Origin of the sequence: Pontibacter beigongshangensis, from assembly GCF_014332515.1 — a bacterium.
Classification (GTDB): Bacteria; Bacteroidota; Bacteroidia; order Cytophagales; family Hymenobacteraceae; genus Pontibacter; species Pontibacter beigongshangensis.
In genome coordinates this window covers 57672-173014 of the sequence record NZ_VFSD01000010.1, presented here as the reverse complement: position 1 = coordinate 173014, position 115343 = coordinate 57672, and the positions used below count along the sequence as shown (strand labels likewise).

The 115343-nt window shown below is 50.9% G+C and carries 70 protein-coding genes and 1 pseudogene (1 of these 71 only partly in view); 36 read left to right on the top strand and 35 right to left on the bottom strand.

Annotated features, from left to right (window positions below; translation table 11 throughout):
• Positions 1 to 4: 4 nt before the first annotated feature.
• On the bottom strand, positions 5 to 1546 hold the full coding sequence (locus FJM74_RS10265) for an alpha-N-arabinofuranosidase (protein ID WP_187262501.1): 1542 nt from the start codon (positions 1544 to 1546) through the stop codon (positions 5 to 7).
• Between the two features lie 1492 nt (positions 1547 to 3038).
• On the opposite strand from FJM74_RS10265, the gene FJM74_RS22205 reads away from it, so the two are divergent.
• Positions 3039 to 9620, top strand: coding sequence for an InlB B-repeat-containing protein (locus FJM74_RS22205; protein ID WP_206684024.1), 6582 nt, complete (start codon positions 3039 to 3041; stop codon positions 9618 to 9620).
• A gap of 383 nt (positions 9621 to 10003) precedes the next feature.
• On the opposite strand, the gene FJM74_RS10225 is transcribed toward FJM74_RS22205, so the two are convergent.
• The 5 genes from FJM74_RS10225 to FJM74_RS10205 form a co-directional block, all read right to left on the bottom strand.
• The gene (locus FJM74_RS10225; protein ID WP_187262500.1) at positions 10004 to 12919 is read right to left on the bottom strand and encodes a glycosyl hydrolase 115 family protein; all 2916 of its coding nucleotides are present in this window, start codon (positions 12917 to 12919) and stop codon (positions 10004 to 10006) included.
• A gap of 323 nt (positions 12920 to 13242) precedes the next feature.
• On the bottom strand, positions 13243 to 13971 hold the full coding sequence (locus tag FJM74_RS10220) for a VIT1/CCC1 transporter family protein (protein ID WP_187262499.1): 729 nt from the start codon (positions 13969 to 13971) through the stop codon (positions 13243 to 13245).
• A 600-nt stretch (positions 13972 to 14571) separates the two neighbouring features.
• Positions 14572 to 16317: a glycoside hydrolase family 28 protein gene (locus FJM74_RS10215; RefSeq protein ID WP_187262498.1), complete on the bottom strand. Its 1746-nt coding sequence runs from the start codon at positions 16315 to 16317 to the stop codon at positions 14572 to 14574.
• Between the two features lie 162 nt (positions 16318 to 16479).
• Entirely contained in the window at positions 16480 to 18168 is a 1689-nt protein-coding gene (locus FJM74_RS10210) for a glycoside hydrolase family 43 protein (RefSeq protein WP_241739056.1), read from the bottom strand.
• A 328-nt stretch (positions 18169 to 18496) separates the two neighbouring features.
• The gene (locus tag FJM74_RS10205; RefSeq protein WP_187262497.1) at positions 18497 to 20194 is read right to left on the bottom strand and encodes a T9SS type A sorting domain-containing protein; all 1698 of its coding nucleotides are present in this window, start codon (positions 20192 to 20194) and stop codon (positions 18497 to 18499) included.
• Positions 20195 to 20967: 773 nt separating this feature from the next.
• Between FJM74_RS10205 and FJM74_RS10200 the strand changes: the two genes are divergently transcribed.
• The 7 genes from FJM74_RS10200 to FJM74_RS10170 all read left to right on the top strand — a co-directional run bounded on the left by FJM74_RS10200 (position 20968) and on the right by FJM74_RS10170 (position 30166).
• Positions 20968 to 21996, top strand: a complete 1029-nt coding sequence (locus FJM74_RS10200) for a LacI family DNA-binding transcriptional regulator (protein WP_187262496.1) — start codon at positions 20968 to 20970, stop codon at positions 21994 to 21996.
• Positions 21997 to 22081: 85 nt separating this feature from the next.
• Positions 22082 to 24250, top strand: a complete 2169-nt coding sequence (locus FJM74_RS10195) for an alpha-glucuronidase family glycosyl hydrolase (protein ID WP_187262495.1) — start codon at positions 22082 to 22084, stop codon at positions 24248 to 24250.
• Positions 24251 to 24407: 157 nt separating this feature from the next.
• Positions 24408 to 25166: an SDR family NAD(P)-dependent oxidoreductase gene (locus tag FJM74_RS10190; protein WP_187262494.1), complete on the top strand. Its 759-nt coding sequence runs from the start codon at positions 24408 to 24410 to the stop codon at positions 25164 to 25166.
• A gap of 158 nt (positions 25167 to 25324) precedes the next feature.
• On the top strand, positions 25325 to 26449 hold the full coding sequence (locus FJM74_RS10185; RefSeq protein ID WP_187262493.1) for an endo-1,4-beta-xylanase: 1125 nt from the start codon (positions 25325 to 25327) through the stop codon (positions 26447 to 26449).
• A 487-nt stretch (positions 26450 to 26936) separates the two neighbouring features.
• Positions 26937 to 27329, top strand: coding sequence for a hypothetical protein (locus FJM74_RS10180; RefSeq protein WP_187262492.1), 393 nt, complete (start codon positions 26937 to 26939; stop codon positions 27327 to 27329).
• Positions 27330 to 27413: 84 nt separating this feature from the next.
• Positions 27414 to 27953, top strand: coding sequence for a hypothetical protein (locus tag FJM74_RS10175; protein ID WP_187262491.1), 540 nt, complete (start codon positions 27414 to 27416; stop codon positions 27951 to 27953).
• Between the two features lie 542 nt (positions 27954 to 28495).
• Entirely contained in the window at positions 28496 to 30166 is a 1671-nt protein-coding gene (locus FJM74_RS10170) for a SulP family inorganic anion transporter (protein ID WP_187262490.1), read from the top strand.
• Between the two features lie 291 nt (positions 30167 to 30457).
• Here FJM74_RS10170 and FJM74_RS10165 read toward each other — a convergent pair whose 3' ends face one another.
• From FJM74_RS10165 to fucP, 11 genes are all read right to left on the bottom strand, one after another.
• Positions 30458 to 31570, bottom strand: coding sequence for a glycoside hydrolase family 43 protein (locus tag FJM74_RS10165; protein ID WP_187262489.1), 1113 nt, complete (start codon positions 31568 to 31570; stop codon positions 30458 to 30460).
• A 351-nt stretch (positions 31571 to 31921) separates the two neighbouring features.
• A complete protein-coding gene (locus tag FJM74_RS10160) occupies positions 31922 to 33853 on the bottom strand; it encodes a sialate O-acetylesterase (RefSeq protein ID WP_187262488.1) in 1932 nt (643 codons plus the stop codon).
• Positions 33854 to 34004: 151 nt separating this feature from the next.
• A complete protein-coding gene (locus FJM74_RS10155) occupies positions 34005 to 36947 on the bottom strand; it encodes a glycosyl hydrolase 115 family protein (RefSeq protein WP_241739054.1) in 2943 nt (980 codons plus the stop codon).
• Positions 36948 to 37105: 158 nt separating this feature from the next.
• Entirely contained in the window at positions 37106 to 38275 is a 1170-nt protein-coding gene (gene uxuA, locus FJM74_RS10150; protein ID WP_187262487.1) for a mannonate dehydratase, read from the bottom strand.
• 243 nt (positions 38276 to 38518) lie between these two features.
• The gene (locus tag FJM74_RS10145; RefSeq protein WP_187262486.1) at positions 38519 to 40483 is read right to left on the bottom strand and encodes a RagB/SusD family nutrient uptake outer membrane protein; all 1965 of its coding nucleotides are present in this window, start codon (positions 40481 to 40483) and stop codon (positions 38519 to 38521) included.
• Between the two features lie 10 nt (positions 40484 to 40493).
• Positions 40494 to 43583, bottom strand: coding sequence for a SusC/RagA family TonB-linked outer membrane protein (locus FJM74_RS10140; protein WP_241739052.1), 3090 nt, complete (start codon positions 43581 to 43583; stop codon positions 40494 to 40496).
• Positions 43584 to 44927: 1344 nt separating this feature from the next.
• Positions 44928 to 45944, bottom strand: coding sequence for a zinc-binding alcohol dehydrogenase family protein (locus tag FJM74_RS10135; RefSeq protein ID WP_187262484.1), 1017 nt, complete (start codon positions 45942 to 45944; stop codon positions 44928 to 44930).
• A 52-nt stretch (positions 45945 to 45996) separates the two neighbouring features.
• On the bottom strand, positions 45997 to 46830 hold the full coding sequence (locus FJM74_RS10130; RefSeq protein WP_187262483.1) for an amidohydrolase family protein: 834 nt from the start codon (positions 46828 to 46830) through the stop codon (positions 45997 to 45999).
• Positions 46823 to 47674, bottom strand: a complete 852-nt coding sequence (locus tag FJM74_RS10125; protein WP_187262482.1) for a fumarylacetoacetate hydrolase family protein — start codon at positions 47672 to 47674, stop codon at positions 46823 to 46825. Before FJM74_RS10125 ends, FJM74_RS10130 begins: the two co-directional genes overlap by 8 nt.
• 392 nt (positions 47675 to 48066) lie before the next feature.
• Positions 48067 to 48831, bottom strand: a complete 765-nt coding sequence (locus FJM74_RS10120) for an SDR family NAD(P)-dependent oxidoreductase (RefSeq protein ID WP_187262481.1) — start codon at positions 48829 to 48831, stop codon at positions 48067 to 48069.
• Positions 48832 to 48889: 58 nt separating this feature from the next.
• Complete coding sequence (fucP, locus tag FJM74_RS10115) at positions 48890 to 50233, bottom strand: L-fucose:H+ symporter permease (RefSeq protein ID WP_187262480.1); 1344 nt, start codon at positions 50231 to 50233, stop codon at positions 48890 to 48892.
• An 875-nt stretch (positions 50234 to 51108) separates the two neighbouring features.
• Here fucP and FJM74_RS10110 point away from each other — a divergent pair.
• Positions 51109 to 51579, top strand: a complete 471-nt coding sequence (locus FJM74_RS10110) for a hypothetical protein (RefSeq protein WP_187262479.1) — start codon at positions 51109 to 51111, stop codon at positions 51577 to 51579.
• A gap of 406 nt (positions 51580 to 51985) precedes the next feature.
• On the opposite strand, the gene FJM74_RS10105 is transcribed toward FJM74_RS10110, so the two are convergent.
• Complete coding sequence (locus FJM74_RS10105) at positions 51986 to 53074, bottom strand: o-succinylbenzoate synthase (protein WP_187262478.1); 1089 nt, start codon at positions 53072 to 53074, stop codon at positions 51986 to 51988.
• 580 nt (positions 53075 to 53654) lie between these two features.
• Here FJM74_RS10105 and egtB point away from each other — a divergent pair.
• The 6 genes from egtB (at position 53655) to FJM74_RS22550 (ending at position 60699) form a co-directional block, all read left to right on the top strand.
• Positions 53655 to 54938, top strand: coding sequence for an ergothioneine biosynthesis protein EgtB (gene egtB / locus FJM74_RS10100; protein WP_317175549.1), 1284 nt, complete (start codon positions 53655 to 53657; stop codon positions 54936 to 54938).
• 3 nt (positions 54939 to 54941) lie between these two features.
• Positions 54942 to 55952: an L-histidine N(alpha)-methyltransferase gene (gene egtD / locus FJM74_RS10095; protein WP_187262477.1), complete on the top strand. Its 1011-nt coding sequence runs from the start codon at positions 54942 to 54944 to the stop codon at positions 55950 to 55952.
• A gap of 1 nt (position 55953) precedes the next feature.
• Positions 55954 to 57066, top strand: a complete 1113-nt coding sequence (locus FJM74_RS10090) for a pyridoxal phosphate-dependent aminotransferase (RefSeq protein ID WP_187262476.1) — start codon at positions 55954 to 55956, stop codon at positions 57064 to 57066.
• A gap of 672 nt (positions 57067 to 57738) precedes the next feature.
• Complete coding sequence (locus FJM74_RS10085; RefSeq protein ID WP_194349977.1) at positions 57739 to 59787, top strand: M13 family metallopeptidase; 2049 nt, start codon at positions 57739 to 57741, stop codon at positions 59785 to 59787.
• Positions 59788 to 60085: 298 nt separating this feature from the next.
• The gene (locus FJM74_RS22555) at positions 60086 to 60454 is read left to right on the top strand and encodes a MarC family protein (protein WP_187262475.1); all 369 of its coding nucleotides are present in this window, start codon (positions 60086 to 60088) and stop codon (positions 60452 to 60454) included.
• Positions 60454 to 60699 (top strand): hypothetical protein, encoded by a 246-nt coding sequence (locus tag FJM74_RS22550; protein WP_187262474.1) that lies wholly within the window; start codon positions 60454 to 60456, stop codon positions 60697 to 60699. The genes FJM74_RS22555 and FJM74_RS22550 overlap by 1 nt, the downstream gene beginning before the upstream one ends.
• A 256-nt stretch (positions 60700 to 60955) precedes the next feature.
• Here the strand turns inward: FJM74_RS22550 and FJM74_RS10070 are convergent, their stop codons facing one another.
• From FJM74_RS10070 to FJM74_RS10060, 3 genes are read right to left on the bottom strand one after another with little or no spacing between them, the layout of a single operon-like run.
• Positions 60956 to 61834: a universal stress protein gene (locus FJM74_RS10070; protein ID WP_187262473.1), complete on the bottom strand. Its 879-nt coding sequence runs from the start codon at positions 61832 to 61834 to the stop codon at positions 60956 to 60958.
• Complete coding sequence (locus FJM74_RS10065) at positions 61831 to 63516, bottom strand: BCCT family transporter (RefSeq protein WP_187262472.1); 1686 nt, start codon at positions 63514 to 63516, stop codon at positions 61831 to 61833. Before FJM74_RS10065 ends, FJM74_RS10070 begins: the two co-directional genes overlap by 4 nt.
• A gap of 16 nt (positions 63517 to 63532) precedes the next feature.
• Positions 63533 to 64681 (bottom strand): hypothetical protein, encoded by a 1149-nt coding sequence (locus FJM74_RS10060; protein ID WP_187262471.1) that lies wholly within the window; start codon positions 64679 to 64681, stop codon positions 63533 to 63535.
• A gap of 232 nt (positions 64682 to 64913) precedes the next feature.
• Between FJM74_RS10060 and FJM74_RS22545 the strand changes: the two genes are divergently transcribed.
• Entirely contained in the window at positions 64914 to 65039 is a 126-nt protein-coding gene (locus tag FJM74_RS22545) for a hypothetical protein (protein WP_262890432.1), read from the top strand.
• 2 nt (positions 65040 to 65041) lie between these two features.
• Here the strand turns inward: FJM74_RS22545 and FJM74_RS10055 are convergent, their stop codons facing one another.
• From FJM74_RS10055 to FJM74_RS10020, 8 genes are all read right to left on the bottom strand, one after another.
• Complete coding sequence (locus FJM74_RS10055; protein WP_187262470.1) at positions 65042 to 65701, bottom strand: OmpA family protein; 660 nt, start codon at positions 65699 to 65701, stop codon at positions 65042 to 65044.
• Between the two features lie 12 nt (positions 65702 to 65713).
• On the bottom strand, positions 65714 to 67507 hold the full coding sequence (locus FJM74_RS10050) for a hypothetical protein (protein ID WP_187262469.1): 1794 nt from the start codon (positions 67505 to 67507) through the stop codon (positions 65714 to 65716).
• Between the two features lie 249 nt (positions 67508 to 67756).
• Positions 67757 to 68815, bottom strand: coding sequence for a hypothetical protein (locus FJM74_RS10045; protein WP_187262468.1), 1059 nt, complete (start codon positions 68813 to 68815; stop codon positions 67757 to 67759).
• A gap of 152 nt (positions 68816 to 68967) precedes the next feature.
• Positions 68968 to 72429 carry a hypothetical protein gene (locus FJM74_RS10040; RefSeq protein WP_187262467.1) on the bottom strand — a complete coding sequence of 1154 codons (3462 nt, stop codon included), beginning with the start codon at positions 72427 to 72429 and terminating at the stop codon, positions 68968 to 68970.
• 271 nt (positions 72430 to 72700) lie between these two features.
• A complete protein-coding gene (locus FJM74_RS10035) occupies positions 72701 to 72997 on the bottom strand; it encodes a GIY-YIG nuclease family protein (RefSeq protein WP_187262466.1) in 297 nt (98 codons plus the stop codon).
• Between the two features lie 190 nt (positions 72998 to 73187).
• Entirely contained in the window at positions 73188 to 74639 is a 1452-nt protein-coding gene (locus FJM74_RS10030) for a hypothetical protein (RefSeq protein ID WP_187262465.1), read from the bottom strand.
• Between the two features lie 3 nt (positions 74640 to 74642).
• A complete protein-coding gene (locus FJM74_RS10025; protein WP_187262464.1) occupies positions 74643 to 75056 on the bottom strand; it encodes a hypothetical protein in 414 nt (137 codons plus the stop codon).
• Positions 75057 to 75058: 2 nt separating this feature from the next.
• Entirely contained in the window at positions 75059 to 76402 is a 1344-nt protein-coding gene (locus FJM74_RS10020) for a hypothetical protein (protein WP_187262463.1), read from the bottom strand.
• 917 nt (positions 76403 to 77319) lie between these two features.
• Between FJM74_RS10020 and FJM74_RS10015 the strand changes: the two genes are divergently transcribed.
• From FJM74_RS10015 to FJM74_RS10005, 3 genes are all read left to right on the top strand, one after another.
• Positions 77320 to 79434, top strand: coding sequence for a PAS domain-containing sensor histidine kinase (locus tag FJM74_RS10015; RefSeq protein ID WP_241739051.1), 2115 nt, complete (start codon positions 77320 to 77322; stop codon positions 79432 to 79434).
• Positions 79435 to 79633: 199 nt separating this feature from the next.
• On the top strand, positions 79634 to 80041 hold the full coding sequence (locus FJM74_RS10010) for a response regulator (protein WP_187262462.1): 408 nt from the start codon (positions 79634 to 79636) through the stop codon (positions 80039 to 80041).
• A gap of 88 nt (positions 80042 to 80129) precedes the next feature.
• Positions 80130 to 80888, top strand: a complete 759-nt coding sequence (locus tag FJM74_RS10005) for a DUF2490 domain-containing protein (RefSeq protein WP_187262461.1) — start codon at positions 80130 to 80132, stop codon at positions 80886 to 80888.
• Between the two features lie 56 nt (positions 80889 to 80944).
• Here the strand turns inward: FJM74_RS10005 and FJM74_RS10000 are convergent, their stop codons facing one another.
• Positions 80945 to 81958 carry a hypothetical protein gene (locus FJM74_RS10000; RefSeq protein WP_187262460.1) on the bottom strand — a complete coding sequence of 338 codons (1014 nt, stop codon included), beginning with the start codon at positions 81956 to 81958 and terminating at the stop codon, positions 80945 to 80947.
• A gap of 363 nt (positions 81959 to 82321) precedes the next feature.
• Here FJM74_RS10000 and FJM74_RS09995 point away from each other — a divergent pair, with 363 nt between their 5' ends.
• The 5 genes from FJM74_RS09995 (at position 82322) to FJM74_RS09975 (ending at position 91147) form a co-directional block, all read left to right on the top strand.
• The gene (locus FJM74_RS09995; RefSeq protein ID WP_187262508.1) at positions 82322 to 83167 is read left to right on the top strand and encodes an MBL fold metallo-hydrolase; all 846 of its coding nucleotides are present in this window, start codon (positions 82322 to 82324) and stop codon (positions 83165 to 83167) included.
• Between the two features lie 522 nt (positions 83168 to 83689).
• The gene (locus FJM74_RS09990; protein WP_187262459.1) at positions 83690 to 89137 is read left to right on the top strand and encodes an alpha-2-macroglobulin family protein; all 5448 of its coding nucleotides are present in this window, start codon (positions 83690 to 83692) and stop codon (positions 89135 to 89137) included.
• A gap of 36 nt (positions 89138 to 89173) precedes the next feature.
• A complete protein-coding gene (locus tag FJM74_RS09985) occupies positions 89174 to 89836 on the top strand; it encodes a hypothetical protein (protein ID WP_187262458.1) in 663 nt (220 codons plus the stop codon).
• Between the two features lie 71 nt (positions 89837 to 89907).
• Positions 89908 to 90237, top strand: a complete 330-nt coding sequence (locus FJM74_RS09980; protein WP_187262457.1) for a hypothetical protein — start codon at positions 89908 to 89910, stop codon at positions 90235 to 90237.
• Between the two features lie 361 nt (positions 90238 to 90598).
• Positions 90599 to 91147, top strand: a complete 549-nt coding sequence (locus FJM74_RS09975) for an REP-associated tyrosine transposase (protein ID WP_187262456.1) — start codon at positions 90599 to 90601, stop codon at positions 91145 to 91147.
• A 62-nt stretch (positions 91148 to 91209) separates the two neighbouring features.
• Here FJM74_RS09975 and FJM74_RS09970 read toward each other — a convergent pair.
• Positions 91210 to 91923 (bottom strand): annotated as a pseudogene (locus FJM74_RS09970) (3-keto-disaccharide hydrolase).
• A gap of 158 nt (positions 91924 to 92081) precedes the next feature.
• Between FJM74_RS09970 and FJM74_RS09965 the strand changes: the two are divergent.
• The 5 genes from FJM74_RS09965 (at position 92082) to pbpC (ending at position 98073) form a co-directional block, all read left to right on the top strand.
• Positions 92082 to 92630, top strand: a complete 549-nt coding sequence (locus FJM74_RS09965; RefSeq protein ID WP_187262455.1) for an outer membrane beta-barrel protein — start codon at positions 92082 to 92084, stop codon at positions 92628 to 92630.
• A 404-nt stretch (positions 92631 to 93034) separates the two neighbouring features.
• Positions 93035 to 93421 (top strand): hypothetical protein, encoded by a 387-nt coding sequence (locus tag FJM74_RS09960; protein WP_187262454.1) that lies wholly within the window; start codon positions 93035 to 93037, stop codon positions 93419 to 93421.
• 167 nt (positions 93422 to 93588) lie between these two features.
• Positions 93589 to 94116, top strand: a complete 528-nt coding sequence (locus FJM74_RS09955) for a DUF4385 domain-containing protein (RefSeq protein ID WP_187262453.1) — start codon at positions 93589 to 93591, stop codon at positions 94114 to 94116.
• 304 nt (positions 94117 to 94420) lie between these two features.
• Positions 94421 to 95050 carry a carbonic anhydrase gene (locus FJM74_RS09950; protein ID WP_187262452.1) on the top strand — a complete coding sequence of 210 codons (630 nt, stop codon included), beginning with the start codon at positions 94421 to 94423 and terminating at the stop codon, positions 95048 to 95050.
• 665 nt (positions 95051 to 95715) lie between these two features.
• Positions 95716 to 98073 (top strand): penicillin-binding protein 1C, encoded by a 2358-nt coding sequence (gene pbpC, locus FJM74_RS09945; protein ID WP_317175548.1) that lies wholly within the window; start codon positions 95716 to 95718, stop codon positions 98071 to 98073.
• Positions 98074 to 98416: 343 nt separating this feature from the next.
• Here the strand turns inward: pbpC and FJM74_RS09940 are convergent, their stop codons facing one another.
• The 3 genes from FJM74_RS09940 to FJM74_RS09930 form a co-directional block, all read right to left on the bottom strand.
• Positions 98417 to 99949, bottom strand: coding sequence for a sensor histidine kinase (locus FJM74_RS09940; protein ID WP_187262451.1), 1533 nt, complete (start codon positions 99947 to 99949; stop codon positions 98417 to 98419).
• A gap of 11 nt (positions 99950 to 99960) precedes the next feature.
• The gene (locus tag FJM74_RS09935; RefSeq protein ID WP_187262450.1) at positions 99961 to 101115 is read right to left on the bottom strand and encodes an acyl-CoA dehydrogenase family protein; all 1155 of its coding nucleotides are present in this window, start codon (positions 101113 to 101115) and stop codon (positions 99961 to 99963) included.
• Between the two features lie 404 nt (positions 101116 to 101519).
• Positions 101520 to 101738, bottom strand: coding sequence for a hypothetical protein (locus tag FJM74_RS09930; RefSeq protein WP_187262449.1), 219 nt, complete (start codon positions 101736 to 101738; stop codon positions 101520 to 101522).
• Positions 101739 to 102365: 627 nt separating this feature from the next.
• Between FJM74_RS09930 and FJM74_RS09925 the strand changes: the two genes are divergently transcribed.
• The 5 genes from FJM74_RS09925 (at position 102366) to FJM74_RS09905 (ending at position 112176) form a co-directional block, all read left to right on the top strand.
• On the top strand, positions 102366 to 104297 hold the full coding sequence (locus FJM74_RS09925; protein WP_241739060.1) for a M13 family metallopeptidase: 1932 nt from the start codon (positions 102366 to 102368) through the stop codon (positions 104295 to 104297).
• 192 nt (positions 104298 to 104489) lie between these two features.
• The gene (locus FJM74_RS09920) at positions 104490 to 108377 is read left to right on the top strand and encodes a hypothetical protein (protein ID WP_187262448.1); all 3888 of its coding nucleotides are present in this window, start codon (positions 104490 to 104492) and stop codon (positions 108375 to 108377) included.
• A gap of 573 nt (positions 108378 to 108950) precedes the next feature.
• Positions 108951 to 109436 carry an ankyrin repeat domain-containing protein gene (locus FJM74_RS09915; RefSeq protein ID WP_187262447.1) on the top strand — a complete coding sequence of 162 codons (486 nt, stop codon included), beginning with the start codon at positions 108951 to 108953 and terminating at the stop codon, positions 109434 to 109436.
• 332 nt (positions 109437 to 109768) lie between these two features.
• Positions 109769 to 111082 (top strand): NCS2 family permease, encoded by a 1314-nt coding sequence (locus FJM74_RS09910; RefSeq protein ID WP_187262446.1) that lies wholly within the window; start codon positions 109769 to 109771, stop codon positions 111080 to 111082.
• Between the two features lie 326 nt (positions 111083 to 111408).
• Positions 111409 to 112176, top strand: coding sequence for an oxygenase MpaB family protein (locus tag FJM74_RS09905; RefSeq protein WP_187262445.1), 768 nt, complete (start codon positions 111409 to 111411; stop codon positions 112174 to 112176).
• A gap of 596 nt (positions 112177 to 112772) precedes the next feature.
• Here the strand turns inward: FJM74_RS09905 and FJM74_RS09900 are convergent.
• On the bottom strand, positions 112773 to 113600 hold the full coding sequence (locus FJM74_RS09900; protein WP_187262444.1) for a murein L,D-transpeptidase catalytic domain family protein: 828 nt from the start codon (positions 113598 to 113600) through the stop codon (positions 112773 to 112775).
• 277 nt (positions 113601 to 113877) lie between these two features.
• Here FJM74_RS09900 and FJM74_RS09895 point away from each other — a divergent pair, with 277 nt between their 5' ends.
• Both FJM74_RS09895 and FJM74_RS09890 read left to right on the top strand, forming a co-directional pair.
• Entirely contained in the window at positions 113878 to 115185 is a 1308-nt protein-coding gene (locus FJM74_RS09895) for a M23 family metallopeptidase (RefSeq protein ID WP_241739050.1), read from the top strand.
• A 115-nt stretch (positions 115186 to 115300) separates the two neighbouring features.
• Positions 115301 to 115343: the start of a Ppx/GppA phosphatase family protein gene (locus tag FJM74_RS09890; protein WP_187262442.1), read on the top strand. 857 nt of this gene lie beyond the right edge of the window; the window shows 43 of its 900 coding nt (coding positions 1-43); the start codon lies at positions 115301 to 115303; the stop codon falls past the right edge of the window.

Below are 115343 nucleotides of genomic sequence, written 5' to 3'. Positions count from 1 at the left end.
GCTGCTACTTCAGTTGCAGCGCTACGACAGAACCAGCAGGCATTTTCACGGTCAGGGTGTTGCCTTTCAGGTTAGCTCCTTTAAAGTTTACAGGCTTAATGTTATCCGGCTTGTCGAAAGTGTTATGGTCCTGTATGTTCTTGGAGGCCAGTACCCGGCCAGTGACAGACTTGAATTTGGCCCCGTCGATGCTAACAGTAATGTCTTGTCCCTTTTTAGGATCTATGTTTACGAGCGTAATATGGGTGGCTCCGTTCTTGTCTTTTGAGGCAGAACCAGATATGGCCGGCAGTTTCTCCTTACCTAATGTATAATCTGTGGTCTTAACAGTGAGCGGCAGATAAAATGCATCCTGGTGCACATTGTACATCTCCATGACGTGGTAGGTCGGGGTCAGGATCATTTTTTCCTCCTCTGTCAGAATAACAGCCTGCAGCACATTAATGGTCTGCGCCAGGTTGGCCATCCTGATCCGGTCGCTGTGGTTGTTGAAGATGTTCAGGGTCACGCCTGCTATCATGGCATCGCGCATGGTGTTCTGCTGATACAGGAAACCGGGATTTGTGCCTGGCTCCACTTCGTACCAACCGCCCCACTCATCCACCACCAGGGCCACACGCTTCTTAGGATCATACTTGTCCATAATGGCAGTGTGCTTGTCTACAAGTTCCTGCATAAACAGAGCACTTTTCATAGTGGCAAAATAATGCTGCTCCGTAAAATCTTTCGCCGGACCTTTCTTGTTCCAGTCGATCACAGCATAATGGTGCAGGGCCACGCCTTCCAGCATATTATGCGGAATGTTCTTCATCAGTACTTCAGTCCAGTTGTAATCAGCTGAGTTCGCGCCAGAGGCAATTCTGAAAATATTCTTATCATTCGACCAGCCAGCCATAAACGTGGCATACTTGCGGTACTCATTGGCGTAATATTCGGCTGTCATGTTGCCGCCGCAGCCCCAGGCCTCATTCCCTACACCCCAGTAAGTTACATTCCACGGCTTTTCGCGGCCATTCTCCCTGCGCAGCTTCGACATAGGGCTTTCGCCATCAAAATTCACATACTGCACCCAGTCTATCAGTTCCTGCACAGTGCCACTGGCCATATTGCCGGCCAGGTATGGCTCTGCGCCCAGCAGTTCGCACATGTTCAGGAAATCGTGGGTCCCAAAGCTGTTGTTCTCAGTTACCCCACCCCACCAGGTATTCACAATAGTAGGGCGATCTTTTTTAGGACCGATGCCATCCTTCCAGTGGTAGGTGTCGGCAAAGCAGCCTCCGGGCCAGCGCAGGTTGGGCACTTTCAATCTTTTAAGAGCCTCTATCACATCGTTGCGTACACCGGCAGTGTTGGGGATCTTCTTGTTGTCTTCGCCCACATAAAAGCCGCCATAGATGCTCCGGCCCAGATGCTCGGCAAAGTGCCCATATATGTGCCGGTTAATTACCCGTTCAGGGTCAGTTTGAGCAGACAGTGTGGCCGTGCTCTGTGCAGAGACAGAAAGGCTTACAACAAAAAGGAAAAAACTGAGCAGTCTTTTTTTCATATTGGTTAAGTTTTAACGATTAGGTAAAATACACCCGCCACAGTAATTAAATTAACGGGCGACCGATTATAAATGTAAGTTTAACACTTAAATATAAAAAAGCAAATTAACAAACAATCGTTCTTCACTTTTTCAGATAAAATATTATTGCTCACACTATTAAATAAGAACAAAAGCTAATTATTCTATCAAGAAATTAATTAAATGCGCACGTCCCTAGAAACTAACGGCTTATTGCCCTAAGCAAGGCCTCAGGAAAGTTAACTGCCTGAAGTTTGAAGGGTTTACGTTCTACTGGGTATTTTTGCCCGGGAAAGTTCTTATTATTTTTCGTTTTTGCAAGCGCCTACCAACAAGGGTAGCAACCGCTTTCTAGTTGCCATCATACAGGCAAGCAGGCATCAAGGATGGATCAAGCTAAAGCACTCGTCTGCCGTGGCTTTTATTGAACTAAAAATCAGGCAGTAAAGTGGTTTCATCGTCTCAAATATAAATCCTGTAGTATCATCTTACCCTTTTGGTCACCCATATTTTTGTTCCATTAACCCACAATTCACTAATATTCACTTACTAATTTTAATTTTAACTAATGTTAGTTTGCTTCATAAAATTTATCGTATATATTTACACTATCAAACGCAAAAGCAGTATTAGAAAGGAGAGTTACCAATATTTTTTTGCGCATATGCGCAATCGATTGCACATAAGTTCTTGTCTTTTCCTTTGCCGTTTAGTATACTCAGTTTGTTTTTGCAGTATCAGCTTCAGTATTTTATATATAAACTTCTTATTCTTAGATTTCCTCAATGTTTGGGTGGCATATTTCATTCATAAAGCCTGTGCATTCGATTGCCCTTCATCCTGCCCGTTTGATGACCTCAAGATCCTCATCCAGAAGCAAGGTGCAGCCTGAAATGAGCTAAGGCTGGTTATTTAGATGTAGCTGATGTAATTCTTCAGGTTTAGAAATCACTATAAACAGTTTACTATGAGAGCAACTTTACTTTACTCCAGTTTTTGGCAGCTTCTCTGCAATGTCTCAGTTAAGCGGCATGCACCCACTTTTCCGGTTACCCACTTGGAAGCAAGCCAACTTATGCAACGAAACAAAAGCACCTCTTTCTATTAAGTGCACTCCCATTTCACATTCAGTTGTGCTGGCTAAAACCAGACCAGGCTTTCGGGCTACCAGGAAGCGGCTATAAGCAGTACAGCTATCGGATCCGCTCTGACTCCTAAGCATTTGGTAAATCATTCCATCACGCGCGAGGCTTGTTTTTTCTTAAAACAAAGCCCAGGCTATTCTTTGTCATAGCTGTAGCCTCTCCTCTGAGGCGAAATTACTTTAACAAGTCACTTTGCCTGTGCAAGGCAATATAATAAGATACTCCTGGCGCCAAGGTTGGCAACAGTACTAACAAAAGAAAGGAGGCTGATGAGCAGAAACTTTAGGATCTATTGGTTTTAGTTTTCACCATTTAAATCAACATTTATGAGAATATTTGTATTCCTACTCACATTTTTCGCTTACCTCGGAAGCAATTATGCTTCCGCTGCCTCTGGCAATGGAGTTGCTTCTGCTAATTGGCTGAAGCCGGCTCCCTCAACCCATTCGCCCACTAATCCTCCGGACAGTCCCAAGGCAGGTCTAAGCGCAGCTAATAACATAGGATACGCGACCAATCTCCCTTCCGGGGCCATTGATTTCAGTTTGGTCGGATATGCCACCTTAACCGGCGGCACAACCGGCGGAGCGGGAGGACGGAACATTACCGTTACAACCGGCACAGAACTGCAGGCCGCCTTGAACGCTAAAAAGAAAGAAACAGTGCCCTTAACGATCTACGTTGCCGGAAAAATCACACCTGAAAACTCGCCAGGCTTAAGCAAGATAGATGTAAAGGAACTGAAAGACGTTTCCATCCTGGGCATAGGAACCAGCGGCGAATTCGATGGGATCGGCATTAAAATATACAAAGCCAGCAACGTTATTGTCCGCAACGTGAAAGTGCACCATGTGCGCATCGGCGACAAAGACTGCATAAGCATCGAAGGCCCTGCCGACCACATCTGGATAGACCATTGCGAGCTTTACAACGACTATCAGAGTGTAGGCAAAGACTATTACGATGCCCTGTTGGATGCAAAAGCAGAGTCGGAGTACATCACCTTCTCCTGGAACTACCTGCACGACAGCTGGAAAGCCAGCCTCTCCGGCAGCTCCGAAAGCGACACCTACGACAGGAAAATCACCTACCACCACAACTACTTCCGCAACCTGAACTCCCGCCTTCCTCTCTTTAGAGGCGGCAACGGCCACGTTTTCAACAACTACTACAAAGACGTGGTAGAAACAGCCATCAACTCCAGGATAGGTGCCTGCCTTAAAATAGAGAACAACTACTTCCTGAATGTCAACAACCCCTACGTGTCGGCCTACAGCAGCGTGGTGGGGTATGGCGATATCTCCGGCAACGTACTGGTCAACAGCCCTTTTAAATACACGTCTGATGAAAAAGAGCTGGGCGCCTGTGTCTCTAATATTCCCTACGCCTATGCCCATGCGCTACATACCGCTGAAGAAGTTCCGTCTATTGTGGAGCAGTATGCTGGTGTTGGCGTGATCGATGTATACGCTGAAGGCGGATCGGACCCGCAGCCGCAACCTGTCACCTACCAGCTTACCACTTCTGTAACCGGGCAAGGCACAGTGAGTCCTTCAGGCGGTATATATGCCGAAGGAGTTTCTGTTAGCCTCCATGCTACGCCTGCTTCCGGATGGGAGTTCAGTGGCTGGAGCGGCGGTGCTACTGGCACTTCTAATCCACTAACCATCAGCATGACCAGCAACAAAACCATTGCTGCTGCCTTTACCCAAACCAACCCAGGCGGGAATGATGGCGGCGGAGATGGTGGCGGTGCCGGCAGCGGTGATGACGGCAGCACGACCGGAACCAAGTATTATGTTTCTCTCACTGGCGATGATGCCGGTACCGGCACTATCGATAGTCCTTTCAGAAGCATACAGCATGCCATCGTCCAGGCAGCTCCCGGCGATTATATTTACCTGAGAGGCGGTGTATACAACGAGCCTGTTGGCATTAACATCGCCCGTGGCAACGATGGTGCTCCTGGTGCTCCAAAGCGCCTGTTTGCCTACCAGGGCGAAGTGCCCGTGCTGAACTTCTCGGCTCAGGCAGAATTATCCAGCAACAGAGGCCTTACCTTAAACGGTAATTACTGGCACGTGAAAGGATTGATCGTAGAGGAGGCCGGTGACAACGGCATTTTCATTGGTGGCAACAACAACACCGTTGAGAGCACCATTACCCGTCGTAATAAGGACACTGGTCTGCAATTGGGCCGTTATTCCTCAACAGCTACGGTGGCAGAATGGCCATCTAACAACCTGATCCTGAACTGCGAGTCATACGACAACAGGGATTCCGGCAACGAGAACGCTGACGGCTTTGCTGCTAAGCTAACCACCGGACCCGGAAACGTGTTCAGAGGCTGTGTAGCGCACCACAACATTGATGATGGCTGGGATTTGTACACTAAAACTGATACAGGCCCTATTGGTGCTGTAACGCTGGAAGATTGCATCGCTCACAGCAACGGCACGCTTACCACAGGCGGCACTTCCGGAAACGGCGACAAAAATGGCTTCAAACTCGGTGGCGAGGATATCGCTGTGAACCACATTGTAAGAAGATGTATTGCCTTCAACAATGGCAAGCATGGCTTTACTTATAACCGGAACACAGGCTCCATCGAGATGACCAATAACACCGCTTATAAGAACGCGCAGCGAAATTTCACGTTCGAAACCGGCACCCATGTGTTTAAGAATAACCTGTCTTTCCAATCAGCTTCCAACGACAAGGTAGTTGGCACAATGGCAGGCCCTAACTCTTTCACCAATGGAGCCTCTACTTTTAATGTAACCACTGCCTCGTTCCAGACCCTAACTCCTGGCCCGGATGCAAATCCTATATCAAATGGATTCCTCCATTTAGCTGCCGAAAGCAATCTGATTGATTCTGGCGTTGCTTCGGCTGGAATTTCGTACAATGGGGCTGCCCCGGATCTGGGAGCCATAGAATCGGACGGTACCACAACAACTCCTTCCGGCTTTACTTTAACGGTAACTGCCAGTCCTGCCAATGGTGGCAGTATTACCAGAAATCCGGACAAGAGCAGCTATGCAGCCGGTGAAGTAGTAACACTCACCGCCACTGCCGCAACGGGCTACGCATTCACCAGCTGGACAGGTGCTGCCAGCGGCACAGCAGCTACGACAACCGTAACCATCAACGGAAATACCAGCGCAGGAGCCACTTTTACAGCCACAAACGGAGGCGGCGGTACACCAGCTGGACCTACCGTACGGATAGATAACACGGCCACAGCAGCCACAGGGATTTGCAGCTTCGATGGAAGCTTCCGTACCGTTGGCTCCGTGCAGGTGGTCAACCTTTCCAATTCGGCGGCCAAGGGCATTACCTGGAAGGTGGAAGTACCTGCAGCAGGCAGCTATGCCATGACCTGGCGCTATGCAGGTGGTGGCTCGTCTGCCGCTGAAACTGCTAAACTGCTGGTTAACAAAGCTACCGTACTGGAAAGTGTAGCCTTCCCGAAACCAGCAAGCTCCACTTCCTTCCTAACTACAGCACCTGTAACCGTGGCTTTAGGCAAAGGGGTGAACGAAATCAGAATCGAAACAACGGTAGCTGCTGCCTTTGCCGACATCGAGTGGATAGAGGTAACCGGCATCAGCCCTGTAGCCACAGATTGCAGCAATGAAATCGGTTCCGGAGGCGGAGAACCTGCTCCTGTTATCTACACGCTTTCTGGCAGCAGTAACCCAGAAAACGGAGGCACAGTAACCTTCTCTCCTGAAGGCGGTAGCTACGAAGTAGGCACTTCTGTAACGGCAACGGCTACACCAGTTGATGGATGGCTGTTCAGTGGCTGGAGCGGCGACGCCAGTGGCACTGCAAACACGGCAGAAGTAACCATGAGCGGCAACAAAACCCTGGTGGCCAACTTCTATCAGATCACAACGGAACGCATTTCAGCTTCTGCCACGGCAGCTACTGGTCTGTGCAAATTTGATGGCGCTATACGGCTGGTAGGAAGCACTCCAACTATTAACCTTTCTAACACCGCCGGCAGAGGCGTGAACTGGAAAGTAGAAGTACCTGCAGCCGGAACCTATACCCTGCAGTGGCGCTACGCAGGCGGAGGCTCCTCCGCTCAGGAGACAGCCAGGCTCCTAATCAATGGCACTGTTGTGAACGAGGCGGTGGCTTTCCCTAAACCAGCCAGCAGCACCTCGTACCTGACTACCGATCTGGTACCTGTAACGCTGGGTAACGGCGTAAACGAAATCAGAATAGAAGTGATTCAATCGCTGGCCATGGGCGATATTGAGTGGATAGAAATTACCGGAAACGGACCAAAGGCCACTGATTGTAGCAACGAGGTTGGTTCTGGCGGAGGCGAAACGCCTGCTCCAGTTACCTATACTCTGGCAGCCAGGAGCAACCCGGCTAACGGAGGCACTGTAACTTTATCTCCGGCAGGCGGCACTTATACCGAAGGCACTCAGGTTACGCTTACAGCCACACCAGCAAGCGGCTATACCTTTACAGGCTGGAGCGGCGACGTGAGCGGCACTTCTGCTACTGCTTCCGTAGTTATGAACGGCAACAAGGCAGTTGTGGCAGCCTTCACACCAACAACGACTGACCCTGATCCTGGTCCGGCTCCCTCTAACGCTGGCATGGCCGGTTTTGCCACTGTAAGCGGCGAAGGCTATACCACCACGACAGGCGGAGAAGGCGGCCAGATTATTACGATCTCCACCCTGGCGCAACTGCAGACCTGGGCTTTGAGCCGCGAAAATAAAACAACACCAGAGATTGTTTATATCAGCGGCAAAATTGAGGCTTCTTCTTCTACGGTGGTTACCATAAAGCATGGCGCCAACGTTTCGGTAATTGGTATTGGCAGCACTGCCGAGCTGATGAACGTAGGGCTGAACTTCAGGAACTACAAAAACGTGATCGTACGCAACCTGAAAATTCATGAGGTGTTTTATCCGAATGATGCCCTCACCATTGATGAGTGTCAGCACGTATGGGTAGACCATAACGAGTTCCACAGCAAAATCGGAGCGGGCATAGGCGTAGATACCTATGATGGCTTGCTCGATATTAAAAATGGCTCCCGTTATGTGACCGTATCCTGGAACTACTTCCACGACCACATGAAAACGGTGCTGATCGGCCACACAGACAATTCCAATGCGGAAGCAGTTGACAGACAGATCAGGGTAACGTTCCACCACAACTATTTCGAGAACACCGATGGCCGTAACCCGAGCCTGCGTTGGGGAGCAGTACACATGTACAACAACTACCTGAAAAACATCACAGATTACGGTATGGCTGCCCGTCAGGGCGCTCATGCCCTGGTAGAAAACAACGTATATGAAAACGTAAAATTACCGCTGGCTACCGACAAGTTCACGGGCATAGGTAACATCTGCGAAAGAGGCAACTTGTTTACAGGTACATCAGGTGCTAACTCTATAACCCAGACGGATTGTGAGTGGTGGAATGCCACTACCCTGCCTTATGCTTACACCCTCGAAGATGCCAGCACGCTTGCGGCTACGTTACCTGCCTTAGTTGGAGTAGGCAAACTAGATGGCGGAGGCAATACAGATCCTCAGCCGGTAGCCTACCAGCTTACGATTTCTGTAACAGGTCAGGGAGAAGTAACTTCAGGCGGGTCTTTTGACGAAGGTACAACTGCTGAAATTACAGCCACACCGGCAGCAGGCTGGCAGTTTAGCGGCTGGAGCGGTGATGCTACCGGAACTGATAATCCGCTTGCTGTGACCATGAACAGTAACAAAGCCATAGGGGCCAACTTTACGCAGATACAGCACCAGTTAACCACTTCGGTTGCAGGACAGGGTGAGGTAACCGCAGGCGGTACATTCAACGAAGGTGAAATCATATCGCTTACAGCTACACCGGCAGATGGCTGGCAATTTGCAGGCTGGAACGGCGATGCCAGCGGGACTGCTAACCCAATTGAGGTTCTTATGAGTGGCAGCAAAGAAGTAGTGGCAACCTTTACCGAGATAACTTATCAGCTGACTACGACTGTTACTGGCAATGGCAGCCTTAACGCTGTCGGCAGCACACACAGGGCAGGATCGGAGGTGACCTTAACAGCCACTCCGGCTACCGGATGGCAGTTTAACGGCTGGAGCGGCGACCTGGCAGGTAACGCGAACCCGGTTACTGTAACCATGAACGGCGACAAGACGGTACAGGCCATCTTTACAGAGATAGTGTACAACCTGACATCTACTGTGAACGGACAGGGAAGCCTTAGCTCTACCAACAGCACCTACACCCACATGTCAACTGTTACGCTCACTGCCACCCCGGCTGCAGGCTGGCAGTTTACGGGTTGGAGCGGGGATGCCAGTGGTGTTACCAATCCTTTAAGCCTTGTCATGAACGGCGACAAATCTGTAACTGCAAACTTTGCACGCATCGATTATAACCTGACTGTGACAGTGCAGGGCCAGGGAACTGTAAATATTTCGCAAGGCACTTATACGGCAGGCGAAACGGTATTACTGACAGCAACCCCTGCACCAGGTTATAAGTTTGATGGTTGGAGCGGAAGCGCCAGTGGCACGGCTACCCCACTTACCGTTACCATGGACAGCGACAAAACAATTACTGCTAATTTCTCGCCAAAAGGGAATGCTCCTGCACCGAAAGAGGTAACGGCTATCGTTTACCCTAACCCCTTCTCAGGTTCAGCAACATTTGAGTTTACTTTACTAGAGAAAAGCAAAGTAAAAATTACGCTGTTCGCTTATGACGGAACAAAGGTGGCAGACATATTAACTAACAACAAAACCTACAACGCCGGCACGCACAGTGTTTTATACACCAATACAAACTTGAAACCTGGCGTTTATATCTATGTTGTAGAAGCAGGCAAATCTGTATTCCGCGATCAGGTGATAGTAGAATAATCTGATCTTCTATCTTACTCAAAAAACGCTAAGGGCTTTGCTCTTAGCGTTTTTATTTTTCAGCAGGTAGAGTTAACTTAGTCTTATGCCCTGATCTTACGCACCAGCAGGTTAGCCTCCGGAGGGCCATTTTCATTCGAATAATTCAGGTATGGCACAAACCATGCAGTGTGCGCAGCTCCTGCGAGTGTTTGTATGGCAGAGCAGCTACAAGTCGCTCGGACGCTGGCAAGAGCTGCGCACGCTGCGAGGTCTTTGTTGCTGTTCTCCAAAAATTTAAAGACTTTGATTGGTGCAAAAGCTGCTTGTGCGAATAATTTGTTACGTACTAGAAAAGTGCTGCGTAACATCAGTTTTGTAACCATTAAAAAGCAAAATTCAAGCTACTTCTTTGTCTCCGGGATAGTACCATACGCTGGCTTCAACCCTCCCAGATCTATGGTGATCTGGTCGAGCAGCACAGCCGGGTCGATCATATAAATTTTCAGCACGTGCTTACCAGCCTTTAGTGCCGGCAGCTTCACGGTGCGTGTGGCGCGGTTGCTGAGTACGTTCTGTTTCCACTCCTCGCTACGGCCGAAGGTTTTAAAATCCACGACCTGCAACGGCCCGTCGTCTACCGACACGGCATACCGGAGGCTGTAGTGATTGGTGAGCGGATGCGTAGGCAAGGTAGCGACCGTAACGACCGGGGCAGCAGCATCTTTGAGCAAGAAGAAGTCATATTCCACCGAGGCGGCTGTTTCCTGAACCTGCTCCGTTTCCTTTTCAGGGGCAGGCTGTAGCGGCAGCGCCAGGAGCGAATTTCCGGTACGCCCCAGGCCTTCGACCAAAGTCCAGGAGGCTGGGCCTTCGTCGGTTTTGCGGCTGTAGTTCTCTGCGAAGATCGATACGTAACCATTCTCCTCTACAAAACCTTTATGGGCGGCAAGAGCAGACGCCGCGGGCGCAACAGTTTCTACGGCTATGGTAAACGTCTGGCCAGCGCCCTTTACCGTGATGTGTCCTTTAGCAGCCATTTTCTTTGGCACTTTCTGCCGGTCTATGCCTATCCACAGGCGCTTCTCGTTCCGGCCTGTAGCGGAGGTCAGTTCTCCTTTGGTTTCAGATAGGGTAATCCATTTGGCAGAAGATGTTGCTCTCCAGGAAACTGGTTGAGCTCCCGTAAGGAATACATCCAGGAAATACTGCTGACTACCCCAGGGGCTAAACGTCGGCAGCCTTAGGGGCTCCCCTGGCTTTGTTACAAGTGAGGAATCTGCCTTTACATACCCTTCCGGCGCTACTGCCCATGCCCCACTTGCTGCTTCCACTTTCAGCTCAGGCAGCACAGGCTCCAGGTACACGGGCAGGTTGCGGGGCTTCATCGACATCATGCCCCGCCACTTGCCGCTGCTGAGTTGGTTGTTATAAAAACTTGTTTCATTTACGATCTCCTCATATGCCTGCCTTGCCCGCTGCGCATAGTCCGGGGCGCTGGCCCGGTGCTGTTGCGCATAGAGTTTCTGCTTGTCGCGGTACAGGAATTTCTTGTTCATTAGCGAGGCTCCCACCACCGGGTAATACACCAGCTGGTAAAATGCATCTGCCTGCTCCGGACTTATTTTCTGGCGCAGGTCCTTTACCTGCTGCTCCAGCGCCTCATATTTATCCAGGCGCCGCTGGGCCTCATCGCCATAATAAAAATGGTTGTAGGTGGTGTAATTTGTCTGGGTGGTGGGTTCGGTCTGGCTCCAGCCCATAAACTCCGGCTTCCGCTCAAAAGCCAACTGGTAGTACTGCCACATCACCTCGTTCAGTTGCGCTCCTTTTTCCTTCCCGAAGATTCCTGTTAGCCAGGCCTGCTGATGCTGTTTCACGTACCTGCTGTCTTGCACAAAGGGGTCTGCGCGATAGGCCATATCCAGGAACAGCTGGATATTATATTCAAGTGGCTTGATGTCTCCCACGTTCAGCACCCACAGTTCCCGCGACTTCATTTCATAAGCTTTGGCCATTTCTTCTCTGATCAGGGCAGGATGGGTGCTGCCGAGCCAGAGGTAATCATGCGGCCGGCCCCAGTAGGAGGCGTGGTAATATACCCCCGACCCGCCAGGCCTTTGCTGCTCCTGCTCGTTGCTGAGCCGATGGATGTAGCCATAATTGTCGTCGGGCCACACAATGGTGATATCTTCAGGCAGTTGCATGCCCTGGTCATATATTTCGAGCACTTCCTTATAGGTGGTAAAGGCCTGCGGAACGGCTGCCACGTTCTTGCTCACGCGTTTCTGGAGCATGCTCCGCTGGTCGGCGATAATCTGCTCGAGCATTTTGGCCGCCTCCGTTCTGTTGCTGGCCCCTTTCATGCCGCTGTCGTGTACGCCACGCATCCCCAGCGTGTAGATGGCCTCCAGATTGCCCGCCTCTGCCGCACGTTTCTCCCAGTAATCATGCACCGTTTTTTTGTTGCTGAAGTAGTCGAAGGAGCCCATGGTCTTTTCGTTCCACTCGTCCACGTTGTTGCGCAGCATTGGCTCGGCATGCGAAGTGCCCACCAGGATGCCATAGGCATCGGCCACTTTCGGGTTTTGGGGGTAATGGAAAAAGGCTTTTGTGCTTGGGTGCATGGCAGGCCAGATCAGGTTGGCTTTGAGGCGCAGCAGCAGCTCAAAAATTTTAGCATAGGTTTTCGGGCCGATATCTTTGATATCGGTATCGATGTTCTGCGCTGCCCAGGGTTGCAGCCCCCAGTCCTCGTCGTTCAGAAAAATGCCCCGGTACTTCACCGACGGCGGCGCTGACACAAAATCAACTCCTGAAAGTTTCAGTTCCTTTTGCTGCACCGGCTTTACATCGGCCCACCAGTACCAGGGCGAAACCCCTATCTTTTCGGACAGATGAAATACTCCGAACGCGGTGCCTCTCCTGTCGCTGCCGGCCACCACCAGCAGGTTACGGATATTGGGGAGTGGCTGCTTCATTACTTTTAGGGCATAGGTTTCCCATTTGCCCTGCAGGTTATTTACCGCTGAGGCCTGCTTGCCCTGCACTTGCTGCACCATGCGCGAGCCTGCCCTCCCGACCAGGATGACGTTGCCGCTGGCTTTGCTGATATCGGTGAGCACAACAGGCCGGTAACCGGACACCAATTCGATATCCTGCGCCAGTAGATTGGCAGAAATGGAGTCGAGTTTGGCTTCTGCAGGATCGTACACGAGCTGTACTTTGGTGGTGGCATCTACCAGCACAAAGTCCTGTGCGGAAATATGAAAGGAGGGAAGTAGCAAAAAAAGTAGCAGGAAGTGCAGTGGGCGGGTCATTTTCAGGTTTTTGTTTGGAAAATTTGTCAGGAGTAAAAACTCTTGTTTTCATCAATACTAACAAAGATCAATTTCGATGTTATCCTGCATTATCCTGTTCCGGTTTTCTATAGCAGTTTCTGCTACTTCAGCGCTTCCAGGTAATAAGTTGTAAGGCCATCGAATTATTCTAATGAAAAAGGCCCTCCGGAGCTTTTCAGAGCTGCTGCTACAGATAGTGTAATATGTTTGCAGGCAGGCTGTCGGGACCAGAATATGTATTCCGGTTAAGTTTATTTTGAGGGCCAACACGTGTTCACAGCCTTCCGGGTATTTCTGAAATCCTACAGTAGAATTCTTTCCAGCACATCGCCCACAAAATAAGCCAGCACGGCAGCAAGCCCACCCAGCAGCAGCGTTTCGGCTATGCCGGCCACAACGTTCTTCTTGGTGGCGACGCTCTTCAGGCTCCCCACAATGGCCAGCGCTGTACCAGTCAGCAGACTGGAATAGAGAAACAGGTCTGTTTGGTTAGGCGAGTCTGATCCGGCCGTAAAGATGTAGGACAGCAACGGGATGGAGCCAACCAGCACAAAACTGAAAAACGTGACGGAAGCGGTTTTAACCGGGGTCCTGTCGTCCTGTGTCATTTCCAGTTCCTCTTTCATCATGGTATCGACCCACACCTCTTTGTTGGAGGTGATCACCGCCACCACCTGCTCCAGCAGATCGCCGGTAAAACCTTTGGCAACGTAAATGGACCGGATCTCCTCCACTTCCTGCTCCCTCATATTCTCTACTTCCCAATACTCGGTGGCCTTGGTGTTGTCGAAATTGTCTCTGGCTGCTTTGGTAGAGAAAAAATTGCCAACCGACATCGAAAAGCCATCGGCAATCAGGTTGGCCAGGCCCAGGATAATCACCACCGAAATACCCAGGCTGGCACCCTCGGCACCTGCTACCACCGCAAACGTGGTGATGGCCCCATCTATGCCGCCATACACAAACTCCGCAATGTATGCCTTATTGAAAAAGAGAAACTTATTTCTGGCGTGTAAACTGTCTTCTTCCATAACTCTATGTGCTGGTTTATCATGACTGCGAAACTCATTAGCCTGTTCCGGGCAAACTTTTGTCAGCACAGCTGACCTGGTGCGGCTTTATGTCAACTTAAGCAATTTCTGGGTGAGGCACAAGCGTCAGGCAAATCTCACGGTCCGGGCGCCCGCCCACTAATTAATCCTGCTTTTCTCGTACCAGGCGGTGTGAGATGCTGAAAAGGAGCAGGCAGACATTGCGATGGTTAGGGGTATAACCGAAAAGCCAGATTATGTAAATAAAACCCGGCCTCCGGAGGCTTTTAGAGCTGCTGCCACTGCCGCTGCACAACCAGGCTGGTTTTGGGCTGCGTACGGTCAACGGAGTATTGTCGGGCCAGTTTAAGAAGCAATAAAAAATCTGGTCCTACGGATTATTCTAATCAAAAAGGCCCTCCGGAGATAATTTCTGCTGCTGCTCTATCCAACAGATTTTACCCGAATACAAGTAGTGAGCTTCTCCCATAAAAAAAGCTCAGACCAAGGCAGCCGTTTGGCTGGCCTGGTCTGAGCTTGCATTAATTCTGGCAAAAAGTTAAGGTCAATTCACTGCAGCGAATAAGCTGCGGCAATGTGCTATTGCATCGTCAGGGCATTGTTGTTAAGGTCCTTGCCTTTAGTCACCTGCTTCGACATATCTTTAAAATCTTTGGCGTCGAACTGCACATTCTGCGTAAGCGGTCCCAGCACCTTCACAACCGGTTCCTTTGTCTCGTTATAGGTCAGGCCGCTTACTTTCATGTTTTTCGTGTTGAAAATAGTGATTGCCGGACCTTCCTCCGTAATTACCTGCACGTTCTTCAGCTCAATGCCATCAGAATCTACCGCCGTTATTCCTTTTTTGGCTTTCAGCACGGCATTCTCCAGGCGCACGTTCTGCAGGTTCATCTCTGGCAGACCTTGCAGGGCCAGCGCCTGGTTGGCACCAGACACACGGATGTCTTTCATGTAGATATTCTTAAACGAAGGCGTCTCTTCCGTAACGGGCACTTTGGGGGCTGCCTTCACCTCGCCGCTGCCTCTCTCTGCCTCGTCCATGGTGGGGGAGTTGCCGCCGTAGAAAAGGTTAAAACTGATGGCCTGGGTCGGGATGTTGATCATGTCGATGTTGGAGATGTAGATGTTCTCTACCAGGCCGCCTCGGCCGCGTGTGCTCTTAAAGCGCAGGCCGATGTCGGTGCCCATAAAGGTGCAGTTAGATACGTGCACGTTCCTTACGCCGCCCGACATCTCGCTGCCCACCACAAAGCCGCCATGGCCATGGTACACCACGTTGTTCTTCACGATCACATTCTCGGTAGGCATGCCACGGTCACGGCCGTCCTTGTCTTTGCCCGACTTAAAGCAGATGGCGTCGTCGCCCACATCGAAGGAGTTGTTGTACACCAGCGCATTTTTGCAGGACTCCAGGTCCAGGCCATCGCCGTTCTGGGAGTACCAGGGGTTGCGCACGTTCAGGTTACGCAGAATAATATCTTCGCACATGTTGGGGTGCAGGTTCCAGGCAGGAGAGTTCTGGAAAGTAGGACCGTCGAGCAATACAGTCTTACAGCCAACCAGGCTCAACAGTACCGGGCGCAGAAAATCTTTAATAGATTCAAACTGGCTTTTATCCGTAAAATCCGGAACATTGAAATTCGTTGTGCTGGTGTAGCCTTTCTTCACCTTCTGGGTAGGGAACCAAATTCTCCCGTCGTCGCTTAGCACGCCGCCCGACTTAAGGAGGTTATTCCACTGCCCTTCTGTCATTTTGCCTTTCTTCACAGGTCGCCAGGCCTGGCCATTCCCATCAAAGGTACCAGTGCCGGTAATCGCAATGTTCTCCAGGTTCACGCCAGAGATCGGCGACTGGCAGCGAACGGTGTTCAGCCCTTCGAAACTTGTTGCTACGAGTGGGTAGTCATCAAAATCTTTGCTGAAGAGCACCAGCGAACCGGCCTCTGCATGCAGGTTGATATTGCTTTTCAGTACGATGGGGCCCGTTAGCCACATGCCGCGCGGAATTACTACTTTACCGCCTCCTTTTGCTGCCACCGCCTCAATGGCCTGCTCAAAAGCCTTGGTGTTTTTGGTAAGGCCATCGCCCACCGCGCCAAAGTCAGTTATGCTGACGCTGTAATCGGGGAAAGATGTTTCTTTTACCTTGGGCATGTCGAATTCCACGCCTTCGTAAATGTCGAAGTGCTCGGCGGTGGCTGCTTTGGCAGAGCCTGCGGCTCCAACTGTGGAAGCACCTGTTTGAGATTGGCACGACGAGAACAGAAGGCCTGCTACTCCCATGCAAATTGCCAGTCGGCTGGTTAATGTTTTTCTGGGTCTCATATGATTTAATATACTAATGGCTTTTTTGTTGTTGGTTGCTGGCTGTTTTTTGTTGAATTATTGAATTGTTCTTTAGGGTTAAACTCTAACTCTCTAACTTTTTAACTTTCAACTCACTCATTCACTCATTCAAAATTCACTCAATCATTCATTCATTTAACCTCAGGGCGTAATTCTGAACCAGTCGTAATCAGCAAATCCGGAGTCGTTTATTTTATCCTGGCGCACAGCAAACACGCCTACTTTGGCGCCAATCCATTTGCCCGGCATGGCGGTGAGCGGTGTTCCCACTTCTTTAAACTGGGCTCCGTTTTCGCTGTAGCTGAACTGGCAGATGCCACCCTTATCCACCTTCACCCGGAAATAAACTTCGTTCCCGTTCAGTTTGCCCAGCAATTCCTCTTTATCAGGAGTGCCTTTCTCTGCTTTTTCGCCTTTGGTATAAGCCAGGTACAGACCGTCGGTTTTACTTACCAGCGAAATATGCGCATAGCTGTCGCCCATCACTATCAGGCCGGTGCGCTCGTTCTGCAGTTTCTCGTTAGGTGTAAACTTCAGTTTGGTGGTGGCTGTGAAAGTCTCGGCCGGAAACTTCTGCAGCAGCAGGTTCGGCACATCCCAGAAGTTCTTGTAGCTCTCCGGCAACTGGTCTGTGAACAGGCGCAGCTGCCCTTTGGCCGGATTCAGAAAAGCCCACGTAGCTTTCGGGTTAGCATGCCACTGCCACTGCAACCCCAGTTTATGGTCGTCAAACTCATCCGATTCCTTCGGAGTCGAGATCGGATGGTTTTTGCCCACAGCTGGCTTCCGGTGCGTCATCACGGGCTGGCCCTTGCCGTCACGGTCTAAGTCCTCACCAATCACGGGCCAGTCGTTTTTCCATTGCATCGGCTGCAGGTGCACAATACGGCCATAGGCCTCCACATCCTGGAAGTGCACAAACCAGTCTTCTTTGCCATTGGGCGTATCTACCCAGGCGCCCTGGTGCGGTCCGTTAACGGGGGTATTGCCCTGATCCATCACGATCTTCTCTTCGTAAGGTCCGTAAACGTTTTTGGATCGCAACACCAGCTGCCAGCCTGTAGAAACTCCACCGGCAGGGGCAAATATATAGTAGTAATCGTTGCGTTTATGCATTTTGGGTCCTTCCACAGTAGGGTGACTGTCGTGCCCGTCGAATACCAGCACCCCTTCGTCGAGCACTTCGGTGCCTTCGGGGTTCATTCTGTTTAAAGTCAGGATGCTCTTGATGCCGGCTCTGCTGCCTGCCCAGCCATGCACGAGGTAGGCCTGCCCGTCATCGTCCCAGAAAGGGCACGAGTCTATCAGGCCTTTTCCCTCTTTCACCAGAACCGGCTTTTCCCAGCGGCCTGCCGGGTCTTTGGTTTTCACCATGTAAATACCGAAATCCGGGTCGCCCCAGTAAATATAAAACTCGCCCTCGTGATAGCGAATAGCAGGTGCCCACACCCCGTTGCCATGCTGCGGCTTAGCAAAGTGGTCGTAAGGCGGCAGGCGGTCCAGGGCGTAACCGATTAAATTCCAGTTCACCAGGTCTTTTGAGTGCAGGATCTGTAGACCCGGAACGGCATTAAAGCTCGAAGAGGTCATGTAATAGTCCTCTCCTACCCGGCAAACATCCGGGTCGGAGTAATCGGCATATAGAATCGGGTTTTTGTAGGAGCCTCTGCCCCCGTCTGCCACCCACACCTGCGACACCTCCCCGGTAGGAGAAGCGACAGCTTTATCGACTGCAGGGGCTTTGTTGGTGGACGATCGGGTAAAGAGTTGCTCGTTGGTGCAACCGAGCATGAGCAGTAAACTGAAAGCCAGGTACTTGTTAGGGCGCATTATTCTTTTTTTGGTTGATGAATCTAATTAAATAAAAATAAGCTACTGATACTGTTTATTTAAAGCTGCAGCAGGATTGCTTCCGGAAGGGCTTTTTCATTGGAATAATTGCTGTTTGTTAATTGTCGATTGTAAAATGGCTACATGGTTGACTTGAAAACTCGGAGGTAAATGGTAAACACAAATTAACACGTAACTAATTTAGAGTCTTGCATCCTTTGGCTTTGGTCTCTTTTTTGCCTCCGGAAGGCCATTTTCATTCGAATAATCTGCTATTAACTCAACACTCAATGCCTCACATTGCACAAGGGGATCGGAGTTCTCTTTACTACCTGATAAGCGCAACCCGCTTCACGGTCTGCTCCTTGCCGATCTGCAGCGAGTAGAGGTACATGCCGCTTGTCAGGCGCCTGCCTTTGCTATCGGTGCCGGCCCATACCACCTCATAAGCTCCCGGACGAAGCTGGTCATCCAGTAAAGTGGCTACCACTTTACCAGACAGGTCCAGTATGGTTACCCTCACGTGCTCTTTCTGCTTTGTGTCGAAAGTGAAGGTGATCTTGTCAGAGAATGGATTTGGGTAAGCGGCCGTTTCCAGAGCGGCTTTTTCTACACTGCTGCTGGTGGTAATTCCCTCCTCGATGAGCCAGTCCAGATACACCTCCAGGTTCGTGTAACCATCCTGGCCCACCGTGTTACGATCGTTTGCATTGTTCGGGTCCAGGCCTTGCGCCAGTTCCCAGGCATCCGGCATACCGTCGTTGTCAGCATCTGCCGGGGCAGGCAAAGATGCCAGTTCCGGCCAGCTACCAACATCGGTCTGGGAGTCTAGAATACCCTTGTACCCCGTTCTAGAGCCGGTAAAAGTAGCTGTGCCTGTTCGCACTTCTTCTATTACCCGCACATCTACGGCATCGCGTTTCAGGCTGGCACCTACTTTTTCCAGCACGGCCTCGTAGGCTTGCTGGGCAGTATGCTGCGTTTCCATCTCGTAGGCAATCGGTTCAGTTAGCTTCACCCCGCTTGGTCGTGCAGCAGCTGGAACTTTACTGTCGTAATCCACCCCACCATTCCAATTGTCAGCCGTAACGGTAGGATTGCCTGCCACATAGTTTCCATCAATAAAGAACTTCCCGTACCCAACACCAAGAGAGGCATTACTTTCAAATGATATCTGCATAATGCGCTTGTTTCTGCTGGAAGGAGTTGCCGGACCTGGCTTATAATAATTGTTAACGATGTTATAGTTACCGTTCTCCCCGCCATAAGAGCTATTGCCAAGCCAGTTATAGACCACGTTATTGCGGTAGTCTACATGTTCGTTCGGATATTTACCATTGCTGACACCGGAACGGTAACCGTTAAACCTGGGGTTTCGGCTGTTGTGGTGCGCCAGCAGGTTGTGGTGGAAAGTGGCTTTGTCGCCACCCCAGATGCCGCCGTAGCCGTGATCGTTTTTATCATGGGCTGACCTGTTAAGGCTTTCGCTTAGCAAACACCACTGCATGGTAAAGTTCTGGTTGGCGTAAAAAGACGAACATTCGTCTATGGACCAGCTCATGGAGCAATGGTCGATGATAATATTTTTTTGATATCTCCCCCAAATGGCATCTTGCTGGTTGCCGGTAAGGTCGCCCATCCTGAAACGGAGGTACCGGATAATTACGTTGTCCGCACCGATCACCATCTCATAGTTCTGAAGCGTGATACCGTCTCCGGGAGCGGTCTGCCCGGCTATCGTCAGGTTACCATTCGTAATATTGAGTCTGCTGGTTAATTTAATATTCCCCGAGACCGTGAAGACAATCGTTCTGGCACCTGCCTCCATAATAGCTGCCCGCAGACTTCCCGGGCCGGAGTCATTCAGGTTGGTCACCTTCATCACTTTGCCGCCCCGTCCGCCCGTAGTGAAGCGACCGAAGCCCTCTGCCCCCGGAAACGCCAGTTGCTGCGCCTCCGCCGTTGCAAATCCCAGCATCAGAAGCACCAACAGCACCCGGCGTAACTTTGTAAAAATTATCTTCATAAATTCAGAAAGGGTATAAATAAAACATATCGGGCAGCTAAGCAGGTATTTCCCGGCCCTGTAGACAAGGGAAGACAAAAACCAGCCACCACCTACTACAGCACAAAAAGAGGGGCAAAACCCGGCCAGGCTGCGCAAACGATTGCATATTACTAAGATAAATCCATTTTCACAAACGATAGTTAGCAGTTAAATGCTAATATTTGTTTTTTCCGATTTTCTAGGTTACCCTGCCCTGATCCTAGTTTGCGTAAGGTCACATAATTTTCTTTAACCGCAATCCGGCGGTTCAGCAGGCAACTACTCCCGGAACTGAAATTGACTGGAACATGCTGCAACAGCAGTAGGAACAGTGCAGCCATGGCACCACGCACCGCTATTTTATTCAGACCGCAAAGGCAGCAGCAGCAGACACTGCTCCGGAGGGCCTTTTTCATTCAAATAATTTGCCTGCCGTACTGCAAGGTGCTGCCTTAAGAAACTCTGTCTACCCCCTGAAGCGCCTGACTGCGCAATCGATTCCTTTACTTATAATGGAACGTCGGGTTTATCAGCAAATGTTTTATACTCCAACGCCCGACCGACCAGCCTGCGCTCCCATTGCCAGCCAACACGCCTGAGCAAAAACAAAATTCTGACGGGCATTTTTATGCAATGTGGAGCAGACAAAAAATTGCCTCAACCAATAGTTTTATTTAAAAATGATAGGGCAACTTAAATGATTTTTTTATATTGCAACCGATTGCAACAACAAGTCGACTAAATTTTCGCTTATGGACAAGGATATAACCATTTACGATATAGCCAGGGAGCTCGACCTCTCCCCTACCACCGTGAGCCGTGCACTCAACGATCATCCTGCAGTCAACAAGAACACCAAGCAGAAGATTTGCGATGTGGCCGTGCAGATGGGATACCGCTCCAATATCTTTGCCAGCAACCTGCGCAAGCAGCGCACCCATACCATCGGAGTGATCGTGCCGCGGCTCAACAGCCCTTTCATGTCTTCAGTAATGGCAGGCATGGAAAAAGAAGCCAACAACGCCGACTATAACCTGATCATCACCCAGTCGCTGGAGACGATGCAGAAGGAGATCACTAACGCCCGCACCATGTTCGACAGCCGGGTAGACGGACTGCTCGTGTCGCTGGCCTACGAAACAGACAATATAGAACATTTCCAGCCATTTATCAGCAAAGGCACCCCAGTTATATTTTATGACCGCGTAATTGAGCATAACCAGTGCACCAGCATCGTAATCGACAACCTGCAGGCCGCCTACAAAGCTACCAGCCACCTGGCCAAACAAGGCTGCAAGCGCATCGTGCACATCACAGCCGACCAAAAGCGCAACGTGTATGCCGACAGGCTGAAGGGCTACAAATACGCCCTGATCGACAATAACCTGCCCTTCGACGAGTCTTTTGTTCTGATCACGAACCTGAGCGAGGAAGCTGGCGTAGAGGCGGCTCAGCAGATCCTGCAGATGGACCCGCGCCCGGATGGCATATTTGCCTCAAACGACACGGCAGCCGTCAGTTGTATGAAGGAACTGCAGAAAGCCGGCATCCTGATTCCGGATGATATGGCCGTGGTCGGGTTTAACAACGACCCGGTTTCCAGGGTTATCGAGCCAAACCTGACTACGGTAAACTATCCCGGCTACGAAATGGGCGAAGTGGCGGTACGCAGCCTGATCCACCACCTCAACGGCTTATCCGATATCATCATCACCAATACCATCACGCTCCGGTCCGAATTAATCATAAGAGGATCTTCCTTAAGAAGCAAAATAGAATAGTGCCAGTTTATCTCCGAAACAAATGTTTGTTTTCTTTAGCATAACACCAGCCGCCACTCCCGGCTGCGCTTTGTAAATCAACTATATGATCCGAAAAACCACTCCCACCCTTATTGTGCTCCTGATGCTCCTGCTGGGCACAGGCTTACCCGTGCAGGCCGAGGACGGCTACAGGCTCTGGCTCCGCTACGACAAGGTGCAGGACGCAAGCAGGCTGCAGCAGTACAGGCAGCAGGTTACAGAAGTTATACTAGAGGGGAATTCGCCGACCTTGGCCATTGCAAAGCGCGAGCTGGCACAGGGCCTCCGGGGACTTCTTGGCCAGGAGGTACCCTTCGGCCAGAAAGCTACCAAAGCAGGCACCCTTATTGCCGGCACGCCTGCCAGCTCTCCACTGGTTGCCCAATTGCAACTCGGCGATAAACTGAAAGCTGCAGGCGATGAAGGCTACCTGATCCTGACAACCCAGCTCAATGGCCGCAACAGCCACGTGATTGCTGCCAACACCGACATTGGCGTGTTGTACGGCACGTTCCATTTCCTGAGGCTGCTACAGTCTTCGCAGGACATCACGAAACTCGCTGTAAGCAGCGCCCCTAAAATTCAGCACCGTGTGCTCAACCACTGGGATAACCTGGACCGCACCGTGGAGCGTGGCTACGCCGGCTTCTCTCTCTGGGACTGGCACCGACTGCCGGGCTACATAGACCAGCGCTACCTCGACTATGCCCGGGCCAATGCCTCTATCGGCATTAACGGCACGGTGCTCACCAATGTAAATGCCAATGCCCTGGTACTTACCAAAGAGTACCTCGTAAAAGTGGCTGCCCTGGCAGATGCTTTCCGGCCCTACGGCATTAAAGTATACCTCACGGCCCGCTTCAGCGCCCCCATAGAGATTGGCGGCCTCAAAACCGCAGACCCGCACGAGCCAACGGTGCAGCAATGGTGGAAAGACAAGGCAGCAGAAATTTACAGCCACGTACCCGATTTTGGCGGCTTTCTGGTGAAGGCCAACTCGGAGGGGCAGCCGGGGCCGCAGAACTACGGCCGCAACCATGCCGACGGGGCCAACATGCTCGCAGATGCAGTGGCACCACAGGGCGGCATTGTGATGTGGCGCGCCTTTGTGTACGACGACAAGGAGCCGGACGATCGGGCAAAACAAGCGTATACGGAGTTCAAGCCGCTGGATGGCACGTTCCGGAAAAACGTGATGGTGCAGGTGAAGAACGGCGCTATCGACTTTCAGCCACGGGAGCCTTTCCACCCGCTGTTTGGCGCCATGCCTAAAACACCGATCATGATGGAGTTCCAGATCACACAGGAATACCTCGGCCAAGGCACCAACCTGGCGTACCTGGCCCCCATGTTCCAGGAAACCCTGGAAGCCGACACCCACGCCAAAGGCAAGGGCTCTACCGTCGCCAAGGTAATAGACGGCACCCTAGACAAACACCAGCTGACGGGCATAGCCGGCGTTGCCAACATCGGCACAGACCGCAACTGGACCGGCCATTTGTTCGGGCAATCGAACTGGTACACCTTTGGCCGCCTTGCCTGGAACCACCAGTTAAGCTCTGAGGAGATCGCCGCCGAGTGGATTAAAATGACTTTTACTTCCAATGCCAACGTTGTCATGCCGGTTCAGAACATGATGATGACCTCGCGCGAGGCCGTGGTGAATTATATGACGCCGCTGGGCCTGCACCACATCATGGGCTGGTCGCACCACTACGGCCCCGGCCCCTGGATCAAAGACAAGCACCGCGCCGACTGGACCTCTGTGTACTACCACCGCGCCGATGAACAAGGAATAGGCTTCGACCGCACCAAAACCGGCAGCAATGCGCTGGCCCAATACGCACCGCCGGTGCAGAAGCAGTTCGGCAACATCAAAACCTGCCCTGAGGAGTTCCTGCTCTGGTTCCACCATGTAAAGTGGGACCATAAGCTAAAATCAGGCCGGACCCTCTGGAACGAGCTCTGCTACCGCTACTCCGAAGGCGTGGACCAGGTGCGGCAAATGCAATCCACCTGGGCATCCTTAGAAGGCAAGGTAGACGAAGAACGATTTGCACACGTACAGTCGCTGCTGAAGATCCAGGAGCAGGAAGCCAAATGGTGGCGCGACGCCTGCCTGCTGTACTTCCAGACGTTCTCCAAAAGACCCATCCCATCCGATTTGGAAAAACCAGCCGAAACCCTGGAGTACTACATGAACCTGGATCCCAAATTTGTTCCGGGGATTTAGAAGGAATTTTGAATGATTGAATGAGTGAGTGAATGAGCTTAGAGGTAGAAAGTAAGAGTAAAGAGGTTAATCCCTAATGAACAATTCAACAATTCCATAGTTTGACGACCAACAATCAACAGCCAAAACAGCCAAGAGTATAATTAATTTATTACATATGAACCAGGATACTTCTGCAGCACCTAAAATTGCTATTGTCACCGGTGGTGGCTCAGGTTTAGGGTATGCTATTGTCGAAAAATTTGTCCGGAACAATATCCGGACCATCATTATAGGGCGAGACGAGCAGAAGCTCCAGCGAGCCAGAGAAGCATTTGGCGAGATGGTGACCAGCATTTCCTTCGACCTGAGCAACTTGGATGGCATTCCGGGGCTGGTAAAAGAAATTGCAGCTGAGTTCGGCCGCATCGATATTCTGGTGAACAATGCCGGCGTGAACATGAAAAAACCTTTTGTGGAGGTAACTGACGAAGATTTTCAGAAAGTGCTCCTCACGAACGTGACAGCTGTTTTTGCCCTGAGCCGGGAGGTGGTAAAGGTAATGCTGCCACAAGAGCAGGGTTGCATCGTGAACATCAGCTCGATGGCCGCCCAATATGGTATTCCGAAGGTAATTGCCTATACAGCTGCCAAATCAGGCATAGAGGGCATGACCAAAGCCATGGCCGTAGAATTGTCGCCGCTCGGCATCCGGGTAAACTGCATCGCGCCCGGCTTTATTGCCACCGACATGTCGGCGAAGGCGCTCGACAACGACCCGGAGCGTAAAAATAAAGTGCTGTCCAGAACACCGATGGGCCGGCTGGGCGCACCAGCCGACGTGGCAGAGGCTGTTTACTTTTATGCCACCGATGCGGCCAAGTATGTAACCGGCACGGTATTGCCGATAGACGGCGGCAACTCCATCGGATTTTAATTTTTCGGTTATCGGGTGAGGAGACCAAGTAAGGCTGCATACCTCGCGCAACCGATCTGTTAGCAAGCAGCAGAACCTCCGGAGGGCCGTTTTGATTGGAATAATTCCGGCTTTAGCTTGCTGCCCCTCACCAGTTCAAAACGTTAAAGAAACTATCAATGAAACCGAAAAAAACAAGTATCTGGCTTACGGCTTTCCTGGCAATGGCCTGTATCAGCAGTACACAGAAAGGCGATGCCGTACTTAAAGATTTGTACAAAAAAGACTTTTATATTGGGGCCGCTTTGAACCTGAACCAGGTGAGTGGCAGAGACCCCAAGGCAGAAGCCATTATCGGGAAGCACTTCAATACCATCAGCCCTGAAAACCTGCTGAAGTGGGAGAGCGTGCACCCACGGCCAGACAGCTACAACTTTAAGCCTGCCGACGATTTTGTGGCGCTTGGCCAGAAGCATAAGATGTTTGTGGTGGGCCACGCCCTGGTATGGCATCAGCAAACACCGAAATGGGTATTTGAAGACAATGAAGGCCAGCCGGCCAGCCGGGAGGTACTGCTGCAGCGCATGGAGGAGCACATAAACGCAGTGGCCGGCCGCTACAAAGGCAAAATCCATGGTTGGGATGTGGTAAACGAAGCCCTGAACGACGATGGCACCCTGCGCCAGAGCAAATGGCAGCAGCAGATCGGCGACGACTTTGTGGCCAGGGCCTTTGAGTTCGCCAAAAAAGCCGACCCCTCCACAGAACTTTACTACAACGACTACAACATGTGGAAACCTGCCAAGCGCGACGGAGCCATCAAGCTGGTGAAGAGTCTGCAGGAGAAAGGCATAAAAGTAGATGCCATTGGCATGCAGGGCCACTGGGGCCTGAAAACGCCTACTATTGCGCAGATTGAAGAAAGCATTGTGGCTTTCTCAAAAACCGGTGCCAAAGTAGTAATAACGGAACTGGACATTGACGTGCTGCCGAACCCCAGCAACCGACAAGGCGCAGACATAGACGCGACTTTTGAGTTTGACCAGCAATACAACGTGTATACCAATGGCCTGCCTGACGATGTGCAGCAGCAGCTGGCAGACCGCTACGCCGAGATTTTTGCCCTCTTCCGCAAGCACCAAGACAAGATCAGCCGCGTTACCTTCTGGGGCGTAACCGACAGCGACTCCTGGCTCAACGACTGGCCGATCAGAGGCCGCACCAGCTACCCGATGCTCTTTGACAGGGAGTATCAGCCAAAGCCCGCTTTTTATGCGGTGGTAAAGGCAGCGGCAAAAAAATAAAGCTTTTCAAATCCTTACACAACCCTAAATCACAACACAAGCTAACTTTTTACTCTACCCCTATATTCCTTAAGCAGCCTGTCTGGTAAATACCAGGCAGGCTCTTTTTTTGCCCTGCCGCGAATTAGGCAACTGTCGAAGATTCAGATTATTTGAATGAAAACGCCCTTCCAGAGGTTTCTGCTGCTGCTGCTGCTGTAGTTGACCTTTACCTGGGTTTGCCAACTTTTCAGGATCATGAAAAGCCCGGAGAAGAATTGGTAACCGCCTGTTGAAGTAGTGAGGCCTTTAGCGAATTGACTGTAGGAGAAATTCGTTTATTTGACTTAAATACAAGCCTTAACAGATCCTTTTTTTATTGGGAGAAGGAGACTAATCATTTTTGGTTCTTATCTTCTGCCAAAAAGGCAAATCCTCCTATGTACATAGTGCTGATAAGCGTATGTTGGGGGGTATTACTGCTATACAACCGTTGTAGAGAATCAAAATGAAAATTGTAGGAAAACTTTTATTTGTACTCACCACGGCCACATTGGTAAGTTGTGACCCAGCAAAGACGCTGACTATAAAAAACAAAATGCGAGAGGATATAACCATCAGAGTTAAAGTAAAACCGAACTCAAGGTATTTTTTTTCAGAATCAGATTCTGCTGAATTTTCTTTAATTGCTAAAGGTATGAAATCAGAAGTGTTAATTTATTATGGTTTTGGTTTTTGGACCAAAAGTGAATTAACTGAAATCCATAATTCAATTGAAGAAGTGCAAATTATTTCAAAATCTGATACAACCAATTTTACTTCAAAAGAAGAACTCCAATTTATACTTCCGAAAAGAAGACGTGGGCTACTAAACAATTTTCTTGAAGTAAAAATAAAATGACTATCTACAACCAGGTTCAGCCTTTAAGCTCGGCTACGCCTCGCCTATCGGCTGCACTAATTCCGTTAGCGGTAACTTCTAATTATGAAGAAGATTCTTAAACGATACAATGAGCCATTTTCAGCAGAGGTAAATCAATCAAGAAATAAAATAATTGAAGTTATAGCTCATGAAAAAGGCAAAAAGAGAGACTGCTTTAGCTTTCTTAGCAGTAGTCCTGTATATTTTGATGAAGTCACAGTTTCTGATGGAATGATAAAGATTAATGTGAAGCCTAAGATGTTAAATCCATACAGGGGAATGGGCGAAATCCATATGAATCTTAAAAGCGGTGAAACAAATTCAGAGGCAAGAATGGAAGGAGTAATCATACCTTACAACAGCCAATACCTCACTGCGTTGTATATGGTCATTGGTTTTTTGGTACTTTGGACTCCATTAGTTTTCGCTATGACTTCAGGTATGTATACTTTTATAATGTTAGTTTTTGGCTGGACAATATTGCCTCTGGTTTTATACTTAATAATTTTATGGAATAGGAGCAGGCTTAGAGAATATAGGGACTTTTTTCTGGCGACTTACTGGCAAACTACAATAAACAGGAAGGTATCCGCTAACTTATAGTATATAAGTAGGTTTCCATTTAACTTATTGAAAAAGATACTATCTGTATTCACAACTGCAGTAACACATCAGCCCAGTTTAGTTGCTAAGGAGGATGAAATACCGTTTAGACCAGGCTCTCTAACAAACTGAATAACTGGTGACGCAATTAGCTGTGTCCTCGCCTAAGTCTCCGAAAGCGCAGGTAGATTTTTGCTGGCCTCCAGGCGTGGATCACTAACAGCAGTTGTAGCAGAAGCGAATATAGGAACACCAAAGATTATAGGGGCCATCAGATAGCACTGCCCAATGACGGCTTTTTGGAAGTAAAAAGGTCGAAAAAGAATAATTTTACCTGCACCGGCAGTTAATGGAATAAACGGAGGAGCATAAGCAAAAAGCAAGATGGCACAATACCAGCCAGCTTTCGTTAACTGACCCTGGCAATATCTTTATAAGCGACAATCATCATGAAGACCCAAATTCGGCATTTATGCACCTATGTCCGTGTTCCGCCGTTACTGATCTGACATGAAAGTATGTACAGTTGAACTTTCAGGTATATGAAAGAGAATGAATTTACGCCCAAATTATTTTCGCTGCTAAAAGAAGGCATCAGCAGGAAACAATTTACCAAGGATGTTTTATCAGGAATCATTGTAGGGATTGTGGCACTTCCCCTGGCCATAGCCTTTGCCATAGCTTCGGGTGTATCGCCAGAAAAGGGCCTTATTACAGCCATTATTGCAGGACTTGTGATTTCTGTTCTGAGTGGCAGCCGCGTGCAGATAGGCGGCCCTACAGGTGCCTTCATCATTATTGTGTTCGGCATTGTACAGGAACATGGTGTGGAAGGTCTCACAATTGCCACCTTTATGGCTGGCTTCCTGATTATGGGGCTTGGTGTATTAAAATTGGGCAACTACCTGAAATTTATTCCATATCCGTTGATTGTGGGTTTTACGAGTGGCATTGCCGTGGTCATTTTCTCCACACAGGTCAAAGATTTTCTGGGATTAGAGGTAGAATCCGTTCCCCCAGACTTTGTTGATAAGTGGCTGGTTTACGTTCAGAATCTTGACAGTATAAACTGGGCGGCCCTCGGCATTGCGACGGGCACGGTCTTGATAGCCTTGAATTTTTATCGAATTACCACCAAAGTGCCAGGCTCGTTGGTTGCTATCGTGCTTTGCACCTTGCTCGTATACTTTTTTGAGTTGCCTGTGGAGACCATAGAAAGCAAATTTGGAGAGATACCCAACAAAATCGCGCTGCCGCAAATACCAGTCATTAACTTTAAAGTTATTCAGGTACTTATCGAGCCCGCTATTGCCATTGCGCTGCTAGGTTCTATTGAATCCCTGCTTTCGGCGGTGGTCGCAGACGGAATGATAGGCGGACGGCATCGCTCCAATATGGAACTTGTGGCCCAGGGGGCGGGCAACGTTTTTTCTGGTCTTTTTGGTGGCATACCCGCCACAGGGGCCATTGCAAGAACAGCAACCAATGTCAAGAATGGCGGCCGAACACCCATTGCAGGAATTGTTCATGCTGTTTTTCTATTGCTCATCATGGTGCTTTTTGCGCCGGTGGCAAAACTCATTCCACTGTCTTGCCTGGCAGGCATACTCGTGGTGGTTGCTTACCATATGAGCGAATGGAGACATTTCAGGGATTTACTCAAAAGCAACCGGATGGACATCATGGTCCTGCTCACCACCTTCTTTCTTACCGTATTTTTCGATTTGATTTTGGCAATCGAAATAGGCATGATATTATCAAGTTTCATTTTTATGAAGCGCATGAGCGAAGCGACAACCATCCATAATGCAGAAAACCTTTTTGGCGCCTCTGATCAGGATGGCGAAAAAATGTTTGAAGAAGAACTGCCCTTTATTCCAGACGACACCATGCTCTATGAAATAAACGGGCCTCTGTTTTTTGGAGCATCGCAAAAATTCCAGGAATTCCTGACAGACCTGAAGCAGGAACCCAAAGTGTTAATTATTAGAATGAGACACGTTCCTTTTATTGATGCGACCGCCATTAATAGACTGAAAGAGTTTAACCATACATTAAAAGCACGAGGCACAACCATTGTTATTTCAGGAGCTAACCGTCAGGTAAGGGAAGAATTGTTTAAATCGGACCTCTATTCACTTATTGGCAGAAACAATATCCTTGAAAACATCAGTGAAGCTATTTCAAGAGCTGAAGAACTATCAAAAAAATAGGCGCAGGCCACAACTTTTGGGTTAGCAAGTGAATGCTAAAGTGCTTCTTACATCGAATCGATAACTGGAAATTGCAAGTCTTATAACTCACGCAGTCCAGAGCCAGGAAGGCTGGCAGACTTCAGAAAGTGTCTTATTGGAGGCGAATAACGTGGCTGCATAAAAGCTGCCGCCAGCAGGAAGCAAGGGCCCAAATCCAAAGTAAAGTAATTTAGCTGCCAGCACACAAAAAATCCCGGCCCTGCTTTATTCGAAGCAGAACCGGGATTTTTCACTGGCTTACACAGGTGTTTATGCTTCTTCTGTCTGAGCCGTAATCGTCTGGATGGTGCCATCCGGGTTATGCTGCAGCTCCGTTACTTTAATGTTGCGGAGGTGTGTTTTGCCTGAGCGTTGCGTGTCGTGGTAGAAGAGGTACCATTTGCCCTTGAACTCTACGATGGAGTGGTGGTTTGTCCAGCCTTCTACCGGGTTTAAGATCACGCCCTGGTACGTGAATGGCCCCATGGGGCTATCGCCGGTGGCGTAGGCAATGTTGTGGGTATCGCCGGTGGAGTACGAGAAGTAATACTTGCCGTTGTGCTTGTGCACCCAGGCCGCTTCAAAGAAACGTCGATCATTATCGCCGGTCAGCAGCGGTTTTCCGTTTTCATCCAGCAGTTGCACATCCTTTACTTCGCCATCAAAACTAAGCATGTCGGCACTCATACGGGCCACTTTTGGCATTAAGGACGGTTGATCATCGGCCGGATATTCGTCGTTTTGGTTATACGTACCAGAGCTCCAGCGCTGCAACTGCCCTCCCCAGATGCCACCGAAATACATGTAAGACTTTCCGTCGGTATCTGTATACACGGCTGGGTCTATGCTGTAGCTGTTGGCGATGGGCTTTGCCTCCGGCTTAAACGGCCCTGCTGGCGAATTGCTCGTGGCCACCCCGATCCGGAAAACATCTTCCTTATCTTTTACCGGGAAGTAGAGATAGTATTTGCCGTTTTTATGCGCTGCGTCCGGGGCCCACAACTGGCGGCCGGCCCACGGGATGTCTTTAATGTCGAGTGCCACGCCATGATCCTGTACAGGGCCGCCCACGCTATCCATGGAGTACACATGGTAATCGCGCATGTCGAAATGTGAGCCATCGTCTTTTTCCGGAATGCCGGCATCTATGTCGTGAGACGGGTAGATGTAGATCTTGCCCTCAAACACATGCGCCGATGGGTCTGCTGTAAAGTTGTCGGTGACCAAAGGCTCCGACAGGTATCGTTTGTTTCCGGTTGCCGATGCCTGGGTTTCTTCTTCCTGCACCTGCGTTTCGGTGTTGTTGCTCTGGCAACCGGCAGCAAATACCGAGGCAAAGGCCATCAGGAAAACTGCTTTCTTGTAATAGGAGTGTCTGTTCATATGTATAGTTATAAATTTTAAATGTTAGACCAAATAGATTCGTTCTCAGATGGGTGGACGATAAAATGCACTACCTCTTCATTACTTTCCTCCTTGGCTCAGGGAGCAATTATTCTAATAAGACAGGCCCTCCAGCGGCATTGCCTGCTGCTGCCCAACCCAGCTAAGCCGAACCTGTGTGAAACTGTTTTCAGATGAAAGCTGTCCACTTTGCCATGCACATGCTCAGATAAAAAGGCAATGACTTCTGCCAATTATTGTAATGAAAAAGCCTCTCCGGAGACATTACAAACTGTTGCTGCTTCTACTGCTCTTACACAAAAAACAGGCAGCCTGCAGCCCGGACTTAAACTATTCGGCCTGAAAAGGGGAAGCCGGCAACCCCTCTTTGTTATACAGGTTAGCCCCCTCCGGATTATCGGCCCAGGCATACCTTACGGCCACCGGATTTTGGACCTGGTCGCTCCAGACAATGACCTTGTTGCCTTTTATCTCCGCTTTCGCCCACACGAACTGCTTGTCTGGTCCGGCAATAGCGAATTGCTTCAGCTGCCCACCTCTGGCCACTAAACCGCTTCCTGTATGGTCAAAGGTCAGGGCTATTTTGTTTCCTTTGATCTGCATGGATGTATAAATGGGCCCTGAATAGACTAATTTATCGCCATAAGCCATCTTCTGAGCGGCCAGCGAGAGCCTTTTGCCTACATCTTTTTTGTTGAGTGGGTGCACATCATTCCATTCTCCAAGATCAATCGCCACTGCCATGCCTGTGTTTGGCACGGCAAGCGCCTGGCGCTGCACCTCCCGTAGCTCCGCCCAGTTACTTTCGGCGGGCTGTGCCTTAGTTTTCATGTAGTTGGCCAGCTGCACATACAGAAACGGGAAGTTGCCCTGTCCCCAGTTTTTCCGCCACTCCTGGATCATGGCCGGGAACATTTCCTGGTACAGCTTTGGCTTTCCGGTATTTGACTCGCCCTGGTACCAGATCACGCCTTTTATGCTGTAGTTCAGCAGCGGTGCGATCATGGCATTGTACAAACCTGCCGGCTTCCACCTGATGAACGTCTGCGGCTTCAGGTTCTTTGCCTCAGCTCCAACCCGGTACTGCCAGGTGCCGGTTAAGTCTAGGGTTCGGTTGCCTAGGGTCAGTTGGTATGGCTTGTCGGGCACAAACCCGCCTTGCCCACGCTCATTTATAATTTTGACGGCTATCGTATTCTTTCCTGCTTTTAACACACCGGCCGGAACGGTGTACCAGCGTGGCGGGTACTGGTAGCTGGTAGTGCCTACAAACTGCCCGTTCACAAAAACAGAGTCGGCATCTACAATCCGGCCCAGGTTAAGCCTGGCAGGTCTCCCGGCTTCAGCCGCCTCCACTTCAATATCCTTTCTGAACCAAACCACTCCGTTTACTGCCCCAGTTTCGGTTTCAGCCCAATAGCCCGGCACCTCCATGGTGGCCCAATCAGCGGTGTTTAAAGCAGGGTGATGCCACTTTTGAGGACCTTTATTCCCTTTGTCCTGCTGCCCCAGTTCTTTGTACCAGGCCTGTATCCGGGCATTGTCGCTGGCTTCTATCTGGCTGATCAGTGCCGTGTCCTTAAATCGCTGTGCTTCCTGGTACTGATCCGGAAAAGGTTTTAAAGCCTCCTCGCTCAGCCACGACTCTACCGGTGAGCCGCCCAGGCTGGCATGAATCAGCCCGATCGGAATTTTATACTTTTCGTACAGGTCCCTGGCAAAGAAGTAGGCGACTGCCGAAAACTGAAGCACAGTCTCCGGGGTGGTTCTTTGCCAGTGTCCTGCCTCCAGGTCTGCCTGCTCCTGGTTGAAGTTATACTTCTGAGGCACATCGAAGTAGCGGATAAACGCATTACTGGCATCAGCTATTTCCTGTTCATACAAAGGCTGCACCCTGTGCATGGGCAACTCCATGTTCGATTGCCCGGAACAAACCCACACATCGCCTACCAGGATATCCTGAAGGGTGATAGTGTTGCTTGCTGTGATGGTCATGCTAAAGGGGCCGCCTGCTTTCAGGTCAGAAAACTGCATTTCCCAGGCTCCTGCTTTATCAGCAGTAGTAGCATATGTCTTGCCCAGAAAATCAACTGTTACCTTCTCATCGGCTGCGGCCCACCCCCAGATTTTAACCTGCGTGTTGCGCTGCAGCACCATGCCATCTGCCACCAGCTTTGGCAGCCTTACCTGCCCTGCCGTTGTTAATGGGAGTAGCAGTACAAGTAAAATAATCAATGTAAAGTATTTCCTGTGCAGGAGCATGTGGGATTTTGTCAAATTAGAAATTACAGAATATGGCAAACCTGCTCTGATAAGCGCTGTTGTAGCATTTTCACCAGTTTATAATGGGGAGTTGCCTGCTTTATGCTGGTAGCTTTACCACGTGTTGTGTTCATTAAGAGAGTTAATTTCTTTAGTTAGCAACTTCTGCCGGCTGCTTAAAGCTCTCCGGCGGTCCTAAGTAAGAGGGTTTCAGGCCACCTGTGTCGATCACCAGCCGTTGCAGCACCACACCCGGATCTACCATCCAGAACTTAAGCACATGCTCTCCAGGCTTCTTTACCTGGTGTTTCGATGTTTTTATGTTGATGTTGTTGGCTACCCACTGTTCCCATAGCCTGCCGTTTTCGCCAGCATGCATGTTGATGATTTGTGGTGCCTCATCATCGATAGAAACGGCATAGCGCAATCCTTCCGTATCGTTAAAATTGAGCGTTGGGGAGAGGTAAGCGTGCACCGATACTTCTCCTGCCTGCTGCAGATGGATGCGGTACTCCAGGTGCGGTTTTTTACCGCCGGGCTTCTGCGCTGTTGCCGTTACCGGAAATGGCGTCATGGCTGAACCTGTACGGCCCAGGTCTGGCAGCAACTGCCACTTCACCTCAGTTGTTTCTATGGCACGGGCAAAATTCTCGGCCTCCATGGCAATATAGCCGTTGCTTTCCACAAAACCATGCTGTTGCCCGGCCTTTGCTACCGGATTATTAACAACAGCCTGCACAACTACTTTGCTGCCCTTAGGCCCATTAATGGTGATCGGAATACGGTTCTGCCCCTGCGGCGCCTGCTGCCAGTCTACACTTACCAGAAGCCTCTTTTCCTGCTCCACCCTGCCTTTGGCAGCCGACACTTTTAGCCAGGGTGCACCCGCCTGCACAGTAAAATCAAACGGAGTTGCGCCTCTGTTAAAGACATCTATGTAATACGACTGCTGCTGATAGGGATCGAACACAGGCAGCACTGCCTCCTGCTTCGTCTCCGGCCACCAGGCTTCACTCCCTTCCACGGCCACGCCTATGGCGGCTGCGGCTGGCAGTTTCACCTCTTGCAGCTCTGGCAGCACATCTTTTTCCGGTTGCTGCCAGTAGGTGTAGCTGATGTGCGTCTGGTCCATCATGTGGTTCCATTTTCCGCCGGCCATTGTTTTGTTATAATACCGGCTCAGCTCCTGGTCTTTCTGGAACAGCTCTTTTACTTTAACCGCCATCTGGTTGGCAGCGGCGCGGCCCTGGCTGGCGTAGAGCCGGTTAAGGCCGGTGGTTACGTGCAGCTCGTTCAGGTTGGCGCAGGCTTTTACGGGGTGCAGCACCAGCTGGTAATAAGCATCCTTGTAGGCTGCCGGCAGTGTGTTGTAGATTTCCTCGGCCTCTTCTGCCAGTTGGTTGTATTCGGCCACCACACGCTCTGCCTCGCGGTAGTGCACCAGGCTGTAGGTATTCGGGGCCAGCAACTCCGGCTTGCGGCGGCCATTGTATTTGGTATATCGGCTTACAAAATCAGCGATTCTTGTGGCATGTTCTTTGCCAAACTCCCGCTCCGCCCAGAGCTGCGTGTACTCCTGCAGCCTTTCCACCGGCCATTTCTCGGGGTTCCAGGCATAGTCCAGGAAGAACTCGGTCGGGAACTCCATCGGTTTGATATCGCCCACATTCACGATCCAGATTTTGGTGGCTCCGTACTTGTAGGCCAGGTGCATCTGTTCCCAAACCCTTGGGATAGGATTCGTGTTCAGCCATTTGTAATTGCGGGGGCCGCCTACGTAGTCGTAGTGGTAATAGATGCCGTAGCCGCCAGGGTGTGGCTTTTCGTTTGGCTTGGGCAGCTTCCGGAGGTTGCCCCAGTTGTCGTCGCAGAGCAGCAGGGTCACATCGTCGGGCACGCGCATGCCTTTGTCGTAGTACTCCTGCACCTCTTTGTAAAGGGCCCACAACTGTGGCGTTTCGGAGGCTGGTTTACCAGTTACATCGGCTATAATTTTGCGCTGGTCATCCACGATCTTTTCGAGTAGGGCAATGTTGCTCTCTTCGCTCATGGGTTCGTCGCCGTCACCCCGCATACCAACCGTGACAATGCTTTCTTTGGTGCCCATGCGCTCGATGCCTTTGCGCCAGAAGTCCTGCAGATTAGCGTTGTTAGTGTCGTAGTTCCAGGGGCCGGAGCCAAAGCGGCGCCACTCGTCGTGCGCGCGCATGAGCGGCTCGTGGTGCGAAGTGCCGATCACCACCCCATATTCATCGGCCAGGGAGGCGTTCAGCGGATCGTCGTCGCTGAAGGCGCTACCCCACATGGCGGGCCACAGGTAGTTGCCTTTCATGCGCAGCAGCAACTCAAATACCTTGTCATAAAATTTATGATTGAAGCCGCCAAAGGTCTCTCTCGACCAACCACTCAAGGCTGGTGCTTCGTCGTTTATAAAAATACCACGGTACTCCACCACGGGCTCTCCCTCGGTGTGGCGCCCTGGTAGCACGAACAGGTTCTGTTGCTGGCGCACCGGCACATCGGCCCAGTAATACCACGGCGACACCCCGATCTGGGCCGAGAGGTCGTACATACCGTAGATGGTGCCACGCTTGTCGCTGCCCACTATCACCAGTGCCCGTTCCACCCCTTTCATTGGTTTTTCTACCGTCTGAATCAGGAACGTTTCCCGCTTTCCGGCAACACCTTCCACATTCAGCTTCTTCTGCTTCACCAGCCTGTCGATCAGCGGGCTTTTGCCCAGGGTGCCGATCAGTACAACCTCTTTGTCTTTTACGGTGAGGGAGTTGCTGACAGTGAGCTTTGGTTCTGCCTGCGTTACACGCTTCATGTCGGCCTGCAGGTGCTTTGCCACCCGCACCACCCCAGCAAAGTCCTGGCCGCTCACATACAGCACATACAGCGGGGCTGATTTACCGGCTGTTGACAAGGTAAAGTTCCCTTTGCCCTGCTGTGTCGAAATATAAGGCTTTTGACCTACCGTGGCTGCGGCAGAAAAAGGAAGCGCAAATGCTAATACCAGCCACAAAGGCAGCATAAACCTTTTCGTAGCTGATGCTCCTGACTGTGTCGGTGATAAGCTGATTAACTTCATTCGTGTGTGGTTTTATGGAAATCTAACAAAGTGTCGTGCGTCCGAATATGACTGGCTACATGCGCACTACATCCGTGAAATTTGTTCTATTTCCCCAATTATTTAAATAAAAAGACTCCTCCGGAGGACTTTACACCTGCTGCTGATGCTGCTGCTGCTCAGACAGCGAAAACCGACCGCTCCACCCCCATCTCCAGGCCTCTGAGCTCGGCCAGCCCACGCAGGCGGCCTATAGCCGAATAGCCGGGGTTGGTAACTTTGTGCAGGTCGTCGAGCATCTGGTGCCCATGGTCGGGGCGGAATGGAATGGGCTGCTCACGCTTGCGGTTTATCGCGACCAGTTCCCGCATCACCCCGTACATGTCCACATCACCAGCCAGGTGATCAGATTCAAAAAAGTTGCCTTGCTCATCTTTGAGCACGTTGCGCAGGTGCGCAAAATAAACGCGATGCCCGACAGCCTTCAAGATCTCCACCGCATTGTTATGGCGGCCAGCCCCCAGGGAACCAGTGCAGAAGCAGATACCATTTGGCGCTCTGTCTACCCGGTTAATAATATCCAGCAGATCGGCCTTGTTGCTGGCAATGCGGGGTAAGCCCAAGATAGGGTAAGGCGGATCGTCCGGGTGAATGGTCATGTTGATGTCTGTTTCCTCGCACACGTCCATGATAGACTCCAGGAAGTAGGCCAGGTTTTCGCGCAGCCCTTCGTGCCCGATTTCTTTGTAAATGCCGATGCTTGCGGTCAGTTGCTCCAGCGTAATGCTGCCTTCGGTCGGAACGCCCATCAGAATGATGTCTTCCAACTGCTTCAGATAGGACGCTGGGTAGGTTTCTGCCCTCTTATTTGCTTCGGCCACCACAGCTTCGGCATAATCCTGCGCTGCCGCTGCCCTTTTAAGTATGAACAGGTCAAAAACAGCCAGATCCGTCCAATCAAAATAAAGCGCTTTGGCTCCGTTTTCCAGCACATAAGCCAGGTTCGTGCGGGTCCAGTCGAGCACGGGCATAAAGTTGTAACATACAGTGGTTATACCGCAGGCTGCCAGGTTGCGAAGTGTCTGGCGGTAATTTTCGAGGTAATGCCCACAGTCGGCGCTGCGGGTTTTGATGGCCTCATGCACCGGCACGCTCTCCACCACGGCCCAGGTAAAGCCGGCTTCTTCTATGATTCGCTTTCGTTCCTGAATCTGCTCCAGCGGCCAGATTTCGCCGTGCGGCATGTGGTGCAAGGCGCTTACAATGCCGGAGGCACCTGCTTGTTTTATGTCCTGGAGTGTTACCGGGTCGTTGGGGCCGTACCAGCGCCAGCTTTGTAGTAATGGCATTTTCGTATAAGTGTTAAATGAAAGTAGTTGATAACCTTTTCAAGGTTATTGTAATAAAGAGTTCGATGAAAGGGCTGCCCAAGGAGCAGCCCTTTCATCGAACTCTTTATTACAATAACAAATTCAGCTAATATAGAATTAAAGTATGTTTAGAGCATTCGCCCCTATTCATATTTAATTCTGCTTTAAAGCAGGCTTGGTAGTTCCGGCTGCCCCACCAAGCTTCTCCAAATGAAAAGCATATTAATTATAATTTGGGTTTTGATAAGCGGCTTTTACATCCGGGCTTACATCCATCCGATCCAGCTGTGCTTGCGGAATTGGGCGAAGATAATGATATGGTTCTATGGTACGTGTAACAGTTACAGGTGTATGATCCCCGTAGTTGACACCGCCAATTTCGTAGGTAGAAGCGAGTTCATTCCACTTTTGAGTACGTACTAGATCATACCAACGGTAGCCCTCGCCAAAATACTCACGTGAGCGCTCTGCCAGAATATAGTTAATATCTATAGTGGCAGGTGTTGCCGCCACCATGGCTGCACTGTTGTCCTCTACTTTGGCAACATTACCATTGTTGTTCCAGCGCCACTTACCGGCGCGTGCACGGATAACGTTTATCAATTCTCTGGCACTCTTGCCAGCTTGCGGAGTAGCTCCCTTTACAGCAGCTTCAGCAGCTATAAAATACAGTTCTGAGAATTTAGCAATATGGAAGGGGCGGGTACTGCCAGCGTTCGGCTGTCCTAAACCACTGCCGTTGTCAGTACGGTACGGACCCAACTTCCAGAGACCAGGATACACGATCCTGCTTATACCTCGCGGTGAAATTACAAAGTCGGCTCTTCCCGGAAGTTCTCCTGCCCCCACATTACTTCTTCCTGCCTGACCTGGTTCAGGATAAGTAATAGTTCCAGCGGGTTCCTCGTTCAGGAATGTGAGAATGGCATCACCTGGTTGAACTGGCAGTAAGTTGGCATTGTAAAGCATAGGGTTAGAAACCCCGCCTTTCGGCCAGTTTCCCCGATAAACAGTTGTAAAGGTGCCATCGTAGCGGGAGTCGTTGGTTTTGTCTGCAAACGTATTTGTAATGGCTCCAATCGTGGGTGCCATACGGGTCCAGGGACGTCCTAGAGCCTGCACAGCTTCGCGTTGAACAGAAGAAACAGTAGGGTTTGACCAACTTGTTCCACTAGTTGAACTTCTGATGTTGGTGTAGTTCCATGTCATCATCCAGCCGGCAAAGTTGTCGGGCGCGCCGCCAGAGCCAAAGGTAAGGCTGCCACCGTTATACAACTCGTTTGTCTCGGTATGATCGGCATACAACAGCATTTCTTTGTTGCGATCGTTTTGCGCCAGGTTCACATCGTAAAAGGTTTCCATCAAACCGAAAGGGCCTGGATTATCTATGGCTGAAGCTGCTATATCATAAGCCTGTTGGAAATACCACTGGGCATTATGGCCGTCAGGGTCGACCCGTTGTGCAGCCGGGTAAGTAGGAATATTATTGGGATTCTCCAGCCACCACCCGTAAGTTAAGTAGGCTTTTGCCAAATATAGTCGTGCTAATGTTTGGGTTGCTCCGCCAATCATTCGTCCGGTTGTAGGCAGATCTTCTACAGCTTTGATCAAATCAGGGAATATGGCTTTGGTATATACCTCTGGCACTGTGTTACGAACAGAATTCCGATTGGGTGTTCTGTTAAACTTTAACTCCCCTGAACCTAGATCTAATGGCACTCCACCAAACGTCTGCACCAGCAAAAAGTAGTCGAAGGCGCGGAAAAATCTTGCCTCAGCAACTAGTGCCGGCGAAACAGTGCCAACTGATGCAGCATTTTCGATAATGCCGCTGGCTGTGTTGATATTAGGGAATGCATTCTCCCATAACCTGTCGGCACGGCTGTTGTTGGAGTTAATGACACCTCTGCCGGATAAGTCCATTACCAGGAAGTTCTCATCAGCGCTTTGGGCATAGGTAACCTCGTCGGTTCCTGTAAGGGTGGCGTTATAGTAGTAGGCATCGCCATATATCCAGCGCAAGTGCGCATACATCGATGTTAAGCCACCCTCCAGCCCTCTCTCCGTCTGGAAAAAGCTGGGGTCATATATACTGCGGGGTTGTTCATCCAGGATATCTTTGCACCCTACTAAGGCCAGGGTTAAGGCAGCCGTGCTTATTATCTTCTTAATTTTATATCGTTTCATGAGTATCTTTTTAGAAAGTAACATTTAAACCAACCAAATAACTGCGTGTTGCAGGTGCGTTTGTGCCGATTGTTAGAAAGCGAGGAGGAGTACCAGACGCTACAGCCACATTTTGATCGGCATAGGAATTGGTCTCAGGGTCCATGCCAGACTCTCTGTTATATGGCGAGAATAAAACAAAAGGATTTTGTGCCGTAACATAGAGGCGCAGATTACTGAATCCTGCTTCTTTAATCCAGTTGTTCTGAGTAAAATTATAACCCAACGTAATGGTGCGCATTTTCAGGTACGACGCATCGAAATAACTCAAAGTACTGGCATACCTGGGGTTGTCTCCGCTGGTTGCGCCACCTGGTTTTGGATATTTGGCATCCGTGTTTTCTGGTGTCCAGTAGTCTACACTAATGTTTCCGCGTCGTCCGTTCAACATGTTCAGGTAGCCTGACGAACCATAGAGCGTGCTAATAAGGATGCCTCCATTCTGAAATGCTCCAACTGCAGTCAGGTCGAAGCCTTTGTAAGCAACCCGTGTGTTGAATCCGCCCTGGAAGTTAGGAGTTGTGTCCAGAATTTGGCGGTCTTGTGGCCCAATGGGTCTTGTTGGTGTGCCATCAGCAGTATAGTCGCCGGCATAGCGTACCTTTATCATGCCTATATTACCACCTGGCTCCAGGATGTTAAGATGAGGATCTCCCTCTTGCCACAGGCCTGTTTTCTCAAAATCGTAGATAACGTTGATTGGGCTGCCTACAAACCACCACTGGCCTTCGTTCCTCTGCTGCTCGCCTGCTAAAGACACAATTTTGTTGCGGTTGGAATACATGTTTACACCCGCTTCCCACGTCCAGCCGTTAAGGTCATCCAGGATGACACCGTTAAGGGCAAGCTCGATACCTTTGTTCTGCGTGGAGCCAATATTGGTTGTAAAGCTCTCCGCACCTGATGTTCTGGGCAGGGGTAGGCCAAGCAAAACATCTTCCGTGTTAGTTACATAATACTCTACTGTACCTGACAAGCGGTGGTTTAAGATAGCGAAATCCAGGCCATAGTTCCATGTTTTAGAAAACTCCCACCCTAATTTGTCGTTAGGCAGCTGGTTTACCCATAGAGCTGTCTGGTAGTCAGTAGGACCAAAGTTGTAAGGTCTTGTAGCCAGGCGTCCTAAAGTAGAGTAAGCAGTTACAGCCTGGTTAGAAGTCTGACCATAGCCAACACGCAACTTAAGCATATTTATAAGGCTGACATCCTGCATAAACGATTCCCGGGCAATGTTCCAGCCTACTGAAACAGCAGGATACGTATTCCATTGATAACCTGGTGCCAGCACAGAAGAACCATCTGATCGCACAGTTGCACTGATCATATAGCGGTCATCATATGAGTACATGGCACGTCCCATCCACGACATTAAGCCTGTTTGCCAGTATTGCTGCTGGTTGGGATCAACGGTAATTTCGTCAGTGGCCAATCCTAGGTTATAAAACTGAAAGGCATCTGAAGGAATATTTCGCCCCAGAATGTGCGAACGGTTGAACCGGGTCTGAGACGCTGAATATAACCCAACTATATTTATATTGTGCTTCTGAGCAAAAGTGCGGTCATAGGTAAGGATGTTTTCAATCGTCCAGTCCGCAGTAACAGAATTGCTGAGTGTGCCGCTTGAAGGAGTTGTGGGAGTAACAGCGTTAATTCCCTCGCCAGTAAAGGTACCTGTCTGGCTATGGCGGTAGTTTAAGCCCAGGTTCGTGCGGTATTTCAGCCCTTCCACACCAGGAATCGCCAATTCACCAAAGACATTGTTATAAGAGGCAAGCACTCTGGTTTGGTTCAGCCAGCGATCGCTTAAGTCTTCTATCCGGTTTCTTTCAAATACCCATTGTTCATCCAGAGGCAGCCTTACGGTTCTTTTCAGGGAGCCGTCAGGATTATAAGGATTTGCAATCGGGGAAGCACTTAAGGTGCTGTACAAGCCAATATTTCCACCTTCCGTAGTGCTGTAATTATTGTTTGTGGTAAAACCTAAACGGATATACTTACCTACCCCCTGATCCAGGCTGCCTCGCATAGAGTAACGGGTGTATTGCTGTGTGGGTACTACGCCTTGGTCTTTAAAGTAACCGCCACTGAAACTGTAGCGGCCTTTCTCGGTTCCGCCCGAAACATTTATATCCTGACTGGTGATTACTCCTGTCTTGAAAAGCATGTCCTGCCAGTCGGTATTTACGCCTTCGGCCTCATCCTCTCCAAGCTGACCGGCAAACTGCCCCGCAGCCTGACGCAGCGCTAAAAATTCTTCGCCGTTCATCATCGGATATTTGGAGAACACTGTTTTTGCGCCAATAAAGCTGTTAAAAGATATCTGTGGCTTTTGCCCTGCTTTACCTGATTTAGTTGTAACTAATATCACACCGTTGGCACCACGGGAACCATAAATAGCAGTTGCAGAGGCATCCTTTAAGATGTCAATGCTCTGGATGTCAATTGGATTGATATCGCCAATAGACCCTGGAAAAGGAATACCGTCCAACACTACCAGCGGATCGTTTGTAGCGGTCAAAGAGCGTGTACCCCGGATACGTATCTGGGAGGTGGCACCCGGCTGAGAAGAAGACTGCGAAAATTCAACACCTGGCATGCGTCCTTGCAGGGCCTGGGAAATATTTGCTGAGGGCACCTGGTTTAACTCCGTTCCGCCTATAGAAGCCACTGAACCTGTCACGGCTTCCTGCCGCTGCACACCGTAGCCAATAACCACTACCTCATCCAGGGCCCTGGAGTCAGAACTCAGATTCACATTCAGGGTTGATCTGTTATTAACGGGCACCTCCTGGGTTACAAAGCCAACAAATGAGAACACCAGCGTCCCTGTTCCGTTGGGGAGCGTTAGCGAATAATTTCCGTTGATATCTGTTGGCGCGGCAGTGGATGTTCCTTTCAGCAGCACCGTCACGCCGGGCAAACCAGCGCCAGCTTCGTCCGTAACCCGGCCGGATACTGCAAAGCCTCCTGTCTGCGCAAAGGAGGGCAGGCTAACCATCAGAAAAGCCAGGAGCAAAGCTGCCAGCAGCACGCTTTTCTGACTTCCCAGAGGCAGCGTCATGATTCTGTTTTGTTGTGTAAAATCACATTTCATAGATATGTATTGTTTTGAGGTTTAACCGTTAAATAGTGAGAATAGAAAGCATATACCCGTGAGAGATATTCTGCTGTGGAGGTCGATAAACTGCGGGAGGTTCATTCGGGTTTTCATAAAGAAATGCACCTGCCCCTGCTGTAAAATGGTCTTTTCTGTTATAGTGAAACATCAAATAATAGGACCTGAGTGTTATGCCAACGTTGGCAATTTTAATGAAATGCGTAATTTTTTACCTGTCGGAATATAACTCTGTGGTTTGTTAGTGATCTTAAAAAGGCATCTATAGCTGCCCCACACAGGCCCCTGTGTGTTGATGGTTGGCTGCTTCTGCTTTACCCACTGCCTGCCACCTGCCGGGCTCCCCGCAACCTGAGCTGCCTTGGAAGGGCTTTGAAGATCAGCCACGAATAAAGTAGGTAAGTAGTTTCTCTGCATAAGCTCCGACTTAAACAAACATTTGTTTGTAATCCGACATAAACTTGGAGATAAATTTTTAGAATTGCAACCGATTGCAATATTTTTTTTCAACAACGCTACTCTTCCGCTTTTACTATGATCTGATAAGGACAATTCCTCAACTGCCTGTCTCAGAAAGTTTCATAGACAGTGTTTAAACAATAACGAAATGGCTATTATATGGATGCTTCGCTCTTCCAGGAAGAATTTACGCGATGGCTCTGGCAAGACACCTGCTTTCCCAGCTTTCGGAGCTCAATTTTAACTTTACCATGCAGCATCCGATTGCAGTTTTTTCTCGCAATCAGTTCAATCCAGATGTTTTTATTAATTTGCCAATGGCTCATAGGGCAGGCTTGAATCAAGATTGCCGAAACAGAAAAGACTAAGGGCTGGACTATTAACGAGTAATGTGGCTCTATGCAACAAAGTGCAGCAACAATTGCAGGAAAATTACAAATGCCTGCTTATGTGGGAGGAGTCGGTAAAGCGGAGGACTCCAGGAATGGCTGAAACAGCAGCGCCCCGACAAGACCTTACATCTGACCGGGGCGCTGGTAATCGCAAATTATTTGAATAAAAACGGCTATCCGCCAACATTAGTGGCTGCTGCCGGCACGATGCTCTTCCAGATTCAAAATTAGAAATGATGACAGACAGGCTTTCTGGCAGCTTTGCAAGCCTTAAAACTTTCTAAACATCAAATTGAAGAAGTACTAAGTACCTGCAACTAATTTCGGACGAATGAAGGACCGGGGAGGCAAGGGATAAAAGGCTCTAGAGGGCCTTTTCTATTGGAATAATTGCGCCTCCATTCGACAAAATTTACCTGGATGTACTTAGCACAACCTGCTAATCGAGCTCTACCATGGCTTTGATGACGCCATTGGCGGGATCGAGCCAACCGGCAAACTCATCTTTTACCTGGTCGAACAGGACGCGGTGGGTAATGTAAGTGGTTGGCTCCACTAAGCCTTTTTTCATGCTGGCCACCACATGCTCAAAATCTTCGCGGGTGGCGTTGCGGCTGCTCATGAGCGTAGACTCCCGCTTATGAAACTCCGGATGGCTGAAACTCACCTCCCCTTTCTGCAAGCCTACCATCACATAGCGAGCCCCGTGGGCCATGTACTGAAACGCATTATTGATGGCGCGCTGGCTGCCGGTGGCGTCTATCACCACCGTAGGCATGTCGCCGTTGGTGATCTGCTGCAGCTGCTCGGTTACATCCGGCGACAGGGCATTGATGATGTGCTGCACCTTCAGTTTCTCTTTGCAGAAATTGAGGCGCGAATCGTTTATGTCCATGGCAATAACCTGGGCGCCTGCAATGCGGGCGAACTCCATAATGCCAAGCCCGATAGGACCTGCCCCGATCACCAGCACAAACTCACCTGCTTTTACGTCGGCTCTGCGCACACCATGCGCACCGATTGCAAGCGGCTCTACCAGCGCCAACTCGTCAAAGCTCAGGCCTTCGCCATGCACCAGCGCGTAAGACGGCACCGACAGGTACTCTACCATACCGCCATGCACGTGCACGCCGCACACCTTCATCTGGGTGCAGCAGTTTGGCTTGCCAGAACGGCAGGCAATGCAGGTACCACAATTAAAGTAAGGAATAAAGGTAACGGCCTCTCCTATTTCAAAGCCCGGAGCATCGTCGAACTCCACCAGCTCACCGGCCAGCTCGTGCCCCAGTATGCGCGGATACTCAAAAAATGGCTGGGTGCCTTCGTAAGCGTGCAGGTCGGTACCACAGATGCCTATGCGCCTGATCTTAATAATGGCATGCCCGGGAGTTAAGGCAGGCTTCTCTCCTGTGGCATAATCAAACTGCCTGGGAGTGGTGCAAACTAATGTTTTCATTTCTACGCGTATTATATAGTGTCTCTACTGCTGTTTCCGTCAAAATGCCTGCTCAGCCAAGCTTGTAAAAAGATTGGGCATTGCCTCCGAAAAAGGCTGCCTGCTCCTGCGCACTAAAGGCCGAAAAGTAATCCTGCACAATTGCCAGCATTTCTTCATAAGCACCCGCCACCAGACAAACCGGCCAGTCGGAGCCATACATGATCCGGTCTGTGCCAAAAGCTTCCACTACGGTGTCGAGGTAAGGCCGGAAGTCTTCTTTTTTCCAGTTCTGCCAGTCTGCCTCTGTCACCATGCCCGATATTTTACAAAGCACGTTAGGATGTACCGCCATGGCCTGCATGTCCTGTTTCCAGCCGTCCAGCTTTTTGTCTTTAATGTAAGGCTTGGCGATATGGTCGATCACGAAAGGCTGCTCCGGAAACTCCGCCACCAGCTCCCTGCTGTAGCCCAGTTGGTCCGGGAAGATCAGGATGTCGTAGGTGTAACCGAATGGCTGCAGTCTGCTGATGCCTTTCCGGAACTCCGGTGTCAGCATCAGGGCGCGGTCTTCGGCTCCCTGCAGAATGTAGCGGAAGCCTTTCAGCTTCTCGAACCGGGTGCACTGCTCCAGGCGCTGCTCCAGGTCCTCCGCAAAAAAATCGACCCAGCCCACCACGCCTTTAATAAAGGAGTGGTTCGCCGCCTGCTCCAGCAGAAAATCGTTCTCGAACTCCGGCTGTGCCGATTGCACCAGCACGCAGCCATCAAAACCGTTTTGCTGCAGCACGGGTTGCAGGTCTTCCGGCAGGAAGTCGCGCCGGATCACAGCCATGTCGTCGTTTATCCAGCTGTCGCGAACCGGATCAAATTTCCAGAAATGCTGGTGGGCATCAATTTTAAGCATACGCTTTCACATTTTGCTTGGAAACGCCCAGGCCTTCTATACCCAGCTCTACTACGTCGCCCGGCTTCAGGTACACCGGAGGGTCGAAGCCAAGGCCAACGCCAGCCGGGGTTCCGGTAGAGATCACATCGCCGGGAAGCAGGGTCATGAACTGGCTCAGGTAAGACACCAGGTGCGGGATCTTAAAGATAAAATTAGAGGTGTTGCCATCCTGCATCATCACGCCATTTACCTTCAGCCACAGGCGCAGGTTATCGATATCGGCAATCTCGTCTTTGGTTGCCAGGAACGGGCCTATGGGCGCAAAAGTATCGCAACCTTTGCCTTTGTCCCAGGTGCCGCCACGCTCCAACTGGAACTCCCGCTCCGACACGTCGTTGTGCAGGCAGTAACCGGCTACATAGTCCATCGCCTCGGCTTCGTTTACATAACTGGCTTTTTTACCGATCACAAAAGCCAACTCTACTTCCCAGTCTGTTTTCACAGAGTTTTTCGGGATAACGATATTATCGTTAGGGCCTGTTAAAGCGGTGGTAGCCTTAAAAAAGATAACCGGCTCTGTTGGCACCTTGGCGTTGGTTTCGCGGGCATGGTCGGCGTAGTTAAGGCCGATGCAAACGATCTTGGAAGGGCGTGCAAAAGGGCTGCCAAGGCGGCTTCCTTCCGGTATACGCTCCAATTTTCCTTCGTTGCTGTCCACAAATTCCTGCAGTCGGTTCAGGCCGTCTGTCTCAAAAAAGCGCTCATTATAATCCTCTCCAAAGGCTGAGGTATCATAGGCTACATCATCGATCAGTACGCCTGTTTTTTCCTGGTTTGGTTCTCCGTATCGTATTAGCTTCATAGTATAGAAAATGCTGTGCCAGCCGACACAGCGTGTTTATTAGTAAATACTTTGTTATTTGGTAAAGATACTTTGTTATAACTGGAATCTTATGTTCCAGAGGACTTTTTTTGCTGCCATAAGTTCAGAGTACAGGTTCCTCCTTTCCAAGACAAAACGCCCGGTTCTCTCCTCCGGATTTAGTGTATACCAAAATTTTGTCAGAATCAGAATTTACAGAATGTTAAGAATGAACAGAATAATTCTTCTACCATTAATTCTTTTACCATTAGAGAAAGTTTAGAAAAAATTTGAGTGCAGTATGCTGAATATTCTCTAATTCTGTAAATCCTGATTCTGACAAATTATTCCAATGAAAAAGCCCCTCCGGAGGCTTTTTGCCGCTCTTGCACTTAGTTGTTCAGTTTGATAAAGCCACCGTCTATCGGGTAATCGTTTCCGGTTATAAAAGAGGCTTCGTCGGAGCAGAGGTACAGGATGAGCTTCGAAATTTCGTCTGGTTTGGCCATACGGCCGATTGGTTGCGTTTTAGAGAGTTTATCGAACATCTCCTGCTCCTGCCCCGGATAGTTCTTTGCCAGGAAACCGTCTACAAACGGAGTGTGCACGCGCGCAGGTGAAATGCTGTTGCAGCGGATGTTGTCGTGGATATAATCTTTGGCCACTGACATGGTCATGGCCTGCACCGCACCTTTGCTCATTGAGTAGGCAAAACGGTCGGGCAATCCGATAACGGCGGCAATGGAGCCCATGTTCAGGATGGCTCCGCCTCCGTTGGCGCGCATGAGCGGGATAGCGGCAAACAGGCAGTTGTACACGCCCTTCACGTTTACCTGGTATACTTTGTCAAAGTCCTGCTCAGAGGTTGTGTCTGCTTTGCCGATGTGCGAGATGCCGGCACTGTTCACCAGAATGTTGATGGTGCCGATCTGCTGAAACACCTGTTGCACCTGCTGGTGGTTGGTTACGTCGCAGGTGGTGGCAACAGCGCGGCCACCGGCCTCTTCAATTTCAGAAACGGTCTGCTGCGCCTGTTCCTGGTTCAGGTCCAGCACGTGCACGATGGCTCCCTGTTTTGCAAACGTAAGGGCTACAGCTTTGCCTATGCCGCTACCTGCACCTGTTACCAGGGCAACTTTATCTGTTAACTCAAACATGCTTATAAATTTTCTTGAATTGATAATCGAAAGTGAGATTCCAGTTTAGTTACGCCTGCTACTGCACCGCCTTAAACGGCAGCTCGTCGGGCACATTGGTGGCGCCTTCGCTGCGCAGGCGCCTGTTCAGGGCCTCCTCGTGTTTGCCAGCAACCACCGCGTACATGGCAATCACCAGAAAGCAGGCCATCGGCACAACAAACGAGAGGCCGATGCTTCCGGTTAAGTCAGAAACAATACTTTGGGCACCCGTAATTAGAGCACCTCCCAGAATGGCCATAATCAGGCCCGAACCGCCCAGCTTGGTGTCTTTCCCCAGACCTCTGATGCCCAGGCCATAAATGGTTGGAAACATGAGCGACATGCACCCGGAAATTCCGACAAGAGCGTAAACTCCCAGGTGGCCGCTGCCCACCACCACGAGCAGGGTGCAAAGCGCTGCCGCAACCCCCGTTATCAGGAGGAGCGTGGCGGGCTTAATAAAGGTCATGAGCGCCGAAAAAACGAACCTGGACAACATAAACAGCACCAATGAGGCCAAGTAATAGTTAGAGGCACTATCTTCGTTGAGGTTCAGCTCCTGCATCACATACCTGATCGTGAAGGACCAGACACAGATCTGAGCGCCCACATAAAAGAACTGCGCCACCACAGCCCACACATAATGCGGCGTTCTGATAAGTCGTTTAAGCGTGGGGCCCAGCTCAAGATCAGGACCGCTATCAGACGCTTTCGGCATTTTGGTAAATTTCAATACAAGCCACAGCACCATCAGAAAAAGAGCCACCCCTACATAAGGCCCCATCACCGCCGTAAGTTCTTCTGATTGAATGGCCGCCAGGTCTGCGCTGCTCATGGCTTTCCGCTCCTCGGCGCTGGACAGGTTGAGCTGCGACAAAATAAATACTTTGCTCAGCAGAACCCCCATAATAGAGCCGATCGGGTTAAACGCCTGCGCCAGGTTAAGCCGCCGCGTGCCAGACTCTTCGGGCCCAAGCGCTACAATGTAGGGGTTGGCCGCTGTTTCCAGAATGGAGAGCCCGCCCGCCAGTATAAAAAGTGCCGCCAGAAAATGCCCGTACGCCATGGTAATGCTGGCCGGATAAAAGAGCAGCGACCCCAGAATAAAAAGCCCCAGACCGAGCAGCACACCGGTTTTATAAGTGTATTTCTTAATGATGACGGCAGCTGGGAGCGCCAGGAAAAAATAGGCACCATAAAAGGCATACTGAATCCAGGCTGTCTGGAAATCGGACATGCTCATAATCCGCTTAAAGGCCGCCAGCAGCGTGTCGGTCATGTTATTGGCCAGGCCCCACATAAAAAAGAGGCTAGTGATCAGGATGAAGGGCAGGATGGTGCCTCTGGTAAACAGGGAGGCCTTGGGTGCGGAACTACTCATGTGTTGTTTAAGTTTTTTACAATGCAGAAAATTTCAGTTGCTGTTGCTACTGTTTCTAGTTTCGGGTGCGCCTGCCTTCAAGTTGTCATCAGGCCTGCCGGGCAGCTAAAGCCGCCAGCAAAAGGCATACTTCAAGCCCCTGACAAGTGCTAAAGCAGGATTAATTCAGGGCAACCGGATTTAGCTGCATACTAGTTACAAACAATTGTTTGTTTATCCAAAGAAAAGTAAATTCCAGGTCAATCTACTCTCAGTTATTAGCAGGTTATTATGAAATATTAACATGTTAGTTAAAAAAAGGGAGCTCCGGCGCATTAATTCAGCTTACTAATGCCATTTCTCCCCTGAGTTGCCCAGCCTGCCTTCCGGACAATGCGCTACTATAAGCCGTAAAGCTGCCAGCTTCAACCTTGGGGGAGGCTGGTAAAGTGGTCATTGGCTGTAGTACCTTACCTGCGAGCGGCGATCTCCCCGGACTCTCCTCCCTATTACCCCTATCCTCATTTTTTCACAAAATAAATAGTCTACTATTTCATAAGAAACTAAACTGGTGAAGCCCCTACCCATAATTCATAAATTGCACAATATATGTCATAAATTTTCTTTAACCAACACAGCTTATGTTAACAGGTGGGCTCAAAATCCGGCTTCCGGAGAGCTTAAAATCTTTTATTCAAATTATTGAATCCTTTCAAACCCCTCTCCGTAAAACCAGTCGTTTATAGATCAAAGCACATTATGAGAGTCAAATTTTATACTTCTCCCGGATGCCAGTCCCTCTAAAACCCAGCTGCAAATCCTGACGCCTGGTTCTTTAAAAGAAACGTATAACCTTTAAATCCAATTATCCTTTTTTATCTTAATCTTTTTTAATCATGAAACACTTGTTTTTACTTCCGATATTACTGATACTTTTCACCTTCACTTCCTGCAAAGACGACGAGGAGGCCGAGCCAATTGTAGAGACTGCGCTGGACAAAGAACTGAAAGGTGAGTGGGCCAATTACGAAACAATATCTGTTTATATAGATGGAAACGACCAGGTAGCCCACACCGACACCTCGAGGGTAGAAGTCCGCCATACCTTCAACAAGCCCAACATGAAAATTCTGCACTCGATTTCGGGCAGCGAGGCCACCGTAAAATATGCCCTGCCAGATACCAGCGCCACCCGCTATATCGTGATCACCGACTCCGAAAACCGTCAGGATATTTTTGAGATAACAACCCTCACAGAAACTGAAATGGTTTGGGAAAAGATACTTCGCTATGCCAGCTACAAATCCGGCGACTCCTATATTACCTCCAGGAGAGGGGAGTTCACCTATAAATTCAGAAAGTTGTAATTACTTTTCTGCACGTAACAGCAGCGGCCTGTCAGTTAACTGACAGGCCGCTGCTGTTACGTGCAGTTTCTAAGCAGAAACCACTGATGTTCTGGAAATGATTCAGGTGCATAGCCAAATGAAAGGCCATCTTTAGATAGCCAAACAGTATCTCTGCCGTGAGTTTTCAACTCGTTAATAGCCAGGAAGGCAGTGTGTGTACATTCTGACTCATAAAAGTGAATACCCTCTACTGAATTAATGGAGTCCTGAGCTGACGGAAAACCGAAATTTTTATTTCTAATATGAAAGTGTGGTACATGCGAGCTGAAAGCTCGCGGCGGCAGTACGATTGCAATGGTGGTTTCTTAAATTATCTTAATCAAAATAGCCCTATGAGGGAATTATTTGCTGCTGATGCTGCTCTTTAGCCTGAAATAGGCAGGCTGCCCCACTCCTGCTCTTGCCGGTACCACAGCTCCCCCTGCGCTATCTGCAGCGGCGAAACGATGTTGTGGTGGTACAGCTGCCCCGTGCCAAGGCCCTGTGGCATGGTAACCGGGTAATTGCCTGTAAACTGACTGATGGCATTCAGGCCGATGTTCGATTCCAGGGCAGAGGTTACCCACCAGCCGATGCCTCGGGTTTCTGCCAGTTCTATCCATTGGGCACTTGCCGCCAGGCCACCTGCCAGGGTCGGCTTCAGGATAATGTACTGCGGCTTAATTTGCTCCAGGAGGGCAGTCTTCTCCTCCTGCCGGTGCACCCCGATCAGTTCCTCATCGAGCGCGACGGGCACGGGCGTGTAGGCGCAGAGCTGGGCCATCTGCTCCGCCTGCCCCTGCCGGATGGGTTGCTCGATGGAGTGAAGCTCGTACCGCGCCAGCCGTTCTAGTTTCCGGAAAGCTCCCTCCGGCTGAAAGGCCCCGTTGGCATCTACCCGCACCGTTAGTTCGGCGGCACTGGCCGTGCGGCGTATGTTCTCCAGTATCTCCAGTTCGGTGGCAAAATCGAGGCTGCCTATTTTTAGCTTCAGGCAAGTAAACCCCTCCCGGAGCTTCTGCTTTATCTGCTCCTGCATAAAACTTTTGTCGCCCATCCAGATCAGGCCATTAATCGGAATACCGCTTTCGCCCCTACTGAAGGAGTTGTTATAAATGCGATTCCGGCCACCTTGCTGCAGGTCTAGCAGGGCTGTTTCGAGGGCAAAGCGAACCGCGGGCCAGGCCTCCAGCTCTAGTTCGTCTACCTGCAGGGCACCGGCAGCATCGGCAAGGGCTGCGGCGCCATCGTTCACCAACTGGCAGAGCTGCTGCAGCTTTTGCTCCAGTTCCGGCCTGTGGTCTATGCTAAGGCCGGCCAGCGGGGCACACTCACCGGTTCCTTTAATTTCTGGTTTGCCTTGCTCCCATACCTGCAGGTAATACACACGGTGCTCGGTGATGGCCCCACGAGACGTGCGGGCATTGAACTTAAAAAGCAGAGTATGGGGAATAAACTGTAGTTGATAGCGCATAAAATTAAGTTAAGGCCAGCAGCATGTGCTTCGCCAAATTCAAAATCAGAAATGTTAGCAGCTTTGCTTTCCGGCTGCATTACGATCATTAAACCTTTTTACCAGATGGTATAAAATCTGTGGTATGTGAGCCGGATCAGCAGCAGCAGGAGCAGCAGAGGTCTCCGAAGGGCTGTTTTGATTAGAATAATTCCGACATCCAGACTTCTTTCTCTTCTCCAACTGCCTCAATAATAGTTACGTGTATGTGCTAAGTCTGGCAAAAAGTGTAAAAAGGGCTGCAAGAGACCAGTTGCCTTGCCCGGCTCCTGCAAAACTAAAAACATACGTATAAAGTAAACAGTTATGTTAAGAAAATAACCCTGGCAGATAAATACCTCAGGATAAACCAAACTCGTTTGGCACCTGCTCCTGACAAGAGTTAAACCTACAAACTTACCCTATTTCTGAATAGGGCAGGTTCTGCTCCTTGCAGTAGCAGCAATTTAAGCTTCCGGAGGGGCTTTTTCATTTAAATAATTCAGGCTGGAGCCAGCTAAAGCTGGTGCAGCAACAGCTGTTCCCTTTGTGTATACAACCCATGATGTCAGATAAATTTATGAACACCCTCACCGCTTCTGAGCCGCTGGTAAACCTGCAGCGCTTCCGGCAGATACGGGCACAGACAGAAAAAATATGCCAGCCGCTGGAGCCGGAAGACACCGTGGTACAACCAATAGTTGATGTGAGCCCGCCTAAATGGCACCTGGCCCACACCACGTGGTTTTTTGAGACCTTTGTGCTGCAGCCACACCTGCCCGGCTACCAGCTCTTTCACCCAAACTACGGTTTTCTTTTTAACTCCTACTACAACACGGTGGGCAACCGCGTGCAGCGCGACCAGCGCAGCACCCTTACCCGCCCCCCGCTGCGCGATGTGTACGCCCACCGCCAGCACGTAGACGAGCACATGCAACAGCTATTGCAGCAGCTCGACGAGCAGAAGGCCGCTGAGGTTGCGCCTTTGCTCGAGCTGGGGCTGCAGCATGAGCAACAGCACCAGGAGCTGCTCATCACCGACATTAAGTACATCCTGAGCACCAACCCGCTGTTGCCAGCTTACCAGGCCGCTCCTGCCGCTGCACAACCAGCCGCCATAGCCGCATCGTATTCGCCTGTGCCTGGCGGCAGCTACACTATCGGCCACCAGGGCAATAATTTCTGTTTCGATAATGAACTGGGTGTGCACGAGGTGCTGCTACAGGACTTCAACATCATGAACCGGCTCGTAACCAACGGCGAATACCTGGAATTTATGCAGGATGGCGGCTACCAAGATTTCAGGCACTGGCTTGACGAAGGACTTGCCCTGGTAAAATCTGCCAGACTGAAAGCACCGCTATACTGGGTGGAGCAGGACGGCGAGTGGCACCGGTTCAGCATGCAGGGGCTGGAGAAAATAGATCCCACCCAGCCGGTATCGCACATCAGCTTTTACGAGGCCAATGCTTACGCCACCTGGGCCGGCAAACGCCTGCTCACGGAGTTTGAGTGGGAAGCCGCCTCGCAGCTTTACCCTCCTGCCAGAGGGAACCATATGGAGGCGGGGCTGCTGGAGCCCACTGCGGCCAGCACAGAGGCGGCAGGCGTGCAGCAGCTCTTCGGCGATGCCTGGGAGTGGACCTACAGCGCCTACCACCCTTACCCCGGCTTTTCGAAGGCGCCGGGCGCCCTGGGCGAGTACAACGGCAAATTTATGCTCAACCAAATGGTGCTGCGCGGCGGCTCCTGCGCCACACCCCAGAGCCATATCCGTACTACCTACCGCAACTTTTTTCACCCTGACAAACGCTGGCAATACAACGGTATCCGGCTGGCCTATTAATACATGAGAACGACAAACACCCATACATTGCCTATTATAGAACTACATAGAGAGCCGGACGGCAGCGAGTCGAAAGCTGCTTTTGCCAGAGATGTGCAGGCGGGCCTGGGCAGGAAGCACAAAACGCTTTCTTCCCGCTACTTTTACGATAGCCGGGGCAGCCAGCTGTTTCAGGACATTATGGCCCTGCCGGAGTATTACCTGACCCGCTGCGAGTTTGAAGTGCTCACAGATCAGAAAGAGGCCATCGCCGCACAGGTAGGCGCCGTAGGCTTTTTCCACCTGATAGACCTGGGAGCCGGCGATGCCCTTAAAACCAGGATACTGCTGCGGGAGCTGCAGGACCAGCGGCAGCAGTTCGACTATGTGCCAGTCGATATTTCGGGGCACGCCATGGAGCAGCTTACACGGCAGCTGCACCAGGAGCTGCCCGAAGTAAAGGTGCAGGCGGTGGTCGGTGAGTATTTTAAAGCGCTGGAGTGGCTACAGGAGCACAAGTCGGAGCGGAAGGTGGTGCTGTTCCTGGGTTCCAACATCGGCAACTTTAGCCCCGACGAGAGCATGGCGTTCCTGAAGGTGATCAGGAGCTACCTCAGCAGCGGCGACAAACTGCTCATGGGCATGGATCTCCAGAAAGACCCCGGCATCATCCTGCAGGCCTACAGCGACAGTTCCGGCGTAACAGCAGCCTTCAACCTGAACCTGCTCCGGCGCATCAACGAGGAGCTAGGCGGCAATTTCGACCTGGACAGCTTCAGCCACCATGCCACCTACGACCCGCAGGCCGGCGTCATGCGCAGCTACCTGATCAGCCGCAAAAGGCAGGAAGTCTGGATTGAGGCCATCGGCCAGGGGTTCAGGTTCGGCGCCTGGGAAGCCATCCATACCGAGAGCTCACACAAATACTCGTTTGAGCAGGCGCAGGAACTGGGGCAGGCCACCAATTTCAGGATAGAATCGGTTTTTCTGGACAAGCAGCAGTATTTTGCTGATATACTATTCTCTGTAGATTAAAATGAAAGAAATAAACCTGGCATCGGGCGCAAGTTACTTTCGCAGCCCTGCCCCAGCCATTACTGTGGCTACAAAAGAACTGGAAGCCGGCGCCACCGGCCATGGCTCCGCCGAAGGGCTGCCCGAGCTCCGGGAGGCCATTGCGCAACGCTATAAAAACGATGGGGTGGAGCTGACGCCGGAGCAGGTGCTCATTACGCCCGGCTGCAAACAGGCCCTGTTCTACCTGTTCAGCACGCTGCTGCAGGACGATGACGAACTGCTGGTTCCCACGCCGGCCTGGTTTGGCTTTCAGCAGCTGATGGATTACAGCAAGGGCAAACTGGTGCAGCTGCCTACCACGGCAGCAAGCAACTATACCCTGGATCCGGCAGATTTAAGAGAAGCCCTGAACGAGCGAAGCCGGATACTGTTGCTCACAAACCCTGGCAACCCCACCGGGCGTATGTATACCAGGCAGGAACTGGAGGACATCCTTTCCGTAACCAATGATTTTCCGAACCTATATGTTGTGTCTGATGAAATATATGACTTTGTTACTTACGATGGGGCTTTTTCTAGTATCCTTTCCTGCCAGGGGGCAACAGAAAAAGTAGTGGTGACAAACGGCTTCTCCAAGTCGTTTGCCATGACTGACTGGCGCATAGGCTACCTGGTGGGGTCTCCGGAACTGGTGAGAAAGTGTACCGGCTTCCAGGCGGCCACCATAGCTGGTGTCAGCAAATTTATGCAAAAAGGGGCAGCGGCCGCCTTGCAGGAGCGGGACCAGGTGCTGCCCCCCATGCTGGAGGTGCTGCAGCAGAACAGAAGCCTTACCGAAGCAGCCTTAAGCCAAATTCCACACCTGCTGTTCTTTCTGCCGCAGGGAGCCTACTATTTCTTCCCCGACATCAGCTACTACCTCCCCTGCACCACCCCTACCGGTGCCATCCTGTCGAGCAGTGCCGGGCTCTGCCAATATCTGAAAGAAGCGTATGCGCTGGAACTGCTGCCAGGAGACCCTTTTGGCGCCCCCGGCCACGTCCGCATGTCTTTTGCCATAGAAACGGAACAGCTGACCGAAGCACTATCGCGGCTCAAAAAAGCGCTGCATGAACTGGTGGTAAGCGAATAATCTGCAAGCTGCGGCGTTTGAAAGATGTGGTGCGGGTGGCAACTACAGCCACAGAAGCTGCTGCTTTATGTCGGCATGCTGTGCCTCTTCCACCATTATTATACTGAACAACAATTATTCTAATAAAAAGGCACCTCCAGAGGCTTTGCTGCTGTGGAGTGTGCTGGTGTTCCTCCTGCTGGGATTTTGCGATCTCCTGCACGATGAAAGAAAACATTAGTACTGCTAGTGCCACGATAAAATAATACTTCCTGAGAATGAGAAAACTATGTTTTTCTGAGTATATTAGACTCTTAATATACAAGCTAAAAAGCCTTCAACATCATAAGAACAATGATACACGACTCGCGGGAGGCAAAAGAATAAAGGCAGTAGCCTTACATAAAACCTCTTGTGCAGGCTTGTCTTTTGTAAGGCTGAGTCCTCAGGAAGCACTGGGTAGACAAAGGTTTGTACTGTCACTTTCTTAAGCGGAAGCAGGTAAGGGTATTATAAATTGCAAATCAGCCCCATAAGAGCAGAACTAATTGTTTTGTTTCCAGGAAAAGCTCCTAATTTCAAATAAGCGATTGACTCTCAATACTTTTATGCGCGATAATCTTCAAATAACTGAGTAATCATACCTTATTCTCTCCTTCTTACCATCAATCAATCTATTATTTTACTTACACTATGCCGAAAATCAAGAAACCTTACCTCCTTCCGCTCCTGGCCACGTCGCTGTGCTGGGTTACGGCCTGCAACAGCTCCAAAGAAATCGGCGATGAACAACTGCACTCTGGCATAACGGTTGCCAACATGGACACCACCGTTGCCCCCGGCGATAACTTTATGGCTTATGTAAACGGCTCCTGGGCCAGAAACACAGAGATTCCGGCCGACAAGTCTGCTTTTGGCGCTTTTCATATGCTGAACGACAAATCGCAGGAAGATGTAAAAGCTATTATTGAGGAGGCCGCCGCCGGGGATTTTGCCGCCGGCTCTGACGAGCAGAAGATAGGCGACTTTTACGAGTCTTACCTAAACATCAAAGTGCGCGACTCCATTGGCCTGGCCCCCCTCGCAGCCGAGTTCCGGAAGATCGATGCCATAAACAGCCCGCAGGCACTGGCCGACTATTTTGCCTACGCAAATCGCTCGGGCAGCATGGTGCCTTTCAGCATCGGGGTGATGGAGGATTTTAAAGATCCTACCCAATACATGCTCTACACCTGGCAAGGCGGCCTGGGGCTGCCGGAGCGCGAGTACTACTTGCAGAACGACGCCAAATCGAAAGATATCCGGGCTAAATACGTGAAGCACATCGAGAACATGCTGCGCATTGCCGGCATCGAAAACAGTGCCGCGAAGGCCTCCCAGATCCTGGACCTGGAAACAAAGCTGGCCGCCCAGCACATGAAGAAAGAGGAAACCCGCAATATTGTGGGCCTTTACAATAAATACGCCACCAAAGATCTTAAAACCCTGATGCCCGATTTTGACTGGAACACGCTCCTGCAAAGAGCAGACGTGCAGCAGGTAGACAGCATCGTGATTACGCAGGTCGATTACACAAAGGCGCTGAACAATATCCTAAAAAGCACGCCACTCAACACCTGGAAAGACTACCTGAAATGGAGCCTCGTACATGGCGCTGCCACGGTACTTACTTCAGAGCTGGACGCGGAGCACTTTGATTTCTACAGCAAAACCCTCTATGGCACAAAAGAGCAACGTCCGCAATGGCGACGCGCCGTAGATGTGGTAAACAATAACCTGGGTGAGATAGTAGGAAAAGTATACGTAAAAAAACACTTCCCGCCCGAAGCCAAGGAGCGTATGCTCACGCTGGTGGATAACCTGCTCAAAGCCTACGAAACCAGCATCAAGGAACTCGACTGGATGAGTGAGGACACTAAAAAGCAAGCCTTAGACAAGCTCAGCAAGTTCACACCTAAAATTGGCTACCCCGACAAGTGGCGCGACTACTCCGACCTGAAAGTAGTGAAAAATGACCTGTTCGGAAACATGCAGCGAGCCACCGAGTTTGAGTACAAGCGCAACATAAACAAGCTTGGCAAACCAGTGGACCGCGATGAGTGGCTGATGACACCGCAGATGGTAAACGCCTACTATAACCCGCCTCTAAACGAAATCGTGTTCCCGGCCGCCATTCTGCAACCGCCTTTCTTCGACATGAACGCTGAAGACGCCGTAAACTATGGGGCTATTGGCGGTGTAATAGGACACGAGATCGGGCACGGCTTCGACGACCAGGGCAGCACCTTCGACGGTGATGGCGTGATGCGTAATTGGTGGACCGAAACCGACCAGCAGGAGTTCAAGAAAAGAACCGGCGCGCTGGTAGCGCAATACAACGATTTTAAAGTGTTCGACGACCTGAACGTGAACGGCGAGTTTACCCTTGGCGAGAACATTGGCGACCTGGGGGGCCTGAGCATCGCCATGAAAGCCTACAAAGAGAGCCTGAACGGAAAAGAAGCGCCTGTACTGGACGGCTTTACCGGAGAGCAACGTGTCCTGATTGGCTGGGGCCAGGCGTGGCTCTACAAAGCCCGCGAAGAATCACTCCGCAACCAGGTAAACACCGACCCGCACTCGCCTGCCAAATTCAGGGTAAACGGCGTGGTCCGCAACATTCCGGAGTTCTATACTGCTTTCAATGTAAAGCCTACAGACTCGCTCTACCTGGCACCTGAGAAGCGGGTGAAGATCTGGTAATGACGTGATTGTTGCATCGTTAAATTGCTGCCTTGTTAAATTGTAAAAAAAGAACCTGCTCTTTAGGGAGCAGGTTCTTTTTTTATTTTCACGGTTTGCTGTTCAGATTCTTTGGCCGACCGACTTCAGACTGTAAATGATTCAGGAGGAACTCCGCTCTGGAACGCCTGTAAGACAATTCTGCAATTGCTGCTGTTGCTGCTACTTACAGGCATTTCCGGTTGAGTCACATTGAAACCATATCAAATACATCTATCTTACCCACCACTCGTACCAAGTAAAAAAATGTGCTTATTCTATGACCGCAGCTATAGTTGGTTTCCTCGTTATGCTGAATCCGTTTGCTCTCTTTCTGTACTTAAAACCCGTGATGAAGGACCTGTCGGATAAGGATTTCAGGTCTGTTTTCATAAAAGCCTCTGTTATTTCTTTCTCTATATTCCTGGTCTTTCTGTTGTTCGGCGATATGGTCTTCCAGAAAGTGTTCCGCATCAATTTTGACTCATTCAGAATATTTGGCGGGATTGTGCTCTTCTCCTTTGCCTACATGTTTATTGTGCAGGGGAAAAAGGCGTTTATCCAGATAAAAGGCGATCTGCATGATCTGGCCTCTGAAATAGCTTTGCCTTTTATGGTAGTGCGGGCACGATCTCGCTTACCGTGCTGATGTCGGAGCAGCTGGAGCTATGGCAGGGCGTGCTGGCCCCCTTCCTGATCATGTTCATCAACTTTATGGTGATAATGGGTTTAAAACAGGTCCGCCTCCAGATGCGGTCCAAAAGAGTGCAGTTGGCGTTCGACAAGAACATGGAGCTGCTCCTGCGCATCAATGGCTTCTTTTTGGGAGCCATCGGCATCGATATGATCGTGACAGGCATCAGCAACCTGGTTACGGCGCATGGGCAGGTGTAGGCAGGCAGTTCCACTGACCTTCCGTATACCTTTTTCAATACTGCTGTGCCCGGAATTATTCGCATGTATTCCATAGTAGAGGCCAAAACAGTAGAACTGCTATCACTGCCGCAAGCTTTCAACTCGCGTCCACCACTATTGTCACCTGTAGGCTTACTCTCGGTAGCTGAAAGCTCGCGGCAGTGTACTTAGCTATGTTATATAGTCGAATTATTCTAATGAAATACCCCCTCCGGAGGTGCTGCTGCTCCTGAAGCTACTTTTTAATCATATCTTCCGAATATACAAACCACATCGGTACCGTAACCTCAGAGCCGTAAAGCTCGGTGGGTACGCTGCCGAGGCTGAGGGAGGGCAGCGGGTTGTTTCCTTTCAGGCCCAGCACCAGCAGGTCGTGCTTTCCTTTTTTAAGGTGCTGACAAATGCGCTCGCCTATACTTTTGCCGGCTGCACGCACCAGCGTGTAAGGGACTTCTGCCATCTCCTGGTGACGCTTCCGCAATTCTGCAAATTTCTCTCTGGCATTTCCCTCTGCCTTTTGCACAGCCTTCTCCTCTGAAATGAGCGGGAAGTATTGCGAAGGAAGGCGGTAGACATGGAGTATTTCCAGATGCAGTCCCAGCTGATCGGCCAGGCTTTTGCTGAGGCGCAGGGCAAGTACAGAAGTATCGGAAAAATCGATGGGTACCAGCATGCTGTGGATGCCGTGGGTGGCCTGCTCCGGAAACACCAGCACGCTGCAAGGCAGGATACGAAGCAGTTTGGTACCCAAAGCGCCCGTGCTCTTCTCGCTGAACTTCTTACCCAGCAGCGTCAGCTTTACCTGGTAGCGCTTTACCATGTCGGCGAGTATTACTTCGGTGTTGGGCTCCTCACTCACCAGTATCTCGTAGTCGGCCACGGAGCCGAAATGCTCGGCAACCACCTCTGTTATATTATCCTCCACCTCTTTGCTCAGGTCCACATCTCCCATCCATTCCCTGAAATCGTCGCTCAGGTCATACATTCTGATGTTATGCGAAAAATAAACCTTCCGGACAGGAAGCCGCTCGCATATCGAACGCGCGAAGGCAATAAGTTTATCGTCCATCTCGCTCAGATCGAGGCAAACCATTAGTGCGTCTATTGCAATCATAGTGAATCAGGATTTTGGTTGGATGTGTTCTCTTTCGGATCAATCTCTGCTTTAGGTGCTACGGCAGGTGGTGTCTGCTGCTTCTGCGCCCTTTTGGCAAGCATCTCCGTCAGTACCTGCTGGTAATCTTTCCGCTGTTGTGCCTTGCCTGCTCTTATCTCGTCTTCCATTTCCTCGTTCAACCCCCGGTACAGGCTGTAGCACATCAGCAGCAGAATAATGGTAAATGGCAGCCCTGTCACAATAGCCGCTGTCTGCAAGGCATTCAAGCCGCCACCGATCAGCAAAACGCCGGCAATGGCTCCCTGCGTGAGCGCCCAGAAAATCCGGATGCTTACCGGCGAATCCAGCTTACCGCCGGAGGTAATACTATCTACTACCAGGGAGCCCGAGTCGGAAGAAGTTACAAAGAAACCCGCTACGAGTATAATGCCGATAACGGAGAGAACGGTAGAGAAAGGTAACTGTTCAAAAAAGACAAACAGCGCCGTAGATATATCTGCTGCCACCGCGTCTGCAATGGTAGGATCGCCGCCAAGCACCTCGCGTATGGCGGTGCTGCCAAAGGCGGTTATCCAGAAAAAAGTGAGCAGCGAGGGCACGATCAGCACGCCCAGCACAAATTCGCGGATAGTGCGGCCTTTGGAAACCCGCGCAATAAACATGCCCACAAAAGGAGACCAGGCGATCCACCAGCCCCAGTAAAAAATGGTCCAGCCGGCCTGCCAGTCTCTGCCGGAGTACGCCTCGTTCCAGAACGACCATTGCATAAAATTGCCGATGTAGTCGCCGGTGTTCTGCACATAGGCCCCCAGGATAAACACCGTAGGACCAAGCAACACAACCGCCAGCAGCACGAATATGGCAATGCGCATGTTCCACTCGCTCAGGAACCGCACGCCCTTATCGAGCCCCATCACCACCGACCCGGTTGCCACCAACGTGATGCCCACAATAAGGATGACCTGCACCGTGATGGTGTTTGGTATGGCCGGAAAAATATGATTCAGACCGGCCGCTATCTGGCTCACCCCCAGCCCCAACGAGGTAGCCAGGCCGAACAGCGTGGCCAGCACCGCGAGCACATCAATTACATGCCCGATCGGCCCGTGAATGCGCTCCCCCAGGAATGGGTAGAAAACAGATCGGATCGTGAGTGGCAGTTTCCGGCTAAAGCTGAAGTAGGCCAGCGCCAGCCCCACCAGCGCATAAATGCCCCAGGCATGAAAGCCCCAGTGCAGAAACGTAACGTTCATGGCCGTACGGGCAGCCTCTGCCGTGCCTGCCTGCCCTAGTGGCGGGGTCTGGAAATGGCTTACTGGCTCGGCTATACTCCAGAATAACAGCCCGATACCCATGCCTGCACTGAACAGCATGGCAAACCAGGCGCTGGTGCTGAACTCAGGCCGCGCCTCTTTACCGCCCAGCCTGATCTTTCCGAAGTTGCTGAAAGCCAGAAACAGGCAGAAAATCAGAAAAATATTGACACTGACCGTAAAAAGCCAGCCTGCCTTGGCAGCCACAAAAGCCTGCATACCCGTAAAGGCCCCTTCGGCCTCCTCCTGAAAAAGCAGCGTGAGCGATATGCTGACAACCAGAAACAGGATAGAGGACCAGAAAACCGGCCCGTTTACATCCAGCCCAAACGATTTTTTTCCATCACTTCCTTTTACTTTACTCATCTGGTATATTTTTTTATCAGAAATAGTAGCCCATGTTTATGTTGAAACGCATGTGCCAGCGCGTGTCTCCGGCTGTGCCCGTGGTAAAGGCATTTGCCCACTCCGGCCCTAACCAGGGCTGGTTATAGCCAAATGCCGCATCAGTATAGATATACATGGAGCCTGCAGTAAACAGGGCGCCGAGCACGTTCATATGAGAATTTTCGAAACCGCTTACCCGCTTGTGATAGTAGCCATAATTGTCGTAAAAAGTGATGCCCTGCAACAGACGCGTTTCAAGGGGCAGGTGGTACGAAAGGCCGGCGGTATAAATTTCGCCTTTGGTGGCTACGTTATAGTTTGCTCCGTAGGCACCCATTTCAACAAAATCAAGATCGGCTTCGGCAGCATACGCCGGATTGAACTGGTAGAGCATGGCCTGCAGCTTCAGGTTCCAGGGGCTATGAGCCACCTTGTATTCGTAATGCAGCGCGCCGGCATAGCGGGTACCGTTGCGCTCTGTGTCGATGTTGTAAAGCAGCCCACCCTGCAGCGAAGCCCCCAGCTCATGCTCCAGGCTATCGCCCAGGCGGCGGATCAGCTTAAAGTCCAGCCGGTTGTTTTCTTTGTTGCGGCCGGTCACATCGTAGGAGTAGCGGTCAGGGCTGGGCTCTGCCAGTCCAAACACAAATTCCTCAGCGCTCTTATAGTAGGCTGCCTGCCACTGCCAGCGCCCATTATCGTGGAGATATTTCACGCCCATGTCGTGGTCGTCTTCGAAGCCCACATAGTAGGTCATGTTAAAAAACCAGTTGTTGGAGTTGTACTGCTGTATCCCGAACGGCACCTGGTTAAGTCCTACCTGCAGCTGCGACCTATCGGAAAAATCGTACTGAAACCAGCCCTGCTTCAGAAAGCCTCCCCCAAAGGCCTGCGAATACTGCCGGTATTCTGCATTTAGTTTGATGCCCCTGTAGGCAGATTCCACATTTATGCGAAACAGATCGAAGCCAAAGTCGCCGCCACGCTCCAGTTGATCTTTTTTCCAGGTAGAGAGGTTGTAGTTAAATCGCACCGCGCCACCCAACTTTAGAAAAGGCTTCTCTTCCGGTTTTTCCGCAGGAGCCTGTGCAAAGCAAAGTGTAGGTAGCAGCAAAAAAGTTAGCTGTAAAAGTGTTTTATGCATCAAACTTTAGTTTTTGGCTACAGCAGCTCTATTGTTTGACGTGCATAAACTTCAAAAGTTATTCCTAATGCTGATTCCTGGTTAAGGAGGAGTATTTTGGGGGCAGGGGCAGCAGGTACAATTGTCTCAGGAAGGTTGTTTTGATTAGAATAATTATACTTGATTGTTGGTTGCCGATTGTGAATTACTGAGGAAATAAATTGTTGAATTTTTCAATGGTGAAATGGTTAATTTGAATAAGAACAGCAAAGACCTGGCAGCTTGCGCAGCTCCTAAGATTACACTGCACAGCAATTATTCTAATGAAAAAGCCCCTCCTGAGATGCTGCTGCCCCTGATGCTGCTGCTCAACGAGTAAAGCTACTTCACTTTCCGCACATCCAGCGTCCCTACCTTCGGCAGAATCTGGATCACGAAACGGCGGTCGCGCTCGTCGCCTGTTCTGCCGGCTCCTTCAAATCCGCTGCCCGAAGCAATCAGCTCGATCTTATCTTCGGGGAGTTTAATGCCGGCACTGCGCCAGAATTTCAGCAAGGCCAGGGCCCGGCGGTAGCTTAGTTCCCGGGCGTAGTCTCGTTCTGTGATATTTCGTGGGTCGCCTTTGGGGTAGCTGGCGGCACGACCGTCTATCACGATCAGGTATTTCACATCGTCGTCCTCGATGGAGTTCAGCACCTGGCTCAGCTCCTCTCCTGCCCTGCGGAGCGGTGCCAGCGCCTGCTGCGGAATTTCAGCGCGGCTAGGCTCAAACAGCACGTTTACCAGCAGTTCGTGGCGTTTGAACTTTTCGTTGTACTGAAAATATTTGGCGTCGAGGCGCGACAGGGCAGCCTTGATTTCGTCGAGCTTTTTCTTCTCCTCTAACTGCACTTCCAGGCGGGCCAGTGTGTTTCGGTTCTCGTGATCTTTGCTCTGGAACATTTTAAAGCTGAGCACAAACAGCACCAGCATCACGATAAAGAGCACCGTCATGAGGTCCACGTAACTGGGCCAGAAAAAATCTCTGTTTTCTTTGCTCATGCGCCTGACCGGTTAGCCTACTCTCCTGTTGTTGCTATTGTTGCTGCCTCCGCCAAAAATCTTCTGAAAAGCCGCCTTCACAGGTCCTGGCTCTGCACTTTTTACCAGAAAAGCATTTAGTTCTCTGAGTTGTTGCAGCATTTGCTGCTGTATCTGCGCATCCGTCTCCAATTTATCTAGAAGACGTTCGTTTGTAACCCCGATATTGTCAGATAGCTGCCGCTGCTGTGTACTGAGGTTGTTCTGTTGCTCGTTCAGGTTCTCAAAAGGACGCATGTAGTCGAGGATGCGCTGGTACACATTGTCCTCGTTTAGCCGCCTGAAGTGTTCCTGCCATTTGGCGTAGGCGTTCTGCGCGTCGCGCTCCTGGTGCTCCAGGCGCGCTTCCATCAGCTCGGTCAGTTTCAGGGCGGCTTTGTCGAAATACTGCTCGGTGCGGCTGGCGATGTCGTTGAGTTCCTGCTCGTGCTTGCCAAAAAAGTTGATCTGCCGCTGAATGGATTCGTCGTGTTTCTGGAGGTAGCCTGGCACCTGGTCGAAGCCTTCCTGCAGACTCGTGAGCCGCGAGAGCACCTGCTCAATGTTGTTGGTGAGCGCGGCGCCTTTTTCTACGGATTGGTTCAGGGCTTCCTGGTATTTCATAAAATTCATAAAGAGCTTTTCGCTCTCCTTAATCTTATCAAACACCATCATGTTGGCGTTGGCCATCTGGGTAAAGCCGATCTCATCCAGCTTCTGGATAAACTCTTTCTGCACGCTTATATTCTCCGTCAGGCTATCCACAATGGGCCGGAAGCCCAGGATCTTGTCCAGGAAATCTTTGTTGAATGAATCGAGCACCGCCTTCAGGTTGCCCAGGCTGGCGGCCATGTCGGAGTTGAGTTTGGGGAGGAGGCTGGTCTGCAGAAACGTATAGTAGGCGTTTTTCTGGGTGTCGCGCCGGCTGCGGGCATTCTTGAGCGCCTGGTTGCCCATCAGGGTGAGCAGCAAACCCAGAAAACTACCTGCCATGGCAATCAATACTCCGAACAGGAACGAGGGAATATTCTGGTCTGTGATAAAAGGTGATAATACTTCGGCAGACTCTGCGGCCTCCGGTGCACGAAGGCCGCTCCACACCAGGCTCGACAGACCAATGATCACACCTGAGAATGTACCCAACAAACCCACATAAAGCGGTGTGGCAATGGTGGCCTGTACCTCCGCATCCAGCGACTCCGAGTGCCGCTCCGACACATCTTTCAGTATCTCGAAATCAGCAGCGGCTCCCTTGTTGCGTTTCAGGTACTCGTTGGTGCTCCTGATGATCTTGCTGAACGTAGGTGAAGGATTGGTTACCTCCAGCAGATCGAAGGACACGGGTTCGCTTGTGAGACCTTCTTTTTCAGCTACTACAGTTTGCTGTTCGGCAGCATCCGGAAAAAGTATCTTGCCATCTTCCAGCAGCTTCCGAAGCCTGCCTTTGGCCACATTGTACTGCTGCACTGCTTCTCCATTGCGTGCATCTATCCGAACCTCCTCTTTCTCCACTTTAATGGCGCGAATCAGCACCGGGTTGTGCAGCGAATACTCTTTAAAGGGCTTGCCAGCCAGCAGCTCTTCCCACTGCCGCTCCAGCGTTATGGCTTCTTCTGCAGCGGTGCCACTGCCGGGAGTCAAAATGCTTTCTCTTACAGACAGCTGGTGCTCCGAAGGATATAGCTCATCTATGGTTCTGATTTTCTCTTTGTTTCCCCTGTACACATACAGCTGGTAACCCAGAATGATCAGAATTAAAATACTTTCGATGAGAAATATGCCTTCCATGCTGTAGAAATTTTGAATGAGTGATTGAGTGGATGCGTGAATGAATTATTTGAATAAAAAATGGCCTTCCAAAAAGCTGCTGCTGTCAAGGTCCTTTTCTGGGAGTTGCGTAAAGGAAGCGCAGTATCAGCAGCGGAAATGTGTTCCGGAAGTCCTTTCCCCTTTAATTATTTCACTCGTTCCATCATCCCCCCACTCACTCATTCACGCATTCACTCAATCACTCATTCAAAACTAGAACGAAGTGCCCTATCTGAAATCTATTTTTGCTTTTTCCTGGATTCGCCAGCCGTTGCCGACTCTGGTCAGGATGCCATCGTTTTGCAGAACCACCTGGCTTACCTTGCGGTTAGATGGTTTCTCGAAGCTGAAGGCGTTCTCCAACCTGTCGATTCCCTGCGAGATCACGAAGGCCTGGTTACCAGATAGGTTGAAACGGTAGCGGGTGGTATTGCTGTTTCCATCTGCAGGCGCATCTACCTCCAGGTAACTGTCGGAGTCGGGTTGCTGTTGCAGCTGATGTTGTTTAATAACCCCGTCTTCCGGAATAATGGCATACTGCCTGGTTGCTCTGGCAGGTTTCCGTTCTGGCTGTTGCTCTCTTGGCTCCTGCTGTACCCTCGGCTCCTGCTGCACCCTTGGTTCCTGCTGTACCCTTGGCTCCTGCTGTACCCTTGGTTCCCGCTGTTCCCTCGGCGCACGTTCTTCCCGCTGTTCTCTTGGCTCTCTTTGCTCACGTTGCGGCGCGCGCGGCGCAACAGTCACTTCAGCTCCTGCTGTTGGGGCGGCCTTGCCGGCCTCCTGCTCTAACTCATCCAGCAGATCGCCGCTGGCAAACTCCAGCCTGTTTGGTCTCGTTCTGGGATTCTGCTGCGGTTCTCTTGCCTGTTCCTGCTCCTGGCTCCGATCCATGGGCTCATTCCGTCGTCGGTTTTCTTTTTTCCGCCGCGGCTGCTGTGGTTGCTGCCCTTCCTGCGTAGTGGGGCTGGCTGCTGACGCCTGCTGCTGCTGCTGCTGCTGCTGTGGCTGCCTCTCGCGCCGCTGCCGTGGCTCCTGTGCCTGCTCCTGCCGTGGCTGCTCCGGTCTTGCCTGATTCCGGCCGCCTGTTTCCTGCCTGGTGTTCGCTGGTCTGTTCCCCCTGGAGGTTTCTCCTTCCAGCTTTTTGACTTTACCTTCCAGGTAGCTGATCTTTTCTTTCAGGTCCTTGTGGCGTTTCACCAGGATACGGTGGGAGCTGCTCGCTCTTAAAAAGGCAAATCCTGCAGCAGCTAAGGCTACTATACTAATGATAATGGCTATGTAATCCATGTAATCGTGCTTTTTCTACTTATTTAAACAATATTGGACGATGCAAGATCGGGAATATTCTCAGATACTTTGCACAAATCTACGGCGGTAGCGCCTAATGCCCAAAAGAAAACGGAGCGCCCCCTTCGCAGAAGACGCTCCGGAAAGTAGTCTTAGGCAATGCTGCCCGTCTGTACCTGCTGCTGAAACAGCTCTTTGGATAAGAGGTAAAGTGACTGTTTGAGCGGCATAAAGAACATCGTCTCCGGCAGTAACTCCCGATCGCTGAGGCCTCTGAGCGTGTCTTCCAACACCATGGTCAGGCTGTCCTGCATGTTGGCCCGCATAAAGCTGAGCACCTGCAGCGGGTCCACCTCCACGCCCATAGAGCGCATAAGCGGCGCCACATCGTCGTCGTCGAGCAGGAGCTGGAGGCAATCCATCACGTTGTCGAGCACTTCCTGCCGGAGCGTGCCTGAGATCTGGCTTTTGTTTACCGGCCGCAGCGCGTCTTCTTCGGTTGCGGCACCAGTCGGACGAATAATCGGAATGTCGGTAAGGTCAGAGAGATTGGTTCCTTCCAGGGCCATCGCGCCTCCGTTGGCCGTTACCTGTTTCGGGTTATCGACCAGCACGAGCTTAAAGTTGGCCGGCGGCTCCTGCCCTGTTACTTTCTTAAACACCAGCTTGGCATAGCGCTCCACATTCGAAAGGTTGTTGCCGGCACTCAGTAATTTGATATACAAGCTGCCCTGTCCGCTGAAGCAGATATAGCGCGGCGTTTGCACGTCAAGCTGCTTCACGAGCTGGGCCAGGTGGTACATTAGCGCTCCAAAGTGCAGGTAGAACATCAGGCGCAGCTGTCGTGCCTGTAGCAGCTGCGAACTGTAGTGCAGCTCTTTGTCGTAGCTGAAGAGCAAGCTGGTAATATCGGCAGAGCTGAAGTCCGGGTTATCTAAGGCTGTTTCGAGGAACTTGCGGTACTCTTTGCCTTCTTCGGTGAGCGGAATGCGCAGCACGTGCGCCACGCCGTATTGCAGCAGACCATTGTCTTTGCTGGTCTTTACGGTAGCAAACCCATCGCCCCACAGGTCGTTGCCGGCAAAGCGGAAGGAGGAGCTGTGCGAAGGTTTCCGGTTAGTGAACAGCAGCACATCGGTGGTGCCACCGCCTATGTCCACGTTGATCAGGTTCTCGTCCTGGCTCGGCACCACAGCCCCGGTTCTGGACAGGAAGTAATAAGGTGCCACCGATTCTGTAATGCACACGGTTGTTCTGTTGTTGCGGAAAATTTTGTTGTACACGCCATCCCACACGTTCTGGAACATGTTGCGCGAATATTCATCGAAACTCAGCGGGGCGAACCACACAATTCTGGTGCTGGCCACGTTGCCGTTGTTCAGCACCACCTTGTTGCGGAGCAGCAGCATAATTTCGGTGAAGAAGGCTTCGATGCGGCGTTTGCCGGTGTTCGTCAGCGTTTCGCTCCACTTCAGGTCGGTGTGGTAGGTCTGCTTGTACTGATCCTGGTGCGTGCCTTCGGTATTGATGGAGAAGCCGATGTTGATATTCCCAAACAAATTCGGAATCTGGTTCTCAAAATCAATGGACTCGCAGGTGGCCGTACGGGTTGGGAACGAGTAGAGGGACCCGCCGGAGCCAATGATCAGCGGAATGAACTCCCGCTTCAGCAAGGTCTCAACGGCGAACAACCTCCCGAAACCTCGCTTATGGTACCGTTGGTAATCGGTGAGCGAAGGATCGTCTGATGGCTTGTTGAGCATGACCAGCTGCAGATCATTGGCCGTAATGGCAAACTCTTTTGGTGCCTGGTTCGATCCTGAGGTGTAGGCGATGTGGGTGTTGGACGTCCCAAAATCCACGGCAAAAGTGAAGTTATGAATCCCCTGCTGCACCTCCTGGAAGCGCGGCACAATAAGGGCTCTTCCGGAGATGTCTACTCCCGCGTGGGTAAACTCAGCGAAGTCGAAGTGCGTGCCTTTAATTTCGTAGTAAGTACTGCCGGCGCTGCTGTTGCTCTTTTTGGTACGACGATGTGCTGTGGCAGAGATAATGCCGCCGCCAGCCTCCAGTTGCTTGCCACCTGCAAAAAACGAAAGGTCATGGTTCCGGTTCACCAGCAGCGGATCGATGTCCTCATCCACCAGCATCACCTTGTAAAAATCGTTGTAGGCTGCGGAGTCGGTAAATTTATAGAATGGAAAAACTCCCAACCCTACTCTGGATTTCAGGATCTGCCCTTTCTCCGGTATCAGTTCGCCGCTGGCATCTTTGGGGTTGAGCGGATTATCGTAATAGCTGCGCTCATACACCACGCTGCCACTCTCCGTAGGAATCTGCAGCGTTACCCGCACATGGTTTACATCAATGTAAAAGGTGAGGTGATTGGCCAGGTCCTGCGCCGTAAAGTACTCAAAATAAAGGCTCGTGATGGGCAGCAGGTAATTAAACGATTTCTCGGTAACGCCCGGCTGATAGGTAACGGTGCCGCTGTAGAAGCGATCGGTATTCACCTCGTAGGGTACCTGCACCAGGGTTTCCTGCAGCAGGTCATTTATAGTCAGGTAGGGATAGTTAAAACCAACGCCAGGCAGCGAGCGGTTCGGAATGGCTTTGCTGTCGGAGTAGCCTACGGTGGTGTTGGCAGGCCAGGCCAGGTTGTTCACGTATTTCACGTTGGGAGCTAAGCGTAGGTCCGGCTTCAGTACAATAGGCCGCTCGCCTGCAAAAGCCGGGTTGGTTGGCCGCAGGAACAGGTCGCTGCTTGTCACGGCCGTCTGGTCTTTTCGCACCAAAAACGTTAAGTGCCCCACGTGTACCGGGTTCTGCTGGAAATCCACGAGCGGCGCAAAGTCAGCAGCCAGCGCGTTGGCGCCTACCGCACCAGACATGGCCAGGCTCCGGAGCAGGCGCTCGTCGAGGGAGCCGTACACGGCAGGGAATGCATGAATGTAGGCTGGGTTAGAAGCGAACAGCTTGTGCACATACTCTTTAAAATCGTTCGCCCGCTCCTGCAGGCCCATGTAGCGGTTATCGAAGTAGGTGCCCGCATTTTGAGCTCTGTTGATAGAGAGCGGCTGCACACTCGGCGACACAAACAGGAAGGTAAGCGGCGAGGTGCCCCCTATCAGTTGCATGTGCCTGTCGCCCCTGCTGTTGCTGGTCTCGAAATAGAACAGGAAAATATCTTCGATGCCCTGAAAGCGGTTATCGTTCATGAACAGCTCCAGCGTTTTTCCCAGCAGGTTCGTGCCGGGGTTCGCTTTCATGGCTGCCAGTTGCTGATGCTTGTTCCAGCGCCTTACAATAATTTTGTTGCCGGCCTGGGCGTAGCTTTCGTGGTTGTAGAGCAGCTCCCACAGGTCCCAGAAATGCGTCACCATTTTGTGGTAGATGCTGCCCTTGGTGTCGGCCACCCCTTGCTTCACAAACTCGAAAGCGGTTTCGAAGAGGTGCATGCGGGCGAATGGAGTTGGAATAGAGGCGTTGATTTTCTGGGCTCTTCCCCCGGCACCATCCACTATGTCTTTAATTTCGGTGCTGGTAATCTGACTGGTTTTGGCCCAACCTTCTACGTTAGATCCGGTTTTATGAAGACGAAGTACTTTCGGCATATTGAGTCTGTTTATTGGTAAAATTGTCTGAATCAGGATTTTCAGGATTATAGGATGTTCAGGATTTTTGTTCCCACTCCTGATCTGTTTCCTTTTTCAAGACTTTAAGCTATTGGTCTGACTTTCTGTCTTTAATTATTCTAATGAAAATGGCCCTCAGGAGGCAACTAGCTCTGCTGATGCTGCTGTTCCTAATTTTACCATCGTGGCACGTTTCCCCTTCTTTTTGTCATCCTAAAAGGATCTTATGGGCGAAATCCATAAACATCTGCTACTCCCGCACTTCCAGAAACATGAGCGATGGATTCTCCTGTTTTATCAAATCCAGCTTGGCCTTCATGCTCATAAGCTTTATCTCTTTCTCCCGCTCAATCGCGTGTTGTGTGTGAGTGTAATGTTCGTAGTACAGCAGCTTATAGCAGTAATATCGCCCGGCAAAGGAATCACGCTTCCCCCGATTCTGCTTATGTTGCTCCAGCCTTACGTTGAGATCATTCGTCATACCTGCATACAACACCGTTTTACCAGGATTTGTAATGATGTAAACAAAGTAGTTGTGGCTTTTCATAGCTGACATTTCTGGATCTTGCCCGCAAGATCCTTTCAGGATGACAAAAGGGGAAGCAAAAAAGCTTTTCACATCTGCACCTCCCTCAGACATTCGCAGGAGCTGCGCCCACTGCGAGGTCTTTTGAGCAGGTGTTTACATCGCTTTAAAATCCATAATTTCTAATTTTGAATTTCTAATTTGGCGCAGCCTAAGCGTACTTCAGCTTGCTATCTACCAGCGCTTCGGTAGCGGCCTCGAAGGCTTTAATCGTGGCTTTGTAGGCATCGCGGTCGGAGATGGACTCGGAGGCGCGGTTCAGTTCTTTCACGAAGGCGCCCTGGTGAATCCCTTTATTCAGGAAACCTGTCTCTATTTGCTTGTCAGCCACCATGCGGTTAAAGTCTGATTCGTTGATGTTGAGCGCGGCAAAGGTCCTGTCCTTCTGGTTCAGCTCCTTCAGCCAGGTCTGGTAGCCAAAGTCGGGGTGCGTCAGGAACTTGTTCAGTTCTTTAAAAATTGGCTCATTACGAAGGGCGCTGGTCAGGTCCACGCCTTTGGCATAGGCTGCCTGTGCGTCGTCGGGCATATGGGCCGTGTAGTAGCGTTCGAAGTAGTGGAAGCGGATGAGCTGTTTCGCGATCCGGTCGCGGGTTTCCTGATCGAGATGCGAGAACTGCACATGGCTTACGTCTTCGCGCAGGCCAAACTCATGGTACACCTCTCCTCCCGACAGTTCATTGTCGGAATAATCCATGAAGTCTACAATCGCCAGGGCGCTCAGTAGTTCCACCAGGTGGGCATCGTTTTTCTGGCTGGCCCGGCCGGGGTTGTTCTCCAGTGGCTTGTCGGGTGTGTCGCCCATGTAATACACCGCGTTTACACCACCCAGGTGGTGCTGGTAATACGAGAGCGCATCTTTGGCTTTGGTGGTGAAGGCATTGGAGTCGATAAAATCTGCCTCTACGCCTGCGGCAGGCTGCTCCAGCGAGAAGTACGGCAGCACGACCATGGCACCGGTCAGGGCGCTGTTAAGGCTGGCCGCATTCGGGAGCGTGGTGTGCACATCCTTAAAGTTCTTGAGCAGCAGCGGGAAACCGGCTGCGCCTGTGCCTCCGAAGATGGAGCTCACAAAAAAGATGCGGTCACCGGCCTGAAAGTTGGAGGCGAAAAAGCGCATCTCCGGCGAATCGATGATCTCGTTGAGTACCACACTGCCCACGTTGGGGCTGCCCCTGAAGCCGACATCGAGGCTGTTGCTCAGGTTTTCGGGCGTAAAAAGCAGGTCCACGAGCGCCTGGCTGTCTATGTCGAGCTGGTTGTAGCCCACATGGTCTTTAAACGGTTTGTTGATGCCGCCAAAATCATACACAAAACTGTCGCGGATCTTGCCGGTGCCGTCTCCGGAAATACTGGAGAGGGTGCTGATATCGGTGTGAAAGAAGCCTTCTTCTCTCCTGCCCAGCCCATCGTGCAGGTGCTTGTAGGTTTTCAGCAGCTCCACGGTGCGGTTCATGTCGCCGTTCTGCGTGTCGGGGTCGATGATGATAGGTACAATTTTATCACAGTTCCGGATCTTGACACCAGCGGCCATGAGCATCACCAGCGAGCGGATAACTCTGGAGCCCGTGCCGCCAATTCCGAATACAAAAAGCTTTGCCATAGGTTATCGTTTATGAGGCCATTTCATGGGGGTTGTCCATGCCTGCACGGAGCCTCGTTTCAGGAGTATAGAGAAAACAAAAAATAAGATTAAGCTATAGATCATGTTCACGAAAGCAAACATGTAGGTATAGGAGTGCGAGTCAATGCCATGGCTGTTCACCTGGACGATGGGCACGACAAAGGCGATGATGGCGTTGAGGGCCAGGAAAAGTACCCAGTGCTGGGTCTTGTAAAAGCCGGTGCTCATCATGCGGTTCAGCACGTAATAATAAATCACGACCAGGGCCAGCGAGATAAGGAAAAGCTGCAGACCTGTGTTCGGAAAAACCACCTCGCGGTAGTCGTTCGTGAAGTTTGCAGGCATAGGGCGGCCTAAAATAAGCTCATAAAGACCCGAGAAAAAGTTCTGTATCATACTTAATCTGCTTTGTTAAAATCCATGGTTAAACTGAATACGTGCTTACGCTGATCCCGGTACAAGGCTTGTACACCATCTATTATTTTGTTGAACTGATACGTTTTTTTCGGGTCGGCTGCCGGGTCGTTGTCGTTTTCGGTAGACCAGTTCCCGATCCAGGCGGGCACCACCTGCGGCAATTGCAGGGCAATAGTTCCTTTGCTGGCAGTAAGCTGCGGCACATTTACCTGCACAAAATGCGTAAAGCTTGCAAGGTCCGGCATGGCCTTGGTGTCTTCGCTGGCTGCTGTAATGTCGCCTAAGGAGGCCCGGCAGCCGGTTGCCGCCAGTTTCAGGTGGCGCTCCAGGTACTTTACCTCCTGCATAGAGGCAGGCAGGGTGCTCAGATCCATACCGATCGTAAAGGCAACCGGCTCGTCCTTTTGCGGCTGCATGTTCACAGAGGTACAGGCTTCGGCGGTGCGGGAGGTGCAGTACACAACGCCACTTGGCCTGAACTGCTTCGACTTTAAAACGGCGGAGTAGGGCAGCGTAGTATACCCGAAGCCAAAGTAGGCCTGCTGCGCGGGCAGGTTACGAAGCACTTTGCTGGTAACCACCTGCACATCCTGCTGCCTGCCAATTACCCAGATGTAATAGGGTATTTCCTCCCCATCAAGCTTCCGGCTGGCAGCTGGCTTTTTAACAGCCGGGTAGTAGGAGCCATAAAAAGCAGAGGCATCGGCCAGTACGGCCATCACCAAACCTTTATGCTCGGCCAGTTTCAGGCTGCTCCGGATATCGGAATCGAGGGAGATGAACTGCCCCTGATCGCGCGGGTCGGGGCCATGAATAAAATCAGAAATGATGATGCTGACGGCATCCTGCGCCACCGATTTTCCGAGGGCGGCCTGTAGCATGGCAGGCAAGGGAGTGCCTAACACATTGGCTTTAATGCCACTTACCACAGTGCTTTTGAGGGTATTGTACGAGACGCTATCCAGCACGGGGCGGCCCTGGTTGTCCTGCTTGGCCAGGTAATAGCTTTTGGCATCCACATAAATGCCATCCTGCACTTCGGATATCATTTTGTTCAGCCTCGTCTGAAAACCGGTGGGTTGCCTGCCTGCTTCGGCAGGTGGCATAAAGCCTTTCATGCCGTTCGATATCTCCAGGTACAGGTTCACATCTACTTTGGCGCTTTCGGCAGGAGCGGTGGCTGTGGGCTTTTCTTCGTTTTTCTCTACCGTAAGGGTGGTATCAGTTTCGTCCCCGCTGGATTCTCTCGTGTAGCACCCGGAAACAATCAGCATCAGGCAAAGCAGCAGCAAATGAAAGCCACTTACAGACTTTGTTATAGGCATGTATTTATTTTTAGACTTTAGATTATGGATGTCAGATCACAGACAAAAAACTGTTTAAACCGGAAAGTCTGCTGCTGAAGACCTACCCCTCCCAAATCGCTATAAACCAGTTGATTCAGTTTATAATATTCTATCAGACCGAACGCTTCCTTTCAGGAAATCCTTTGAACGATTTCTAAAACGATAAGATACAGTGGCTATTATATATTATTTTCACAATAGTACCAGCAGCTTGTCTATCAACAAATTAACGAAAACAAAACAATATGTTTTAAGGATCAGGCAGGAAATGGGGTAAGGTGCTAAATTCTTGATCTGGGGATTTTTAAATTTGAAAATTTGGAGATGAGAAAATTTGAAGATGAAATTCTAGCAGGCTTAAAATACATCAGCTCTTACTCTTAACCCTTTACTACCTGCCAGCTGGATTAAAACGACAAAATTTAACACCTAGCATCCAATCAGAGCAGCAGGAGCAGCAGATACCTCCGGAGGGGCAAAACCATTAGAATAATCGGGCAGCAGGTAAATCAGAAGAATCCTTTCTTCCAGGTGCAGGCAAACAGCAGCAGCAGCAGCAGAGCCTCCGGAGGGCAGTTTTGATTAGAATAATTGCCGGGGGTATCTTTTGTGAGGATTAAGAGAAGAGCCTCAACCACTTATGCGGCATAAATCCTGGGTTGGACAATAATTATATTGGCTACCCTCTGAATCGGCCAACTTAATTACCGGGATAGTCGTTAAAAATTAGTTCTGTAGAGGCACCTCCTGCCGGAGGGTGCCTTGAGGGCATGTTTACTTTTCGTGTGTGCGCAAAAAAATGTAAAATCAGCCTCCTGCACGGGTAGTTCCAGCGCAGGAGATCAGGTGTAAATCTGCTTTAAGAATGTACTTTATTAATACTAGTTCCTCTATCGATGCCTCAGACAAACAGCAAGGAAACGAATAGCGACCCATTGGATTTTTTCCGGGGAGGAGGCACTATGGGTGCGCTGATGCGGAACCACCCCTGGCATGAACATCCGCTTGGCGACCCGGCCGACTGGCCCAACAGCCTTAAAACTACCATCCGGCTGATTCTGAATTCCGGCTTTCCGATGTTCGTCTGGTGGTCCGAAGACCTGTACTGTTTCCACAACGAAGCTTACCTGCCCGCCCTGGGCAAAAAGCACCCGCAGGCGTTAGGGGTTTCGGCCAGGGTAGTGTGGGCCGAGGTCTGGGAAGGTCTGAAAGGAATTGTACAGGAAATTCTGGACGGTGGAGAGGCGTACAACGCCGAGGGGTTAAGAATGGTGCTGGAGCGGAAAGGGTTTCCGGAGGAAACCTACTGGACCTTCTCCTACAGCCCGGCCTATAACGATGCGGGTCAGGTAAGCGGAGTGTTCTGTGCCTGCTACGAGCTCACCACCACCATACTGGGGCAGCGACGGTTAAAAACCCTCAAAGACATCTCAGATACCTCTTCCCAGAACCAGACGCTGCCGCAGGCGTGCCAATCGGCCTGCGATTTCCTGAACGACAATGCCGACGACATTCCCTTCAGCCTGATTTACCTGCTCCATGGCGAAGGCACAGCAGCAACGCTCACAGGGAAAGCCGGCAGCATGGTGCCGCCAGACATGCCTGTCGAGATAGATCTCACCCAACCCGATGCCCTGTGGCCACTGCAGGAGGTGCTGCACACAAAACGCGTGGTAGTGGCCGACCTGCCCAAAGGATTAACAGCCGCGGCAGAGGGCGTTGACAGCCCGGAAGTATATCAACTGGCCATCCTGCCTGTTTTCAAGCCTGGCCAGGAGGAATTGCTGGGTTTTTTTATAGCGGGGATTAGTACTTGGCTGGAGTATAATACCGATTACAGGCGTTTCCAGGAACTGCTTGCCAACCAGATTGCCACCACCATTACCAATGTGCAGGCCAGGGAGGAGCTTGCCTGGCAACAGGCTTACCTGCAGGAGGTGTTTCAGCAGGCCCCGGTGGGCATTACCATTGTGCGGGGCAGAGACTTTATTGTTGACCTGGCTAACCCGGGCATCTGCGCTATCTGGGGGCGGAAACCGGAGGAGGTGCTCGGCAAGCCGGTGACGGAGGCTTTGCCCGAAGTAGCCAGCCAGGGCATCATGAAACTGCTGGAAGGGGTGCTCACCACCGGGGAGCCCTATGTGGCCCATGAACTGCCGGTGGTGCTGGAGCGCAACGGCAGGCTCGAGGTGGTGTACCTCAATTTTGTATACCATCCTAAGCGGGACTCACACGGAAACATAACAGGGGTGATCGCAGTGGCCATCGACATAAACGAGCAGGTAGAGGCCCGGAAGGAGATCGAATCGATGAACAGGGAACTCCTGGCCATTAACGCCGACCTCGATAATTTTGTGTACTCTGCCTCTCACGACCTCAAGGCACCAATCTCGAATATCGAAGGCCTCATGAAGGTGCTTGTAGAATACCTGCCTGTCGAAACACTGGCGTCGGAAGTGGTGCAGCGGCTGATCAGCCTCATCGAGAACTCCATAGATCGGTTTAAAAAAGCTGTAACCGACCTGACAGAGGTGGCAAAAATTCAGCGCGAAGCTGGCGAAGACATAAAGCAGATAGACCTGGCAGAAATAATTGCCGAAGTGCAGCTCGATTTTGAGTCGCTGATCGTAGAGTCGGAGGCCCGGATAGAGCTGGATCTTGCACCAAATTCTACTGTCAGGTTTTCTTCCAAGAATCTCAGGAGCATCGTTTACAATTTGTTGAGCAATGCCTTGAAGTACCGTTCACCCGAACGCCGCCTTCACATCAGGATTTCAACAGAAAAGCTGCCGGAGTATACCCTGCTGACAGTAACCGACAACGGCCTGGGTATAAATCCTGCCGAAAAAGAGAAGATGTTCTCTATGTTTAAACGGCTGCACGACCATGTGGAAGGCTCTGGCATTGGGCTGTATATCGTAAAGCGCATTGTGGAGAATGCCGGCGGCCACATAGAAGTAGAGAGTAAACTGGGAGCAGGGTCTACCTTTAAAGTTTGTATCAAACATTGAGGCCTACCTGTTGTTTTACTGTGCTGGTTGCGGCGGCTACATGGCTTGCCGGCAGGCTTACAAGCATTAGCCTCCCTAAGAATAAAACAAGGAGCACTTTCTGTACCTGACAGCCAGGCCTGAGACCAGTTTCTAATAAAAGGCTGGCGCCTTCGTTTGTCCTATTAAGAGGATACTGTTGCTACTTAAACCGGAAAAAATGAATAAGCTCAACTCCGTTTTATTAGTTGATGATGATGAGGCCACCAACTTCATCAGCACCTTAGTCATCAAGCGGGCAGGCCTGGCAGAGGAACTGCTCACGGCCCGTAACGGCAAAGAAGCCATCGAGCTGATCAGGAGCCGGGGGAGTGGCGCTGCTGACGCCCGCCTGCCAGAACTGATCCTGCTAGACATCAACATGCCGGTAATGGATGGCTTTGGGTTTCTGAGGGCCTTTAACGAACTGGACTTCCCCGGAAAGAAGGCGGTCGTGATTGCTGTGCTTACCACCTCGCTCAACCCACGCGATGAGAAACAGGTGAGAGAGGCCGGGGTGCAGGACTTTCTGAACAAGCCCCTCACGGGCAAGATGCTGGAGGAGTTGCTGGACAGGCATTTTAACTAGCTGGCCGGCCTGGGCACAGGGCGTAAATACAAATAAACTGGCAAAAATAGAAGTTGTAGTTTAAAAGATTATGGGGCATTTTGCGCCTATGAAATTAAACAGACTACTTGTTTTGCTTGTGTGGGTACTGTTGGGCGTGCCCGGCTTATTTTTACCTTTTAGTGCTGCAGCGCAGTCTGAACGCATAAAAGATTACAACAGCAATGGCTGGTACATGTATTTCGGCGATCATAAGATCTCTGAAAAATGGGGCGCACATACTGAAATACAGCTCCGCAGGCACAACATCCTGAAAGATCCGCAGCAGCTGCTGATCCGGACTGGCATTAACTATAACCTCACCGCCAACGCCATGATAACGCTCGGGTATGGCTTTATCGAAACATATCCGTATGGCGGATTTCCGGCTGCCGATATTTTCCCGGAGCAGCGTATTTACCAGCAATTACAGCTAAAAGGGAACCTTGGCCGTATAGGGCTCACCCATCGCTACCGCCAGGAGCAGCGCTGGGTGCAGGCCGCCGGCACCGATGCCTATACTTACCTGAACCGGTCACGCTACCTGCTCAAAGCAGTGCTGCCCCTGTCCGGCCCAACCTTAGATGCCAAAGAATTCTTTCTGGCTGCCTATGATGAGATTTTTGTAGGTTTCGGTGAAAATGTGCAGCGCAATATATTTGATCAGAACCGCTTGTATGCCGCCCTCGGCTACAAACTAAACGATGCCGGTTCGGTAGAGCTAGGTTACCTGAACCAGATTGTGCAAAAGCCAAGCGGTGTGGTGTTTGAGCACAACCATACCCTGCAGGTGTCGTTGTTTTATAACCTCGATTTTTCAAGAAAATAGCAACTGCCTGCACTGTCGCTTCAGCAGCAGCAGCAATGCAGGCAGTTGCTGTCCTGCTACTGGAGCAGCAAGGGGTAATCTGTCTGGCTTCTTACCTCCACCAGCTTAAAGTTTCCATACTGCCGTTTTAGGCTGGTTGGCCCGTTACAGGCCATGCTTACCGTTTCGGCATCCTTCCTTTGGGTTTCGAGGAGCAGAGCATCGCCAAAACCTTCGGCATTTTCGAGCCGGAACAGGGTGCCTGGTTTCATGCCTTTCTGAGAGAAAATAACCTTCGAGGATTTGCCCTGCTGAGCCTTGACAGTTACATTGGCCGGGTTGGAACCAGTATATTGCACCCAGATAGTTCTGATATTCTGGAAGCAGAACTCATCTTCCCCTGCGCCCTCTATGCAAAGCTGCAGGCGGGCGATGGCTCCTGAACCAGCTTGCTTGCGCTCATTGCCGAAGGTTACGATCATTTTGGCAACGCCTGGTATGTTGTCGAAGGTTACAAACCCGATGCCTTTGGCTCCTGTAACAGGGAGTTGCTGTTCATCCAGCAGCTGGCCGGTGCTGCTGTAGAGCGCTACTTTAGAGCCTGCCTCAGATTTCTCAATATCGGCCACGACCAGCGTTTTCATCGTTACAGACCGAACCGGCGAAAAATCCAGGACGATACGGCCGCCACGCTGGTTGGCGGCCAGGCCTGCCTCGTCGCCAATTGTCAGCAGGCCGTTCACGCCTGCCATCTGCGTATCGAAAGGGTTAAGCAGCTCGGTTGCCGGGTCCTGCGGGTCGAGCAACAGGGCCGGGGTTTCTTTCAGGTACTTGCCGTTTTTTCCTCGTTTCTGGGCTTTTACAATCATAATCGCTCCGTTCTCATCCACTACATCTATTGCCCGGGGCAGCTCTCCTGAACCAAACGACTGGATCAGGTTGCAGGTGGTAGGGTCGTAGCCGACCAGGTCAGACTGGTTCGAAATTTCCAGCGAGGCGGAGGGCGACAGCTCTTCTTCTTGCTGCTTACAGCTAACAAGTGCCAGGCAGGCCACAGCTGTAGCCAGGGTTGCATTAAAGGTTGTTTTCATATTACTTGGAGTTATAAAGGGGGGGTGGGTAATAAAATGAGTATGGATTATGGAGAACTTGTTTTGATATAGACTACTTGTACGGCTCCTGCGCCATTTGTTTCAGGCACAAGTGTTATTTCGAGTTAAAAAAGAAATTCGCCAGGCCCAGGCATTGAAAGTTAACGCCGGCTACGGCCGTGATGGCTTTTTTTGGAACTAGCCATGAACTTAATGCCTGCAACTACTTGTAGTAATCGGGTAAGGCTGTAATGGCCTGGAAGAATACAGGCTTTCTTTGATAGGGTTGCCAGGCTAACTTATCGGAAAAGCTGCTGCATCAGGTTGAATATGACCTCAAAAACCGGTTACTTTGCAGGCTCTATGGAATTGTACCTTACATCACTAAACTCGGGGAGTAACGGAAATTGCTACTATGTTGGCAATGCGCAGGAGGCTGTTTTAGTGGACGCAGGCATATCGTGCCGCGAAACCGAGCGCCGCATGACACGGCTCGGGCTTAGCATGAGCAAAGTAAAAGCCATCTTTGTGTCGCATGAGCACTCCGACCACATCCGGGGCATTGAGGTGCTGGCAAAGAAATATCGCCTGCCGGTATATATTACCCACGACACGGAGCGGTTTTCCCGACTCAGTTTAAGCCATGTTCAGACCATTCCGTTCAGCGCCTACGAACCGGTGCAGGTTGGGGAATTGAGCATTACCGCTTTCCCCAAGTTTCATGATGCTGCAGACCCGCACAGTTTTACCGTTAGCTACCGGGAGGTGAAGGTAGGCGTGTTCACCGATATCGGCGCTCCCTGCGACCACGTCATCAGGCACTTCCAGCAATGCCATGCCGCCATCCTGGAAGCAAATTACTGCGAAACCATGCTGCAGAACGGCCACTACCCCTACCACCTGAAGCGGCGCATCAGCAGCAACAAAGGGCATTTGTCTAACAAGCAGGCGCTCACGCTTTTCACCGGTTACAAGCCCGCCTTTATGAGCCACCTGCTGCTGGGCCACCTTTCCAAAGAGAACAACTGCCCGGAACTGGTGCAGGAGCTTTTTACGGCCAACGCCAGCGGAACCGAAATAGTGGTGGCCTCCCGATACGAGGAGACTCCCGTGTACACCATCCGAAATGCTGGCTTTGCAGCCACTCCACCCATTGCCCGGCCGGCGGCACCTGCTACGAATGTTCCCACTCAGCTTTCGCTGTTTTAAATCCTGTCCGACGCAAAATTTTCCCTAAGCAGATTATTCTAATCAAAACAGCCCTCCAGAGCCTCTGCTGCTGAAATAGACACAAGACGCAAGACTTTTTTGCCCGGGTTTTCAACTCCCCCCTTACCCCTTAAATTTTTAGAATTTTAGAACAGGCAGCATAAGTATGGCTGTGCTAATTTAACCAATGCCGCTGTGCCTAGTGCTTCTCCAATTTGATTCTCAGAAAGAATTAATGCTTGTTACGCTATCAGCAAGCATATCTGATATAATTTCTAATTTTGACTTTCCAATTTTTAATTTAGCGAAGCGCTATTAGCCCAATACCAGAATTATTCTAATCAAAACGCCCCTCCTGAGCCCCTTTCTGCTGCTGCGGCGCAGGCCCTCCCGGTTAAGTTGCCGATTGTGCAGCTAACGCAGGCATGCCGGAAATTTTCATAATTCAGATTCCAATGTTCAAATACTACAGCAAAGAATTTGTAAGTTTAGGTAAGCATACATCCACTTGTCGATACTACTATGAAACCGCTTGCATTTCCTCCTATACACCAGCGGCTAGCCATGCTGCCGGCGCTTTTTCTATTCCTGCTGCTGCTCATGGCCGCCTGCGGCACCAAAAGCAACGAACTGGGCCTGGAGCGCCGAAACTTCGGCCAGGAGATTGCGCAGGAGCAGAACCTGGTGTTCACTTTCGATAAGCAGCTGGTTACCGAGAAACAACTGCAAAAGTGGGACACGCTGCCTTACATCAAATTTAACCCGGCTGTAAAGGGACGCTTTAAATGGACGGCGGTAAACGAGCTGGTGTTTTCGCCACTCCAGCCCTTCGCCCCGAGCACCGATTTCCAGGCCGAATTAACGCAGCACCTGCTGGCGCACACCCAGGAGAAATATAAAATTCCGGAGGATCAGTCGATCCGGTTCCATACGCCCTACCTCGACCTGGCGGAAGCGCGGGCCTATTGGGCGCAGGCCGAAGAGCTGGGGCAGCTGGAGGCACGCGTAAACCTGAAGTTCAACTACCTCGTGAACCCAGGCGAGCTCAGCAAGCGCATCCATTTTTTTGCAGGCTCCACCGAGCTGCCGGTAGAGGTGCTGGCCAGCAACCAGTCTGACGAGATCGGCATCCGGATAAAAGGCACCGAGCACCTGAAGGAGGAGGCCACCCAGGTCCGGCTCCAGATTGCTCCCGGCCTCACCACCGCCGGCACCAGCTACCAGACACCAAAGCCGCTGGAGCAGAACGTGCTCATACCAACCCGGCAGGCCCTGCAGATTACTGAAGTAACCACCTTCGTGGAGAACAACCAGGAGATTGTTTTTGTAACCACCACCCTGCCCGTAACAGGCGACAACCTGCAGAAAATGGTATCGCTGGAGCCGAAGGTGGATTTTGTGGCGGAGCCGCAGGAAGGCGGGTTTGTGCTGCGGGGCAATATGCCGCAAGGCAACAACTATACCCTGAAAGTATCGAAGTTCCTCAAAGCCGTGGGCGGCATTATGCTGGAGCAGGACTACAGCCATCCGTTTTCCTTTGCCTCGTTGCGACCGGGTATTTCCTTTGAGAACAAGAAAAGTATTTACCTGAGCAGCAGCGGTTACCGCAACATGGCCCTGAGCATTGTGCAGGTGCCGCGCATAAAGGTGAGCATTGCCAAAGTGTTTGAAAACAATATTCTGCGTTACCTGCAGGATGGGCAGACGTGGGATGGCCACTACGACCAGGAATCAGAAGAATACTTCGAGAACTCGAATTACATGGTAAACGAAACCAACGGGAAAACCATTTTTGAACGGGAATATGACACCAAAAACCTCCGCCGCCAAGGCAACGCCTACCTGCTCAACCTGAACCTCGACAATCTTGATTTCGACAGCGAGTTTAAGGGCTTGTATGTGCTGTCAGTGAAGAGCACGGAGAAGAACTGGCTCAGCGATTCCAAAGTTATTTCGGTTTCGGACATCGGGCTGCTGGCGAAGCAGGGCAAAGACGAGGTGCTGGTGTTCGCCAACTCCATACGCGAGGCAACGCCCCTGGCTGGTGTCGAGATCCGGTTTATCAGCACCAACAACCAGGTCGTGCACAAAGCCAACACCGATAAAGAAGGTATTGCCCGCTTCTCCGACATGGCCAAGGCAGCGCCTGACTTTAAGATCGGCCTCATCACCGCCCGCTCCGGCCACGACTACACCTACATGCCCTACCGCGAAACACTCGTAAACACTTCCCGCTTCGAAGTAGGTGGCAAGCGCTTAGCAGAAATAAACTACGATGCCTTTATTTACGGCGACCGCGAGTTGTACCGCCCCGGCGACGTGATGCACGTGAACACGGTAGTACGCACACCCAGCTGGCAAAATGCTGCCGGCCTTCCCCTGAAACTGAAGCTGCTCCTGCCCAACGGCAAAGAGTTCCGCAGCGTGAGAGCTAAACTCAACAAACAGGGCGCTGCCGAAACCAGCTTTACCTTACCCACAGCTGCGGTAACCGGAACCTACACACTGGAAGTTTACTCCGGTAACGATGTGCTGCTGAACTCCAAAAAACTGGGCGTGGAAGAATTTATGCCCGACCGCCTGAAAGTGACCACCACCTTAAATAAAACCGCTTACAAAGCAGGTGAAACCGTGGAAACGCAGCTGGTGGCGCAGAACTTTTTCGGACTACCGGCAGCTGACCGGAAATACGAGGTGCAGCTGAGCCTAAAGAAGAAATCGTTCGAGGCCAAACGTTACCCAGACTATAATTTTGAGGTGGTAACAGCCGGATCAGTAGACATACAAACAAGTGTGCGACAAGGTCAAACAAATGAGAACGGCGAAGGCAAGGAAACTTTTGAGCTGTCGGATTACGAAGATATTGGTGTACTGGACGGCTCCCTTTTCACCACGGTGTTCGACGAGACGGGCCGGCCTGTGAACCGATTGGCTAAATTTGTGGTAAACACCCAGAACACTTTTTACGGGATCCGCAATTTTGACCGCTATGTAAGCACCCGACAGCCGCTGCGCATCCAAGTACTGGCCCTAGATGTAGCTGGCAAACCACTGGCTACGGCGCAGGCACAGGTGCAACTGGTGCGCTACACCTACGAATCGGTTATTGAGCGGCACTTCGATGCCTACAACTATAAATCGCAACGCCGCGAAAACATCATCCAGACCAAAACCATTACGGTGCCTGCCGCCGGCGCTGTGTACAGCTTTACCCCCACCCGCTCCGGCTCCTACGAGGTACGCGTGATGCGGCCGGGCGCACAGAACTATGTGGCGCAGGAGTTCTATGCCTATGGCTACGGCGACACCGAAAGCACTTCTTTTGAAGTAAACAACGAAGGCGAAGTAGACATAGCCCTCGACAAAGAATCTTATGAAGTAGGCGAAGAAGCCCACGTGCTGCTGAAATCGCCTTTTGCAGGGAAGATTCTGGTAACGGTGGAGCAGAACAAAGTGCTGAGTCATTTTTATGTGCAAACGGATAAGAAGGCAGCCTCCGTTTCTATTCCCATAAAAGACGAACACCTTCCAACCGTGTACATTACCGCCACCGCCCTGCGCGAAGTAAAAGACAATAGTCTGCCCCTCACCATTGCCCGCGGCTTTAAACCGGTAGCGGTGACGAAGAAAAGTACGAAACTGAATGTTGCTATTTCGGCACCGGAGGCCTCGCGCTCGCAACGGGTGCAGCAGGTAAAGGTGCAGACAGCCCCTGGTGCCGAGGTAACCGTGGCTGTGGTAGATGAAGGCATTCTGCAAATAAAAGACACCAAAACGCCTGATCCGCATAGCTTCTTTTACCAGAAACGCGCACTGGAGGTGCAGGCCTACGACCTCTACCCCTTCCTGTTCCCGGAGCTGGGCAACGGCAAGTCGAGCTTTGGCGGCGATGGGTTTGATCTCGCAAAACGAGTGAATCCGCTCACCACGAAAAGAGTGAAACTGGTATCGGTGTGGAGCGGCATTTTGAAAGCAGATAGAAGTGGCGAAGCTACCCTAAACGTGAACATTCCGGAATTTTCGGGGGCGCTGCGCGTGATGGCGGTGGCTTACAAGGACAATGCTTTCGGTTCGGCAGAGAAAACCATGCGCATTGCCGACCCGGTGGTGATCAGTACGGCACTTCCCCGTTTCCTGAGCCCGCGCGATACGGTGCTGGTGCCGGTAACGCTGACGAACACCACCGCTAAAAGCAGCACTGCCAGCAGCTCCCTGGCGGTAACCGGCCCATTGCGACTGGTGGGCGAGGCGACACAATCGGCTACCTTAAAACCTAATTCGGAGGCGCAGGTGCTGTATAAGCTGGTAGCGAGTTCCGGCATTGGTGCCGCTTCAGTAACGGTACAGGTAAAGGCGCTGGGTGAGCAGTTCAGCAGCAAAACCGAGCTGAGCGTTCGTCCGGCCGCTCCGCTACAGCAAATAACAGGCGCCGGCTCACTGAAAGACGGCGCCGTGGCCGACATCAACCCGACACATGACTTTATGCCGGCTTCGGTTTCGTCGAAGGTGTTGGTGAGCAACTCGCCGCTGGCACAGTTTAGCGATGACATTACCTACCTGCTGCAGTACCCGCATGGCTGCCTGGAACAGACTATTTCCACAGCTTTCCCGCTGCTGTACTTCGCCGACCTGGCCCGCTCGCTGAACCAGGATAAGAAGAGCCGCCACTACAACCCGAATTACCTGATTCAGGAGGCTATTACTAAAATAGAAGGGATGCAGCAATATGATGGTGGCTTCAGCTACTGGCCCGGCTCCGCTCACGGCTCCGATTGGTTTACAAGCGCCTACGCCACCCATTTTCTGCTGGAGGCGCGCAAAGCGGGGCAGCCGGTAAACAAGGAGGTGCAGGACAAGGCGCTTGCTTACCTGCAAAAGCTGGTGAAAGGCCGCGCCCTGGAAGAATACCGCTACTACAACGCGCAGCAGGAGCTGAAAAGCAAGTACGTGGCGCCCCGCGAAATTGCCTATTCCCTCTACGTCCTCAGCCTGGCCGGCAAACCCGACTGGTCCACGATGAACTATTTTAAAGCGAAACCGGAACAGCTTGCGCTCGACTCGCGCTACCTGCTGGCCAACACCTACGCCGTGAATGGTCGCCGCGAGAACTTCAACCAAACCCTCCCCCGCTCCTTCACAGGCGAAACAGCGGTGCGTACCCTCAGCGGCAGCTTCAGCTCTCCGCTCCGCAACATGGCCATGGCCCTGAACGCGCTGCTGGAAGCCGACCCGGATCACCAGCAGGTAGCCACGCTGGCACGGCACGTATCGCAGGAACTGGCGACGAGTAAGTGGTACAACACACAGGAACGGGCTTTCGCCTTGCTGGCCCTGGGCAAACTCTCGCGGCGCAGCAGCGGCAACCCGACGGCGCAGCTGGTGCAGAACGGCAAAAGCATTGCCAGCTACAGCGGCAAAGACTTGCTGCTAACTGACAAGCTGAACGCCGGAGCGCTTTCGGTGCGCAGCGGTGGCTCGGGCAGTTTGTATTATTTCTGGGAGATGGAGGGCATTAGCCAGAGTGGCCGCTACAAAGAAGAAGACAATTTCCTGCAGGTGCGCAAAACCTTCTACGACCGCAATGGCCGCCCCATCACGAACAACACCTTTGCCCAAAACGACTTGGTGATCGTGCGACTCACGCTGCAGTCGCTGGACAGCCGCAACATACCAAACGTGGCCATAACCGACCTTCTACCGGCTGGCTTCGAGATCGAGAACCCACGCCTGATGGGCGAGCGGGAGTTCAAGTGGCTGCAGCAACAGAACCCCGCTACCCCCGACCACCTCGACATCCGCGACGACCGCATCAACATCTACGCCACCGCCCGCGAAAAGCCGCAGCACTTCTTCTACCAGGTCCGAGCCGTAAACAAAGGCGATTTCCAGATGGGGCCTGTGGGTGCAGACGCTATGTACAATGCCGAGTATCATAGCTATAGCGGGGCTGGGGTTGTGAGGGTGAGGTAGTGGGATTTCAAAAGTTTATTAATTAAAAAGACAAAAATGAATGACAATCGAATAAATTACCGAAATTATCATCCGAACATCAGAGAAAATGATCCAGTCTATCTTCTATATCATATTGAACAGCTTCTTGAAATAGCTAAAGAATTTAAAAACTCATCCTCACTAATATATGCATGCTTGGATGCTAGAATTACACTTGAGCTTCTAGATTTAAAACTAATATTAGCAAGTGTTAAGCCTGAAGAAAGAGCCCAGATTATTGAAGATTCAAAACCTAAAAATGGGATAGAAAGAATGAATCAAAAAACAGGTAGTTTAAAAGAAAGATATCAGCTTTTTTTTGAATCTGTTTGTGAGGTGTTGAATGTAGATGCAAAATGCTATAACTACAAAAAATCAAAAGAACTGCAGCATAAACTTAGTACTTATATTCATTCTTATTATATGACGGAAGAGGAAATAAACTTTGAATCTAAAGTGATGCAAAGAGCTTTTACTCTTATTTCTGAAGTAGAAAATTTTGTTAAAGGCTCACTTGCCTTTGAAGGAGATGCATATAGTATTTTGGGAATAGAAATTAAATCTATTCCAGATGAAGACAAGATACTTCTGGATGAGTGGAAAAATAATCAAAAAATGGATGTAAATGAACTTAAGGGAAAACTAAAAAATAATCAAATAAACAGAAAAAATATATAATGTTACCAAGAAGTCTTCTAGGCTTCGTTTTATAGCAATTAAAGATAATATTGCAGAATTCAAATAAAAATATGAACTGGTTAAATCTTTTTATCTTAGGAGTGATTGCATCAGGTGGTTTTATTGCGTCGACATATGAGACTATAGCGAGCAGAAAAATGCTACCAATTGGCAAGTATTTTTCTAAAAATGGAGCACTTACTATTATAGGTGGATTTATAACTATGGGGGCTATTGTCACTTCAGTATTTGTAAATCCATGGTGGTCTATTATCCTAGTATTTATCTTTGCGTGGGTAGTAAACCAATTGTTGATAATGTCATTCAAATCACTAGCTCAATTTGTATCTCCTATATTGGTAATATTAGGAATTATTACTCTATTAATTTATAATCTTTAATCTCCCGCTGTTTGGAGTCTTCCGCAGGGGGACTCCAAACTTCCAATGAATCAGCAGGAACTCTGTTCCGGACAGATCGGATGAACCTTTCGAACAGCAGTCAAATCAGCAGGTAACCAGTTTAGCTTTTCCTCAAGCTGCATTGCCAACCGCCAGCAGGAAGTCGGAGACTTCCAATTTCATTTAAAGTTTGAAGTCGTCCTTCGAAAGACTCCAAACAGCGATTTCTTATTTACCCTAATCATCAATTACTTATTTACACAATTGTAATAGTAACAGCAGCATCAGGAGCAACAAATCTTTTCGAAGGGCTTTTCCGTTCAAATAATTTGTTAAATGAAGGCGTCTAAGGCAACAGCAAATGCAGTCAGGCTACCAGATCCGGAACCAGAATGGCATATACTTTATCACGTTTGCGGTGGTGGAGTGGGTGGACGTGTTCACTAGGAAAGAATATGCAGACCTGGTGGTAGAGAGCCTGCAGTATTGTCAGAAACAGAAGGGGCTGCTGTTATATGGCTGGTGCCTGATGTCGAACCACTTGCACCTGATAGCTTCAGCGCAGGAAGGTTCTGCCTTGTCAGACATTATCCGGGATTTTAAAAAATTCACCTCTTCGTCGATCCTCAAAGCTATTGAGCAGAATACCCAGGAGAGTCGACGAAATTGGATGCTATGGATCTTTCGAACAGCTGGTGAAAAGAACGGCAAAAATACCAGGCACCAGTTCTGGCGGCACGACAACCACCCGATTGAGTTGCTGACAAACAAGTTCAAAGACGAGAAACTGCACTACCTGCACCAGAATCCCGTCACGGCTGGCCTGGTCGCAGAAGCGGAACATTACCTGTACTCCAGTGCCATCGATTATGCCGGTGGTAAAGGCCTACTGACAGTAGTGTTCTTGTAAGCCATTTTCCCCGCTGTTACGCCATGTATAACGCAGAACACTCAGCCCAACTACAGCATTTGTTACAGCTTCTTTAACCGAATATGGCGAAACTCCACTTTCATCGGCGGCCCGGCGTGTACCTGTACGCCAATTTTACCACGCATGCTTCTGTGTACTGCGTCGTTGTCTGTTACCTCAGCCATAAGGGTGCCATTGATATAGTGCTTCAGGTTATTTCCTTTCGCCACGATATGCAGCTCGTTCCAATCGTCGTAGTGGATGCTTTTAAGCAGGGCAGCCCGGTCTAAGGTATCGGTCACCAAAGGTGGCTGTCCTGTTTCTAGTTGCACCTTTTGTCCGCGTACGGCCAGGAACTGCCGGCCCCGCTCTTCGTAATTCTGGCCGGTGTGGCGGGGATAGCCGAGGTTATATTTGTCTTTGCCGTCAATGTCGGCCTGGTAACCTGTAAGGGCAAAGGCCAGTGTATCAATTTGCCTGCTCCGGTAGTTCACGCCGCTGTTGCCTTTGGGAGAAATGCGCTAATCCAGCTTTAACTCAAAGTCTGCCGGTTCGCCTCCCTGCCAAATCAGAAAAGTATTTTGCTTGAGGATTGTCTGAGACGTTACCTCTCCTACCAGCACACCATCTTCCACCCGCCAGTAAGCAGGATCGCCTTCCCAGCCCTCCAGGCTTTGTCCGTTGAAGATGTGGTTAAAACCTTTGTCGCCTGTGTGCGAGCTGATTTTACAACCAGATGCCGCTATTAGTATAATAAGAAGTAATCTGTACAGCATAATGCTCAACTTTATTTCTCTCAGGTCTAAGCTATCATTATTGAACGGCATAGACAACTACAATTACCTTACTAAAATTAAAAACAACAAAAATTAGATATTCATATATTTATATTAGACTTTTATAGCACAATAAAGTTCAACTAAAAACAGTGTAAATGAAAACATTATTTCTAAGTCTAATTTTGCTTACATCACTTGCAGTAAATGTGCAGGCACAAACCGAAAAAGGATCTAAAATGCTTGGAGGAATTGGTAACATAGGTCTCTCTGATGGTTTCACAGTTCTTGCACAGCCTAACCTCGGCTTTTTTGTAGCAGACAATTTTGCAGCTGGAACTTCCCTGTTATTATTTTATTCGAAGCAGAATAATTTCAGAAATGCTGGCATTGGTGTTCAGCCATTCTTAAGGTACTACATTGGTGAATCGCTTCCTGTTAGACCTTTTGTAGAAGCAAACGGAGGGTATTTAGCAGCGAGAAGTAAGTATACAGGAGAGGGTTTTGCATATGATAATAAAAATAACAGCCACTTTTTTGGTGGGGGACTAGGTGCAGCCTATTTCCTGACAAACCAGATCGGGTTGGAGGCAATGCTATACTACAGAAGCAACGAAAATCCTGTACTTGTAAATTACCAGGGTAGCAGCAAGCTAGGTATTTCTTTTGGTTTCCAGATCTACCTGCCAGGTTCAGCAGCTAAGTAAGGCTGGTAGACAGATAAACAAAGCGGTCTCACTGGCCTAAGTAAAAGCGCAGCGAAACCCGTTACAAACAATGAACCAAGTCTTAAGGCTTTCCTGGACCAGCTATACTATATCACCTCTTAATCACCTTCGCTGTTTGGAGCCTCGCTAACCACGACTCCAAACAGCGGGGAGGATTTTAAACTTTTTAAAAAGCAGCAGAAAATCCGTTTTGGACAAACCGGCTGGACCTTTCAAACGATAGTCAAATCAGCCGGTAAGCAGTATCACTTTCCTCAATCTGCACAACTACCAGCCATTAGCAAGACGAGGACTTCAATTTTATTGTAATCTTGCAATCCACCCGCGAAAGGCTTCAAACAGCGTAAGTTAACAACTATAGATAATTATGTTTTGAGGAAATTATGAATAAAAGAAAACTTGTTAAGATTATATTAATTGCATTCCTGCTCTATTCATGTAAGCATTTTTACAACAATTTCTTAACAGCCGAAATGATACCAGGGGTTTATGTAAACACGAATTTTGATTACACACCTTTTCTGGTTGAAATTCCCTACGGACCCGACACGTTAACTCTTTTTAAAGATGGTCACTTTTCCAGTCGTTATTGGGGAACAGGGGCGTATAAATTAACACGCTCAATCAAAGGCTCAGAAATAAGACTACAATATACGTATGAAGCCGGAACTGCTAGTTTTCAGGCTCCAATAGAGAGAAACTTATTTGGCAGATCACCCAGAATAGTTCTCTATAAAGCAAGAGACCACCACTACGAAAAAATTGACTGAATCATTTCTAGAGAGCACCCACTTTTGGTCAAACACAATGCATTCCCTGATTTTAGTCCTCCTACAGATCGACTCTTAAACGGCACAGATCTGCCTTCCGTAGTATCAGCAGGAGCAGCAGCAAGCAAACACCTCCGGAGGGGCATTTTCATTCAAATAATTCCAGCATGTCGAAAAACGCGTTTAACTACTCCCTGGACTTTAACACGGTAGATTTCAGGAAGCAGCCGGAATTGTACCGGATCGGGGTTGGGGAGCAGGGTGTTTTGCTGGTGCAGCCTTACAAGTCGGAGATACTGCCTCACTGGAAATTTAAGACTGAAGCTGTCGCAAAAGAGTCTGCGGAGAAAATTTATGCTCTGTTTGAGAACTACCTGGCCGCACAGGATTTTGTAGGCGCCGACATGGCCCGGAAATACCTGCAAATGGGGTTTACCAGGGCCAGGCGGTACGCCAACTACAAGAGCGGCAAAAAGTACGAAACCGGGGAACAAGACAATGCTGCTGCGCTGCCTTACCCCTACTCCGCCGGCAGCCAGCACAAAGGAAACCCTGTTCGTCGGCAGGAAGAAGACGCCCTCACCAACGAAAAGGCCAAAGCGGCAGCCGTATTTAAAACCTACTGGTTCAGGGCAAAAGATCACCCGGATTATTTACGCCAAAAAGAGCAGTTCAAAAAGCAGTATTATAAATAATTGCCGGACATGTATAGACAGCGCCACCACTTATCGGAACTCCCATTTGATTTGTACTAATGATGAAATAATCTTGTGTCTTATGTCCTGAAACAAATCGCAGTACAAATTCAATTTCCGAAGGTAAGTTGCAGTCTATAGCTTTGTACAGCCCGACCCCTTAAAGTGCAGAGGCAGGAAGTAGCGCAGGCCTGCCTCCCAGAAGATCCGCACCAGTAAACCCGAAAAAAAAATGACAGCCGCTAAAATAAAACAGGTGGCTCCTGGTTATAAAAAAAGATTTATCCAACACTAACGTTTGCCTATGCATTATCATAACTACAAAAACCTGCTGCAGAACAACCTGGAATGGGCCGAAGAGAAACTGAAGCAGGACCCCACCTACTTCGATAACCTGACGAAGGGCCAGAAGCCTCCGTTCCTGTTTATAGGGTGCTCCGACAGTCGGATGCCGCTCAACAGCTTTACCAAGACCGAGCCTGGCGAGCTCTTTATACACCGTAACGTCGCCAACCAGGTTTCGCTCACCGACATGAACCTGCTGGCCGTGCTGGAGTATGCGGTGGAGGCCCTGAAGGTGCAGCATATCGTTATCTGCGGCCACTACTTCTGCGGTGGTGTGGCGGCAGCTTACAAAGACAGTGCCACCGGCGTGGTAGAAAGCTGGGTGAACCCCATCCGCGAAATATACCTGCAGAACCGAGCCGCGATAGATGCGATCGAGGAGGAAGACGACCGCATCAACAAACTGGCAGAGCTCAATGTAGTAGCCCAGGTACGGAATATTTGCAATACCTCGGTGATGCAGCGCGCGTTCAGAGCAGGCTCCTACCCCAGCGTGCATGGCTGGGTGCTCGACATACGGGTGGGCCGGATCAAGGAACTGGAGCTGCCGCTCGAAGAGTGGCGTGAGCTTGGCATACTGCCGGCTTAACCTCCTTGCCTAAACTGCCCTGCCTGGCGGCCGGCGATCTGCTCTACAGCCAGATCGCCGGCCTGCTTTCTCTGCTTCCCCGAGGCATGGCTTCTCTCTCGTAAAAAGTGCCGCTCCTGCCTATTAATTAAGCCTTTCGTGCCAGCAACTCTGGATTTCAATTTACCTTGGAGCAACCTGGTTGTTTAAGGGCTGAACCGGAAATTTTAAGCTGAAAAGGAAATCACAACTCAACTCTCCCTCCCAGGCCCCCAACCCTTTTTTATTAATCGAGATGCTCTCAAATTTATTTTGCAGGGGTAAGATAACGCAGCACAGGGGCGCAGTGTATGAATTATTCCGGCAAAAACCACCCTCTGAGAAGGCTGCTGCTTTTATCCCACAGGGAGTACCGGGTAGCGCTTAGTGCCCGGAAAATGTAAGCCTGTCGGGTATCGGGGTAATTATGCTAATCAAAACGCTCCTGCGGAGGCTATTCCTGCTGCTGCTAAAGACACGACTCATACTCCTGTTCACGACAGCCGCCACCCTTCCCTCAAAAAATTCTCCGGAGGGGCAATTTGATTAGAATAATTGATAAATTAGTACTTGGTCCGGGCAGGATGCGCCTGGCCCTAAATCAGGAGGCGATGCCCTGCTGAGAACAAAGCTTTTAAATCAGAGAAGTGCAGCTGCTACAAAAACTGAAGCGTTACCAGGAACCTCACCTGCCTCACAAGAGCAGGCGGGTGGCCATGGCGCTGCTCGCGCTGCTGCTCTGCTGCACCCTTGCCTTTGCCACGCTCAACCTGCTCTTTCCGCTCCGGGTACAGCTGGCCTACTCCCCTGTCATCACAGCCTCAGATGGCAGCGTGATCAACGCCTTCCTGAGCCCCGATGATAAGTGGCGGATGCAACTGGAGGCAGATGAGGTGAACCCCACCCTGAAAAAAGCGGTGCTACTGAAGGAAGATCGCTACTTCTACTACCACCCTGGCGTGAATCCGGTGGCACTGGTACGGGCCTTTGTTAACAACACGTTGCGCGGGAAAACAACGTCCGGCGCCTCAACCATTACCATGCAGGTGGCACGGATGCTGTACCCCAAAAAACGAACCTACTGGCATAAACTGACAGAACTGTTCCGGGCGCTGCAGCTGGAGTGGTACTACAGCAAAGACGATATTCTGCTGCTCTATCTCAACCTGGTGCCGTTTGGTGGCAACATAGAAGGCGTAAAAGCGGCTTCGGTGCTGTACTTCCACCAGTCGCCCGGGCAGCTGAGCCTGGCGCAGGCAGTAACACTGGCTGTAATCCCGAACAAACCTTCCTCGCTCCGAATTGGCGTGCAGAACCACCGGATCGTGCAGTTCCGAAACAAATGGCTCCGGTACTACCGGCAGGCCAGGGCTTTTCCGGACAAGGAGATTGAAGATGCGCTGCAGGAGCCGCTGGAGGCAACCCGGCAGAGTGCCCCGCGCGTGGCACCTCATTTTGCTTATCGCATGCACCGGCTCTACCAGGACCAGGCCATCATCAACACCACGCTTAACCGGCAGGTGCAGGAAAAGGTGGAGAAACTAGCCTACAACTACCTGCAGCTGCTGCGGCACAAAAACATCCACAACACCTCGGTGCTGGTACTCAACAACCAGACGCATGCCGTGGAGGCCTACCTGGGCTCCGCCGATTTTGCCGATGCCGCCCATGGCGGGCAGGTAGACGGCGTGCGGGCCATTCGCTCGCCCGGCAGCACCCTGAAGCCGTACCTCTACGCCGCCGCCTTCGACCGTGGCCTGATCACACCCAAAACCATTATCAGCGATGTGCCTATCGACTACGCCGGCTACCGTCCCGAGAATTACTTTGGCACCTACAGCGGCAACATAACCATAGAACAAGCCCTGGCTACCTCGCTCAACGTGCCTGCCGTAAAGGTGCTCGACCAGTTGCAGGTGCATCAGTTTGTGCAGAAGCTGTCGCAGGCCGGATTTGGGCAGGTCCGCAAGGAGAGCAGCCAGCTGGGGCTCTCGCTGATTCTGGGAGGCTGTGGCGTGCGGCTGGAGGAGCTGACAAACCTGTTCTCTGCCTTTGCGAACCAGGGCCGCCTTGCGCCGGTCCGCTGGCTGCAGACCGACACCCTGCGTGTGCAAACCCAGCTGGTTTCGCCTGCTTCCGCCTACATGGTGAACCAGATCCTGACGCAGCTCAAACGCCCGGACCTGCCACACAACGCGCACAACAGCGCCCGCCTTCCCAAAATAGCCTGGAAAACCGGCACTTCCTATGGCCGCAAAGATGCCTGGAGCATCGGCTACAACAAAAAATATACAGTGGGCGTGTGGGTAGGCAATTTTTCGGGCGAAGGCGTGCCGGAACTCAACGGCACCGACTCGGCTACTCCCCTGCTGTTCGACATTTTCAACGCGATAGACTACGATAGCCCCGAGACCTGGTTTACGGCTCCTAAAGACCTGGCCCTCCGCAGCGTGTGCACGGAAAGTGGCAAGCCCCTAAACAGCTTCTGCACCAGCCACATCACCGATACCTATATACCCGGCAGATCGGCCGTAGTCAAATGCAACCACCTGAAGCGCGTAGCCGTGTCGGCCGACGGCAAGATAGCTTACTGCACCAGCTGCCAACCCGAAAGTGGTTTTGAAGAGCGATGGTACCCGAACTATGCCCCGGAAATCGTTACGTTTTTCGGTTCGGAACATATTCCATACCAGCAGCTGCCGCCTCATAACCCGGCTTGCAACCGGATTTTCCAGGAATTCGCACCTGTCATCACCTCACCCACTAACGAGGCCGAATACATACTAGAGTGGGAAGAACACCAGCAACTCATGCTCCACGCCAACACCCACAACGAGGTTAAGCAGCTGTACTGGTACATCAACGACAAATTCCTGAAGGCCGGGGCCGCCAACGAGAAAATTTTCTTCGAGCCCGAAAAAGCCGGCCGCTACAAAATCTCCTGTACCGACGACCAGGGCCGCAATACCGACAGCTACATGCTGGTCCGGTTTATCGGGCGCTGAAGGGAGGAGGTCTTGTGCAGATGGGCAGCAGGCATTGAGCTTAGTTTGCTAGCATGTGTTACCTGGTGCTCTTCCAAATTAAAAATTAGAAATTCAAAATTAGAAATGATGGCAGATATGGTTTCTGACAGCTTTACAAGCCTTGGATCCAAGAGCAGTAAACTTTTCGAAAAATCAAATTGGAGGAGCACCAGGTAGAGCAGTAAAAGCCTCCGGAGGACCTTTTTGATTGGAATAATTGGGTTGCTAATTGTTGCTTGATAGAGGATATGAATACGCCTTCCAACCCTACAACCTCCATTTAACAATTCAACAATTTAACAACCAGCAACCAACAACCAAATTACACCATCTCTTTAAACCTGACCACAAACGTAGTGCCCTGCTGTTCTTCACTTTCGATGCTGATGGAGCCGCCCACATTATCGATAATCCGTTTCACGATGTAAAGTCCTACGCCACTTCCCTGCACATGCGAATGCATCCGTTTAAAAAGCTCAAATACCCTTTCCCGCTTTTGGCCCGGTATGCCCAGGCCATTGTCCTGAACAGTTATTACAAAGTCTGAACCATCGCGCCAGGTGGTGATCAGGATGACCGGCTGCCGGGAGGGTGAGCGGTATTTTATGGCATTATGGAGCAGATTATAAAGAATACTCTTGAAATTTCGTTTTGAGAAATGAAGAAATGGCGCCTGCACGCTGTTCAGGTTTATCTGCGCCCCCGACTCCACCATCTCCTGCCCGATAAGCTGCTTTACCTCCTCCACCAGCTGCGCCACATCCAGGGGCTCTGCTGCCTGATCAAAGCTTCTCTGTATCCGCGCCACCTCCGTCAGGTCCTCTACTGTTAGTTTAAACCGCTGAACCGATGTTTTGATATGCTCCAGTTCCTTTGCCACGCTAGCCTTTGCGGCACCAAGCCCCTCTTCCAGCAAGTTCACCAGCCCCTCAATGTTCAGGATCGGCGACTTCAGGTCGTGCGAGGCGGTATATACAAACGTATCCAGGTCGTCGTTTACGCGCTTCAGGTTGGCATTGAGTTTCTCGAGCTGCTCCAGGTGCGCCTGCGTATGCTTCTGGGCCAGCACTGTGGAGGTAATGTTGTTGAGGATGATGATTTTGTACTGAGAGGCATCCTGCGCATTTATATCAGCAACCGCCATTTCAAGGTAACGGCATTTCTCCAGATCCTGCAGCTCAAACACCTTTTTAGGCTCCGTTAAGTAACCATCCAGCATATATTGCCTCACCTCTTCCTGCATTGGCTCCGGAAAAAGGTCGGCGAAAGAGGTGCCCAGAATTTCCTTCTCCGACTTAAGAAACAGATTGGCTGCGTACGAATTGATGGTGAGCAAGTGGCCGGTTCTGGAGATCAGCGCTGCTCCGATCGGGGCCTCCTCCAGCACTTTGGCCGTGTAGTCTACCCGCACTTTTTCGAGTGCGCCTGAGCTCAGGTTAGTGATGGGCAGGGGTGCGGCCTTTACCCTGGCGTAGCTCCGCCGTTGCCTGGTGCGCTGCACAGCATCTTCCACAATGCTCACCAGCTGCTTGCCTACCCTGTTCGAGAAGCTCTGCACCGTGGGCCCTATAAATGGCGAAAACTGGAGGGCATGTTTTATTTTAGTATGATTCTCCACATCATTTATCAGGAGCACCGAAATGTACTTATCCAGGGCATAGGCCTCCTGCGCCACCCGTATCGGGTTCTCTACTTCCTCCCCGATCAGCAGCACATAAGCTGCTCTCAGGTCCGGATTAACCTGCTTCAGGTCTTTGCCCTCCACTTTTCTGAACTTCGGGTCGGGCTGTTGCCAGTTTTCCTGAAGTAAGTTGAGCGTTTCCTGGTATAAGCCTATATGTAGTATGTCAGTCATGTACAGAAGTATTAACTGTCCAGAATCGGCTGCTCCAGCAAAGCACGACCGAGCCAGGTATACAGCAGGTCGGTAGTGGGCGCCATAACGTGTGCGGCACGGGCATCGCGGAGCAGCACCTCCAGCCTCGAGTTCTCGCGGTAAGCAATGCCACCGGCCAGAGTCATCGCCTCGTTTACGACATCTACGCAGCAATGGGCCACCTCTGCCTTGGCCGACAGAATGGGCAGAATGGCCTGCTCATCGCCCGTATCGCCGAGCTGCGTGGCATGGTAAATTAATTGCCTGGTTCGTTCTATTTTTGCCCAGAGCTGCCCCAGGCGGTGCTGCAGCAAAGCAACCTGACTAAGGGAGCTGCCGCTATGCCGGTAGTTTCTGTTCATCAGGTGCTGCCGCACCTCGTTAAAGGCCGCCTGCGCAATGCCCAGGTAAGTTCCCGACATAGCGGTCAGAAAATAAGGGGTAATTACCTGAAACATGTACCACAGCTGGTCGCCTCGGGCGCCCAACAGGTTGTGGGCAGGAATCTTTACATTGTGGAGCGTAAGGCTACGGGACGAGTTTCCGCGCATGCCAAGCCCACGCCACTCCGGACCCCATTCCAGCCCCTGCATCTTCTCTTCCAGTATCACGCAGGAGAATTCGTGCAGGGCAGCGTCTGGCTCCACGCCTACCGTAGAGGCCACATAAGAGTCGGCACGGGAGCCATTGGTTACAAAGGTTTTGGCCCCGTTCACCAGAAATTCTTCGTCTGATAGTGCCAGCAACTGTGTCTGAGGGTAGTAAAAGTGAGCGCCGGTGCCCGGCTCGCTCAGCGCCAGGGTAGTCAGGTGCTGGCCTGCGGCAATAGGCTCCAGAAAATCGGTTTTCTGGAGGGGAGTAGCTTTGGCACTTATCACAGCGGAACCTACACAGTGCATACCGAAACACAGGGCCGCTGAGGCCGACACTCCGCCGAGAATCTCGCAGGAGCGGGCCAGGCTATAGAGTCCCTGGCCGTGCCCCCCGCACGATTCCGGCACCACCAGCCCGCCAAGGCCTGCTCCCTGCAGCGCCCTGATACTCTTCTCCGGCCACATGGCCTGCGCATCCACTGCTGCTGCTTCCTCCTGCACTATGGTTTCGGCAATCTGCCTTACTTTATCCAGAACTTCCTTTTCATTCATGTGTCTATGGTATCTTGGCGGCACCTATGCAGTCTGCCTGGCTGAGTTCGTACCTCATACGTGCACTTGTCAAAATTATCAAACTAATTGTGCTTCCTGAAAGGAACTTGTGCATATTTTATGCTCCCGCCAGCATAAGCCGCTGTATTGATTCCAAAACTGAAGCTTTCAGAATGATTTGGCAGGAAATCAGCTGGCACTTCAGTACGTTTGATCTCCTCCAGGAAACATCCTTTACATTCTGCTGCAGTCAAAAGCAGCAGCAGTGCCTCCGGAGGGGCAAATTCATTAGAATAATTTGGTTGATGCACCCAGGGAGCAATAAACTGATGTGACCCTATCTAAAAACTAAAAGAGGGCACTTTTCAAAGCAGCCCTCTTTTTTTGGTCATCTCTGCCTGCTGTTACTTTCCTACATTCTCCTGCTCAGGAAGTTCGTTATATCCTGACATCCTTCCCTTGTTGTCCTTCTTGTCCACTTCATCAACGTTTCCCTTCTCACCACCCGGGTAAGCGGAACTCTCTTCTGCTGCTTTAGTAGCATCTCCGGCAGCATTCTCTTTGCCTGGTCCGGCACTTTCTTTTTCTACCTCTGAGGCTGGTTTGTCTTTTTCTGATTTCATTGTTTCTTTCTGTTAAGATGATTTCTTGATTATGGGTTTCCCCTTATCCTCTTCTATAAACGGTAAGTTGTCAGAATGTTTTGTTTTTAATTTGCTGCCACCTGCACAGTGCCATAAACTGGCTTTATCAGATCGAAGGGGCAACCCCACGGTCCCTCCTATCACATTATCTGCAAAGTGAGGTCTGCAGGAATAATCCTGATAGCGTAGAAATGCTGTTCAGTTGCCTGAGGGAACTTTATGGCCTGCCTTTACTGTAGGTAATAAAGCTGAATGAAGTAAAAATTACCTGAAGCATAATCCGCTGACATTTAAAATAATAGCGCTTCGAAAGGTATTAAATGCCTGGTGGAATTGGCAAAACTGCCTTATCTTTAAACTTAAGTATTAATTTTACGGCAACAAAACGGCTGTTCTAAATCAGGAGCAGCATTGGATTTAATTTTTTTCAGACACAAAACGAACCCTACATCTATGCAATCACAAAATGCTAAGGCAGGCATGGCACGTGCGAGACGACACGTAACGCTTTTTCTGCTGGGAGCAGCCACTATCTGCTCTTTAGAGGCATCGGCGCAATCCGGCGCTAAAAAGAACAAGAAAACGCCGTTTATCGACAAAGCCAACATGGACCTGAGTGTGAAGCCAGGCGATGACTTTTATACCTACGCCAGCGGCACCTGGATTAAGAACAATCCAGTTCCGGCCAAAGAAACCCGCTGGGGAAGCTTTAACCTGCTCCGCGATTTCAACATTAGTGCCGTAAAAACCATCCTGGCCGAGTCTGCCGCCAAAACAAACGCCCCTGCAGGCTCTGTTGAAAAACGCGTAGGCGATTTTTATGCGGCTGCCATGGATAGCGCGGCAATCGACAAACTGGGCTACACTCCCATCAAAGCAGACCTGGAGCGCATCAGTGCCATAACAGACCTGAATGGCGTGCTGCATGAAGTGGCTTTCCTGCGCACCTCCGGCGCCGGCTCACCCATGTTCGGGTTTTATGTGGGCCAGGACCGCAAAGACGTGGAGAACATGGTGCCACAGCTTAGCCAGGGCGGCACTACCCTGCCCGACCGCGACTACTACCTGAAAAATGATGCCCGCACGCTCAGAATTCAGGAAGCCTACAAAAACTACATCACCACCCTCTTTACCCTGACGGGCGCACCTCAGGCTACGGCCCAAAAAAATGCCGAGACGATATTTGGCATGGAGCAGAAACTGGCAGAGGCGCAGATGGCCCGTGTAGAAATGCGCGACCCCTACAAAACCTACAACAAGTTCGCCATTGCCGACCTAAACAAACAGACACCAAACCTGAACTGGTCGCAGCTGATGCAAAAAATGAAGGTGACCGGGCAGGATACTATTCTGGTAAACAACCCCGCTTTCTTTAAGACCCTGGATGGGCAGCTCACCAGTACGCCGGTGGCCGACTGGAAAACCTACCTGCAGTGGAACGTGCTGAAATCTGCGGCACCTTACCTGAGCTCCGACTTTGTTGATGCCAATTTCGCCTTTTCGCAGGTATTAAGCGGGCAGAAGGTGCAGACGCCACGCTGGCAGCGCATGTCGTCGCTTACCGACGGTACTATCGGCGAACTGCTGGGCCAGCTGTATGTGCAGAAGCACTTTAAGCCAGAGGCCAAAGCCAGAATGGACGAAATGATCGAGAACCTGATCAAAGCCTACGAAATCCGCATCAACAACCTGGATTGGATGAGTGCCGAAACAAAAGAAAAGGCCCTTGCCAAACTGCATGCCTTCACACCAAAAGTAGGCTACCCTACCAAGTGGAAAACATACGATGGCCTGGCTATCAGCCGCAATAATTTCTTCCAGAATGTGCGCAATGCCGGCCAGTGGGGCTACAACGACATGATCAGCCAGTTGGGCAAACCGGTGGACAGAACCAAGTGGGGCATGACACCTCCAACCGTAAATGCCTACTACAGCCCGGTGATGAACGAGATCGTGTTTCCGGCCGGCATTCTGCAGTTCCCGTTCTTCGACCCGAAAGCGGATGATGCCGTGAACTATGGCGGTATTGGTGCCGTTATCGGCCACGAAATTTCGCACGGATTCGACGACTCGGGTAGCCAGTACGACAAAGACGGCACCCTGCGCAACTGGTGGACTGCCGAAGACCGCGCCAAGTTCCAGGAGAAGGCCAAAACCCTGCAGGAGCAGTACGACACCTATACCGTGCTGGACTCGATCCATGTGAATGGTAAACTAACCCTTGGTGAGAACATCGGGGACCTGGGTGGCCTGAGCGCTGCGTACGAAGCCTTTAAAATGACGAAGCAAGGTAAATCGAAGAAGAAGATCGATGGCTTTACGCCGGATCAGCGTTTCTTCCTGTCGTGGGCGCAGGTCTGGAGAGGCAACATCTTGCCTGAAACCGCTGCCCAGATGATCCTGACAGACACGCATTCGCCGGGCCAGTACAGAACCATCGGGGCGCCCGTAAACATGGACGCCTGGTACAAGGCTTTTAATGTGAAGCCTGGCGACAAGCTCTATAAAAAACCAGAAGACCGCATCAGGATCTGGTAAACTCCCGCTGGCCTGCAAGAGCCAGCCCTATAATCATTAAAAAAGCCGCTCAGACTGATTTGTCTGAGCGGCTTTTTTAATGATTATGCTCCCTTTTTCTGCCTCCGATTAGTCGCGGCACCGCTAATACCCGTAAACAGGTCTGAATCAGGCTTCCAGAATACCCTACGTTTTACACCCGAACTTAAACCCATGTCGAAACCAGCTAGCACCAGCCTGGGCAGGAAAATATTTAAATTTGCAGGAATAATATTCGGCAGCTTGCTGATTTTGGTACTGATCGTATCGCTGTTGCTCCTCACCTGGCTGGAGCCTTCTGTAGAACGTTTTATGAAAGAGCAGGTCGCAGAGAACACCGAGGGCCTGTATGTGGTGGACTTTGAGGATATGCAGCTCAACCTGCTGTCGGGCTCGCTGACCTTCGATCACCTGCACCTCCTCCCCGACACCGCCCGGCACGAGCAACTGCGCAGGCAGGGCAAGGCAAAGCAGCTGCTGGTGCAGGTACAGGCCCCTTCCCTGAAGATTACAGGAGTAAAGCTCCTGAATGCGCTGATCAGGAAAAGGATCAGCATTGGCACCATTCTGTTGGATAACCCGCAGATAACGACCTTTTATGACGGAAGGGCAACAGCAGCGGATAACGGCTCCGGACAATCCATCAGAAATATAAAGGCTGTACGTATCAAAGATTTTCATATCCGGGAGGCCAGCTACAGGCATGTGGCGTATCCTGACCAGGAAAAAGTGCAGCACCTGGCACGGCACATCACGTTCCGGGTAAAAGACATGCTCCTCCATTCTTTTGACCAGCCTGACCATACCCGCATGTTCAGGGCCGACGACGTGCAGCTGCAGGTAAAAGACTATGCCTTCCGCGCACCCGACAGTGTGTACCACCTTCTGGTAGGTTCCCTCGATTATTCATCTCGAAAAGGCGAATTCCTGCTCCAAAACACCCAACTCAGGTCCGACAACAAAGCGAACCTGGCCCTAGGCTCTGGACAAGCCAGCCCTGCTGTACTTGACATAGCTGCACCACTGCTGCGCATTACCGGCTTCGATGCAGTGGAAGCATACCGTACAAAGCACCTGCGGCTGGAGCAGCTGCACCTGGAGAGCGCGGCCTTTGCCATACTGCAGAACCCCGGTGTGCCCTCCTCACAGGATACGCTGGACATTGGTGAACTTTATGAAAAGGCATCGCCCTACCTCGAGCAGTTTAGCCTGGGCGAGCTTCGCATTTCCAATTCAGAGCTGGCGCTGCGGCAACAGTTTGAAGAGGCTTATACCATCCATCAACTCAACAACATAACATTGGCTATACAGGCCATCCAGGTAGATTCCAGCGTCCTGGTTTCGCCAAAACAAAACTTCTTTGCAGAGGATATCTTCTTTGCAGCTACAGATTATTGTTTTCAGCATCCGCAAAGCCCTTACGTGGTGCAGGCCGGCAACCTGGAACTCACTACCAGCGCCAACCTGATTAAAGCAGGCAACCTAAACGTTATAGGCGACTGGCAAAAAAACGACAGACTAAAACGGATCGGCAAAGCCAGCCCGATGCTGTACAACATAAAAGCGCCACGCCTGCAAATTATACAGACCGATCTGATAGAAGCCTTTAGAACCGGAAACCTGAAGATTGGCAGGATACTGCTTGAGAAACCGGACATCAGCCTGGTGCAGGACCTGCAGGTTCCGAGCGAGGACCTTGATAAGATTATGCAGGAAAGCTACCGGGAAATTTCTGGTGTTGTCACAAAGCTACAGCTGCGGGAGCTAAGCATACAGGACGCCACCTTCGACCTCCACACCAAAAACCAGCAGTTGCAGCTAAGCCAGCACCTGAGCCACGCCTCTGTGGTGGCCACCGGTTTAAAAATTGACTCCGCTTTTGTTTACAGCTCCAACAAAAAACTGCCGGTGACCGATGTGGTGATAGCAGCCACAGATTATACGTTTAAAATTCCGGACAACCCGCACACCTTTACACTGGGCAGCCTGCGCTACTCTACCCGAAAACAGGAGCTCACCGCCCGGACCATAGAGGTGCATGCCGACAGCGAACAGAACACCCAGCTAAAGGCTACTGCAAAAGCCCAGCGCCGCCTCTTCGATGTGGCAGCCACACAACTGCATGTAACAGGATTAAACCTGATACAGGCCTACAACACCAAAACCCTGCACATAAATGAACTGGTAGTGAGTCAGCCGGATCTGGCCATTATGCAGGACAATACCGTAACCTCCACTACAGTTGAGCCGAGCCAACAAGTTGACAACAGCAAACTTTTTGGGGTATTGGGGGCCATTTCTGCCAAAACCATCCGCCTGGAAGATGGCACGTTTAACTACCACGACAAGCGGGACGAGGTGGTACGGACGCAGGTGCTGGAGCATGCCTCTGCGTCGGTTTCAGGCTTGCATCTGACAGCCGACAGGCTGGCCGACATAGAAGAAAGCCTGCCGGTGCAGGAGCTCACCCTCTCGGCCAGCAACTACACCTACCGCTCCCCCGACAGCCTCTACACCCTCAGGCTGGGCCACCTGAAGTACTCCAGCCGAGAGCAGGAACTGGTGGCCAGCTCCATCGACCTTGTTTCGGATAAAGAAGTGCACCAACGCCTGAAGCAGGAGCACAGGGAGCAGGCAAGCCGGAATCTTTTCGATCTGTCGGCCAATCATTTCCGGATCACAGGCCTGGACCTGGTACGGGCTTACGAAACAGGCCGGTTTAGTATGGAGGAGATACGGTTAACAGAGCCGGAGGTAGGCATTCTGCAGGACCAGAACGTGCCGGCCACCAACGGGGAGCCACAGCAGCAAACCGCAGACAGCCGCCTCAACCAAATGGTAGAAGCCTTCAGGGTGCAGCACATAAACATTACCGACGGCACCTTCCGGTTCAATATGCTGCAGGACACGATTTTGAGGAGCCAGACCATACAAAATGTGTCGCTGGCGCTGGAGCGGTTCAGGCTGATTGACCTGGCTGCCAACGACCCGCTCGATATGTTCTATGTAGATGATATAGGGCTCGCGGTACACGACTACGTCATTTACCTGCCCGACAGCCTGTACCGGCTGGAGGTGAAGGAAGTGCGAACCTCTCTGAACGAGCAAGCGGTTTATATTGATAGTCTGCGCCTGGTGCCTCTCTACGACCAAAAGGAATTCACCAAAAAGCTCGACTACTCCGACGACCGCTTTGAGGTGAGCGTACCAGCCATCCGGTTACTGGGCATAAACCTCGGGGCCCTGTACAACTACCAGGATATTTTGGTGGAAAAGGTGCTGATACAGGATGTGGTAACAGAAGTTTTTCGCGACAACCGCCTGCCACAGGATCCGAACCGAAGGCCGCCAACCTTACAAAAAATGGTTCGAGACATAGATGCTTACCTGGCCATAGATACTGTTCTGGTGGAAAACAGTAAGCTCACCTACTCCGAGATTGCCCCCAATAGTATTAAGCCCGGTAAGGTTGTGTTTAACAACATAAGGCTTGAGGCCCTCCATATCACAAACGATGCCTCGCTGATCAGAGAAAAAAACAGGACGCTTGTAAATGGCTCTGCCTTGTTTATGGATGAAAGTAAACTGGACGTGCAGTTCCAGTTTTTCCTCGACCATCCCGAAGACCTTTACACGTACGAGGGCACTCTCGGATTCATGAAGTTTGAGGCTTTTAATCCGGTAATTGAAAATATTATAGCAGTAAGCGCAGAAAAAGGCCATATTAAGTCAGCTGCTTTTTCTGTAAAATCTACCGGGCATGTGGCTGAGGGGCAGATAGACTTCCTGTACGAAGACCTCAAAATACAGCTTCTGAACAAAGAGGACAAAGAGAACCCGGGCTTTTGGCTGAATGCTGGCAGTTGGCTGCTCAACCACCTGGTCATAAAGTCAGACAATCCGGCAGGCAAAAGAGAGTTGCGGGAAGGTAAGATCGAAACAGATCGCAACTATCAGAAATCCGTCTTCAACCACATGAGCAAAGCGCTGACCGGCGGTATCACCTCCAGCCTGATGACACCGCTGGTTGAAAAAGTGGCAGGGATTTTTATCAGTGATTAAGCAGCAAAACCTGCCCGATAATTTTTGATTGTTGGCAGTTGATTGTTAACTGTTGTTAGGCACCTTGCTCAGCACATTCCTTTCAGGCAATTATTTGAATGAATTTGCCCCTCCGGAGCTAATCTTGTAGGGATAATTCTTAAGACCGCTAAGGTGCATCGTAAAGGCACTTTTTATTTTTCCCCTACAAGAGCAGCAACAGTAGCGGATTTCCTAATCTGCGTGTAGGTGTAGGGGGATTAGGAAATCTCCACCAGGAAATGTCCCGACGGAGAAGTCCGAAGCAGCAGCCGAAACAGCATGTGGTACTGCTGCTTGATGTCATGAGCACCTGTGAGGGGTGCGGCTACATTTTTCTGAATCTAACGGATGCTGTCCTTCCCGTTTGCAGAAACATTTCCAAATCTTCACATCTCCAAATTTTTAAATCTCCAAATCAACCATCAATTATTTGAATCAAAAAGCCCCTCCGGAGGCGCTGCTGCTGCTTGTCTGGCAGGCTGCTACTTAACCAAAAGTACCGCTGTTTCCGTATGCTTTGCTAGACACTTTCCATTTACTAAAAAGAGCCTTATGAACACCTTTTACTCTACCAAACCCGAAGACCTGCTATTTGATGCCGCCCGCAAAGGAGACCTTGCCTACCTGAAACAACAGATCGACGAAGGCGCCGACATAAATGTTCAGAATGCGAAAGGGTTCACCCCGCTTATACTGGCAAGTTACGACGGGCACCCCGAGGCGACCAAACTGCTGCTCGAGGCAAAAGCAGACCCCAACGTGCAGGACCTGAGCGGCAACACGGCCCTGATGGGGGTGTGCTTTAAAGGCTACCCCGAAATTGCCAGGATGCTGATAGAGCACGGCGCCGACCTCAATCTAAGGAACGGAAATGGTGGCACTGCGCTTATGTTTGCCACCCTGTTCGGAAGAAACGAACTGGTGAAACTGGTACTCTCGTACGGAGCCGATACCACCATCCAGGACGTTAGAGGGCTTACGGCCGTAGACCTGGCCATGCAGCAAGGCAATACCGAAGCGCTCGAAATGTTACAATAGCACCTGCCAGGCTCAGAAGCAGCTCTGAAGTCAGACAGGCAGGCTGCTTCTCGGCTTACTATACCGGTTTTCTTTCTTTCCCTTCCCAGCCATGTGCCGGAAGTTCATGGCGTATCATTCTTCCCGCATAGGTACAAGCGCAACGCCAACCTGATGGCAGCCTCCCTCAGAAACATCCGTTGTATGTAGCCTTCGGCAAGTATTGCTGTCATAGAAGCTTAAAAATTAGAAAGCCAGGCAACTGGTCAATAAAAAGTACTGGGAGCGTTCTTCTGATTTTGAATTTCTAATGTTTAATTTTGCGAGGCCCCTAAGCACTTAACAGACTCCTGATGCTTTCCTACTTCGAACTAAAGAAAAACGGAACTACCCTCCAGACCGAAATTATAGCTGGCCTATCGTCTTTCCTGGCTACTTCCTACATCATCGTTGTAAACCCGAGTATACTAAGCGAGGCAGGAATGCCTTTTGCCGGGGTGCTCACAGCCACGGTGCTGGTGGCATTTTTCAGCAGCCTGATGATGGGGATTTATGCCAAAAACCCGGTGCTGGTGGCGCCGGGCATGGGACTCAACGCCTTTTTCACTTACACAGCTGTTTTAGGGATGGGCATACCCTGGCCTGTGGCCCTGGGTGCCGTTTTCTGGTCGGGGGTGGTGTTCCTGCTGCTTTCTTTGTTTAACATCCGGATGCTCATCCTGAAGGCCATTCCGCGCACGCTGCGCTATGCAATTGCAGCTGGCATTGGGCTATATATAACCCTTATCGGCTTTGCAAACGCCGGCTTTATAGTCCCGAACCAGACGACATTGCTCCGCTTTGGCCCCATTACCCCCGCGCTGCTCACGTTTCTGGCGGGGCTGCTGCTAACGGCGGTGCTGCTCATGTGGCGCGTAAAAGGCGCCATCCTTTTTGGCATTCTGTTTACCACGCTGGCCGCTTATCCTATTGGCCGCTGGTGGGGCGGCACCACGGCAGATGGGGTCGAAACGATCGTGAACTGGCAGGGCTTTTTTGCGGCTCCTGACTTCAGCCTGCTCCTGCAGCTCGACCTGGTCAACTCGCTGCAATGGGCCCTCGTTCCGGTGATCTTTGCCTTCCTGTTTACGGATTTGTTCGACAGCATCTCCACGTTTGTGGGGTTGGCCGAGGCGGCCAACCTGCTGGATGAGCAGGGCGAGCCCCAGCACATAAAACGCGCCCTGTTTACCGATGCGGTAGCTACCACCCTGGGTGGCCTGGTAGGTTCCAGTCCGGGCACTGCCTTCATAGAGTCGGCGGTTGGGATTGAGGAAGGCGGCCGCACCGGGCTAACCGCCATAGTAGGGGCCGTGCTGTTCCTGCCCTTCCTGTTCCTGGCTCCCCTGCTCTCGGTGGTGCCAGCCATTGCCACAGCGCCGGCGCTGGTGCTGGTAGGGGTGTTTATGGTGCGGCCCATCATAAAGGTAAACTGGCTGCAACTCGACGAGGCGATTCCGGCCTTTCTGGCCATGGTGCTGATTCCGTTCACCTACTCCATCTCCCAGGGCATTATCTGGGGTTTTCTGAGCTTCACCGCCCTGAAACTTGCCAACGGCAAAAGGTCAGAAATAAGCCTGGCGCTGCTGATCATAGATGTGTTTTGTGTGCTGGCGCTGTTGCTGTAAGGGCTCTGGCATTAGTACTCCTCCAATTTGATTTTCAGATAGGTTTAGTGCATATAAACTGCCAGAAAGCCCATCTACCATAATTTCTAATTTTGAATTTGACGAAGCACCAGCTTTACGACTCAAATCTTGTTCAACAGCTGCGCATGTTGCAACTGCTGTGGCACCCCGGATTATGTAAATAAAATACGCCCTCCAGAGCTGCTGCTCCTGCTGGTACTCTTCCCTAAATTCTTATATTGAAGGAGAAAGGGGGCTGCTCAGGCAGCTGCACAAATATTCCCCCTGCCGGGGCACATTACGGGTATTTACGGCGTTATAATGCTATGAATTATTTTGTTTCGAAAGACTCTGTGGTGCGCAGGATCTGGGGTAGCGGCGATACCATCCTCTTTATTTTTGCCGGCTCCTCTGCCGAGTTTGCCTTAAACAAGGCGGTGGACTGGCTTTACTTTACCGGCCGTTTGCCTGCCGCCCCCCTTGCCCGGCTGTTTTCCACGGTAGCCTATGCCCGCCGAATCGTTTTTTCTGAAGAAGCAGCAGCCCTGGCCACCATCGACACCATGGCCACCATACATGCTGGTGTAGAAGCCAAACGAGGCCGGTCTATCCCCGACTGGGCTTATCGCGACGTGCTTTTTATGCTGATCGATTACTCCATCAGGGCGTTTGAGGTGCTGGAAAGGGAGCTGAGCGTAGAGGAGAAGACAGAGGTGTTTGAGGTGTTTCACAGAGTGGGCAGCCGGATGGGGGTAACAGGCCTACCGACCACTTACCAGCAGTGGCAGGTCATGCGGGAAGAGCACCTGCAGCAGGACCTGGAGAAAAGTCATTACACCACAGATCTGTACCGCCAGTACAAAAAGCACTTGGGTGGGGTGCGTTACCTGCTCCTGGTCGAAGCCCAGAAAATGGTTGTTCCCGATAAAATAAAGCAGTTGCTGGGGCTTGGGCCACTTCAACTCCTCTCGCCTGTGCTGGCGGTATACAAACTAAGCCGGAAGCTCCGCATGGACTGGTTGCTAAAAGCTGTCATACTGCCCCGGGCTTATCTGAAAGAAATAAAAGACCTCGACAGGCGCCCCGTTCTTTAGAAAAGCGAGTGTTTCGCTAACGTGAGCTGAAAGCCTTACCCGGTCTCATAGCTTTTGTAAGCATAAAGAAGCCTAGCCACCCGGCTCTGTGCCCCGACAGAACCACATTTTGGATGGCTAATGACGCTTGCAGGCAATACAGAAGTTCCCAGTCAGGGCACAGGAAACGGAGAAGGAAAGGTCGCAACTGCTTTGGATGCATAAAAAACGCATGGTTGCCGATCTTATAGTCGATGTAGGGCTTCCCGACTAGTTATGGGACAAGAAAAGGCTGAAACCGTGCGGTAGCGATGCTCTTACTATAGATAGTTCCTGACTATTGCTTCATAAATAACTCTTTGTCGCCTTTTCCTTTTGCCATTGCCGTGGTACTCTTTCGAATATTTCTTTAATTTTGGCTCTGAAGTATTTCTTCACGACCGGAAAGCGAATTCTTAGGTTTGGTCATCACAAAGTTCGGCTTTCCTGTCTTTTTTAAACCCTCTATTCGCAAACCTTATTCTTGTTGGGTAGAGTCCGCTTATCGTAATCTGGAAATAAAAGAGGGCATCCTGAACCTAGGATGCCCTCTTTTTCTGAAAGTTTTCAAAATTACATTAGATCGAAGCCAGCCCTTCTTCAGGCCTGTTATGCAAGCGTTCTTGGTCGTCAGGTAGCTCCAGTTTATGCTCCTGCACCATTTCTGCCAGGGCATTGGCGTGGTCCAGGTAGTGCGAAGTATAGGAATCGTCGGAGGCGTGGACATACAGGGTGGTGTTGCCAACCACGGTGTTGATGATGTCTTCATGCTCCTCCATGGGCAGCGCCGGGCAGCCCAGGCTCCTGCCAAGCCGGCCCGACTGCTCAATAAAAGCCTCTGAGGCATATTCCGCCCCATGCATCACAATACAACGATCCAGGGCATTGGTATTGAAATTCTCATCCATGCCGTTTAGCTTCAGAGAAAGGCCATGCTTGCCGTAGTATGTGCCTTCGGTTACATAGAACCCGATGCTGCTCATATAAGACCCATACTTATTAGAAAAACTTTCGGCAAACTCCTCCCCGGAATTGCGGCCATGCGACACATACGTGTTAAAAAGCAGGTCTTTTTTATGAACATCTATCACCCAAAGCCTTTTCTCCCGCGATGATTTGGTAAAATCTACCATTGTAATGATTCCTTTCTCCGACAGCTTCCCGTCGTGCTTCAGGTTGTAGTAACCTGCCAGCGCCTTACTGAAAACCTCAAAGCGCAATCCCTCCTCCTGCAGCTGCATCTCATCATACAAAGAATAAGCAATCTGGTCGAACTTCATGACTTTATAGGTCATTAACTTGCTTTTTATGCGCCTCGAGTCCGGCTTCGCTACCGTCTGACCAGCAGGTATTGCAACCGGCGACAGGATAAGTGGGGCAAAAAGCGGTATAAGCTTTTTTGCCATCTTCTTACTCCTGTATTTCAACCTTAATTTTTTCATAACTGCATAAAATCTAATACTGCACTCAAACCCTGTTTTACGTACCAGGGGCTAATGCGTTCCATATCAGTTGTTGATTATCAACTCACTTGCTCTGCCACCACACTTTTACAGCCACAAAAAATAAGGGCATCATTTTTGGTAAAATTCTGGTATTAATACAAGTAGCACCACATCTCAGCAAATAATTATGAGGTTCCAGCCTTTAAAAAAGCATTTACATATTTTAAGTTATTTAGTCATGATAGTAGTGGTTGCCGGATGCGGGAGCCAGAAAACCCTGCGGGGCGTCTTTAAGAAAGAAACCCCGTACGAACGCTACGCCTCCTCCCTGAGAGATGCCAACCTGGACCAGACTGCCCTGGGTCAGGAATGGCTGGCAGCAGGCAACAGGGCATTGCAGGATTCCATAACCGTAACGCTGCCTTTTAAGGAGACCGGGTACTTTGCCGCCGGCAAGCCTAGGGCTTTGGGCTACCGCGTGCAGGCACAGCAAGGCGAACGGCTTGTAATAGACCTGGAACTGCGGGCAAAAGAAACAACGGCGGTATTTATGGATCTGTTTGAAGCTCCGGCTAACCGATCAGACCAACCAAAGCATGTAGCCACCGCCGATACCACCGCTGTAAGGCTGATCTACGAAGTAAACGACGACAGGCCGCACATCCTGCGGCTGCAGCCAGAACTGCTCCGTAGTGCACAGTACACCATTAGCATACAGGTGCAGCCCACGCTGGCCTTCCCGGTTCCGGGCAAGTCGAGCCGCAACATCTCCAGCATCTGGGGCGACCCGCGCGATGCCGGTGCCAGGCGGCATGAGGGCGTGGATGTTTTTGCTCCCCGGGGCACGCCTGTTATTGCCTCCGTAGATGGCATTGTAACCCGTGTGGGCACCAACACAAGAGGCGGCAACGTGGTGTGGCTATCGGATGCGAGACGCAGATACAACCTCTACTACGCCCACCTCGACAGGCAGTTGGTGGCACCGGGGCAGCGGGTAACTGTAGGCGACACGCTGGGTCTGGTTGGGAACACCGGCAATGCCATTACTACTGCACCACACCTGCACTTTGGCATTTACCTCGCCGGCAGGGGCGCTACCAACCCTTACCCCTACCTGCACCAGCCTGCCCAGGCTGCTCCGGCTGTGCAGGTAAACCTGGCCCATGTTGGCAACTGGGTGCGTGTTTCGGCCAGGCAGGCTAATATCCGGCTGCAGCCATCTACCAAAACCGGGGTTTACACTACACTGCCTCGGCACACCCCCCTGCAGGTAACCGGCGGCAGCGGCACCTGGTACCGCATACTGTTGCCCAATGGGGCCCAGGGATACATTGCCGCCAGCCTGGTAGAGGCAACCAGTAAGCCAGTGCGCCACAAGGAACTGGCAGCCGCATCGGCCCTGCTCGATGAGGCTCACCCTCAGGCTGCCCCCAAAGACAGCATGACGGCAGGCAGTCCGATAGCTGTGCTGGGCATTTATGAAGGATTTGAGCTGGTGCAGACCGAAGGAGGCGAAATCGGCTGGCTCTATACTCCCTTAAATTAGCCAACAGGAGGTATTTAAGGAGTAAGAGCAGCAAAAGGAACTTTCAGGGAGCGGGTTTTTATGTTATATTTGATGCAGATTAATGTCGTTCAACCCAAAAAACACTTATAGATTTTTGAAGTTAGCTGCCATAGATATCGGCTCCAACGCTGCCAGAT

Bases quoted from the DNA above. Each gene is read 5' to 3' on its own strand.
- FJM74_RS10265 (WP_187262501.1), bottom strand. From the start codon at position 1,546: ATGAAAAAAAGACTGCTCAGTTTTTTCCTTTTTGTTGTAAGCCTTTCT.
- FJM74_RS22205 (WP_206684024.1), top strand. From the start codon at position 3,039: ATGAGAATATTTGTATTCCTACTCACATTTTTCGCTTACCTCGGAAGC.
- FJM74_RS10225 (WP_187262500.1), bottom strand. From the start codon at position 12,919: ATGACCCGCCCACTGCACTTCCTGCTACTTTTTTTGCTACTTCCCTCC.
- FJM74_RS10220 (WP_187262499.1), bottom strand. From the start codon at position 13,971: ATGGAAGAAGACAGTTTACACGCCAGAAATAAGTTTCTCTTTTTCAAT.
- FJM74_RS10215 (WP_187262498.1), bottom strand. From the start codon at position 16,317: ATGAGACCCAGAAAAACATTAACCAGCCGACTGGCAATTTGCATGGGA.
- FJM74_RS10210 (WP_241739056.1), bottom strand. From the start codon at position 18,168: ATGCGCCCTAACAAGTACCTGGCTTTCAGTTTACTGCTCATGCTCGGT.
- FJM74_RS10205 (WP_187262497.1), bottom strand. From the start codon at position 20,194: ATGAAGATAATTTTTACAAAGTTACGCCGGGTGCTGTTGGTGCTTCTG.
- FJM74_RS10200 (WP_187262496.1), top strand. From the start codon at position 20,968: ATGGACAAGGATATAACCATTTACGATATAGCCAGGGAGCTCGACCTC.
- FJM74_RS10195 (WP_187262495.1), top strand. From the start codon at position 22,082: ATGATCCGAAAAACCACTCCCACCCTTATTGTGCTCCTGATGCTCCTG.
- FJM74_RS10190 (WP_187262494.1), top strand. From the start codon at position 24,408: ATGAACCAGGATACTTCTGCAGCACCTAAAATTGCTATTGTCACCGGT.
- FJM74_RS10185 (WP_187262493.1), top strand. From the start codon at position 25,325: ATGAAACCGAAAAAAACAAGTATCTGGCTTACGGCTTTCCTGGCAATG.
- FJM74_RS10180 (WP_187262492.1), top strand. From the start codon at position 26,937: ATGAAAATTGTAGGAAAACTTTTATTTGTACTCACCACGGCCACATTG.
- FJM74_RS10175 (WP_187262491.1), top strand. From the start codon at position 27,414: ATGAAGAAGATTCTTAAACGATACAATGAGCCATTTTCAGCAGAGGTA.
- FJM74_RS10170 (WP_187262490.1), top strand. From the start codon at position 28,496: ATGAAAGAGAATGAATTTACGCCCAAATTATTTTCGCTGCTAAAAGAA.
- FJM74_RS10165 (WP_187262489.1), bottom strand. From the start codon at position 31,570: ATGAACAGACACTCCTATTACAAGAAAGCAGTTTTCCTGATGGCCTTT.
- FJM74_RS10160 (WP_187262488.1), bottom strand. From the start codon at position 33,853: ATGCTCCTGCACAGGAAATACTTTACATTGATTATTTTACTTGTACTG.
- FJM74_RS10155 (WP_241739054.1), bottom strand. From the start codon at position 36,947: ATGAAGTTAATCAGCTTATCACCGACACAGTCAGGAGCATCAGCTACG.
- uxuA (WP_187262487.1), bottom strand. From the start codon at position 38,275: ATGCCATTACTACAAAGCTGGCGCTGGTACGGCCCCAACGACCCGGTA.
- FJM74_RS10145 (WP_187262486.1), bottom strand. From the start codon at position 40,483: ATGAAACGATATAAAATTAAGAAGATAATAAGCACGGCTGCCTTAACC.
- FJM74_RS10140 (WP_241739052.1), bottom strand. From the start codon at position 43,583: ATGACGCTGCCTCTGGGAAGTCAGAAAAGCGTGCTGCTGGCAGCTTTG.
- FJM74_RS10135 (WP_187262484.1), bottom strand. From the start codon at position 45,944: ATGAAAACATTAGTTTGCACCACTCCCAGGCAGTTTGATTATGCCACA.
- FJM74_RS10130 (WP_187262483.1), bottom strand. From the start codon at position 46,830: ATGCTTAAAATTGATGCCCACCAGCATTTCTGGAAATTTGATCCGGTT.
- FJM74_RS10125 (WP_187262482.1), bottom strand. From the start codon at position 47,674: ATGAAGCTAATACGATACGGAGAACCAAACCAGGAAAAAACAGGCGTA.
- FJM74_RS10120 (WP_187262481.1), bottom strand. From the start codon at position 48,831: ATGTTTGAGTTAACAGATAAAGTTGCCCTGGTAACAGGTGCAGGTAGC.
- fucP (WP_187262480.1), bottom strand. From the start codon at position 50,233: ATGAGTAGTTCCGCACCCAAGGCCTCCCTGTTTACCAGAGGCACCATC.
- FJM74_RS10110 (WP_187262479.1), top strand. From the start codon at position 51,109: ATGAAACACTTGTTTTTACTTCCGATATTACTGATACTTTTCACCTTC.
- FJM74_RS10105 (WP_187262478.1), bottom strand. From the start codon at position 53,074: ATGCGCTATCAACTACAGTTTATTCCCCATACTCTGCTTTTTAAGTTC.
- egtB (WP_317175549.1), top strand. From the start codon at position 53,655: ATGATGTCAGATAAATTTATGAACACCCTCACCGCTTCTGAGCCGCTG.
- egtD (WP_187262477.1), top strand. From the start codon at position 54,942: ATGAGAACGACAAACACCCATACATTGCCTATTATAGAACTACATAGA.
- FJM74_RS10090 (WP_187262476.1), top strand. From the start codon at position 55,954: ATGAAAGAAATAAACCTGGCATCGGGCGCAAGTTACTTTCGCAGCCCT.
- FJM74_RS10085 (WP_194349977.1), top strand. From the start codon at position 57,739: ATGCCGAAAATCAAGAAACCTTACCTCCTTCCGCTCCTGGCCACGTCG.
- FJM74_RS22555 (WP_187262475.1), top strand. From the start codon at position 60,086: ATGACCGCAGCTATAGTTGGTTTCCTCGTTATGCTGAATCCGTTTGCT.
- FJM74_RS22550 (WP_187262474.1), top strand. From the start codon at position 60,454: ATGTCGGAGCAGCTGGAGCTATGGCAGGGCGTGCTGGCCCCCTTCCTG.
- FJM74_RS10070 (WP_187262473.1), bottom strand. From the start codon at position 61,834: ATGATTGCAATAGACGCACTAATGGTTTGCCTCGATCTGAGCGAGATG.
- FJM74_RS10065 (WP_187262472.1), bottom strand. From the start codon at position 63,516: ATGAGTAAAGTAAAAGGAAGTGATGGAAAAAAATCGTTTGGGCTGGAT.
- FJM74_RS10060 (WP_187262471.1), bottom strand. From the start codon at position 64,681: ATGCATAAAACACTTTTACAGCTAACTTTTTTGCTGCTACCTACACTT.
- FJM74_RS10055 (WP_187262470.1), bottom strand. From the start codon at position 65,701: ATGAGCAAAGAAAACAGAGATTTTTTCTGGCCCAGTTACGTGGACCTC.
- FJM74_RS10050 (WP_187262469.1), bottom strand. From the start codon at position 67,507: ATGGAAGGCATATTTCTCATCGAAAGTATTTTAATTCTGATCATTCTG.
- FJM74_RS10045 (WP_187262468.1), bottom strand. From the start codon at position 68,815: ATGGATTACATAGCCATTATCATTAGTATAGTAGCCTTAGCTGCTGCA.
- FJM74_RS10040 (WP_187262467.1), bottom strand. From the start codon at position 72,429: ATGCCGAAAGTACTTCGTCTTCATAAAACCGGATCTAACGTAGAAGGT.
- FJM74_RS10035 (WP_187262466.1), bottom strand. From the start codon at position 72,997: ATGAAAAGCCACAACTACTTTGTTTACATCATTACAAATCCTGGTAAA.
- FJM74_RS10030 (WP_187262465.1), bottom strand. From the start codon at position 74,639: ATGGCAAAGCTTTTTGTATTCGGAATTGGCGGCACGGGCTCCAGAGTT.
- FJM74_RS10025 (WP_187262464.1), bottom strand. From the start codon at position 75,056: ATGATACAGAACTTTTTCTCGGGTCTTTATGAGCTTATTTTAGGCCGC.
- FJM74_RS10020 (WP_187262463.1), bottom strand. From the start codon at position 76,402: ATGCCTATAACAAAGTCTGTAAGTGGCTTTCATTTGCTGCTGCTTTGC.
- FJM74_RS10015 (WP_241739051.1), top strand. From the start codon at position 77,320: ATGCCTCAGACAAACAGCAAGGAAACGAATAGCGACCCATTGGATTTT.
- FJM74_RS10010 (WP_187262462.1), top strand. From the start codon at position 79,634: ATGAATAAGCTCAACTCCGTTTTATTAGTTGATGATGATGAGGCCACC.
- FJM74_RS10005 (WP_187262461.1), top strand. From the start codon at position 80,130: ATGAAATTAAACAGACTACTTGTTTTGCTTGTGTGGGTACTGTTGGGC.
- FJM74_RS10000 (WP_187262460.1), bottom strand. From the start codon at position 81,958: ATGAAAACAACCTTTAATGCAACCCTGGCTACAGCTGTGGCCTGCCTG.
- FJM74_RS09995 (WP_187262508.1), top strand. From the start codon at position 82,322: ATGGAATTGTACCTTACATCACTAAACTCGGGGAGTAACGGAAATTGC.
- FJM74_RS09990 (WP_187262459.1), top strand. From the start codon at position 83,690: ATGAAACCGCTTGCATTTCCTCCTATACACCAGCGGCTAGCCATGCTG.
- FJM74_RS09985 (WP_187262458.1), top strand. From the start codon at position 89,174: ATGAATGACAATCGAATAAATTACCGAAATTATCATCCGAACATCAGA.
- FJM74_RS09980 (WP_187262457.1), top strand. From the start codon at position 89,908: ATGAACTGGTTAAATCTTTTTATCTTAGGAGTGATTGCATCAGGTGGT.
- FJM74_RS09975 (WP_187262456.1), top strand. From the start codon at position 90,599: ATGCAGTCAGGCTACCAGATCCGGAACCAGAATGGCATATACTTTATC.
- FJM74_RS09965 (WP_187262455.1), top strand. From the start codon at position 92,082: ATGAAAACATTATTTCTAAGTCTAATTTTGCTTACATCACTTGCAGTA.
- FJM74_RS09960 (WP_187262454.1), top strand. From the start codon at position 93,035: ATGAATAAAAGAAAACTTGTTAAGATTATATTAATTGCATTCCTGCTC.
- FJM74_RS09955 (WP_187262453.1), top strand. From the start codon at position 93,589: ATGTCGAAAAACGCGTTTAACTACTCCCTGGACTTTAACACGGTAGAT.
- FJM74_RS09950 (WP_187262452.1), top strand. From the start codon at position 94,421: ATGCATTATCATAACTACAAAAACCTGCTGCAGAACAACCTGGAATGG.
- FJM74_RS09940 (WP_187262451.1), bottom strand. From the start codon at position 99,949: ATGACTGACATACTACATATAGGCTTATACCAGGAAACGCTCAACTTA.
- FJM74_RS09935 (WP_187262450.1), bottom strand. From the start codon at position 101,115: ATGAATGAAAAGGAAGTTCTGGATAAAGTAAGGCAGATTGCCGAAACC.
- FJM74_RS09930 (WP_187262449.1), bottom strand. From the start codon at position 101,738: ATGAAATCAGAAAAAGACAAACCAGCCTCAGAGGTAGAAAAAGAAAGT.
- FJM74_RS09925 (WP_241739060.1), top strand. From the start codon at position 102,366: ATGGACCTGAGTGTGAAGCCAGGCGATGACTTTTATACCTACGCCAGC.
- FJM74_RS09920 (WP_187262448.1), top strand. From the start codon at position 104,490: ATGTCGAAACCAGCTAGCACCAGCCTGGGCAGGAAAATATTTAAATTT.
- FJM74_RS09915 (WP_187262447.1), top strand. From the start codon at position 108,951: ATGAACACCTTTTACTCTACCAAACCCGAAGACCTGCTATTTGATGCC.
- FJM74_RS09910 (WP_187262446.1), top strand. From the start codon at position 109,769: ATGCTTTCCTACTTCGAACTAAAGAAAAACGGAACTACCCTCCAGACC.
- FJM74_RS09905 (WP_187262445.1), top strand. From the start codon at position 111,409: ATGAATTATTTTGTTTCGAAAGACTCTGTGGTGCGCAGGATCTGGGGT.
- FJM74_RS09900 (WP_187262444.1), bottom strand. From the start codon at position 113,600: ATGGCAAAAAAGCTTATACCGCTTTTTGCCCCACTTATCCTGTCGCCG.
- FJM74_RS09895 (WP_241739050.1), top strand. From the start codon at position 113,878: ATGATAGTAGTGGTTGCCGGATGCGGGAGCCAGAAAACCCTGCGGGGC.